The organism is Fusibacter tunisiensis (genome assembly GCF_016908355.1).
Classification (GTDB): domain Bacteria; phylum Bacillota; class Clostridia; order Peptostreptococcales; family Acidaminobacteraceae; genus Fusibacter_D; species Fusibacter_D tunisiensis.
Map to the genome: position 1 here is coordinate 1 of NZ_JAFBDT010000005.1, position 115,343 is coordinate 115,343.

General features: G+C 39.4%; 110 protein-coding genes, 5 pseudogenes and 3 riboswitches (1 of these 118 running past the window's edge). Of the genes and pseudogenes, 29 read left to right on the top strand and 86 right to left on the bottom strand.

What is annotated here, in order from left to right:
- Positions 1-216: 216 nt before the first annotated feature.
- The 3 genes from JOC49_RS04480 to JOC49_RS04490 are packed head-to-tail and all read right to left on the bottom strand — an operon-like array spanning position 217 to position 2,708.
- The gene (locus tag JOC49_RS04480) at positions 217-1,011 is read right to left on the bottom strand and encodes an ABC transporter permease subunit (protein WP_204662835.1); all 795 of its coding nucleotides are present in this window, start codon (positions 1,009-1,011) and stop codon (positions 217-219) included.
- Between the two features lie 12 nt (positions 1,012-1,023).
- Positions 1,024-1,827, bottom strand: coding sequence for an ABC transporter permease (locus JOC49_RS04485; protein WP_204662837.1), 804 nt, complete (start codon positions 1,825-1,827; stop codon positions 1,024-1,026).
- An 8-nt stretch (positions 1,828-1,835) separates the two neighbouring features.
- Positions 1,836-2,708 carry an ABC transporter ATP-binding protein gene (locus tag JOC49_RS04490; RefSeq protein WP_204662839.1) on the bottom strand — a complete coding sequence of 291 codons (873 nt, stop codon included), beginning with the start codon at positions 2,706-2,708 and terminating at the stop codon, positions 1,836-1,838.
- A gap of 144 nt (positions 2,709-2,852) precedes the next feature.
- Between JOC49_RS04490 and JOC49_RS04495 the strand changes: the two genes are divergently transcribed.
- Entirely contained in the window at positions 2,853-3,056 is a 204-nt protein-coding gene (locus JOC49_RS04495) for a dodecin family protein (protein ID WP_204662841.1), read from the top strand.
- 86 nt (positions 3,057-3,142) lie between these two features.
- On the opposite strand, the gene heR is transcribed toward JOC49_RS04495, so the two are convergent.
- Positions 3,143-3,814, bottom strand: coding sequence for a heliorhodopsin HeR (heR, locus tag JOC49_RS04500; RefSeq protein ID WP_204663121.1), 672 nt, complete (start codon positions 3,812-3,814; stop codon positions 3,143-3,145).
- A 281-nt stretch (positions 3,815-4,095) separates the two neighbouring features.
- Between heR and JOC49_RS04505 the strand changes: the two genes are divergently transcribed.
- Complete coding sequence (locus JOC49_RS04505) at positions 4,096-4,299, top strand: hypothetical protein (RefSeq protein ID WP_204662843.1); 204 nt, start codon at positions 4,096-4,098, stop codon at positions 4,297-4,299.
- Positions 4,300-4,435: 136 nt separating this feature from the next.
- On the opposite strand, the gene JOC49_RS04510 is transcribed toward JOC49_RS04505, so the two are convergent.
- The 6 genes from JOC49_RS04510 to JOC49_RS04535 all read right to left on the bottom strand — a co-directional run bounded on the left by JOC49_RS04510 (position 4,436) and on the right by JOC49_RS04535 (position 12,670).
- Positions 4,436-7,351, bottom strand: a complete 2,916-nt coding sequence (locus JOC49_RS04510; protein ID WP_204662845.1) for an Ig-like domain-containing protein — start codon at positions 7,349-7,351, stop codon at positions 4,436-4,438.
- 10 nt (positions 7,352-7,361) lie between these two features.
- The gene (locus JOC49_RS04515; protein ID WP_204662848.1) at positions 7,362-8,798 is read right to left on the bottom strand and encodes a prepilin-type N-terminal cleavage/methylation domain-containing protein; all 1,437 of its coding nucleotides are present in this window, start codon (positions 8,796-8,798) and stop codon (positions 7,362-7,364) included.
- A gap of 16 nt (positions 8,799-8,814) precedes the next feature.
- Positions 8,815-9,285 (bottom strand): hypothetical protein, encoded by a 471-nt coding sequence (locus JOC49_RS04520; RefSeq protein ID WP_204662851.1) that lies wholly within the window; start codon positions 9,283-9,285, stop codon positions 8,815-8,817.
- Positions 9,286-9,366: 81 nt separating this feature from the next.
- A riboswitch (cyclic di-GMP riboswitch) is annotated at positions 9,367-9,451 on the bottom strand.
- A gap of 73 nt (positions 9,452-9,524) precedes the next feature.
- Positions 9,525-10,649 (bottom strand): prepilin-type N-terminal cleavage/methylation domain-containing protein, encoded by a 1,125-nt coding sequence (locus JOC49_RS04525; protein ID WP_204662854.1) that lies wholly within the window; start codon positions 10,647-10,649, stop codon positions 9,525-9,527.
- Positions 10,650-10,660: 11 nt separating this feature from the next.
- A complete protein-coding gene (locus JOC49_RS04530) occupies positions 10,661-12,187 on the bottom strand; it encodes a prepilin-type N-terminal cleavage/methylation domain-containing protein (protein WP_204663123.1) in 1,527 nt (508 codons plus the stop codon).
- 27 nt (positions 12,188-12,214) lie between these two features.
- Complete coding sequence (locus JOC49_RS04535) at positions 12,215-12,670, bottom strand: type II secretion system protein (protein WP_204662857.1); 456 nt, start codon at positions 12,668-12,670, stop codon at positions 12,215-12,217.
- A gap of 49 nt (positions 12,671-12,719) precedes the next feature.
- Positions 12,720-12,824, bottom strand: a riboswitch (cyclic di-GMP riboswitch).
- Between the two features lie 194 nt (positions 12,825-13,018).
- Here JOC49_RS04535 and JOC49_RS04540 point away from each other — a divergent pair.
- From JOC49_RS04540 to hisIE, 9 genes and pseudogenes are all read left to right on the top strand, one after another.
- Positions 13,019-14,032, top strand: a complete 1,014-nt coding sequence (locus JOC49_RS04540; RefSeq protein ID WP_204662858.1) for an S-layer homology domain-containing protein — start codon at positions 13,019-13,021, stop codon at positions 14,030-14,032.
- 351 nt (positions 14,033-14,383) lie between these two features.
- A pseudogene (locus JOC49_RS04545) lies at positions 14,384-14,578 on the top strand (ATP phosphoribosyltransferase); the annotation flags it as partial.
- On the top strand, positions 14,562-15,473 hold the full coding sequence (gene hisD / locus JOC49_RS04550) for a histidinol dehydrogenase (RefSeq protein ID WP_204662863.1): 912 nt from the start codon (positions 14,562-14,564) through the stop codon (positions 15,471-15,473). The pseudogene JOC49_RS04545 and the gene hisD, both read left to right, overlap by 17 nt.
- Positions 15,442-15,903 (top strand): aminotransferase class I/II-fold pyridoxal phosphate-dependent enzyme, encoded by a 462-nt coding sequence (locus tag JOC49_RS04555; RefSeq protein WP_204662865.1) that lies wholly within the window; start codon positions 15,442-15,444, stop codon positions 15,901-15,903. The genes hisD and JOC49_RS04555 overlap by 32 nt, the downstream gene beginning before the upstream one ends.
- Positions 15,893-16,270, top strand: coding sequence for a hypothetical protein (locus JOC49_RS04560; protein ID WP_204662867.1), 378 nt, complete (start codon positions 15,893-15,895; stop codon positions 16,268-16,270). The genes JOC49_RS04555 and JOC49_RS04560 overlap by 11 nt, the downstream gene beginning before the upstream one ends.
- Positions 16,267-16,851, top strand: a complete 585-nt coding sequence (hisH, locus tag JOC49_RS04565) for an imidazole glycerol phosphate synthase subunit HisH (RefSeq protein WP_204662869.1) — start codon at positions 16,267-16,269, stop codon at positions 16,849-16,851. Before JOC49_RS04560 ends, hisH begins: the two co-directional genes overlap by 4 nt.
- Positions 16,848-17,534: a 1-(5-phosphoribosyl)-5-[(5-phosphoribosylamino)methylideneamino]imidazole-4-carboxamide isomerase gene (locus tag JOC49_RS04570; protein ID WP_204662870.1), complete on the top strand. Its 687-nt coding sequence runs from the start codon at positions 16,848-16,850 to the stop codon at positions 17,532-17,534. Before hisH ends, JOC49_RS04570 begins: the two co-directional genes overlap by 4 nt.
- Complete coding sequence (hisF, locus tag JOC49_RS04575; RefSeq protein WP_204662872.1) at positions 17,528-18,289, top strand: imidazole glycerol phosphate synthase subunit HisF; 762 nt, start codon at positions 17,528-17,530, stop codon at positions 18,287-18,289. Before JOC49_RS04570 ends, hisF begins: the two co-directional genes overlap by 7 nt.
- Before the next feature lie 15 nt (positions 18,290-18,304).
- On the top strand, positions 18,305-18,907 hold the full coding sequence (gene hisIE, locus JOC49_RS04580; protein WP_243423602.1) for a bifunctional phosphoribosyl-AMP cyclohydrolase/phosphoribosyl-ATP diphosphatase HisIE: 603 nt from the start codon (positions 18,305-18,307) through the stop codon (positions 18,905-18,907).
- A gap of 58 nt (positions 18,908-18,965) precedes the next feature.
- Here hisIE and JOC49_RS04585 read toward each other — a convergent pair whose 3' ends face one another.
- Together JOC49_RS04585 and JOC49_RS04590 are read right to left on the bottom strand one after the other, a co-directional pair.
- Positions 18,966-20,330: a sensor domain-containing diguanylate cyclase gene (locus JOC49_RS04585; RefSeq protein ID WP_204662878.1), complete on the bottom strand. Its 1,365-nt coding sequence runs from the start codon at positions 20,328-20,330 to the stop codon at positions 18,966-18,968.
- A 167-nt stretch (positions 20,331-20,497) separates the two neighbouring features.
- A pseudogene (locus JOC49_RS04590) lies at positions 20,498-20,797 on the bottom strand (catalase/peroxidase HPI); the annotation flags it as partial.
- A gap of 156 nt (positions 20,798-20,953) precedes the next feature.
- Here JOC49_RS04590 and JOC49_RS04595 point away from each other — a divergent pair.
- The 11 genes from JOC49_RS04595 (at position 20,954) to JOC49_RS04645 (ending at position 30,913) form a co-directional block, all read left to right on the top strand.
- Positions 20,954-22,783 (top strand): recombinase family protein, encoded by a 1,830-nt coding sequence (locus JOC49_RS04595; protein ID WP_204662883.1) that lies wholly within the window; start codon positions 20,954-20,956, stop codon positions 22,781-22,783.
- Between the two features lie 5 nt (positions 22,784-22,788).
- The gene (locus tag JOC49_RS04600) at positions 22,789-23,178 is read left to right on the top strand and encodes a TnpV protein (RefSeq protein ID WP_204662884.1); all 390 of its coding nucleotides are present in this window, start codon (positions 22,789-22,791) and stop codon (positions 23,176-23,178) included.
- Positions 23,179-23,267: 89 nt separating this feature from the next.
- The gene (locus JOC49_RS04605) at positions 23,268-23,576 is read left to right on the top strand and encodes a DUF3847 domain-containing protein (RefSeq protein ID WP_204662886.1); all 309 of its coding nucleotides are present in this window, start codon (positions 23,268-23,270) and stop codon (positions 23,574-23,576) included.
- Positions 23,577-23,744: 168 nt separating this feature from the next.
- Positions 23,745-25,199 carry a MobQ family relaxase gene (gene mobQ / locus JOC49_RS04610; protein ID WP_204662888.1) on the top strand — a complete coding sequence of 485 codons (1,455 nt, stop codon included), beginning with the start codon at positions 23,745-23,747 and terminating at the stop codon, positions 25,197-25,199.
- 245 nt (positions 25,200-25,444) lie between these two features.
- Complete coding sequence (locus JOC49_RS04615; RefSeq protein WP_204662890.1) at positions 25,445-26,053, top strand: TetR/AcrR family transcriptional regulator; 609 nt, start codon at positions 25,445-25,447, stop codon at positions 26,051-26,053.
- A 12-nt stretch (positions 26,054-26,065) separates the two neighbouring features.
- Positions 26,066-26,677, top strand: a complete 612-nt coding sequence (locus JOC49_RS04620) for a cytidylate kinase-like family protein (protein WP_204662892.1) — start codon at positions 26,066-26,068, stop codon at positions 26,675-26,677.
- 1 nt (position 26,678) lies between these two features.
- Positions 26,679-27,911 carry a cation:proton antiporter gene (locus JOC49_RS04625; protein ID WP_207754681.1) on the top strand — a complete coding sequence of 411 codons (1,233 nt, stop codon included), beginning with the start codon at positions 26,679-26,681 and terminating at the stop codon, positions 27,909-27,911.
- Positions 27,912-28,076: 165 nt separating this feature from the next.
- A complete protein-coding gene (locus tag JOC49_RS04630; protein WP_204662894.1) occupies positions 28,077-29,030 on the top strand; it encodes a tyrosine recombinase XerC in 954 nt (317 codons plus the stop codon).
- Between the two features lie 4 nt (positions 29,031-29,034).
- Positions 29,035-29,802 carry a phage replisome organizer N-terminal domain-containing protein gene (locus tag JOC49_RS04635; RefSeq protein ID WP_204662896.1) on the top strand — a complete coding sequence of 256 codons (768 nt, stop codon included), beginning with the start codon at positions 29,035-29,037 and terminating at the stop codon, positions 29,800-29,802.
- A gap of 18 nt (positions 29,803-29,820) precedes the next feature.
- A complete protein-coding gene (locus JOC49_RS04640) occupies positions 29,821-30,660 on the top strand; it encodes an ATP-binding protein (RefSeq protein ID WP_213790393.1) in 840 nt (279 codons plus the stop codon).
- Between the two features lie 70 nt (positions 30,661-30,730).
- Positions 30,731-30,913: a transposon-encoded TnpW family protein gene (locus tag JOC49_RS04645; RefSeq protein ID WP_204662898.1), complete on the top strand. Its 183-nt coding sequence runs from the start codon at positions 30,731-30,733 to the stop codon at positions 30,911-30,913.
- Here the strand turns inward: JOC49_RS04645 and katG are convergent.
- The 4 genes from katG to JOC49_RS04665 all read right to left on the bottom strand — a co-directional run bounded on the left by katG (position 30,829) and on the right by JOC49_RS04665 (position 38,585).
- Entirely contained in the window at positions 30,829-32,862 is a 2,034-nt protein-coding gene (gene katG, locus JOC49_RS04650; protein ID WP_204662900.1) for a catalase/peroxidase HPI, read from the bottom strand. The two genes, JOC49_RS04645 and katG, sit on opposite strands and share 85 nt — an antisense overlap.
- A gap of 76 nt (positions 32,863-32,938) precedes the next feature.
- A complete protein-coding gene (locus JOC49_RS13445; protein ID WP_341534652.1) occupies positions 32,939-34,060 on the bottom strand; it encodes a sensor domain-containing diguanylate cyclase in 1,122 nt (373 codons plus the stop codon).
- Between the two features lie 63 nt (positions 34,061-34,123).
- Positions 34,124-35,674, bottom strand: a complete 1,551-nt coding sequence (locus JOC49_RS04660; RefSeq protein WP_204662902.1) for an S-layer homology domain-containing protein — start codon at positions 35,672-35,674, stop codon at positions 34,124-34,126.
- Entirely contained in the window at positions 35,667-38,585 is a 2,919-nt protein-coding gene (locus JOC49_RS04665; RefSeq protein ID WP_204662904.1) for a hypothetical protein, read from the bottom strand. The genes JOC49_RS04660 and JOC49_RS04665 overlap by 8 nt, the downstream gene beginning before the upstream one ends.
- Positions 38,586-38,779: 194 nt before the next feature.
- Between JOC49_RS04665 and JOC49_RS13345 the strand changes: the two genes are divergently transcribed.
- From JOC49_RS13345 to JOC49_RS04685, 4 genes are all read left to right on the top strand, one after another.
- A complete protein-coding gene (locus JOC49_RS13345; RefSeq protein WP_279381195.1) occupies positions 38,780-40,093 on the top strand; it encodes a helix-turn-helix domain-containing protein in 1,314 nt (437 codons plus the stop codon).
- 233 nt (positions 40,094-40,326) lie between these two features.
- Positions 40,327-40,429, top strand: a riboswitch (SAM riboswitch).
- A gap of 73 nt (positions 40,430-40,502) precedes the next feature.
- Positions 40,503-41,501: a methionine ABC transporter ATP-binding protein gene (locus JOC49_RS04675; protein WP_204662905.1), complete on the top strand. Its 999-nt coding sequence runs from the start codon at positions 40,503-40,505 to the stop codon at positions 41,499-41,501.
- Entirely contained in the window at positions 41,501-42,148 is a 648-nt protein-coding gene (locus JOC49_RS04680) for a methionine ABC transporter permease (protein ID WP_204662907.1), read from the top strand. Before JOC49_RS04675 ends, JOC49_RS04680 begins: the two co-directional genes overlap by 1 nt.
- A 2-nt stretch (positions 42,149-42,150) precedes the next feature.
- Positions 42,151-42,963 (top strand): MetQ/NlpA family ABC transporter substrate-binding protein, encoded by an 813-nt coding sequence (locus JOC49_RS04685; RefSeq protein ID WP_204662909.1) that lies wholly within the window; start codon positions 42,151-42,153, stop codon positions 42,961-42,963.
- Between the two features lie 182 nt (positions 42,964-43,145).
- Here the strand turns inward: JOC49_RS04685 and JOC49_RS04690 are convergent, their stop codons facing one another.
- The 9 genes from JOC49_RS04690 to JOC49_RS04730 all read right to left on the bottom strand — a co-directional run bounded on the left by JOC49_RS04690 (position 43,146) and on the right by JOC49_RS04730 (position 53,346).
- Entirely contained in the window at positions 43,146-43,295 is a 150-nt protein-coding gene (locus JOC49_RS04690; protein ID WP_204662911.1) for a hypothetical protein, read from the bottom strand.
- Positions 43,296-43,307: 12 nt separating this feature from the next.
- On the bottom strand, positions 43,308-44,660 hold the full coding sequence (locus tag JOC49_RS04695) for an alpha/beta hydrolase family protein (RefSeq protein WP_204662913.1): 1,353 nt from the start codon (positions 44,658-44,660) through the stop codon (positions 43,308-43,310).
- 66 nt (positions 44,661-44,726) lie between these two features.
- Positions 44,727-46,019 (bottom strand): TldD/PmbA family protein, encoded by a 1,293-nt coding sequence (locus JOC49_RS04700; protein ID WP_204662915.1) that lies wholly within the window; start codon positions 46,017-46,019, stop codon positions 44,727-44,729.
- A 1-nt stretch (position 46,020) separates the two neighbouring features.
- Positions 46,021-47,400 carry a TldD/PmbA family protein gene (locus tag JOC49_RS04705; protein ID WP_204662917.1) on the bottom strand — a complete coding sequence of 460 codons (1,380 nt, stop codon included), beginning with the start codon at positions 47,398-47,400 and terminating at the stop codon, positions 46,021-46,023.
- Between the two features lie 150 nt (positions 47,401-47,550).
- Positions 47,551-48,960, bottom strand: a complete 1,410-nt coding sequence (locus tag JOC49_RS04710) for a GAF domain-containing sensor histidine kinase (RefSeq protein ID WP_204662919.1) — start codon at positions 48,958-48,960, stop codon at positions 47,551-47,553.
- A 9-nt stretch (positions 48,961-48,969) separates the two neighbouring features.
- Positions 48,970-50,172, bottom strand: coding sequence for an HDOD domain-containing protein (locus tag JOC49_RS04715; RefSeq protein WP_204662921.1), 1,203 nt, complete (start codon positions 50,170-50,172; stop codon positions 48,970-48,972).
- An 8-nt stretch (positions 50,173-50,180) separates the two neighbouring features.
- Positions 50,181-51,368: a response regulator gene (locus tag JOC49_RS04720; RefSeq protein WP_204662923.1), complete on the bottom strand. Its 1,188-nt coding sequence runs from the start codon at positions 51,366-51,368 to the stop codon at positions 50,181-50,183.
- Between the two features lie 25 nt (positions 51,369-51,393).
- A complete protein-coding gene (locus tag JOC49_RS04725) occupies positions 51,394-52,449 on the bottom strand; it encodes a response regulator (protein ID WP_204662924.1) in 1,056 nt (351 codons plus the stop codon).
- A 33-nt stretch (positions 52,450-52,482) separates the two neighbouring features.
- On the bottom strand, positions 52,483-53,346 hold the full coding sequence (locus JOC49_RS04730; RefSeq protein WP_204662926.1) for an alpha/beta hydrolase: 864 nt from the start codon (positions 53,344-53,346) through the stop codon (positions 52,483-52,485).
- A gap of 217 nt (positions 53,347-53,563) precedes the next feature.
- On the opposite strand from JOC49_RS04730, the gene JOC49_RS04735 reads away from it, so the two are divergent.
- Positions 53,564-54,175, top strand: coding sequence for an SDR family NAD(P)-dependent oxidoreductase (locus JOC49_RS04735; RefSeq protein ID WP_204662928.1), 612 nt, complete (start codon positions 53,564-53,566; stop codon positions 54,173-54,175).
- A 56-nt stretch (positions 54,176-54,231) separates the two neighbouring features.
- On the opposite strand, the gene JOC49_RS04740 is transcribed toward JOC49_RS04735, so the two are convergent.
- From JOC49_RS04740 to JOC49_RS04760, 5 genes are all read right to left on the bottom strand, one after another.
- On the bottom strand, positions 54,232-56,466 hold the full coding sequence (locus JOC49_RS04740) for a bifunctional diguanylate cyclase/phosphodiesterase (protein ID WP_204662930.1): 2,235 nt from the start codon (positions 56,464-56,466) through the stop codon (positions 54,232-54,234).
- Positions 56,467-56,620: 154 nt separating this feature from the next.
- Positions 56,621-61,108, bottom strand: coding sequence for a vWA domain-containing protein (locus JOC49_RS04745; RefSeq protein ID WP_204662932.1), 4,488 nt, complete (start codon positions 61,106-61,108; stop codon positions 56,621-56,623).
- A gap of 163 nt (positions 61,109-61,271) precedes the next feature.
- The gene (locus tag JOC49_RS04750; protein ID WP_204662934.1) at positions 61,272-63,272 is read right to left on the bottom strand and encodes a methyl-accepting chemotaxis protein; all 2,001 of its coding nucleotides are present in this window, start codon (positions 63,270-63,272) and stop codon (positions 61,272-61,274) included.
- A 457-nt stretch (positions 63,273-63,729) separates the two neighbouring features.
- Complete coding sequence (locus JOC49_RS04755) at positions 63,730-63,993, bottom strand: CD3324 family protein (RefSeq protein ID WP_204662936.1); 264 nt, start codon at positions 63,991-63,993, stop codon at positions 63,730-63,732.
- Between the two features lie 148 nt (positions 63,994-64,141).
- Entirely contained in the window at positions 64,142-64,717 is a 576-nt protein-coding gene (locus tag JOC49_RS04760; RefSeq protein WP_204662937.1) for a TetR/AcrR family transcriptional regulator, read from the bottom strand.
- A 107-nt stretch (positions 64,718-64,824) separates the two neighbouring features.
- Here JOC49_RS04760 and JOC49_RS04765 point away from each other — a divergent pair, with 107 nt between their 5' ends.
- Positions 64,825-66,543 (top strand): methyl-accepting chemotaxis protein, encoded by a 1,719-nt coding sequence (locus JOC49_RS04765; protein WP_204662939.1) that lies wholly within the window; start codon positions 64,825-64,827, stop codon positions 66,541-66,543.
- Between the two features lie 131 nt (positions 66,544-66,674).
- On the opposite strand, the gene JOC49_RS04770 is transcribed toward JOC49_RS04765, so the two are convergent.
- The 50 genes and pseudogenes from JOC49_RS04770 to JOC49_RS05010 form a co-directional block, all read right to left on the bottom strand.
- Entirely contained in the window at positions 66,675-66,959 is a 285-nt protein-coding gene (locus tag JOC49_RS04770; protein ID WP_204662941.1) for a hypothetical protein, read from the bottom strand.
- A 247-nt stretch (positions 66,960-67,206) separates the two neighbouring features.
- The gene (locus JOC49_RS04775) at positions 67,207-67,722 is read right to left on the bottom strand and encodes a PDC sensor domain-containing protein (protein ID WP_204662943.1); all 516 of its coding nucleotides are present in this window, start codon (positions 67,720-67,722) and stop codon (positions 67,207-67,209) included.
- A gap of 27 nt (positions 67,723-67,749) precedes the next feature.
- Complete coding sequence (locus JOC49_RS04780; protein WP_204662945.1) at positions 67,750-67,935, bottom strand: hypothetical protein; 186 nt, start codon at positions 67,933-67,935, stop codon at positions 67,750-67,752.
- A 142-nt stretch (positions 67,936-68,077) separates the two neighbouring features.
- Positions 68,078-68,674 (bottom strand): coiled-coil domain-containing protein, encoded by a 597-nt coding sequence (locus tag JOC49_RS04785; RefSeq protein WP_204662947.1) that lies wholly within the window; start codon positions 68,672-68,674, stop codon positions 68,078-68,080.
- Between the two features lie 213 nt (positions 68,675-68,887).
- A pseudogene (locus tag JOC49_RS13510) lies at positions 68,888-69,041 on the bottom strand (IS1595 family transposase); the annotation flags it as partial.
- A gap of 47 nt (positions 69,042-69,088) precedes the next feature.
- Positions 69,089-70,324 carry an IS256 family transposase gene (locus tag JOC49_RS04795; RefSeq protein WP_204662951.1) on the bottom strand — a complete coding sequence of 412 codons (1,236 nt, stop codon included), beginning with the start codon at positions 70,322-70,324 and terminating at the stop codon, positions 69,089-69,091.
- A gap of 60 nt (positions 70,325-70,384) precedes the next feature.
- Positions 70,385-71,158, bottom strand: coding sequence for an IS1595 family transposase (locus JOC49_RS04800; RefSeq protein ID WP_204662953.1), 774 nt, complete (start codon positions 71,156-71,158; stop codon positions 70,385-70,387).
- Positions 71,159-71,420: 262 nt separating this feature from the next.
- Positions 71,421-72,584 (bottom strand): aldo/keto reductase, encoded by a 1,164-nt coding sequence (locus JOC49_RS04805; protein ID WP_204662955.1) that lies wholly within the window; start codon positions 72,582-72,584, stop codon positions 71,421-71,423.
- A 49-nt stretch (positions 72,585-72,633) separates the two neighbouring features.
- Positions 72,634-73,128 carry a hypothetical protein gene (locus JOC49_RS04810; RefSeq protein ID WP_204662957.1) on the bottom strand — a complete coding sequence of 165 codons (495 nt, stop codon included), beginning with the start codon at positions 73,126-73,128 and terminating at the stop codon, positions 72,634-72,636.
- 204 nt (positions 73,129-73,332) lie between these two features.
- Entirely contained in the window at positions 73,333-73,944 is a 612-nt protein-coding gene (locus JOC49_RS04815) for a Uma2 family endonuclease (protein WP_204662959.1), read from the bottom strand.
- A 218-nt stretch (positions 73,945-74,162) separates the two neighbouring features.
- On the bottom strand, positions 74,163-75,221 hold the full coding sequence (gene corA, locus JOC49_RS04820; RefSeq protein ID WP_243423607.1) for a magnesium/cobalt transporter CorA: 1,059 nt from the start codon (positions 75,219-75,221) through the stop codon (positions 74,163-74,165).
- 126 nt (positions 75,222-75,347) lie between these two features.
- Positions 75,348-76,703: a copper amine oxidase N-terminal domain-containing protein gene (locus JOC49_RS04825; RefSeq protein ID WP_204662963.1), complete on the bottom strand. Its 1,356-nt coding sequence runs from the start codon at positions 76,701-76,703 to the stop codon at positions 75,348-75,350.
- Positions 76,704-76,800: 97 nt separating this feature from the next.
- Positions 76,801-77,229: a DUF1801 domain-containing protein gene (locus JOC49_RS04830; protein ID WP_204662965.1), complete on the bottom strand. Its 429-nt coding sequence runs from the start codon at positions 77,227-77,229 to the stop codon at positions 76,801-76,803.
- Positions 77,230-77,318: 89 nt separating this feature from the next.
- Positions 77,319-78,593 (bottom strand): ATP-binding protein, encoded by a 1,275-nt coding sequence (locus tag JOC49_RS04835; RefSeq protein ID WP_204662967.1) that lies wholly within the window; start codon positions 78,591-78,593, stop codon positions 77,319-77,321.
- Between the two features lie 352 nt (positions 78,594-78,945).
- Entirely contained in the window at positions 78,946-79,167 is a 222-nt protein-coding gene (locus JOC49_RS04840) for a YdbC family protein (protein WP_204662969.1), read from the bottom strand.
- Positions 79,168-79,184: 17 nt separating this feature from the next.
- Complete coding sequence (locus JOC49_RS04845; RefSeq protein ID WP_204662971.1) at positions 79,185-82,439, bottom strand: type I restriction endonuclease subunit R; 3,255 nt, start codon at positions 82,437-82,439, stop codon at positions 79,185-79,187.
- A gap of 332 nt (positions 82,440-82,771) precedes the next feature.
- A complete protein-coding gene (locus JOC49_RS04850; protein ID WP_204662973.1) occupies positions 82,772-84,058 on the bottom strand; it encodes a restriction endonuclease subunit S in 1,287 nt (428 codons plus the stop codon).
- Complete coding sequence (locus JOC49_RS04855) at positions 84,048-85,571, bottom strand: class I SAM-dependent DNA methyltransferase (protein WP_204662975.1); 1,524 nt, start codon at positions 85,569-85,571, stop codon at positions 84,048-84,050. The genes JOC49_RS04850 and JOC49_RS04855 overlap by 11 nt, the downstream gene beginning before the upstream one ends.
- Before the next feature lie 19 nt (positions 85,572-85,590).
- Positions 85,591-86,184, bottom strand: coding sequence for a helix-turn-helix domain-containing protein (locus JOC49_RS04860; protein WP_204662977.1), 594 nt, complete (start codon positions 86,182-86,184; stop codon positions 85,591-85,593).
- Between the two features lie 837 nt (positions 86,185-87,021).
- A pseudogene (locus tag JOC49_RS13350) lies at positions 87,022-87,366 on the bottom strand (type II secretion system protein); the annotation flags it as partial.
- Positions 87,367-87,546: 180 nt separating this feature from the next.
- Positions 87,547-88,299: a hypothetical protein gene (locus tag JOC49_RS04870; RefSeq protein ID WP_204662979.1), complete on the bottom strand. Its 753-nt coding sequence runs from the start codon at positions 88,297-88,299 to the stop codon at positions 87,547-87,549.
- A gap of 13 nt (positions 88,300-88,312) precedes the next feature.
- Positions 88,313-89,185, bottom strand: a complete 873-nt coding sequence (locus JOC49_RS04875; RefSeq protein ID WP_204662981.1) for a tyrosine-type recombinase/integrase — start codon at positions 89,183-89,185, stop codon at positions 88,313-88,315.
- Between the two features lie 201 nt (positions 89,186-89,386).
- On the bottom strand, positions 89,387-91,327 hold the full coding sequence (locus JOC49_RS04880) for a DNA polymerase (RefSeq protein WP_204662983.1): 1,941 nt from the start codon (positions 91,325-91,327) through the stop codon (positions 89,387-89,389).
- Positions 91,314-91,832: an NUMOD4 domain-containing protein gene (locus JOC49_RS04885; protein ID WP_204662985.1), complete on the bottom strand. Its 519-nt coding sequence runs from the start codon at positions 91,830-91,832 to the stop codon at positions 91,314-91,316. Before JOC49_RS04885 ends, JOC49_RS04880 begins: the two co-directional genes overlap by 14 nt.
- Positions 91,833-91,903: 71 nt before the next feature.
- Entirely contained in the window at positions 91,904-92,455 is a 552-nt protein-coding gene (locus JOC49_RS04890) for a DUF2815 family protein (protein ID WP_204662988.1), read from the bottom strand.
- A gap of 5 nt (positions 92,456-92,460) precedes the next feature.
- On the bottom strand, positions 92,461-93,597 hold the full coding sequence (locus JOC49_RS04895) for a DUF2800 domain-containing protein (protein WP_204662990.1): 1,137 nt from the start codon (positions 93,595-93,597) through the stop codon (positions 92,461-92,463).
- A complete protein-coding gene (locus JOC49_RS04900) occupies positions 93,590-93,907 on the bottom strand; it encodes an rRNA biogenesis protein rrp5 (RefSeq protein WP_204662992.1) in 318 nt (105 codons plus the stop codon). Before JOC49_RS04900 ends, JOC49_RS04895 begins: the two co-directional genes overlap by 8 nt.
- Entirely contained in the window at positions 93,882-94,127 is a 246-nt protein-coding gene (locus JOC49_RS04905) for a hypothetical protein (RefSeq protein ID WP_459251388.1), read from the bottom strand. Before JOC49_RS04905 ends, JOC49_RS04900 begins: the two co-directional genes overlap by 26 nt.
- 115 nt (positions 94,128-94,242) lie before the next feature.
- Positions 94,243-94,932 (bottom strand): N-acetylmuramoyl-L-alanine amidase, encoded by a 690-nt coding sequence (locus JOC49_RS04910; RefSeq protein WP_204662994.1) that lies wholly within the window; start codon positions 94,930-94,932, stop codon positions 94,243-94,245.
- 27 nt (positions 94,933-94,959) lie between these two features.
- Positions 94,960-95,376, bottom strand: coding sequence for a phage holin family protein (locus JOC49_RS04915; RefSeq protein ID WP_204662995.1), 417 nt, complete (start codon positions 95,374-95,376; stop codon positions 94,960-94,962).
- 61 nt (positions 95,377-95,437) lie between these two features.
- Positions 95,438-96,793, bottom strand: a complete 1,356-nt coding sequence (locus JOC49_RS04920; protein WP_204662997.1) for a hypothetical protein — start codon at positions 96,791-96,793, stop codon at positions 95,438-95,440.
- Positions 96,794-96,937, bottom strand: a complete 144-nt coding sequence (locus JOC49_RS04925) for a hypothetical protein (RefSeq protein ID WP_204662999.1) — start codon at positions 96,935-96,937, stop codon at positions 96,794-96,796. It abuts the gene before it with no gap.
- Positions 96,938-98,407: a hypothetical protein gene (locus JOC49_RS04930; protein ID WP_204663001.1), complete on the bottom strand. Its 1,470-nt coding sequence runs from the start codon at positions 98,405-98,407 to the stop codon at positions 96,938-96,940.
- Positions 98,408-98,418: 11 nt separating this feature from the next.
- On the bottom strand, positions 98,419-99,336 hold the full coding sequence (locus tag JOC49_RS04935; protein ID WP_204663003.1) for a discoidin domain-containing protein: 918 nt from the start codon (positions 99,334-99,336) through the stop codon (positions 98,419-98,421).
- Positions 99,329-100,627, bottom strand: coding sequence for a hypothetical protein (locus tag JOC49_RS04940; protein ID WP_204663005.1), 1,299 nt, complete (start codon positions 100,625-100,627; stop codon positions 99,329-99,331). The genes JOC49_RS04935 and JOC49_RS04940 overlap by 8 nt, the downstream gene beginning before the upstream one ends.
- A complete protein-coding gene (locus tag JOC49_RS04945) occupies positions 100,624-100,992 on the bottom strand; it encodes a hypothetical protein (RefSeq protein ID WP_204663007.1) in 369 nt (122 codons plus the stop codon). The genes JOC49_RS04940 and JOC49_RS04945 overlap by 4 nt, the downstream gene beginning before the upstream one ends.
- On the bottom strand, positions 100,989-103,172 hold the full coding sequence (locus JOC49_RS04950) for a phage tail protein (RefSeq protein ID WP_204663009.1): 2,184 nt from the start codon (positions 103,170-103,172) through the stop codon (positions 100,989-100,991). Before JOC49_RS04950 ends, JOC49_RS04945 begins: the two co-directional genes overlap by 4 nt.
- 75 nt (positions 103,173-103,247) lie before the next feature.
- A complete protein-coding gene (locus tag JOC49_RS04955) occupies positions 103,248-104,120 on the bottom strand; it encodes an AraC family transcriptional regulator (RefSeq protein ID WP_204663011.1) in 873 nt (290 codons plus the stop codon).
- Positions 104,121-104,400: 280 nt separating this feature from the next.
- On the bottom strand, positions 104,401-104,811 hold the full coding sequence (locus tag JOC49_RS04960) for a hypothetical protein (RefSeq protein ID WP_204663013.1): 411 nt from the start codon (positions 104,809-104,811) through the stop codon (positions 104,401-104,403).
- Positions 104,812-105,131: 320 nt separating this feature from the next.
- Positions 105,132-105,707 (bottom strand): annotated as a pseudogene (locus tag JOC49_RS04965) (major tail protein); the annotation flags it as partial.
- Complete coding sequence (locus JOC49_RS04970) at positions 105,708-106,052, bottom strand: hypothetical protein (RefSeq protein WP_204663017.1); 345 nt, start codon at positions 106,050-106,052, stop codon at positions 105,708-105,710.
- Positions 106,049-106,480: an HK97-gp10 family putative phage morphogenesis protein gene (locus JOC49_RS04975; RefSeq protein WP_204663018.1), complete on the bottom strand. Its 432-nt coding sequence runs from the start codon at positions 106,478-106,480 to the stop codon at positions 106,049-106,051. Before JOC49_RS04975 ends, JOC49_RS04970 begins: the two co-directional genes overlap by 4 nt.
- Positions 106,473-106,805: a head-tail adaptor protein gene (locus JOC49_RS04980; protein WP_204663020.1), complete on the bottom strand. Its 333-nt coding sequence runs from the start codon at positions 106,803-106,805 to the stop codon at positions 106,473-106,475. Before JOC49_RS04980 ends, JOC49_RS04975 begins: the two co-directional genes overlap by 8 nt.
- A gap of 2 nt (positions 106,806-106,807) precedes the next feature.
- Positions 106,808-107,116, bottom strand: coding sequence for a head-tail connector protein (locus JOC49_RS04985; protein ID WP_204663022.1), 309 nt, complete (start codon positions 107,114-107,116; stop codon positions 106,808-106,810).
- Positions 107,117-107,134: 18 nt separating this feature from the next.
- Positions 107,135-107,347, bottom strand: a complete 213-nt coding sequence (locus JOC49_RS04990; RefSeq protein WP_204663024.1) for a Head fiber protein — start codon at positions 107,345-107,347, stop codon at positions 107,135-107,137.
- Between the two features lie 12 nt (positions 107,348-107,359).
- Positions 107,360-108,568 carry a phage major capsid protein gene (locus tag JOC49_RS04995; RefSeq protein WP_204663026.1) on the bottom strand — a complete coding sequence of 403 codons (1,209 nt, stop codon included), beginning with the start codon at positions 108,566-108,568 and terminating at the stop codon, positions 107,360-107,362.
- A gap of 19 nt (positions 108,569-108,587) precedes the next feature.
- A complete protein-coding gene (locus JOC49_RS05000; protein WP_204663028.1) occupies positions 108,588-109,286 on the bottom strand; it encodes a head maturation protease, ClpP-related in 699 nt (232 codons plus the stop codon).
- Entirely contained in the window at positions 109,283-110,539 is a 1,257-nt protein-coding gene (locus JOC49_RS05005; RefSeq protein ID WP_204663030.1) for a phage portal protein, read from the bottom strand. Before JOC49_RS05005 ends, JOC49_RS05000 begins: the two co-directional genes overlap by 4 nt.
- Before the next feature lie 169 nt (positions 110,540-110,708).
- On the bottom strand, positions 110,709-110,840 hold the full coding sequence (locus tag JOC49_RS13355; protein ID WP_279381196.1) for a hypothetical protein: 132 nt from the start codon (positions 110,838-110,840) through the stop codon (positions 110,709-110,711).
- Between the two features lie 100 nt (positions 110,841-110,940).
- Entirely contained in the window at positions 110,941-112,542 is a 1,602-nt protein-coding gene (locus JOC49_RS05010) for a terminase large subunit (protein WP_204663032.1), read from the bottom strand.
- 146 nt (positions 112,543-112,688) lie between these two features.
- Here JOC49_RS05010 and JOC49_RS05015 point away from each other — a divergent pair, with 146 nt between their 5' ends.
- Positions 112,689-112,937 (top strand): AbrB/MazE/SpoVT family DNA-binding domain-containing protein, encoded by a 249-nt coding sequence (locus tag JOC49_RS05015; RefSeq protein WP_207754682.1) that lies wholly within the window; start codon positions 112,689-112,691, stop codon positions 112,935-112,937.
- Positions 112,938-112,977: 40 nt separating this feature from the next.
- Here JOC49_RS05015 and JOC49_RS05020 read toward each other — a convergent pair whose 3' ends face one another.
- The 6 genes from JOC49_RS05020 to JOC49_RS05045 all read right to left on the bottom strand — a co-directional run.
- Positions 112,978-113,202, bottom strand: a complete 225-nt coding sequence (locus tag JOC49_RS05020) for a DUF7678 domain-containing protein (protein WP_204663034.1) — start codon at positions 113,200-113,202, stop codon at positions 112,978-112,980.
- A gap of 14 nt (positions 113,203-113,216) precedes the next feature.
- Positions 113,217-113,573, bottom strand: coding sequence for a DUF7698 family protein (locus tag JOC49_RS05025; protein WP_204663036.1), 357 nt, complete (start codon positions 113,571-113,573; stop codon positions 113,217-113,219).
- Positions 113,574-113,684: 111 nt separating this feature from the next.
- On the bottom strand, positions 113,685-113,996 hold the full coding sequence (locus JOC49_RS05030) for a hypothetical protein (protein ID WP_204663038.1): 312 nt from the start codon (positions 113,994-113,996) through the stop codon (positions 113,685-113,687).
- Positions 113,993-114,241 carry a DUF4314 domain-containing protein gene (locus tag JOC49_RS05035; RefSeq protein WP_204663040.1) on the bottom strand — a complete coding sequence of 83 codons (249 nt, stop codon included), beginning with the start codon at positions 114,239-114,241 and terminating at the stop codon, positions 113,993-113,995. The genes JOC49_RS05030 and JOC49_RS05035 overlap by 4 nt, the downstream gene beginning before the upstream one ends.
- Positions 114,225-114,908 (bottom strand): virulence protein, encoded by a 684-nt coding sequence (locus JOC49_RS05040; protein WP_204663042.1) that lies wholly within the window; start codon positions 114,906-114,908, stop codon positions 114,225-114,227. The genes JOC49_RS05035 and JOC49_RS05040 overlap by 17 nt, the downstream gene beginning before the upstream one ends.
- Positions 114,909-114,990: 82 nt before the next feature.
- Positions 114,991-115,343, bottom strand: partial view of a site-specific DNA-methyltransferase gene (locus JOC49_RS05045; RefSeq protein WP_204663044.1) — the 3' portion only. 883 nt of this gene lie beyond the right edge of the window; the window shows 353 of its 1,236 coding nt (coding positions 884-1,236); its start codon lies beyond the right edge, outside the window; it ends in the stop codon at positions 114,991-114,993.

Sequence of the window (115,343 nt, forward strand, 5' to 3'; positions counted from 1 at the left end):
TTATTGTCTAATTTCATTCTTTTTACCTCATTTATATGTTTTACTACTGAATATAGTATATCATCTTTTAGGGTCAAAAACAAGCCGATTCATCCACCACCTGCACTCTCACTCCGTGAGCAAGGTGGCTTAGAGGCGGGGGACTTCTCGGCTATTTTAGTTAAAAAACCCCATATCAGTGACTTTTTAAGCATCCGTTTAAACCCCTCATTTTTATTAAATCAACAAATCTCGTTTTTCATAAAGTTTGAATGATGCAACGAGTAGCACTAAAGCAATTACAACTGTTCCAATGGCGTACCCAGTACCAATGCCCATTTCATGCAAAATCTGTGACGCTTCAAAATATTTAAAAGGCGTCAAATGTCTCAAAAATGCAATTTTGTCAGAAAGCCCCACAATCACCGACATAATATATAAGGCAAACACAGTGGCAAGTCCCACACTGCTGGAAACTTTATACCGTCTAAATACGGTGGCAAAGAACATGCCTAAACTGAAAAAAACAAACGTCATTATACCTGAAGACACCATTAACCAAGATAAAAACCGATAGAAATCTGCATCTGGTTCATATCTAACAGTCCCCACCACAAGCGTCCCATAAACCACACCCATTACAATTACGCATAAAATAAGGCCTGCAGCTACCTTTGACCAAATAATTTCACGCCGTTGTCTTGGAAGACTCATTAAAAATCCTGCCGTTTTGCTACGCTCTTCTTTAGCAATTAGCGTATGCCCAAGCTGAATGGCGTAAATGGCCAACATTAAATTAATATAAACGCCAGCGATGCTCATATAGCCACTTATAGTGGTCAAATTGGCATTGTTCATACCAAATGCCTCAAGAAGGGCAGGCGGCATAGCGTCTAAAATATCTGCCATTTCCGGATTGTTATAATAAGCTGAAAACTCCGAAAGCATCATGAGAAAAGCAAAAGAAAGGCTGATACTCCAAATAATTAGAGACTTCAGATTCGCTTTTAATTCCCTTAAAACAATATTCATATGGCCTCCCTTCTACAATGCGTGAATGTTGCGTTTCACATAGCGTTTATACCCAATACCAGTAGCCAACCCTATTATTAATATCGCCAGTAAAGTCCACATAAAGTTTAAACTGCCTTCACTTAGAATATATCCAGGTTCAAAATAATAGTAAGGGGATAAAATGCCCAAAAATTTTCCGCCCACTATACTGCGAATGGCATTTAGCATATAGAGCCCAAACGCAACACCCATGGCATAGCTGATCACACTGCCTATTTTTCGGGTAAATACTGTAACGATTAAGCCAATGCTGAAAAAAACAAGTTGAAACAGGGGCATACTGGCCAATAGAATTAAGATATGTGTTGCTTCAAACGTATTTGCCCCTCTAAAAAGTTCGATAGAAATATAGGTTCCCACCCATAGGGCAATGTTGGTAAGTAACAAAGCCATTAAGGCCGCCCCGTATTTTTCAACAAAAATACGCCTTCTGGACACCGGTTTGCTAAACAAAAAATCAGCAGTGCGTTCACGTTCTTCTACAGATAAAAAATTAAACCCATAATAAGCACTTTGAACAGCCATGCATAGCTGAACAAATGCGAATAAAAACGCATAATAACCCGGAATTGTAGACATTGGAACGTATTCACTCATGCCAAATGCCTTGAGCAGTTCTTCAGGGTAATTTTCCAAGATTTTGTCCATCATTTGTGAGTCCTCCGCCATCACAGGAAAAAAAGCCATAAAAAGAATCAAAAGTGCAATGATGGAAATTGCCCATATCCAAAGTGTTCTCATATAATTTTTGAGTTCAAAACGAAAAATTATCATTAAATCACCTACTTGTAATAGTGCATAAAAATCTCTTCAAGTGAAGGATTTTCCACCAATATGTCCTTAAGTTCTAAAGACTGAATTTTATTGACCAGTAGGTTCACATCTCCCTTATAAAAAAAATCAAGTTGATGGTCACTTTTATTCAGTTCTGTTACACCTTCTATTTCAAAAGTCTTTAAATCAATGCTTTCCCCGATCAATGTGATTTTCTTGTATGTATCTTCCCTAAGGGTTTTAACATCTTCTACTTGTATAACATGTCCACCTTTGATAATAGCCACGCGATTACACAAGTGCTGAACCTCAGAAAGAATATGGGAGGAAAAAAAGACACTTGCCCCTTTTTTGTTTTCAGATTTGATCAGCTCAAAAAAACGCTGTTGCATCAAGGGATCTAGCCCACTCGTAGGTTCGTCCAAGACAATTAACTTTGGTTCATGTAAAAGACCTTGTACAATGCCAACTTTTTTCTTATTGCCATAAGACAAATCTTCAATCCTTCGGTTAAGATTGAGCTCCATAATCTCAGAGAGCTCATAAATCCTTTTGGAACAGTCCTTTTTATAAAAACTGCCGGCATATTTGAGAAGGTCAATGACTTTCATCTTTTCATAATAAAAAACTTCAGATGGCAGATAGCCGATATCTTTTCGAATTTCATGTCCCTGCGTGATACAATCCTTGCCAAAAATAGTTGCAGAGCCACTTGTTGGAAAAATTAACCCTAGAAGCGTCCTAATGGTAGTGGACTTCCCTGCACCATTTGGCCCAATAAAGCCAAATATTTCGCCTTCTCTCACTTGAAAAGACACATCTTCAATGCCTTTGACCTTGCTATAATATTTTGTGAGTTGATTAATTTCAATACAGTTCATGCGTCCACCTCCTATATGTCTATAATTATACCATAATATCATTCCTCAATTATTCTGTTTTATTGACTTTAACTGTTTTTTTAATCTATATTTGGGCATACGTATGTATAGGTGAATTATACTCTATATTTAAGGAGGCATATTATGGCAGTTGTTAAAGTTATTGAAATTCTAGCAGAATCTGAAGTGAGTTGGGAAGAGGCAGCGAACCAAGCACTGAAGGCTGCAACAAAGTCTGTTAAAAACATTAAGACTATTTATATCAATGATTTCCAAGCCGTCGTAGAAGGCGATCAAATTTCCCGTTACCGCGTCAATGCAAAAATTTCATTCCTCGTTGAAGACTAATACTCACACATCAAAATAAAACCCTGATTTCAATCTATATACACTATGGTATATTGGAATTCAGGGTTTTATAGTGCCATAAACACTTAAGGCTGCATGGCCCCAAACAACACAAGCCACGCAAGAAAGGTTTTTGCAACCAAGCTTAATACAATATAAACGCGTTCACCATACATGTAATCACGCCATTTTCCGATTTTTTTATACTGTAAGATCATATTAATCGGGAAAGAATTAAAAGCAACAAAATAGGTTCCCACAATTGCCCAAACAAACCAAGGCACCTGATCAAAATTACCAGTCCCAAACATATAAAGTAAAATTGCAATCCACGGACCAATACCCGCTACAGACCCCCATATAAATGGTTTCCAATTCACCTTGTCTTTGCTTTCACCTGCGTTCATTTCTTCCATAACCAGCCCAAATATATTCATGCTTGCATTTGCAACAAAAATCAGCAAAAGCGTTGCAATGTCATAAATACCAAATAAGGTTGCAATTAGAACAATCATCACAGAAGAACTTAGTGCATACTCATACCATCTAAATCTATTGATGCCTTTTTTAAGCCCTTCAAAATAGGACTCGCTTTTCATGATGATTATAAAATGTGCCCCTGCAGACATAAATAAAAAACTTGCAACCAACACCCCAAAAGGGAGGTCAAAAAGAGCCTTGCTCGTTGTTTCAAGAGACCAAGTGGTCACGTTAAATGTTTGGTAATTCTGGACAATTGTCAGCTGAAATTCAGCTATTTTTTTGAATTACACTGGACGATAAAAATAACATTATAATGGCTTGTACCAAGTGAAATAGTCCCATAATTAAATTAAACCGTTTCAGTTTATCAAGTTTTTTTGCATCGACGCCATAAATATTCCTCCATTTTTTTGTGATTACTTTGGGATGATACCCCCAAACCTGAGAAGTCATTCAAAAACCTATTGTAATGTTGACTTTTACCGAATAAATGTTAAACTAAATATATCTTATTGATAATCTTTTAACAATAAATTTGCTTATAAAGGAGCCTAATATGAAACAACACACACATATAGACACTTGGATTCCAGAATTCACCCCTGAACACGTTGTAGAAAACCAGCTATTAGATTTTGAAGACCTCTATTTTTTTGAATATAATTGTGAATCTATTAACAAATATTTTGCTTGTTTTGATGACTTTTGCCACCCCATAACCCATACTCCATTAGATCTTAGTGACGTGGTTTTTTATTAGGGAAAGGGAACTATCTTCAAGATAGCTTCTTCATGGCAAGATTTTGTTCATTAAAAAACTTGAGATTACAACGCATGAATTGTCCGTGTAAAATCAAGTTTTTTAAGTAAAAAAGCAATTTGTTTTATAAAAATGACTAGTCTAATATTCGAATAAAATCAATTTCAAAACTTCCATTTGAATTGACTGCAGGGTCTATCCTTAATTGCTTAAGTGTCCCCTCCCACTTTGAGTTAGAACCCATATAAATAATATAATCTGTAAAATCAGAGTTTGGCACTATTTCAAAGTCAATGTGTTTTGTTTCATCAAACTCAGAATCCAGGGTTGTTGTAAAATAAATTTGTCCAGTATCACTACTGGTGATGTTTTTTAATCTCAATAAAATTGAATTAGAGTTGTTTATGGTGATATTTAAATCATCAATTGAAACAATATGCGGATCTGAATTCGTAATATTTCCTCTAACAATCCCTGTGGATACATGTTCAAAGGAAGATATATCTGTAATTGCCTGCCAGCCATCTAATCCAGAATCAGAAAAATCCCATGCTATTAATGGCATGCTAAACCATTTCAATCTTAAATAATTCTCAACATACTGTCGTTCTCTTAAGGTTAGATTTCTATTAAAAACAATAATTTCTGCAATATCACCCTTTAAATATTGGCCCGTTCCGCCTTTTGATGCTCCTATGGCAACGTTATTATTTTGATTGGATGCACTCCCTGAACTTTCAACACTTTCTTCACTTCCGTTAATATAATATATATGATTTGTCCCATTCCAAATTGATGTATGATAATTAAAGTTAATATCCCCAGATGTACTAATCGTTTTTCCTCTTAATTTTTGTGCAAAATTCCCGTTAGTTGTTCCAATAGCATATGTTGCACTGCCACCCCAACCACCTGCTTTACTAAAAAATGTTTCAGAGTTATTTTCTGCAAGGGACTGGCCAACTACAAAGACTGAAAAGGAGTTAGTATTACTTGAATAAAAGTCTTCATTCCCATCTCCACCCAATTCTGAATCCATATACACCATACTATCGTTAAAACCATCAAAACTCACTGTATAAAAATTATTTAAGCCATCTTTATTCCAAGTTGGTCTTTTTGTATTTGTATTTTGTATGAAATGGTTACCGGCACTGGAACGATCAATCCAACTCGGTAGACTAGAATCATTCTCCGATTCGTTCGCTAAAGAAGCATCTAATTGCAATATCATTCCTTCAGGCCAAGTGTAATCACTTGTATAAGGTAACACATTAACTGAAATTGAACTAACCGCATTCCCATCATTTGAAGCAGCCGATATAATCGCAGTTCCAGCCCCAACACCCGTTACAACTCCGTTTGATACAGTAGCAATAGACTCATCTGAACTCGACCATACAACTGATTTATCATAAGCATTCTCAGGCAAAACATCTACAACTACAGTTTCACTGTCGCCCACCACAAACTCTAAATTATCAGGTGTCAATGTGATAGTGTCTACCAATTCTTTTTCAACAACATTAACGGTCAAGGTCATTGATTTTGTTGTATCCGATTTAGCTGTGCCAGTAAGTAAAAATGTTCCTGCAGCAGATGTGTCAACAGTTCCATTCCACTCTACAGAAACAAACCGATCTGATCCAAATGACATATCTGCTAAGACTGTATTTGGTAATGCATAACTATCTCCAACATATGCTGTTTCAGAAAGATTATATAAAGATACAATTTCAGCATCTGAATCTAAAGGGACATACTTAGATTTAATATAATTAGAGATTTCATATGCATCAATACTATCTGTGTATGCCAAAAATTCGATTATATCAAAATCACTATTTCCGAACAAAAAATCATTGCCATCTGATACATAAGAGCCTGATACAAGATACCACTCATCTGAACTGAGTTTATTATTTGAGTCCTCAATTAATTTTGCCGTATAACTACCATTGGTAAAAATAGTTTCTTCTGCTGCGGCATCGCGTCCTCGAACAACTGCAAAATAATTAACAGTCTCTCCTAAAGTATTTTGGTTTACTATCGCTAGGCTGCTGGTATTCGTAAATCTTATATATCTAGAAACAAATGAGTTCAATGGGTCTGTATCGTGTAAAGCGGGTCTACTTGATGCATTGCTATTAGACATATACTCAGTTGGAGCAGCTTCTCCTATATTGGATGCCAAATCATACCAACGTATAACACGTCGATCAGCACTTGATAAAACTTCATTTGGATTATATGGATCAATATAAGATGCATCCAAATGCAATGCCAAATTTGATGTATCTTCCAATCCATGAATATGTACAGGAATGGAAATGCCAGTCTCACCTATGCGTCCTGATTTTGCAGCAGGCGTTACTGTTAAAACAATATGTCTTCCAGAATAAGCAGATAAATCCAACATACCATTCGACGTTTCCGTAGCAATGAGTTCATAATCTCTTGGAAATACTGGATATCTATCAAAAATATCCGCTTCTGGTACATCCTCTAAATAGTTAAAGCTACTGTCCGGACCTTTTGGAACAGGCATATTGTAGCCTGGTTTAGACACATACCATGCATATAAATTAACCATTAAATCGCTTAGAGTCAGCGAATCGTTTGTGAAGACAGCTTCTAGGTTTGTAGGCGCATAATTATAAGCATATACGGTTTCAAACACATTATAGTTTAAACGTATAGCCACATCTGATATTTTTAATTTTTCGATTTGTGGAAGTCTTGTGTCTGAAACATAAGTAAAAAATTTTCTGCCATCATAATCTTCAGATAATTCTGCATAACTCACAGGTATATTTTCAAATAAATTAACCGTAGTAAGTGTAACGCCTCCTGTATCAATATCTTCTTTTAAATCTTCAATACTGAGTTCCATTTGCTTTTGAGTTAAAAAAGCATCTTCTGTAATCTGCTTTGTCTCAAATAAAAACCCATAATTATCACTAATTACACCTAGAAAACCAGCAGATAAAAGTCCAATTAGTCCAATAGCCACTATTATTTCAACTAGTGTAAATCCTTTTTTTCTTCTCATAAAACAACTCCTAATTTATGATTTGTGGACCTGTTACCAGCCAAAGCTCAGCCATAATATCTTGAGCTATATTATCAAACACTTCATCTAAATTAAAATCTTCATTGTAATTATAAATTTGCTTTGCCCCTATCGATGTCCCTATATGTGATATTTGACTTGTTATCCCAGATTCAAATCCAATTACATAAGAACTTATGGAGGAATTTTTTATAAGGTCTCCAATCAAAGTAATATAGGCGTCATTGTCTCTACTATAAGGATACACTCTTGTCTCCCCATCATAAGATATATATGGGTATATACCGCCTCTATCAGTGTGCTGATTATAAGCATCAAAGGAAGTGAAAATCCACCAACCATCTCCATTTCCTAACCAAGATGACCGATTTGTATTTCCATCAACCAAAACAATCATATAATTATATTTTTCAGTATGCTCATTATAACCAGCAGTTTCAGGGTCAAAATCTATATGTCTATATAAAGCACGTCTAAGACCGTCACCTGTGTTTGTCATATTATAAGTCCTCAAATTATTTACCGTGTCAACTAAAGATGAGTAATCATCTTCTGCATTATAAAACGGGTGTTCATCATTTGAGTACGAATTGATGTCAGGATAATTTGCAGTATCTGAAAAAGGCACTATAACAACCTCTATATTATTTTCTCTTGCAAATGTATTAATTACCCCCTCGACCACTGTCCCATCAGCCTTTGTATATCCCAACAAAGCATTTTTCAAATGCCCCAATCTTGTGTTTCCGTTCAAACTATTATCCATACTTCCAGAAACATCTAAAACAAGAGAGATGGTAGCAACTTGAGTCCGTCCAGTTCCTTGAGCTGAGCTGTCATTTCTAAAGGCTAAAGCTACCGAAGGAGATAATTCAGTACCTTTGTCTACAACCTGTAGAGAATTTTGAGCTTCTATTTCAGTCTCATATACAATTTTTTCATCAGTTCTTACTGGGTTTCCATCCCCATCTTCACCCATCACGTATCCAATTATCTTATACTTAAGCATTTTATCATTTGATGAAGTCGTATCTTTCTCATAAATTACTTCATAAGTAACGCCTGGGCTTTCCTCAACAAGTACAGTTTCTATATGTTTTCCATCTATCTCTGAATACTCATAGACAACAATGCGCTTTTGATCTTTAGAAACCGTGAAATAACGCCAACCGGGATCCATTTTTTCAGGATCTTGAACATATGAAACAGGTACTGCAAAAACAGCCTTGGAATATCTTACAATTTCATTTATTTCTTGAGACGCTATACGAATCATAGTATTAATTTCATATTCATTAACAGTACGTGTGTGCGCTGTAGTAACCAAACCAATCATGCTTGTACTTACCATGATTACAATGGAAATTAGAGCTATTGTAATCATAAGTTCAATTAATGTAAACCCTTTATATTTTTTTATATTCATCAAGGACCACTTCCTTTCAAGGGGTGAATGCTTCTCGAATTGTGTGTTGGGTATTATCTGGATTAATTCTTAATATCGAGGTAACACTTTGCCCCCCCTCTTCCATTGTCCCAATCGATTTGATTCTTACCCAAGTTTTAGAATCCACAACAACACTTTCAATCGTCACAACAGCTTCTCCTCTTTTTTCAGAATCAGTTATAATATCGATTGTATCTGAAACGACTTTGGTATCATCATCAATAAACTGTTGAATATATAGGTCTGATCCAACAGTTTCCATAAGCGCTGCATATCCTAAATCCAATCCTGCAAGTGCGACATAATATGTTTTTAATCGCTCTGCATGAATTCTAGTTTCTATAATATCTTGACGTGCAATATAAATCATCGACGAAGTAAATATAATGAGTAACGTCATCAATATCAAGACCCAAGCTATCGCAGCGCCTTTCTCATTTTTTAGATACTTCTCAAATTTCATCATATCTTCCTCCACAGCATCTATATACGTTTTTTTCTAAGAAAATCTATTCCTTCAATACTAAAAAAGCTGCAGTCTAATTAAAACTGCAGCTGAACCATCCTAGCATCTCTGCCTTAGACTTCTTGCTTTGCGTCCTGTCCTTTCGGATAGGTTGCCCTCGTTATCCCTTTAATTATAATATATCAAGTGTTCAAAGTAAACAAAAAAAGACACCCGTGAGGATGTCTTGATTGCTTTTTTCAGTTTTCTAAGGCTTCGATGACAAAAGGGCCTTCCAATATATCATTGTGCCAAATGGAAATAGACCCATAAAGTGGTGACTGAATTGCGCCTTTTACGAGGATGTTGTCAGAAATATCTGCTGTTTTATCAATCGCTTCACCATAGCTGAGTTTCAGGATACTTGTGTCCACTGAGTCTCGCTCTGCTGCCACAGGATCACCCAAACTTTCGGAAATGAAAATTTTACTCATGTCAACTGAAGGGCCAATTTCACCATCAAAATAAATGAGTACCGCATCTTCATCAGGATGAAATTCAGCACGATCAATGGTGATTCTTGGGGCATCGATATAAATCAGTTCACTCAGTTCTTCCTTGCCAACCCGCCCTGCTAAGGAATACGGCGTGATGCTGTAGCGGATGTAGCGGTTTCCATAACGGTTAATGAGGTCCGTATCGGTTAAAGCCAGTTCAGTTTGAAGGGTTGAAAATTTCAGAATATTGTAATCGACTTTTACATTGGGAATGAAGTTCATGGTTTCAGCATCAGCAAGGGTTATGAGAGATCGGGCTTCATTCCACTCTTTAATAATGTAATAGGCCCCTGTGTGGTCTGGCATTACCATCCCATAAGGCACTTCGTCTGATACATACCACCTGTAGACATTCATAAGAAAATGGGGTTTTGTAGCGTCTGTAACAGGTACTTCCCGAACCAGCATCCGTTTTGTGGCATCTAAAAGTTCGTAACGGTCTGGCTGACTTGCCAGCGTCACATCATTTTCCTGAACTTCAATATCGGGTGCATGTTCTAAAATTGGAATAATATGCATGAGTGTTTTCTTGGCAACATAAACGTAAACATCCCCACTGGCATCTGAATTTTCATGAATCAAATGGCCAGTTACAGTTTTTCCAAATATGGTTTTTGTAACGGTTGGGGACACCGGGTCCTGGAGTTCTTTCTCTTTAATTTGATTTTCTATGGTCTGCTGATAGGCATAAAGAACGTCCATGAACTTGTCAGTATCCAGCAAATATTTATACCCTGACGTCATTGCCGGTAAAAATGCTGTTACAATCAAACTGAGCAAAACGAGGGCTATAACAATTTCAATTAGGGTAAATCCTTTGATTTTCACAGCACCACCTCCTAGTTTGGTCCGCCAATGTGCCATAGGGCATCGCTAATTTCTTTTTGAATGGACCTAAAAATTTCTTCAAGTGCCTCCGAACTGCCTGCTGTGTAATAAGTGGTATCCCCTCTTGTTGCAAATGCAATATCTTCAAGGCTCCCATAGTCGGCCGTCACTGCACTAAAGCCAATAACATATGCCTGAACTGCCTCGTTTGTGCCCTCTTTGTACTGACGCACCATACTGCCAATAAGGTCCACATATTCTGTCCCATACGGGTCAAGACTAGCCCCGTCTCCAAAATAACGGCCTGTAGCATAGTAGGTGTTGTTACCACCTTCACTGTTCTGAATATTTCCATCTTGAATCACATAGTCCGTATAAATAGGGCCATCATATCTATAATAATAGGTCCGCCAAAACCAAAATCCTGTTACCCGGTCAAAGACATAGGTCTTTCCATCCCTTTCAATGGTTGTTCCTTGATCGGAACTAAAGGAGATTTCATGAGCTGTTACATTTTCATGAATGCTGGCAAAGGTGGTCACACCATCCACAAGGATAATTAAGAAATTTTTATTGGTCTTATTTAAGTTCTCATCCAGTTCATTAAAGGTCTTAAGTCGATAATAAGCTCGCCGAATCCCATCGCCAGTATTGGTCCCGCCGCCAGCACTTAACCCATCGATAATGGCGGTTAAGCCTGTGTTGGTAGAATTGTTTACCTGAGCTTTCATCATCTCATTGGACGCATTCCCGGTACTGTCAAATGGGTTAATGCTCACATAGATATTTGGATTTTTAGCCAGTTCATCAATTAGACGCTGAGCTTCTGATTTTAGTTTTTTAAGTCTGGAGTGGTCATCGGGGTCTGAACTGGAGTCATTGGCATAATTGTTTTCAAGTGTACGTCCCATACTGCCTGATTTATCCAGAACCATTGCAACCACAGCCTGCGCATTTGAAATTTCATCTAGGCGTTGGTCATTTCTGTAAGCCAGTACGTTGGCAGTCTCACCATAAGACCTGTCAATGACTTGAAGGGCATTGATCGATTCCAATTCTGTGTCAATGGTTCGTGTTTTCCCATTTTCATTAACTGTTAATATATATTCCAAAAGTTTGTCTTCGTTTAGGACGTCATTTTTAATAAATTCCAAGTCTAATGTGACACCCGGAATGCCTGAAAATATAGGCGTCGGTACATGGGCCCCTGTGGCTTCATTCCATTTATACTCTATAAGTTGACTTTTATTGCCGCTTAGCATGATGTAATTCCAGCCTTCTGTAAGCATCGTGTCATGGTCTCTGTGTAGAATAAATGCACCTGCTGAATTTCGGACTGAGGTGTTGATGTTTAGGGACATTATCCGCATGGCAGACTGAATGTCAAATTCTTCTGTTGTCATATTGTGGACTTTAAAGCCAAATGTGAAAAGGCCTGAACCCGCCGCAAAAATCAACCCCATTAATGCAATTACAACGATTAATTCTATAAGGGTTACACCCTTTTTATGAACTTTTTCCAAATTCTTCTTGTTCATAAGATCACCATCCTTACCCTTGCCTGTCTACTCTAGCAATATAGCGTCTACAGGATTATCTGGATCAAAATACAGTGTTTGTTTTGCTGTCTGTCCATTTCGATTTAGAGTTGCAGTTGCTGTGAGTTTAATCCATCCGAGAAAGTTTGTATCGGTTGATTCTACTGCAACAAGTGTAATTTTACCATTCCCAAAATCTATGTCAGTTTCAGTTAAGCTTGGCTCTGGGTTGACTTCCCGAATGAGCTTGTCTATGTTTTCTCCATCATCTGCCAAGAGTGCTGACAGCCCCATTTCTATGCCTGAATAGGCTAGGTAATAGGCTTCTTGTTGGTCTTGAATGTGCTTGGTTTGTTTCAGATTGTTGTTGAAGACAAAGAGGACAGATGTGGCAAGTACAGAGACAACGATTAAAACAATTAAGATATAAATTAGTGTACTGCCACTTTCAGTTTTTATGATTTTGTATAATTTACGAAGCACTTCCATCACCTCTCTTCTTGAAAATTAAAAAAGGCCGCAGTTTCTTATAAACTGCAGCCGAACTGTCATGACGCGTAAAAATTATAAACGATATATGCGTTTTAGACTTCAAGCTTTGCGACCTACCCTTTCAGGCAGTATGCCAAAAATCTTATTATTGATAAATATACCCATATATTATACTTTTACACATGCGATTGGGGACGGAGGCAAAACGGTCCTGGGGACAGGGCAAGGGTCCGTTTTGCCTCCGTCCCCAATCGCATGTGATTTTAATTTAATTTGGGGTATAAATTTTAAGTAAAACAGATCTCAAACTAAAATCAATGGAACCTTATGGAGGCAATTATGATTCGAAAAATTGGTATTGGGTTAATGATTTTAACGCTACTTTTTATCCCTGTTGGTTTTGCGGACAACGACACGAATGAGCGGGAACCCTTTAAAGGTTTTAAGGATGTCGAGGCCAGTCACTATGCGTATGAAGCCATTATGACCATGAAAGAACTGGGCATAATCAACGGCTATGATGATGGCCGATTTAAACCAGATGGCGATGTCTCAAGGGCTGAATTTGCCAAAATGATGGTGATGGCCCTCCGCATAGATTTGCCAAGAGTCACCAAATCGAGTTTTGAAGATCTAAACGGAAATTCTTGGGCAACACGTTATGTTGAGGCAGCAAAACCCTATTTAACAGGTTATGTCACAAATTCAAAATATTATTTTAAACCAGATGCACCTGCTGTACGTGAAGACATGGCTGTTGCTCTGGTAAAAGCGCTAGACAAACCAATTGTATCGAGCACAATACTGGATAAATATGCGGACCGATCTACTATCTCTGAGGCTCTCAAACCTTATGTGGCTACAGCGATTGGCAATGGGCTGATGCAAGGGAGCACCAATGACTCAAAATGGTATTTCAAACCAATGGGCAAACTCACAAGAGCAGAGGCTGCTCAGCTCCTTATGAATGTGATTCAAGAAGAAAAAATCGTATTTGATGACCCCGTTGAAGAGAAAGTTGTTTTTGAAGATGAATTTGATGCCAGCAATCTAACCATTGTTGAAAAAGATGGAGGTCTTTATTTAGAGTGGGCACCTATAAGCCACTCTAAGTTCAAAGGGTACAAGGTTGTCGCTTCGACTTCTGACACAACGCCTAAATACCCCGAAAATGGATACTATAAGTATATTACCAATGCCAGTACAAATTCAGTTCTAATTAAAGCTGGCAACTCTTATAACGGTGGAGATGTTGGTACGTTTAAGTCTGATGAAACCTATTATTTTAGTATCACCGTTCTTTATGACGGCGAAACTGTAACTGGGAACGTGGTAACTGTTGTGATGCCATAATTGCCAAGATGGCAAGGGGGACGGAGGAAAAACGGTCCTGGGGACAGGGCAAGGGTCCGTTTTTCCTCCGTCCCCCAAAAAAACCAATTGGAGAAGTCCACCATTTGTTGCAAGCTCTGTTCGTCGTGAACATGGACCTTGCAGGAATGGTGGTTTTTTTATAGCCGCAATCCTGTGATTGCAGCTATTTTTTTATACAAAATTTAAATTGGAGGTTCTTATGAAAATCACATTGATCAACAACGTACTCCCTGAAAACCTGTTCAACACAAAAAAGAACTATTAACCCGCCGGCTCGGTGCCCACATACAAATCCAATGTCATAACACGAGCGACACGGCCAGAGAATGGGTTGAAGTCGCCCCCTTACTTGGTATGGCAGATTGCATCCTAGATATCATTGAGACAGGGACCACCCTAAAAGCCAACGGCCTAGAAGAATGGTATCCCCTGTATGCCGTTTCATCCCAGCTGATATGCAAAGAAAATAAGGCAGTTCTATTGCCCAAAGAACTGGAAAGGATTTTATATGACATTGCCTATTGAAGCAAAGGTGCGTGAAATCATAGACGCGGTTAAGCAAAATGGTGACCAAGCCCTCCTTACCTTTACTCAAAAATTTGATGGCCTAGATGTAAAGGACATCAAAGTTGGTCCAGAAACCCTTAAGAAAGCCTATGAGAACGCACCTCGAAATTTGATTGATGCTTTATTTCATGCAAAAGCAAACATCGAAGCCTTTCACAAATTGCAACTTGGCCAAGAGTCACTCACATGGAAGACAGACGAAAAAACAATTCGATTGGAAACCGTCCCTTTAGACCGGGTGGCCATTTATGCACCAGGCGGAAGAGCCGCCTATCCTTCTAGCGTCTTAATGAATGCAATCCCTGCCCAAATTGCTGGGGTAAAGGAAATCGTTTTATTGACGCCACCAACACAGTCACCCGAAACAAATCCAGTTTATATGGCGGCTTGGTTGCTTGGCATTACAGAAGTCTATAGTGTTGGCGGTGCACAAGCCGTTGCAGCGGCTGCCTATGGCACTGAAACCATTCGCCCCGTTGACTTAATTTCAGGCCCTGGAAACGCTTATGTCACAGAGGCAAAGCGGCAAGTTTTCGGAGATGTTGCCATTGATATGCTGGCTGGCCCAACTGAACTCACAATTATTGCAGATGATTCGGCCAATCCCAGCTTCATCGCAGCCGATTTACTGGCTCAAGCTGAGCACGATCCCGAAGCCAAACTTACACTTGTGGATTTGGGCATGGATTTGGATACACTGAAGGACACTCTCCAGCTCTATCTTAAAGAAAATCCAACCACACCAGCGAATCGTAGCATTCAATGCCTTGAAATCAAAAATGCAAGGACCGTTCAAGACGCTACAGAACTGGTTAATAAAATTGCACCAGAGCAAAACTGTAATTCAAGTTAGGACACTTTCTAAGGCTTTTGGGTTTGCAGGCCTACGCATTGGCTACGGCGTCTTTCCCAAGCATACGGTTAAGTCGATTCTGCCCTATCTTCCCCCTTACAGGATTGGGCACATAAACGTACAGCTCACAGACCAGCTTTTTTCAGTTGATCAAATGCGGTGTCAGGTCACTCAGCTTTTATCTGAAAAGGCAAAGCTCAAAAGCGCACTCAAGCAAGTACCAACCCTAAAAGTCTTCGAGGGACAGGGCAATTTCTTATGGGTAAAAATGTTAACCCCGTCTCGGACGAAGGCATTGCTCGCCAAACAGAAAATCGCGATTCGTGATTTTCCTTCACCCAATGAAGCCTTTTGTCGAATTAGCATAGGCACACATGCGGAAAACGTCCGCCTAATCGATTGTCTTATGGAGGTGGTCCATGGAAATTAAACGCAAAACAAATGAAACGGAAATACAGGTGTCAGAAGCCGCTATTAGGCAGATTAATACTGGCTTACCCATGTTTGATCACTTAATGGATCAGTTTGTTAAGGGGCTTGGTAGGCCGCTGGATATAAGGGTTAAGGGCGATTTGGAGATTGATGCCCATCATACGCTGGAGGATTTAGGATATGTGGTGGGACGGTATGTCCGGCTTCACTATGAGGACAGACAGGTTACCCGTTACGGGGATTTGATTCAGCTTATGGATGAGGCTGTGTTCAAGGGTCTGGGCCGTTTGGTCAGGATTGCGCTTGCTTCTACAGGCGACCCTATGTCCACAAAAGGCCAAGTTGAATGGGAGGTGCTTAAGTGATTGCAATTGTGAACTATGGTGTTGGTAACATTATGAGTTTGAAAAACTTTTTAGAGCGTTTTGATAATTTTGTTTCCGTTACAGATGCACCTGAAACGATTTTAATGGCAGATTTAGTTGTTCTGCCTGGCGTTGGTCATTTTGGCCCTGCTATGCGTCAGCTTAATCGGTCTGGCTTGGCGGAAGCCCTTGGAAAGCGACACGATGCGGGTGGACCTATTTTGGGCATTTGCCTCGGCATGCAGCTTATGTTCGAATCCAGTTTAGAAGATCCTGATGCCTTAGGATTTGGTTGGTTTTCGGGGCATGTGGACTTATTCTCATCTGAATTAATTACCCCCCATATGGGGTGGAATTCTGTTCTGTGGGATGGGGTTCTGGCGGATTATTATTTTGTTCACAGTTACAAGGTGTCTATGGACTTAGACGAGAATGCTGAAATTGGCTACGCGTCTTATGGGGAAAAATTTCCTGCCATTATACGCCATAAAAATATCTGCGGGGTTCAATTTCACCCTGAGATTAGCTCAAATGTAGGGATTACATTTATGAAAAATCTAATGGAGGCATGGCAATTATGATTGAAAAAATAGCAGCAATTGATTTGTTTGATGGCAGAGTTGTGAGACTCATGCAAGGTGATTATGAGATGGTAACAGAATATGGCGATCCCTATGAGATTGCAGCTGATTTGGACCAATCCAATTTTGACCGTATTCATATTATTAATTTAAATGGGGCACGTGGCGAGGTGTTTCGGAATCTTGAAATTATTGCTCGGATTGCAAGGACCAGTTCAAAGCCAGTTCAGGTGGGCGGTGGAATCCGCTCTTTTGAAGATGCTAAAAGACTTCTCGAGATGGGTGTAGACGTTATTGTGAGCACTCTGTTTTTCGAAAACCCTGATCACTTTAATCAGTTGATTACGGCTTATCCAAACCGTGTCATCCTTTCTTTAGATTTAAAAGATGGCAATCCCATGACACGTGGCTGGTTCGAAACCGCTAATAATCCTGTTTCTGATTTGGCTTCAAGCGTTAATGCGATGCCTCTAAAGGGCGTTATTATTACCAATATAGTTGGAGACGGTACACTTAAAGGGGTTGATCAAATTGTCTTTAAGGCTGCTGCTGATTTCTTAACGGTGCCACTTATGGCTGCTGGTGGTATTGCCAGCATGGCGGATTTGGATTTGCTTGAAAAACTTGGTTACACAGGTGCTATCATTGGTCGGGCTTTTTATGAGGGGATGGTAACATGTTAAAGAAGAGAATTATACCATGCCTTGATGTGAAAAACGGTCAAGTTGTGAAAGGTGTAAAATTTGAAGGGTTAAAGATTCTAGGCGATCCAGTGGCTTTTGCAAGGCAATACGAACGTTCTGGTGCAGATGAGCTGGTTCTTTATGATATTGGTGTATCCTTGGAAGCGCGTCAAATTGCAGCATCCTTAGTGGCTGAGATTAAGAAAGTTTTTTCCCTTCCTTTAACGGTTGGGGGTGGTGTTACGGTGTTAAGTGATGTAGACCGGTTGTTTGAATCCGGTGCAGACAAGGTGAGCATCAACAGTGGTGCCCATAAAACGCCAGGCTTAATCCAGCAAGCCTCTCTAAAATACGGCCGTCAGAGTATTGTGGGGAGTGTTGATACTGCCTACAATTTTAATCTGAACTTCTATGAAGTTGTAACCGGAGGCGGTCGACATAAGACAGGTATTGATGTGTTTAAGTGGATTGACCATTTGGTTGAATCAGGCATTGGTGAACTGGTTGTAAATGTCATCGATACGGATGGCATGCAGTCAGGTTTTGACCTGTCTCTTTTATCTGAAATTTCAAATAGGTGGCACTTACCAATTATAGCATCCGGTGGTGCTGGTTCTTCACAGGATTTTATCAGTCTGTTTAAGAAGACCCATTGCACCGGTGGTCTGGCTGCCAGTATTTTTCACAGTGGTCATTTGGAAATTGGACAGTTAAAGTCTAATCTTGAAACGGCTGGAATTCCTATAAGATTATAAAACAAGGAGATGCTTATGCAATTAATTCCCACCATAATACAAAATGCCAATACAGGACAAGTCCTGATGTTGGGTTACACCAATGATGAAGCTATTGAAAAAACACGCGAGACAGGACTTGTTCACTTTTACAGCCGGTCGCGTAACTGTCTATGGTTAAAAGGTGAAACTTCAGGCAATACGCTGGAATTTGTAAGTTCCCGTATAGACTGCGATTCAGATACTCTACTCTATTTAGCCATTCCAGCAGGCCCAACCTGTCATACAGGAAATATAAGTTGTTTTGATGCAACTGAAGTGTCATTTGATTTTTTTACAAATTTTGCACGTTATATTAATCAAAAATCAACGCATGCGCGTCCCGGGTCTTATACGGTTAAATTGCTTGAAGGCTCAAAAAGTTACCTCATGCGAAAGTTGGTTGAAGAATCGGCTGAAGTGAGCGAAGCCTTTATCGAATCTCAAGCCAACCTGGTCGATGAAGTTGCAGACCTCATGTACCACCTAACCGTTTTGATGCAACGCGCAGATATTTCCTACACCGATGTCTACGCCACGTTACAAACACGCACAACTGGGGACGGAGGAAAAACGGACCCCCGACCTGTCCCCAGATGACAACTAATAAAAACACCCCTTTTGGCCAAAGGGGCATTTTTTTAACGTATATATACTTTTAAATAGAATTTATGTCCGTTTTTCCTCCGTCCCCAGTCGCGAAAGAAAAAAATTTAATCCCACCTTTTCCTTTACGCGTTCTTTTAATCTCGTACATTGAGGCATCAGCATTTTTCATTAAATCAATTGAGTTTCCTCCATCAATCGGATACACTGCAACGCCAATAGAGGAGTTCACTCGACAAACAACCTCTCCAAATTCCATTTCAACTTTCAACGCATCATATATTTTTTGAACAATTGTTCCTGTGGATTTTATATCCTTTACATCTCTCAATATAACTGTGAACTCATCACCACCCATTCTTGCTACAGTATCAGATTTTCTCACAGCAGCTTTGAGCCTATTGCCTGTTTCAATGAGCACTTGGTCCCCTACCTTATGACCATATGTGTCATTAATGAGTTTAAACCCATCCAAATCCAAAAATAAGAGCGCAAAGACTTCTTCATCCCGTATACTCTCTTGAAAAATGCGTTCTAATCGATCGAAAAACAGTCTTCTATTGGGAAGTGCCGTCAACTCATCATAATTCGCATGTCTTTCTAGGGTTTTTTCTATCTCTTTTTGCTGGGTAATTTCACGTGATAATCCAACAATATATTTAATTTTTTTATTTTCAAATATGGGGTTAAGTGTCGTGTGCCATATGCGTGTCCCACCTGGTAAATCCAATGTTTCTTCATAATCAACAAGTTTATTTTGCTTAAGACAGCATCTGTAATTATCAGCTATTTTGTCCCCCATCTCTTGACCTAACAATTCTTGAGGGGTTTTCCCTAAAATATCTTCTAGTTTAAGTCCAGTCATTTTTTGATGTGCAAGATTGTTCTGTAAAAATCTAAAAACTTCATTTGGCTCTACTTTTACTAAAAAAATAGCATCCTGTGTCCCGTTGAACAAAATCTCATATTCCTCTGACAGTAATTTTAATTTTTGTCTTGCTTCGACCATCTCTGTAACTTCCGTGTGTGCGCCAATCATCCTCACGGGTTTGCCATTCTCATCACGAATGGCCATTCCACGGCAACGAATCCAAATCGTAGACCCGTTTTGGTGTGTGTAACGAACAATTTGATCGTATAAATTTGATGGATCTTCTAAATGAGCTTTCAATTGTTCAGTGGCTATTTTTAAATCCTCTGCATTTATAAGGTCTTGCCACTCTTCTGATTTGTGAAGCTTTGACTTTGGATCATACCCAAGTGTCGTCCAAAATTTTTCGCTCATCCATTCATTTTCTGGGTTTTCAAGGTCCCAATACCAAATTCCATCTAGGGCGCCTTCCTGAATAAAATTAAAAATATCTTCCTCATTACGCATTCTATCGTAGAGTTCCTTTTTTAAATAATTGTCCGCCATTTGCCCTCCTTATAGTCCCTGCTTCTATATTACCAAACTTATCCATTTATTTCAATTGGGGACGGAGGAAAAACGGACCCCCGACCTGTCCCCAGATGACAACTAATAAAAACACCCCTTTTGGCCAAAGGGGCATTTTTTAACGTATATATACTTTTAAATAGAATTTATGTCCGTTTTTCCTCCGTCCCCAGTCGCATGACCTTGGCCCAGGCTTTAACGAAATCTTTAACGAATTTTTCTTGACCATCATCGCTGGCATAAACTTCAGAGATTGCTCTGAGCTGAGCGTTTGATCCAAAAATTAGGTCAACGCGATTGGCCATCCACTTCTTATCGCCAGATTTTCTATCGAATCCCTCGTAAACATCTTCATGGCCAGCCATAGGCTTCCAAACCGTTCCCATATCCAAGAGATTTACAAAGAAATCATTGGTAAGTTTACCAGGCGTTTCTGTGAACACACCAAAAGGGTTGTACTATAAAAGAACGGAGGAACAATATATCACAAAAGCAACTATCATTTTCTTGTTTACACTAAGCGAGTTAAAAAGAAAAAGAGTTCCTCAAAAGTCGCTAAAACAGTGTTAAATCAAGAGAATATTGCTGAAAGGAGGTAAACAATGAATACTAAGCTGACTATCCTCTATGAGAGGTTAAGCCGAGAAGACGAACGAGAAACAGAAAGCATCTCCATTGAAAATCAAAAGGCATTTTTAGAAGATTATGCAACCCAAAACGGATTTACAAACTTACTCCACTTAACAGATGATGGATGGAGTGGAACGAGGTGGGATAGACCAAGTTATCTAAGACTTATTGAAGAAGTTGAGCGTGGAAATGTAGCAAACTGCATAGTCAAAGATATGTCAAGGATTGGACGTGACCACTTGCGTGTAGGACTTCTGTTAGAGCAGTTTAGAGAGAGTGGGGTTCGCTTTATTGCTGTTAATGATAATGTCGATACTGACAAGGGAATGGACGATTTTACACCCTTTAGAAATATCATAAATGAATGGGTAGCAAGAGATACAAGTCGAAAAATACGTACCATCTTTAACGCAAGAACAGCACAAGGAAAGCACGTTACAGGTGCATTGCCCTATGGCTATCTACACGACCCTAACGACCGTCAAAATTGGCTTTTGGATGAAGTGGCTGCACCAATAGTCAAACGCATTTATAAGAGCATTATCGAGGGTAAAACAATAGCTAAAATTGCAGAGGAATTGACCAAAGAAAAAGTTCTTTGTCCTAATGCTCACTGGCAAAATATAAATGAAGCTACAAGTAAGGGTAGACCGAGTGCAGACCCATATAAATGGTCGTCTGCTACTATTGTTACAATAACAGCCAAGCAAGAATATATGGGTTGGAAAGTGCTAAACAAGACCACAAAAGAAAATTATAAGGCAAAACGAAAGCCTACTCCGAAAGAAGATCTAATCATCTTCAAAGATATGCACCCAGTCATCATTGATGAAGAAATGTGGAATGTTGTACAAAGGCTTAGAGAAACCAAACGAAGTACAAGTAAACTTGATGGAAAACCAAATCCGTTAACTGGAGTATTGTATTGTGCTGATTGTGGGCAAAAAATGTATCACAAAAAAGGTAGTACAGGTAGAGAAAATCAACCACATCATGAATATGTGTGTTCAAGTTATAGGCACTACTCACGCACTTGCACTTGCCACTATATCCGAGTGCCAGTTGTAGAAGATTTAATACTTAGAACGATACAGCAAGTTAGCAAATATGTAAATGAAAATGAAGAAGAATTTATCGCAAAAGTCCATGAAAATGCAGTCATCATAGGAGAAGAAACCATAAAGGCAAATCGTAAAAAGATAACAACTTCAAAACGTAGACGAGAGGAAATAAGTGGCTTAGTAAAAAAACTTTATGAAACCTATGCAACAGGAAAAATCTCCGAAGAACACTTTACGGAACTGATTAATGCTTATTCAAATGAACAACAAAATATTGATGCTGAAACAGAACTATTAAATGCTGAAATCAAAAAATTCAATACAGAAAGCGTGAAAGCTGATAAGTTTATAGACCTTGTAAAAAGGCATACAGAACTTGCAGAGTTTACTCCACTTCTACTCAATGAATTTATTGAAAAAGTTGTTGTCTATGAGCCAGTAAAAGAAAATGGAAAACGAAATCAAAGGGTTGATATTTATCTTAATTTCATAGGGCAGTTTACACATCCAATAACAGAAGAACTACCACAAGAACAACCTAAAAAAGGTTCAAGAGGTAGAAAATTACGTCACGAAATGACAGAGGAAGAAATACAAAAAGAACGTGAACGTGACAGAGAGCGTTATGCAAGAAAGGTGGCTGATAAAAAGGCAAAAGAACAAGCTGAGAGATTAGCAATTTTGCAAGGCACAAAATATGAGATTAAAATAAGTGAAGAACAAATCAATAAAGGAGCGTGAGCTAAATGGCACAAAGCATATTTGAAAAAAATGGTGGCAAGTACATCAAGGTTGGTGATTACTATGTCCCAGACTTAGGGCAGTTTGATGAAGATACCGAGCCAGTAGATGAAAGAGTTATCGGCAAATACGGAAGCCTTCGCCGAACATTTTTAGAAGAACATAGACCTGCAATTTATACAAAACTACTTTACAGTTTTGAACTTGATACACACTTAAAAGATGTCAACGAAGAAGCACAAAACCTAATTGATAAACTTCTACCCCAGTATAAAAAACAGCAAGGTGTTACCGAAGAATTAAAGGCACAAAATCAGCTACTTTGGGTAGGAAAAGTAAATAACATTATCGCACAAATTGAAGAAATCATATACAGAGAAATTGTATATGTATAACTTAGGATTTAAGACGGAGCAAGTAATATTGTTTCCGTCTTTTTTCATATAAAAAATCAAATCAAAAACTTAAAAAGGAGCATTTAATTATGGCAAAGAAAACACTGGTAGAGCAAATTAAAGATACGCAAATCGAACTTGAGAAAGTGAGAGCAGAAAAGAAACAAAAGGAAAATCAATTAGCTAAAATCCAAAAGCAAGAACGAGAAAAAGAACACAGAGTACGCACACGCAGACTAATTCAAAAAGGTGCAGTTTTGGAAAGTGTTGATCCGAACCTTGCACAGCTTAATGAAGAACAATTAAAGGCTTGTTTAAGAGAAATCTTTTCAAACCACACAGTGCAAGAGGTGGCAAAAAATCATCTACTATCACAGCAAGAGGTAGACACGCCATAACTCCCTTGTTAGCAAGGGCGCACTTATACACCATTAAAATGGTGCGTGCGTTCTGCGAAGCAATGGGGAGCTACTCTCCCCAAACCCCTTGTGTACTTCACGAAACTGGCTACACCTTGCGAGGTGTAGTCATTTTCATAAAGTTTAATAAAATCGAAAGGAGCAGTTATGGCAATATTTCATTGTGATATTAAAGTAATAAGTCGAGGGAAAAGCAAGTCTGCTGTTGCTTCATCTGCATATCGAAGTGGCACGAAAATGACAAACGAATATGATGGAGAAATTCACGACTACACACGCAAAGGTGGTATTCATTCCAGTGCAATTCTTTTGCCCTCTCACGCACCTAAAGAGTATGCAGACCGTAGCACTTTATGGAACGCTGTCGAGATGATAGAAAAGCAACATAACTCACAGCTTGCAAGAGAAATTGAAGTATCAATACCGAAAGAAATACCCTCACATCTATGGCAAAGAATGATGATAGATTTTTGCAATACTAACTTTGTAAAGCAAGGTATGATTGCTGATTTATCCGTTCATAACAAAGACCCTAATAACCCACATTGTCACATAATGTTGACTATGCGACCTATTAAAGAAAATGGTAAATGGGGAGCAAAATCACGCAAGGAATATGTACTTGATGATAATGGTAATCGCATTAAACTTGCAAGTGGAAATTGGAAGTCAACAAAGGTTGATACAATGGATTGGAACAGCCAAGACAACGCAGAACTATGGCGAACAAACTGGAGTGAGCATTGCAATCTCTATCTTGAAAATTTAGGGCATACAGAACGCATAGATCACCGAAGTTATGAAAGGCAAGGCATTGATAAAATTCCTCAAATTCATTTAGGTGTTTCAGCTTCACAAATGGAGCAGAAAGGCATTAAGACGGATAGAGGAAATCGCAATCGAGAAATCTTAAACGACAATAAGCAAATGAAGATTTTAAGGGCGAGAATAACAAGGCTGATGAAGTGGCAACGAGAGCTTGAAGCACAGCCACTTGATATAGCGAAAGCAGAGATAAAGACTTCTGTTTTAGGTAAACTATATGCAAATAAAGATGTAGTAAAAAATCAAAATAAGACTGTTCGTAACCTCAAAGCAGATAACAAAGTTCACAACTTTATGCAGACACATAACATTGAAACAATGGCTGATTTTAGTGCAAAGGTTGTTGACCTTAATACAAGTTTTTACGAACTCAAAAAGCTATCTAAGGCAAACAATACTGCCATTGCTGATATGGATAATAGGCTTAAACTTTGGAGCGAATACGAGCCATTAAAGAAATATATTTTCAAGTATAATGAGTTAAATTCTAAAGATAAAAAAGCTTTTATCACAAAGTATCGTGACAAGTTTAATCGTTATGATGAACTGCAAAAAGTATGGAAAGAAATTGAAGCCACCGAGGGTAAAGTTACACCTAAACAGTGGCAAAAAACACACTCTACACTCATTGATGATAACAAACTTTGCGAATGGAAAATGAAAGCCTTGAAAGAAGAAATCGGCACAGCAGAGCGAATACAAAAGTTGCTTGATGAAGAAGTTAAAGAGCAAAACCAAGCAAAAGATAAAAAGCGTGTAACGGAAAATGAGTTATAAAAACATACAAATATTGGGTAATTTAGCAATAGACTTTTTGTATAAATGCATGATATAATAGTTAAATCAAAACCACATCATTAAGATGTGAGATTATTTATATACACTTTAGCAGGCTTGAAATATAGCCTGCTATTTTTATATTGCAATGAATTTAAAAAAATGTCGAAAACTATTGACCGATTGGTCAATGTGTGTTATTATATTATTGACCAATCGGTCAAAAATATAATAAGGAGGTTTTTATGAAAGTAAAAGATCCGACATCAGAAACAGCTATAAAGCTAATCCAAAGTGCAACAGAGTTATTTAATGATTTTGGATATACTGGAACATCTATAAATGATATAGCAAAAAAATCTAAACTTTCAAAAGGTATACTGTACCATTATTTTCAAAGCAAAGATGATGTGTATTTGTTTTGTTTAAGCGAATGTATAAATAATTTTGTTGATTTTATGGAGAGAAATATATCAAAGATATCACTTAGTAAAGAAACAATGATTAGGGTTGTAGAGCTAAGATTTGTTTTTTTCGATGAAAATCCACAATATAAGAATTTGTTTCACAACATCATATCCGGTAAACCAACACACCTTTCAAAAGAAATATCAGAAATACGACAGGTTTTAACAGAAAATAATATTAGCTGGATTAAGTTAATTCTAACAGAAATTAATTTAGGTAAAGATGTATTAGAGAGTGATGTTAGTTTGTTTATTTCTATACTGCAAAATAGTTCAACATTTTTGCTGGACGCTGAAAGTGATAAGAAATACCGGCAAGATATGATAAATTCGATAGTTAGACTAACAATCATTTTTTTAAATGGATTAAGAGAGGATTTAATTTAAAGGAGATTTTTAATGAAATATATAATTACAATAGGTAGAGAACATGGAAGTGGTGGTAGAGAGATTGGTTATAAATTAGCCGAAGAATTTGGTATACCATTTTATGATAGCGAGCTTGTAAACAGAATTTGTAAAGAAAAAGGAATATCTGATGAGTTTTTTTCTGAATATGATGAGAAAAAAGGCAGTTTGATTTATTCGCTGATTATGGATTTATATGCAAAAGAAGCTAACGTAATCGAAAATACTTCTTTAGAGCAAAAGTTATTCAATATTCAAAGAGATGTAATAAATGACATTGCAGATGAGGGTGCTTGCGTAATTGTTGGTAGATGTGCTGATCACATTTTGAAGGATAGAGAAAACACAATAAGTATTTTTATTTCAGCCGACACAGATAGTAAAATTCAGCGTGTTAGTACTAGGAATAAACTTAATGCACAAGATGCTAAAAAGAAAATGAAATTCACTGATAATAAGCGTAAAAATTACTACAACTATTATACAAGCAAAAAATGGGGTTCTTCATATTGTTATGATTTTTGTATTAAGAGTAACAAACTTGGGATAGAACAAACAGTTTCTACGTTAAAAAATATGATTGATTTTTTGGAAAGAGGATAAAATGGAAATTTTGATTGGAATATTAAAAATTATATTAGCTATTGTGCTTGCAACAATAGTTGGAAAAGGTGTTGCAAAATTAAAACTACCTGCAATTTTAGGATGGTTAATTACAGGTATGATTATCGGACCTTATGCTTTTGGGCTGTTAGATAATGAATTGTTAAATGCGCAATGGTATAAAAATATTAGCCACTTTTTTGAATGTGCAGTAGGGTTGATGTTTGCAAAAGAACTGATATTTAAAAAGCTAAAAGCATACGGAAAGCAAATTGTCACAATAACAATATTTGAGTCTGTGGGAACGTTTGTTGTAGTTTCAGCAGTGTTCGCTGTCGTGTGTCATATTTTAAATATGCCACTATACTTATCAATAATATTTGGTGGAATTGCACTTGCCACTGCACCAGCACCAGCACTTTCAATCGTCAGTGGATTTAAAACAAAAGGTCCTATCACCAATTCTCTTATTCCTATTGCAATGATTGATGATGTAGTTGCAATTATAGTATTTTTTACGGTAAATTCTTACATAGCTTCATTAGGATCTACTGAATCTGGATCTATAATAGGAGTTATATTGGTTTCTGTCGCACTACCAATCGTTTTAGGAGCTACTATAGGATTTGTTATCTCACTTGTTTTAAAAAGAGATTTAAAGAAAAATCAGATTATGTTTGCAACAATAACATCCCTAGTCGCAACTTTTGCAATTTCATATTTTATTGATAATTTTATTTTACCCGAACCATCTTTAAATTATATGTTTGTGGGTATGGCTGCATTTACAACTGTTGCAAATTTAATTTCTGAGCATAAGATGGAGCAAGTTGTAAACAGCTGTACACCGATTGTTGGAATAGGTTTTATTATAATGATAATGAATCTAGGAGCACCTCTTGATTATCGTCTTATATTAAGTGCAGGTTCGCTTACAGCTATTTATATTTTAAGCAGAGCTTTCGGAAAATATTTTAGCACTTATTTAGGTGCCAAGGTTTCAAAAGCAGATGATAATGTGAAAAAATATTTAGGGTTTGTACTTTTACCTCATTCTGGAGTATCTCTTGTGTTTACTGGTATGGCTGTTACAACTCTTAATACTTTTGATAGCGAATCTGCTGTAATTATTCAAGGTACAATCGCAGCCGCTGCTGTTATCAATGAAGTCTTTGCCGTAATTTTAGCGAAAAAAGGGTTTGACTGGGGTGGAGAAATCGGAACTAAAAAGTAATTAACGCAGTATTAGTTTTAGAAATTTATAAAATAATTTATATCGTTCATTATGAGCATTTGACGAAACGCAAAATACAAAAAATTGAATAGCAACCCTAATATGACGGATCAAAAATGATTCGTCATATTTTTTTACCCAAAAATAAAAATGGAGGAAATAAAGATGTTAAAAAATTACAAGAGTTTTGAACTATTGGAGCAGTATTTAAGCTACCTCACAGTTATTAAAGGTCGCTCTATCAACACCGTTATCGAGTATCGCACAGATGTGCTGATGTTCTTTGAATTTCTTTGTAATAAGCGAAATATGGAGCGTGAAAAGTATGATTTAAGTATGATAGATAATGAGTTTGTGAACAGCATTACCCTTAATGATATGTATGCTTTTATCTCCCATTGCCAAACTGAAAGCAAGGCAAGCGCTGGCACAAGGGCAAGAAAAATCGTATCTATCCGTCAATTTTGGAAGTATCTAAAAAATAAGGCTCGTGTCATTGATAACAATGTCGCAGAGGATTTAGAAACACCCAAAATCCCTAAACGCATACCCAAGTATCTAACTCTTGAAGAAAGCGTTAGGCTACTCATTGCAAGTGAGTTTTCAGCGAGAAACCATTGTATCATCACGATATTTCTTAATTGTGCGTTAAGGCTGTCAGAACTCACAAGCCTTGATGTAGGGCAAGTATCGTCAGATACATTGCAAGTTATCGGCAAAGGTAATAAGGAACGTAAGATATTTCTAACCAGTGCCACGAAAAAGGCACTTGAAAATTGGTTAAAGGAGCGTGAGCATATAGACAATGCCACCACTGCCCTTTTCATCACAAAGCAAGGGCAACGAATGACAGGGCGAAGCGTTCAAGATGTGGTTAAAAGGTGCATTAAACTAGCCAATTTAGACCACAAAAACATATCGGTACACAAATTAAGACACACAGCAGCCACCTTGATGTACCAGTATGGCAAGGTAGATATTCGCTCATTACAACAGATTTTAGGACACGAAAGCATTGCTACAATCGAGATTTACACGCATATTGACGAAAGTCAATTAAGAACTGCTGTAAACTCTAACCCTTTATCGGGAATGTATGGCAATGTTATGAAAGGATAAGACAATGGCAACCAATAAAAAATATTACTTCCTCAAATTTAAAGAGGATTTTTTCAGAGATGAAACAATTATTTTACTTGAAGATATTAAAGACGGATTTTTGTTTTCAAATATCTTGCTTAAAATGTATCTTCTATCCCTCAAACACGAGGGGCAATTACTGTTATCACAAGGAGTAGCCTATACTCCACAAATGATAGCAACACTCACTAACCACCAAGTAGGCACAGTGGAACGAGCCTTGCAGATATTTATGCAATTAAGGCTTGTTGAGGAGCTGACAGACGGAACTTTGTTTATGACTAACATTCAATCTCTTATTGGCAAGTCATCAACAGAAGCCGAGCGAAAACAGAATGAACGAGCAAAACTCAAGGAAAATAGCCTACTTCCAAGTGCTAAGGGTGGACAAATGTCCGAACTTTGTCCGAAAGTGTCCCCAAATCGTCCACCAGAGTATAGAGATAAGAGTATAGAGATTAGAGATAAGAGTATAGAGAGTGAGAGTAAAGAGGACACACCCACCCACTTTTTAGGCAAATATCAAAATATTTCTCTATCTGAAACTGAACTTGAACAGCTTAAAACAGAGCTTCCCTCACTCTATCAATCCTATATCGAGAAATTAAGTGAATATATGGCAAGCACTGGCAAGACCTACAACAGCCACATTGCCACCATACGCAAATGGGCAAAGGAAGATAGCGAAAAGAACACTAAGACCAACAACGCACCACGCAATTATGATTATGACGGAACTAAGAGCCTATAAACGAAAGGAAGAACAAAGATGATGAATACCATTAAGAACATAGCCAAAACAGCAGAGAGAGCCATTAACGAGCCGACAGACTACTTAAACGAGGTTGACAACCTAATGTATTGTGGTAAATGCCACACACCCAAGCAGAAACGCTTTGATAAGCCTTTTCTTGATGAAATAGATACAGTGCCTATCCCTTGCCATTGCAGAGCCTTAGAACTGGAGCAAGAGCGTGAGGAACGAGAGCAAATGGAACACTTCCAAAAAGTTAAGGAGCTTCGAGAACGAGGATTAAAAGACAAGAAGATGTTAGAGTGGAATTTTAAAAACGATACCACAAACAGCAAGCAGATTGATGTTGCAAAGCGATATGTCGATAACTTCGACAAGGCTAAGGCTGAAAACACTGGTTTGTTATTGTGGGGAGATGTTGGAACTGGCAAATCCTTTGTTGCTGGCTGTATTGCAAATGCACTCATTGAAAAAGAAATCCCAGTTGTAATGACAAACTTTGCAATTATCCTTGCTGATATGATGAACTTGAAAATTGACAAGAACGAGTATATCAAGGGCTTAAACAGAAACAGCCTACTCATCATTGATGATTTTGGTATGGAACGTGACACTCCTTTTGCCTTAGAACAGATTTACAACATCATAGACAGCCGATACACAGCTTCTAAGCCTTTAATCGTGACAACTAACCTAAACCACGCAGAAATGCTTAAAACGGATATACAGACCGATTATAGACGCATATATGACCGAGTGTTAGAGATGTGTGTGCCTATCTACTTCGAGGGCGAGAGCAAACGCACCCAAAACGCAAAACAGAAACTTGAAAAATTAAAAGAAATCTTAGGCTAATGGCTTTTACCCCCTTAAAAAATCAGTAGAAGCCATTTTTTTATGCCATTATTTAGAAAAGGAGCAGACTATGGAAAACAATTTAAACGAAAATAATGCAGTAGAAACCACTACCCCACAAGGAACATTTACTCACAAGATAGGCAATACAACCTATGTTGTAGGTGTTCACTTTAGCAAGACAAGTAAAGAAACTATTGATGATAAGATGAAAAGGCTTATTTTAAGCGATTTAGAGCATATCAAACCTTGAAATATTTCCTGTAATAAAAAAGTTCTTCTTGACAAAAACCCGAACGGACTATTTTTATAAGTTGCGCCTAAAACACGCATACCGCCTAGAAGAACGGTCATTTCTGGCGCAGTTAATTTCAAAAGTTGTGCTTTATCCACAAGGAGCTCTTCCGGGCGAACCGAAAACTTTTTCTTTTGGTAATTTCTGAAACCATCTGCATGCGGTTCAAGATAAGACATGCCTAAAGTATCTGTTTGTTCTTGGCTCGCATCCGTACGGCCAGGGGTAAAAGGTACAGTAATCTGAATACCTGCCTCTAACGCTGCTTTTTCAATAGCAGCCGCCCCACCAAGCACAATTATGTCGGCTAATGTAATGCGCTTATTATCAGATTGACTCTTGTTAAACTCAGTCAAAATCACTTCCAACTTGGACAGCACGTTCGAAAGATTTTCAGGATGATTCACTTCCCAATTCTTTTGAGGTTCCAGTCTTATTCTAGCACCATCACTGCCACCACGATAATCTGATCCTCTAAAAGTAGAGGCGGATGACCATGCTGTATACACCAACTCAGAAATTGTAAGACCAGATGCCAAAATAGATTGCTTTAACTGGGCGATGTCCGAATCATTGACAAGTTCAAAATCTACAGGCGGCACAGGGTCTTGCCAAACCAGTTCCTCACTCGGCACCTCAGGACCCAAATACCTAGAAATCGGCCCCATATCGCGATGGGTTAATTTAAACCAAGCTCTCGCAAAAGCATCTGCAAATAAATCAGGATTTTCATGATACCGTTTAGAAATTTTCTTGTACACCGGATCCATACGAAGGGCTAGATCTGCAGTCGTCATAATTGGCGGCTGTACACCTGTTCCTTGAGCTGTTGAAATATTATGCGCTTCGGGATCGGCAGGTACCCATTGCCATGCACCTGCAGGGCTCTTAACAAGGTTCCAATCATGTCCGAACAATGTGTCAAAATATGCCATGTCCCATTTGGTTGGTGTTGCGTTCCAGGGCCCTTCAATACCACTTGTAATCGTTGAATCTCCCGTTCCAGTTCCAAATGAATTTTTCCACCCAAGACCCATTTCTTCAACCGGTGCCGCTTCTGGCTCAGCGCCTAAATGATCTGGAACAGCTGCGCCATGAGTCTTTCCAAAAGTATGTCCCCCTGCAATAAGGGCCACCGTTTCCTCATCATCCATTGCCATCCTGGCAAAAGTCTCTCGAATATCTTTAGCAGAAGCCACCGCATCCGGCACACCATTTGGGCCTTCAGGATTCACATAAATAAGTCCCATTTGAACAGCTGCAAGGGGATTGTCAAGGTCACGTTCACCTGAATACCGCTCATCGCCTAGCCATTCTGTCTCATCTCCCCAATTCACGTCTTCTTCTGGCTCCCAAATGTCTTCACGACCGCCGCCAAAACCAAAAGTCTTAAAGCCCATGGATTCAAGCGCGCAATTTCCTGCCAGTATCATGAGATCTGCCCAAGAAATATTTTTACCATATTTTTTCTTAATCGGCCACAATAAGCGTCTGGCCTTATCAAGATTTACATTATCAGGCCAACTGTTAAGGGGGGCAAACCTCTGATTTCCTGTCCCACCGCCACCGCGGCCATCCATAACACGATACGTTCCGGCACTGTGCCATGCCATTCGAATAAATAACCCACCGTAGTGCCCATAATCTGCCGGCCACCACTCTTGTGAATCCGTCATTAAGTCATATAAATCCTTTTTTAGCGCTTCATAATCTAACTTCATAAACGCATCCCGATACTTAAAATCAGGCTCCATTGGCGTCACTTTTTCTGAATGTTGCTGAAGAATTTTCAAATTCAGTTGATTGGGCCACCAGTCTTGATTTGTTGTGCCCTTCACCTTATGGTCATTCTTGTTTGGCCTATCGCCTGCCGTCGCTCCAGTAACTGGACATTTTCCGCCACTCATACAAACTCCTTTCATATCTCTAAAAATAAACATCAATATACATCTTATCCCCTTTTATGTTTTGTTAATTCAAATCCTACTGAACTTGATTTCGCCCAAAATTTTTGGCCCTATACAGGGCTTCATCACTGGCCTTAATCAACTCTTCAGCAGGTTGATCTCTCTCAGGAACCACAGTTGCAACCCCTAAAGAAACAGTTAAAATTTGATTAAGAGGTGATCCTTGATTGGGAATTCTCAAAAATTCAATACTTGATCTAAATTTTTCTGCGACCTCTCTCGCCCCCTCATATATTGTGTTAAAAAGAATACAAGCAAATTCTTCACCGCCATATCTTGCAACAACATCGGTATGCCGCATGGTACGTGAATTCAGGACCTGAGCCACCTGTTTTAAACATCGATCGCCTTCCTGATGCCCATATGTGTCGTTAAAAATTTTAAAATAATCTATATCAATCATAATTAGAGATACTGGCGAACGATTGCTTTTAGCTAAACTCCACATTAATGCCAGTTTTTCATCAAAACTTCGTCTATTGGGAATCTGAGTTAAAGCATCTGTATAAGACAATTCATTAAGAATTTCCTGACGCTCCAACAATTGTCGCCTTGCCTCATTACGTTCAGTTACATCTTCAAGCGTTTCAATAACAGCATACACCCGATTGGCTTCATTCAATAAAGGTGTCATTTTACAATTGAATTCGCGTACACCCAGCGCAGTCTTAAACTGATTTACAGACTCTAATGTCTTTCCAGTTTTAAATACATCTTGAAGCGAACAATTTTCACATGATTTTTCATCCGTTAAGGAAACAAGCTGATTGTAACACTTACCCTCTGAAAGCGCATTGGGAAACCACGCATCAATTACACTATTCTTTTGAATGATTTCATGTTCTTCTGATAACATTAAAACACCAAGTGGCACATTGTTAATCAAAACTTCAAATTTACTGTTGGTCTCAATTAAATTTTTTTCAATTTCGAGTTTTCTCAACTCATAGAAAATTAAAAAAATACTTTGAAACAAAAATACTGTAAAATAAACAATCATAAACGGCAAATTGAAATGCATTGGGATAACCCCTATTAACTGCAATACAATCAGGGCAATCACAACAATCACCGTAAATCCAACAATTTGAACGCCACATTTATACCCAATAAAGTGAATGGCGAAAAACGGAAACACAAAGGCTAAAAAAGAAAAAGGGCAATGGAAAAGACACATCATTTCCCAATTGCCCAAACATTCTTAGCGTTTCAAAATTCTCTGAATTAAAGCAACCATTTCCGCCCTAGAAGCCTCACCAAATGGCTGAAGTTGCCCTTTCTCATTCCCTTCTACCAATCCCATTTCAGTCAAATCAGAAATTGCCTTCTGAGCCCAATCCGAGACATTTTTATAATCTTCAAACACCTCAAGTGCCTGATCGGATCCACTTACCTCAAGCAAACCAAATCTCGATATAGCTTTGTAAATCAGCGTAAACATTTCTTCCCTCGTAATAAGCCGCTCTGGTTCGAACCTATTTTCGCCAACCCCATTCGTTAAACCAAGTTCCTTGGCAGCCGCCAAATAGCCTGTATAGAAGGTATCTCCAGCATCAGTAAAATTATCTGTAGACGCACTTGGCTGTACACCGTATGTCCGCATGAGCATCGTAATAAATTGACCGCGTGTAAGTCTACCGTGTGGGTCAAATTGGTTTAACCCAATTCCCTTCACAATCTCGCGAGCAGATGTAAAATCAACCGCTTCAGCATACCATGCAAACACAGGGACATCTTCAAAAACAATAGGATTATACCCTAAAGCAAAACTTGAAAAGTGGTTTGTTTCAAATTGAACAGTTTTTGTTTCCGAATCAAAATAACCATTTGGAACAATCTTCAATTCGCCCCCATCCGTTATATAATAGACCACAACTTGGTTTTGATTTTCAAAGTTCGCAAGTGTATATGGCACTTTAACTTGGACTGGAATGCTAAAATCTGTTATGTTTTCTTCACCTCTAAAGATTGCAAAATCAATAACCGGTCTATTGCCAACCACTTGTCTCTGTGCATCTGTTAATTCATTTGATAAAACTTGAGTCATCCTAATTTGAAGGTCCCCTGACTGCTCATCCATATTTCGGAACAAATCCAAATCCACTTCCATAGACCCAAAATCTGTTTCAATTGTCAAATGCTCTATTTCAGCATCAAGCATTTGCTCTAACGCATCTCCAGAAAAATCCACCATCAATTCACCAGATGAGCCGGTTAAAGTTTTAATCTTCACAACGATATCTTTCGGATTGCTCTTTAACATTTCTTCAATCAAGTCATCAGCTACAGACACCTTTTCAACGCCGTTTTCATCTTCAGAAGCAATAAGATTTATAGTGGCTTCATCTTCAGTTTTCGAAACTGTAGGGCCCACAAACTCTTGATCCACAACACCATCATCTACTTCTACAACTGGTCTAGATACTGTAAAGGTCTGGCTTGTATAAGTTCCACCTGTATAATCTGCACATCTTACAGTATATACACCTGACCTTAAATCGCCAACTTCTACACTCAATTGAAAAGCGTTCAGTATATCTACAGATGTGGTCCCAAAATAAAGCAAACTTCCAGATGGATCTAAAATTTCGATAACCAAAACCCCTTTTTCAAGGGTTGAAGCCGTCCCTTGGACGGTTACTTCACCGGCAGTAGCGTTATAAGCAACTTCAAGCGTCTCCACTTCACCAGCAAATACAGGCACAGCGGACACAAATACCAAGATTATTACAGCAATTAATATTTTATTCATAGTCCATCCCATCCTTTCCTACACCGTACTCAGGATGATTTGGCAGCAAATGCCCGTACCCTGCACCAATTCCATACGTCGCGCCACCAAAAGACGCAGCACCATTGGAAATACCATCACTTGAGATCAAGAATAAGGTAATTCTGTTGGCATCCTTGAACACTTCTTCCTCAGAGCCACCCAACCTTTGAACAATTACCATCATGCGGTCATCCTCACCAGATACAACTTCAAACTGCTTACTGCCAATAATGCGATCATTTATATAATACATAACCAGAAGCGTATGATTGATTTCAAACCGCGGACCTTCATACTCAGGCTCACTTGGGTTAAAAGAAAATAAATTTACAAAAGTTATACTGTCTTCACCATAGTAGTCATAATCCACATGTTCACGCCCTGACAAAATTGCGTCCTTGTGCGCTTGATCATATTCCATGGTTGACGCTGAAAAAAGAACTCTTCTTACAACCAAAGGAATCTCTGCTTCGACACCTGTGTCTAAAAATCTAATCTGAATTATAATACTGGTAACAGGATTAACTTCGACATCAGGTAGAGGAATCATCCAATCAGGCGGTGAAGGCGAAAAATCTTCATACGGATAGGCCGGTGGTAACCCAACCCCGTATTCACCTATAACAGATGCACCCAGTATTTCATAAGGTCTCCCAACAGATGACGGTTTTATACCCACTTCATTATTTAAGAAATATGCAAAAGCTGTGGGCATGTATACTTCTGGATTACTGGCATTGGTAATTCCAGAACCATACTCACCACTGGAATATTCAGTCGTAATATCAATCCCTACAAAATCTGGTTCAAATAGGGTTACCATTGAATCTTCATATGAATTTCCAATTTGATAACGCATATGCATGGTTACCTTTCCAAAATACCGCTTTAAATTTAGTGTTGTTACTGGCCCTTCACTTCTAGAAGTCACAATTTCAGATCGGTCAGCTAAATATTCCCAAACACCGCCTCCAAAATCTTGAATCACAATCCCTGTATCTTCAAATTCGCCCCAAATTTGATAAGTACCTTCCATCATTTCATCCGGAACAGGAATGTCTACTTCACGAGAATCATTCTGTCCACTTGCTTGCAAAGACTCTGGTTCAGGATTTTCATCAAGTTGAAATTTTATGGTGATATACGCATAGCCTGGTTGATAAAGAATCACTTGAATTGGACGGTCATCTCCCGGCAGATAGGCATCAAAAGATGCCCGTTTTAATTCATCTGTAAAACTTAATTTTGTTGACCCATTTTCCATAATTTCCAGACTGCCACCAAAATTATTGATATTGATTTGTGCTGGTATAATCCAGTATGGATCGTCCCAAGCCACTTCAGTTCCAATCGGATCCATATGTCCAATAAAATCAACCTGTTCAAACTCAACAGGGAACTCAATCCAACCACTGTCCCCAGCAGGTACAGGCACATAAATTTTACCATCAGAATTCGGTTCAATTAGACTGTCTACTGGTTCCTTACTGCCAACAGCAACTCTGAATTGGTATTCCGACGTATCACCTGGACCTGGATCTGGACCTGGACCCGGTGAAGAATCTTCAATCGTGATTGGCATTTCTGTATAACCAAGTAACAAGCGTTCCTCTGGGCTAACTCTATTAAAGAAAAATACAATAAGACTAAACGTACCCGGATTTTCGCGCACGTCACAAACACCAACAGGTTCATCTTGAACATATTCTATTTGATATGGTAATCCATCTGTTGCAACAACATAATCTGGTCTCAACAATAAATATCCGAAATGGGTTGTATTCTCAGGTAAATCCGTATCTTGAGAATTTAAATTCAGTACAAAGCCTGTCCCATCAGTTTCAATAGGTTGATAACCTAAAATTTCTGAATTTACAACTTCCAGCGACGTTGGTGTGTAAAGTACTGCACGGAAGCTCTGCTGGGGTTCATGGATACGAATTTCAAATGTTCGGTTAAGATACCCATCTTTAAAAACACCTACCAAATATTGATAACCAATTTCCAACTGAATAACTGTCTCTCCTTCTGCATTGGTTATACCTTCGGGGCTTCCTTCAAAAGATTGATATTCACTGGGTTCCTCTGCGTCACTTCTTCTTGATAGGGCTTCAACTCTTGCACCTTCAATTGACACACCGTTCGAATCTTTCACTTCCACTCTTAAGCCATCCTCAGGTTGAGCTTCCGCCAATTCAACTCTTTTTTCAGAGTATCCAACTAAGTGGTCTTCTGAATCCAAAAAACCCACAAACAAATAGTATTCTCCTGCATTGTCTGCAGTAAGTGCTAGACCATTTGCGATGCCTTCTCTCAACTCAGGTACATCTTTTAAATAAGGAAAATTCATCGGTAAACCAAAGTTGTCTACTGTCCAATTTGGATCATTCACAAGAATTGCCACATAATCCGACGGTGAAAATGCCTCTGGAAATTGAGCGCCATCAATTTGAACAACAACTTCATTGTCATTGACAGTTGTCTGAACTGCATCAACAGTTACTTCAACGATACTGGAGGTGGTATAAAGCACAGATTCCCATATAGTCTGTTCAGTATTTGCTGAGACTTCCAGATTGACTGAGATATAATCCTCTTTTGATAATTTTATTCTGTAATCATAGTCATAAGCAATATTTTCAGAAATCTCGGTAGCATCTCCTGACTGCCATTCCACTGGAGCGCCATCTAAATTCAGTTGTGTCCACTCCTGAGAGTCTGGCAAACGTCTTTCAAAAATCTCTACTCTAAATTGATTCATTTGACTTAAATCTTTACTCAACGCACGAACCGTAACAGGTTCTTCCACATCAACAGAAAAACCTATGGCCAAAAGCCCAATTAGCAGAACTCCCATCCAAAAAATCGATATCATTTTTTTCTTGTCCATAATCACCACACTCCTACTCATAAGTTAACGCTAAAGTGAAACCTTAAATTTATACTAAAATTATAACCGGTTTCTTCTGAACATAAGCGCAAAACTATATAATTTCATATAATTTGAAGGGGTAGTTTTAGGATAGGGTGATTAAATTGCCTTGTTTTGGTAATAAATAAGTTAGAAAATCGGTGGAGGTTCATATGAGCAAACGATTATTGACAGTTTTAATTGCACTCACTTTTTTCTGGGCAGGATCAGTTTATATCAATCAAATGTATTATTTATCAGACAAAATTTCCGCCAATGCGATTGACCTAATCTCAATTCAATTAAACTACAGCGGCCAAATGATCGGCGCAATTATTGGTCTTTTTATGCTACGGAAGGATAAGACGCACCTATTCATAAAAAGAAATCTGTTCCTCGGACTCATTATTTCTGTTGTAACAACTCTCGGAATATTCGCATCGACAAAGGTAATCTATAGTGTTTTATTAGGATTTATAATGAACAGTGCCTACGGATTTATAACGGCTTACTTACTAAGTCTTGTTGGCCAAATCGGGACTGTGAACACAGTTGGAAAAATTGTTGGATTGGGTTATGGCCTAGGAACTCTTGCTTCATATCTCTTTAACGCAATATTGGGGGAATGGATGAGTCAATATCAGTTAATATCTTTTGTCTTTGCCGGAATAATCCTCATCGAAATTTTTATCGTTCATAAAATGAATCTTGACTTTACACAAACTGAACGCCCAGAAAAAAGGGCTATTACAAGAAATGAATTTTTTTTGATGGCCTTTGTCCTCACGTTTATGGCCATTATAAGTGCCATTGGTGGGAACTATAAATCAGAAGCCATTTTTCAAACAGGTATACGATTAGAATACACGCGGATTTATTATGCAATTGGATTAATTATTGCGGGCCTTATCTCAGATTACAGCCGTCACTTGGGCGGATGGGCTTGTATCTTCGCACTTTTTTATCCATTTGTTGGGATTTTAATTAATTCAAACCTTTCATTGGCTTCCATTGCATGGCCTATGAGTTACTTTTTTCTTGGTTTTTATACCATTTATCGAACGATTAAATCCATTGATTTGTCAATGGTGAGCCAAAAGTTTATTTACTTTGCAAGTTTGGGGTTTATTGTGGCGAGATTTGGTGAAATTATGAGTGAACTCTTTTTTTGGATTCCATCAGACCAGACGCTTTTAAATAGCATTCTCTTAATCCTCTTAATGGTCCCCATGCTCATTGGTTTTACAAAGTTAGAAAGTTACACAATAAAAAACACAAACTTAATTTCATATGATGATAAGGTTAAGTCATTTGCTTTAACAAACCGTGAAAAGGAAATTTTAGAGTGTGTTTTAAACGGAAAATCAAATTCTGAAATTGCGTCATCACTTTTTATTTCAGAAAATACGGTTAAATTTCATGTTAGAAATATACTCAAAAAAACAAATTGTAAAGGCCGAAATGATGTCCGAGATTTGTTTCATTAAATGCGTTTGGGGACGGAGGCAAAATGGACCCATGCCCTGTCCCCAGATAAAACTAAGTCCCCCAATTATCTAACTAAAAGGGGGATTTTACTTAATTTTTCACGTTCAGGGACAGGGAGGGGGTCCGTTTTGCCTCCGTCCCCAAACGTAAATTTTAAATTTATCCTTGACAAACTTCAATTCCATCTCGTATAATCAATTTCATACTCGAGTATAAAACTTAATAGCGTTAACTCATATCCAGAGAGGTGGAGGGACCGGCCCGATGAAACCCAGCAACCAATCACGCAAGTGAGTATGGTGCTAATTCCGTCAGTATAAACTGGAAGATGTGAGAGGAAACCCAATTATACGTCTCCTTTTGCATTTTGCGAAGGAGATTTTTTAGTGCAAAAAAGTGAGGTTTTCCATGATCAAAATTCAAAATTTAAGCAAAATCTATGACAATTCAAAACGCCCTTTAGTGGCTATTGACTCTATTAACCTCGATATCGACAAGGGTGACATCTTTGGAATTGTGGGACTCAGCGGTGCAGGCAAATCTACTTTGGTGAGGTGTATCAACAGAATCGAAAAGCCCTCATCTGGGTCCATAATCATCAACGGTGTAGACATGGCAGAACTGGAAGGCAAAGCTCTAAGACAAGCGCGATATGCTATTGGAATGGTTTTTCAGAACTTCAACCTTTTTAACAGTAAAACTGTCTACGAGAATGTGGCCTTTCCTCTAAAAGTCAAAGGCATGGACAAAAATACCATTCATCAGCACGTCATGGACCTCCTTGAAAAAGTCGAACTGATGGATAAAAAAGATGTTCATCCAATGCGTTTAAGTGGTGGCCAGAAACAACGTGTCGGTATTGCACGGGCACTTGCGGGAAATCCCAGTGTTCTCTTGTGTGATGAAGCCACTTCAGCGCTTGACCCTAAAACAACTGACCAAATCTTAACCTTGCTAAAGCGCATCAACAAAGAGTTAGGGGTCACACTTATTGTAATTACACATGAAATGGATGTGGTGAAGTCAATTTGTAATAAAGTGGCAATTCTTGAAAATGGCTGTATTATTGAATCTGGTGAAACTGTGGATGTCTTCACCCATCAGTCAAGTGAAAAGACCCGGCACTTTATCAACAATCGACCTATAGAGGGACCCCATTCAAAATTAGCCAAAAATAGCAGTCGACTCTTATTGACTTTTAAAGGTGACACAGCAGATCGTCCTGTTTTAGCTGGTCTAATTCAAGAATTTTCACTTAATGTCAATATTCGGTCTGGATCAATTGATTCAATTCAAGAGACGTCTGTTGGAAAACTGATTGTAGATATTCCAAGCACATCAAATAACTTGGATGAGATTATTCAATACCTTATGCAGCATGGCGCAGGAGTGGAGGTGATTTCATAATGGAAATTTTAATAAAAGCCAGTCTTGAAACGCTTTACATGGTAGGCCTTTCATTAATTTTTACCATCATGATTGGTCTACCACTGGGCATCGTACTGGTGATTACCCAACCTGGTCATATTGCTGAGCAAAAAAGGGTCTACAAACTTTTGTCCTATAGTGTCAACATGACACGCTCTTTGCCCTTTGTAATCCTTATGATTTTCATTATGCCACTAACGCGGTGGCTCGTAGGTACATCCATTGGAACTCAAGCTGCAATGGTCCCGCTTGTTTTTGCAACGATTCCTTTTTTTGCCAGAATTGTTGAAAGCGCGCTTCAAGAGGTGGATCAAGGTATTATAGAAGCTGCAGTCTCCATGGGTGCAAGTCCCCTACAGATCATTGTGGGCGTTTTAGTTCCAGAGTCAATCCCATCCCTCATACTTGGCGCTACCATAACAGCCGTAAATCTACTTGGATATTCTGCAATGGCTGGTGCAATTGGTGGTGGTGGTCTTGGCGACTTGGCAATCCGCTATGGCTATCACCGCTTCCAAACGGATGTAATGGTTATGACCATTGTGGTCCTAATTGTTTTAGTTCAACTCATACAATCAACTGGCAATGTGCTTGCTAATAAAATTATACACATACGGAGGAAATAAAAATGTCAAAACATGTATTGAAATACTTGCTATTTATTATACTTGTAGGTCTTTTGAGTTTATCCCTAATTGCATGCAAGACCAATAATGACACACAAAATACGTTGAAAGTCGGCGCAACACCTGTGCCACATGCTGAACTTTTAAATCTCATTATTCCGGATTTAGAGGCTCAGGGAATCACCCTTGAAATCGTTGAATTTACGGATTATGTAACCCCAAATTTGGCGCTAAATGATGGCGAAATAGATGCCAACTTTTTCCAACACGTTCCCTACATGGATTCATTTTCCGAAACGCATGACTTAACTCTAGTCAGTGCTGGTGCCATACACGTAGAACCTCTTGGACTTTATTCTGAAACGCTAACAAGCTTATCTGACCTAACAGAAGGCGCAGTAATAGCCATACCAAATGACCCGACCAATGAAGGCAGGGCCCTCTTATTGCTTGAAGCAAATGGCTTAATTGTTTTAGATCCTGATGCTGGCCTAGAGGCAACTGAAAACGACATTATCGAAAACCCAAATGGGCTTATTTTCAAGCCCCTCGATGCTGCCCAACTTCCACGGTCTTTAAAAGATGTGGCTGCCGCTGTTATCAATACCAACTACGCTCTTGAAGCCAATTTAAATCCCTCACAAGATGCCATTATAATTGAAGGCAGTGAATCTCCATATGCCAACATCATCACAGTAAAGCCAGAGCTTTTGGACGATGATCGCATCAAAGCGCTACTTGAAGCCCTTCAGTCTGATGCTGTAAAAACATACATCCAAGAAACATACAAAGGCGCCATCGTCCCGGTATTTTAAGTGCGTTTGGGGACGGAGGCAAAATGGACCCTTGCCCTGTCCCCATACAAAACCAAATCCCCCAATTATCTAACTAAAAGGGGGATTTTACTTAATTTTTCGCATTCAGGGACAGGGAGGGGGTCCGTTTTGCCTCCGTCCCCAAACGTGCGGTACTTTAAACGTACGGTTTTCCATCCAAATCAGCTCTGTGCTTCCCCCATGCCTTCACTAAGTCTCACCATTTCACTCGCCTGTTCATAAAGACCAAATCCGCCCTGAGAATTTACAACGTATATATTCATGCGAATAGAATTAGATCCCAAATCTATAATTGCAATAGAGTCTTTCATATTTCCCCCTTTTTACATGCCCGGTCTTAAAGTTTCATTGAAAAAATTTAAAATATAGGTGTGCTGAATCTCTTCAGACATCTCGCGATCTAAATCTCCAGTAAAACCAATAATTCCAGTTAGACTGGAAAACAAATATGACATGGTGAAATCAATATGTGTCGTCCCGTCAATTTGATGTACCCGTGCTTCTGGACTTCCCTCAATCAGGCCATTTAGGAAGGTGTCATTTACACCACCCGCCCACTGCTCACTACGCAGAAATAAAGCAGGTACTTCAAGCCCCATTTTTACAGCATCCATACCAAGAGGTTCAACCCACGCATCTAGCCCAATTACTGACTTAACTCGAGAATCCTCCATTGCAACAGCCACATCTGCGCCCCCACCTGTACTATGGCCTAATAGACCAACACGAGAAAGGTCCCACTGGCCAGGATTCAGTGATGGCAAAGTATCGAGCAACAATTTTACATCCCCCGCATAAGTCATAACCAATTGGTTTGCATACGTCAAAAAATCTGGCGTTTCATTTCGATCAGGCAGGGCATTTTGATCCAATTCTATCCCTGTTCCATCCTCAAAAACAGTCATTTGAGCACCATAAGTATGGTCAATTCCAAATACAATATAACCTGAACTTGCCAACAATTCGGCAAAATCTGTGTGAAGACTTCTAAACCCTTTCCAGCCATGGGACAAAATTACAATTGGGTATACCGATTCCTGCCTGCTCAGTGGCGCTTCCAAATGTGAATTAGACAAGATATTTTCCGTATGATCCAACATGAAAAACGGCAAATTCATCTCTCTTGCCAAGGATCTTGAAACCTGTAAACCGTCTTGAAGCCAAGGCATTTGTTTATAGCCAGCAACTGAGTCCGCTGGATACCACATTTGAATCCGAATACGCCTGTAGTCAGATTTATCTGATTCGTCGATAACCCTACCATAAGATTCCAAACGGTTAGGATCCGTTATTTCAAATGTATGTGTCCCCACATGGTAAGCCCCTATAGGTTCTGGAATTGAATACTTGGGAAACACAACCAAACACAGACCTGTTAGACCAATTGCGATTCCCCCTATAACAAGATTTTTCATCCGACTTTCTCTAATAGGCTTTCTCTGGGCATCTGTTAAAAGCCCAATCATAGAAACGCCGGCTTTCATAGATAAATAAAAATAGACAGGATACATTTGCCAACTTTTTTGATCAAAGAGTAAGTGCCCCAGTAAAATACCAAACCCAGCAAATGCAACATACCGCTTAAATACACGCCATTTATCAACAGGTTTTACAAACAAATCCATTGCAAATATTAGAACAACAAATCCCAATACCAACCACTCAAGCCAGTCCATTTTACCGCCTTTCCCCAACCACAAATCCGTCAGAATAAATCAAGGGACCCTTGGGCCCCTTGATGATTATTGTCCAGAGATGGTGCCACCTTTTGTGTGGATCCACGGAAGGACACAATTGCCATAATTAATGCGTCTGTTACTGATGGCTTCAATTGCATTGATAAACTCAAAGAGGTTACCAGAAACCATTGTTTTTGTAATTGGATACTTAATTTCACCATCTTCAATATAAAAACTGTTTTTTGCGACGCCTGCAAAATCACCATCAGGCCCTGGACGTCCACCCGAAAAACGGTTTAGCAATATACCACGCTTTACATTTTTCACCATGTCCGCCAAACTTTTTTCACCAGGCTCAACAATAAAAGCATTGCCATAGTTGCCAGACCGGTTAAGTCCCACTTTGTTTGCCCCATATTGTGAAATCAAAAAGGATTTCAAGACACCATTTTCAATAATCGTCAAATCCTCTGCGACAAAGCCATCGCCTGTTATGGTATAGCCTGGCGCCAGCTCTGCTGAAGTGGGATTAGAGTGCCAAGTGAGCATTGGTGATGCCACCTGCTCGCCCATCTTATTCTTAAATTTACTGGAACCTGCAATTAATGACCCATCCGCAAGTGCCGCACCTGAGAGATATTCTAAGAATTCTTCCAAGCAACTTGGGGCAATAATCACATCGCCAACGAATTTGCCTTCAAATGCTTTTGCATCCAGTTCTTTTATAGATTGGTCCAAAAGTTCTTCAAGGGCACCAAGTTCCAGAAGTTTCTTCTTGAGTTCGCAAGTGCTTGCGCCTGTGTAGTTAAAAGATGTAATGCGGTCGCCCTCTTTAGCGGAAAACATCATTGTAAAGCTGTAGTATCCACCGACTTCTTCTAATCTTACGCCATTTGAATTTGCAACATACTTGTGACGGCGGTCATAAGATAAAATAGCATCTCCATAAATGCTTTTATAGTTTGTTTTCATTTCAGCGTTTAAAGTTTCTAATGCTTCATACACCTGATCAAAATTTGGATTAAGAACACCAATTTCAAAAACTTTAGGCTCTGTGAATTCAGAAATATCACTGGCTTCATCAACCGGCGCTGCTTTAGATAAGTCCACCAATTTTTCAATTGCTGCATCAATTGCTTCAGTTGACTGCTTATTGATACTGGTGCTCGCTGCGCGTTGGTCTTTAATAAATTTGAAATTTAAGTCGAATTCTTCAGTGCTTCTAAGCAGTTTAACTGTATTATTTTCTGTATTGAGTTCGTGTTTTTCGCTAACAGAAAGTACCACCTGTGCCTTGTCAGCTCCCGCTTCTGCCATTTTGTCCAAGCAGTAGTCCAATAAGTGTTTGTAGTCCATCTTATTTACCTCCTACATTGATTTTACATTTAATGGCAGGGCCACCCATACCAACAGGAATTGGTTGCTTTTTGCCACACATTCCCGCAGCGGTCCATTTCATTTCGTTGGAAACCATTGTCACTGACGACAACACATCAAATGCTCTCCCAGATATGGTTGTGTTTTTAATTGCTTTACCCAATTTACCATTTTTAATCTCATACCCTTCAGATACCCCAAACATGAATTCGCCTGTTGTATCGGCTTGTCCGTTGCTTGTTTTTTTGAAATAATAGCCATCTTCTATGGAAGCGATCATTTCCTCTAGTGTGGATTCACCAGGAAGAATTGCCGTATTGCGCATCCGAATTAAGGGTTCGTCAGAATATTGCCATGCCCTTGCATTTCCATAGTTTTCATGCCCAAATTCTCTTGCAGAATCCCGGTTGTGCATAAAGCACTTAAGTATTCCATTTTGAATAATAGGTGCATCCTGGCACTTTACGCCTTCGTCATCCACAAAAATTGGAACTGGAAGCAAGTCTCCATTGTAACTATGGGCAAAATCAATCAATGAGACCAAAGGACTTGCCACCTGCTTTTCAAGATAATCGCCAGCAATAGACCCATTTCGAACCAGGTCTGCCTCAACTGTATGCCCAAAGGCTTCGTGTGCAAGGATTCCTGCCAGATTGGCATCTAAAATCACTTCATGATAGCCTGCTACTGCATGAACACCCTCATTTTTGAGCATTAAGCTCTGGTAAAGTGCATCAATATCCGCTTTAATGTCTTCTACAGTTGTCAAGTGGTCTTCGAGTTGACCGATACCACCATAAACTTCACCAAGCTCACAAGGTTCACCGTCTTTTTCTGCAGTAAGTCCAATATGAAATACAGTTCTAGGCCATAAGAGATAGGATTCTGTTCCATCAGAAGTTACCAAGTGTTTTTCCATTTCAAGACAAGACAAAACGATGAGTCTTGATACTAAATTTGGATAAGTGTCTTGAATGTAAGCGTCGACACTTTTCATGTAGTCTGTAATTTGTTCTTGCGTCCATCTTTCTTTTTGAGTTGAAAAGTCTTTTGTTTCATGAACGGCTTCAGATTTAAATGGTTCTTGTGGGTGATCCTTCTTTGATGCTAAAAATTTGGCGTTTTCCCAAGCTTGGTCTACAACTTTTCGAATGGTTTCATCTGAAATTTCAGCTTGAGACGAAAACCCAAAACAACCATCCTTATACGCTCTTGCGCTAACACCACCTGTTGAACTCTTGTCATTGCGCACAAGATTGCCATTCATCATGACCATTGAAAAACTTCGATTTTCCTGAACACGCAGTTCACAGTAAGGCTTCATCTGAGCCACATACTGACTTAAATCCTGTTTTGCCATATTACCCCCTTGTAATAATTCATCTTAAACTATGACACGTTGTTAATAAAGTTGCTAAATTCAGTATAAAATAATTTATATGACTCCGCAAGGTCCAATTGGGGACGGAGGAAAAACGGACCCCTGACCTGTCCCCCGTTGACTCAAATTTTAACTGTTTACTGGTAATTGCACCGTAATTGAAGTTCCCACACCTTCGGTACTCTCTACAATTATTTCACCTGCATGACTATTCTTCACAATGTCATAGACTATAGACATGCCCAACCCTGTTCCTTTTCCAATTTTCTTTGTCGTATAAAATGGCATAAAAAGTTTGTTTTTCACTTCGTCCGTCATGCCAATGCCATTGTCAACAATTTGAATTTCCACAATTTTGCGCTCGTTTTTATCGCGTTTCGTTCTTGTGCTAATTTCTAGACATCCCTCTCCAGGGGAATTCGGATGGGCCTCTTTGATTGCATCCAGCGCATTGACAATTAAATTAAGCAAAACTTGGTTTATTTTACCACCATAGGCCTGAATCATTGGAATGGGTGTATCTATATTAAGTTTCAATGCACCCAATCCCGACAATCGACTTTTTATAATTACCAGCGTATTTTCAATGCCTTCTTTTACATCATAGGGTTCATAATCCGTCATGCGATCAATTCTAGAAAAAATCCGCATACTTTTTATGATTTTCTTTACGCGCACAAGACCTTCATTGATATCCGAAAAAACATCATCTAAATCTTCAACAATGTAGGTCAATTCTTTTCGATCCGAATCTGATAAAGCCGGTTTTTCATTGCGTTCCAAACAATATTCTGCATACCCCTTCAAGATGTTGGCATAATTTTGGAGCGTTTTTTGGTTGCTCATGACAAACCCCAAGGGATTATTGATCTCGTGTGCAACCCCTGCTGCCAATTGGCCAATTGCCACCAATTGCTCCTGCTGAATCAGTTGCGCCTGAAGATGTTTAAGAGATTCCAGTGAGACTTCAAGTTCTTTTTTTGCATTATGGATTTCTTTTTCAGCGGACAATCGATTAAACACACTTGAAAAAAACTCTGCTGCAATGCTGAGGACCGTCATATCTTCATCATGCCAATTCCCAGTAGCGTCCACATTATCAAAGCCAACAAATCCATTTAAAATCCCTCTTTGCATGAGGGGCATAATCAGGGCAGATTTCACACTTTGAAGCTCCAAAATTTCTCTCTCTGCTTGCGCTTCATCGCCAAGTTTTGAAACATCCTTTATATTTAAAATGTCACCCTCTTTTATTTGAGCCATCCACCAAGGAAAACTGTTGATTTTTTGATTTTGTAAGCGTTCCATTTCTGATGCAACACCCTCTCGACACCACTCATAGGTATTGTTCATGAAAATACCATCTTCCTGAAATTCGAAAATATATGCCCGGCTTGCACGGCTGTATTTCCCAATTTCTTCAAGCGCATGATTGATACTATCTGTTGGATTTTCAAGCATCACAAAATTTCGCGCTATTCCAGAAACAATTCTTTCAAGTGCTAACCTGTGTTGAAAACGTTCTTCCAAACAATCCATACTGGCCTCCTAGTTCGTAAGCAAAGATGCTAAATAGTCTTCAATCGCTAGTTGATGACGGGTTAAGTTTCCATTTGCATCACAAAATTCTTTGTCCAACGCATATTGAAATTGAGTAAGGCCCAGCAAACCAAAAGCCACATGGCTCACCAAATGCACCATTGCAACCAATTCTTTGTTGACGATAAGCTCCGGTTTAGGTTCTCTATAGTGATATGCCACTTCAATAATGTCAAAGGGGAGTTCCCACCAATTCAACAAAAATGATCCAATTTCAGGATGCCTTACTGGTAAAAATTCAGTTTCTAAAGCATCAAAAATAGATTGATTATTATCCGTTTGGGAATGCTGGAGTTCTTTCTCAACAGCCTCTATTAATTCCAAGTACAAGTCTGTCTTAACAGTTGCCAAAAAAAGGAGGCCAAGTGTGTGCATTAATCCAGCCGTTCCTTGATGATTTGGTAGACTTTTGCCATAACACAAACTATATAAGTATGCAACACCTTGGTTTACCAAAGATGCATGTTGCCAAAGGTCTTTTGCATAAGGCATGTATGCTGCCCGCTCAAAAACTGAATTCGTAAGTATGATCTGGCGAACATTACTCATCCCCAACATAACAATTGCCTGTTGAACCGAGCCTGTATGAAGCCCATAATAGGCAGTATTGGCAATGCGAAGTAATTTCCCTGCAATTGCAGGATCCGAATCCACCAACCTTGCAACTTCCTGGGCAGAAGCCTCTTTTTCAATTAAATCCGTAATTTTTGCATATAAATCCGGTATGGTTGGCAACGAACCCAATCCATTGATTTCTTGTAGCAAGCTAGGATCAGCAAGTTGATCATTCATACGAATCAAGCCTTCAATTTTAGATAAAAGTTGGTCATTGTCCCACGGTTTATAGATGTATAGCCTTGCTAGACCCGAGTCCAAGGCCGCTAAAATCTGGCGGCTATCTGTATAACCACTCAGTGCTATACGAATTACTTTCGGCTGCATACGCTTAACAGCGTGCATTAGTGCAATGCCGTCCATTTCAGGCATGCGAATATCCGTAACCAAAATGTCAATTTTATTTGATTCTAAATACTGAATCAGATCCCCGCCTTTATCGAAAAACAAACATGTATAATCCGTTTGAAAAAAAAGACGTTTCAGCGCCCTCAATATTTGCTGTTCATCATCTACAAATGCAATTACTTTCGACATGGCGCCTCCTAAGCTTTTCCAACTGGCAACAGTACTGTAAATTCAGTGCCATTTCCCAATTCTGATTTTGCCATAATTTTTCCTTTATGTTCATGCACAACAATGTCATAGGATAGGCTCATACCAAGACCGGTTCCCGATCCTACTGGCTTTGTTGTAAAAAAAGGGTTATAAAGCCTCTGTAGGGTCTCTTCATCCATTCCAGTACCATTATCAACGAACTTAATTTCAACCGTTTCATCCTGGGAAATGTACTTGGTCTCAATTCTTATTTGTCCAGTACGCCCATCCTCCTCTTGTGCACTTTTTATGGCGTCTGCCGCATTGATAAGAATATTCAAAAAGACCTGATTTATTTTCCCGCCATTTGCGTAAATCAAGGGGACATTACCAAACTCAATTTGAACATCGGCTATGTATTTATACCGATGTCGCGCCACATTCAATGTGTCACGAATGCCTTGTTCTACGTCAAACTGGTTAATTTCAGAAATATTGTCAATTCTGGAAAAACTTCTGAGCGAATCCACAATTTCTTTAATGCGATCAACGCCAAAAGCTAAATCTTCAAAAATTTCTTGGATGTCAGTGTCCAAATCAAAAATATGTTGATTTTTCCCAGATTTCCAATTCTGGTAATATTTTTTCAGTGTGTGAATGTTACTTGAAATGTATCCAACTGGATTGTTAATTTCGTGTGCAATCCCAGCTGCCAATTGTCCAACTGCAGCCATCTTTTCCGCTTGTACCATTTGATTTTTAGCCAATGTGAGTTCTTGGTTAAGTCTATTTAAGCTTTGAATAAGGTGATGTTGTCTAATGGCACCTTTCAGCCTAGATGTCAAAGCGACGTCTTGAATGGGTTTACTGATAAAATCACTTGCGCCCAAATCAAAACATTTTGATAAGGTTTGGTCATCTCCCATCCCTGTAATCATAATAGTTTGCACTTCACCTTTTAAAATTCTTTCTTGCAGATGCATGAGAACTTCAATTCCGTCCACCTTCGGCATCATAATATCAAGAAGAATTATGTTGGGTTCATAAGTTCCAAAAAGTGCCAAGGCTTGATCGCCATCTTCTGCCATTTCAATCTGCATTTCTTGAGGCGTAAAATGCGTGTTAAGCAAATCCCTTATTGTCATTCGAATTAATTTGCTATCATCTACGATTAAAACTTTAATTGTTTCCTTCATTTGCTTACTCCTGTTCTTGCCTCTATTAACCCCATTCCAAAGGCATTTTAAGGTTTATTACCTGTCTTCCATTTTTGGAAACCTGCCGCAATTCCATATAAGGCTTTAGCCAATCCGACAGGGTGTTGAAATTTGCCTCAAAGTTCCCTGGTGTTTCATTTTCTTCTAATTGTATGTCTATTAAAATGCTTATATAGATCGGCGCTCTTTCTTTTACTGTTAATTCCGCATCAAGGTTTCCAGATACTTCTATATGCAAGGCGGAAATCAAATGTTCTGCTGTGGCTATTTTAATCAAAATCATCAATACTTTGGGGATCAAATCAACGGATCCATGTCCTTTAACTTTTACGGTGTCATGCTTTGATAGTGTCGGTTCAATTGGCAAATTAATTCTTTTAAGGAGGCTGGCGATTTTTTCTGCTACCAGCGTATAATCCATTGGCACGGTCTCAACTGGAAACATTAAATTAACCATCCGGGCCATCTTATGTGCCTGCCTAATCTTTTTTGCATGAAGGTCATTTCGGTCACAATTCAATTCAATTAACAAGTCCTCTATTTCATCAAATGCTGTTTGATTCACATGCTTTAAGGTTTCAAGATTTTGAAGCAATACTTTTTTCTTATGATCAAATTTATTGAGCAGATTTTGATACAGTTGATTTCGCATTTCCAGTCGCTCTGAATCTGTCTGTTTGTTGGCTAGAAATGTTGCATATTCAATGGCTTCTTGTATAGCCGGTCTTAGTTCTTCATCCACATCCCATGGTTTTAAGATAAATCTAAAAATATCCCCTTGATTGATTGTAACAACCATTTGACTGATTTGTGTATACCCAGACAACACGATTCGAACGGTATTTGGGTAATGCTGTTTTACTATTTTTAAAAGTTCAAGTCCGTTCATACCGGGCATTCGCATATCTGTCAAAATAACATCAATTACATGCTTTTCCATAATTTCAAGCGCTTCGGCACCACTTCCCGCATAATACTGGTCATACGGCTCTCCATTCAGGCTCCTTTTCAAACTTTTCAAAATCATCGGTTCATCATCTACAAACAAAATCGCCGGCATACGCACCTCCCTGGGGACGGAGGAAAAACGGTCCTATGACCTGTCCCCCGTTACACTGTTTAAAAAGTCAACTATCGCTTCAAAAATTCCTCTAACCCGTTTTTCTTCTATTGAATGATCAAATCCATGCCCTGCATTTTCAACAGTTATAAGCCTTGACACAACGCCTAACGCACAAAGCTTTTTATGTATTTTACAGGATTCTTCATACGGAACATCCCTGTCCCCATCACCATGAACCAGTACTGTTGCTGGATAGCCACCATCAAAGCGTTCTAGCGGACTGTATTCCTTCCACTCCTCTGAGTGCAAACTGACATCAAATCCAGCAACATGATCAAGCCACTTACCCTGCTGTCTTAAATACAAATAGTATAAAAACCGCTCCATTTTGCCATCCGATACCGCTTCATTGCCGATAACAGATTCAGCCATTTCTAAACTAATCCGTTTTCGCGTTAAATAATAAGGGCTTGGCTTTTTATACCACTCACTGGTGATGCTCCCATAACCATAAATCGAGACCACAGCAGCCGGCGCATACCCCTCATACGTCGCCAACAACAAGGCCAAATACCCGCCTGCTGATCTCCCCATATAAATCAGTTTAGACATATCGAGTTTCACCATAAACCCATCAAATGTTTTAATAAAGTCTATTGCATCTTTTAAATCATTTACAATTTCAACCAACTTTGTTTCAGGCGCTAAACGATAATCAACCGAAATGACATTATAGCCCGATTCGATAAAAAACCGTACCTGTTCATCGGTCATTTCACGACGATTTCCAAAAATTAAACCACCACCATGAAAATATATAATAACAGGTTTTCCATCATTTTCTGCATATACATCCATTTCAAGAGTGCAAAAATCAACTTTCTTATAAACCAAATTCTCCCACCTCCGGTTGGGGACGGAGGAAAAACGGACCCCTGACCTGTCCCCAATCAAAATATATCTATTATAATATTACCACATTTCCTCTCATTCATTCTATAATCCAAAAAGTATTCAAAAGATTTCCACATAATGAGATGATTATTAGGCTTAAAAAGGGTAATAAACTTACAACTCGAAGATTTAAACTTATATTAACCGGGAGGTTGACATGAAACTAAACGATAAAACCACAATTGTAACAGGGGCAAGTGGCGGGGTCGGAATTGAATTGGTTAAAGAGCTTCTTAATAAAGGCGCTACAGTGATTGCTGTAAACAGAAACACAGAAAGTCTTTTCAAATTTAGAGAATCTCTTAGCTCAGCTGATAGGTTACACATTTATTCAGTGGATGTAACGCAACGAGATCAAGTGAATAATGCTGTAACGGAAATGCTAAAACAAGTAGGACATCTTGACGGTCTGATAAATAATGCAGGGATTATACAGCCATTCATTCCCGTGGCATCTTTAGATTGGTCTAAAATTAAACAAGTGATGAACGTCAACTTTTATGGACAACTAAACTTCATAAAAGCGCTGCTTCCCGAATTTTTGAGTCGTCCCGAAGCTCATATTATAAACATTGGTAGTATGGGCGGATTCCTGCCCGTACCTGGGCAAGTTGTTTACGGGGTTTCAAAAGCTGCAACTTTAATCCTAAATGCAATGGAAAAAAACAAGCTTTCAATACGAATTGGAAAAGACAGTAAAATTTTCTTTTTCTTATATAAATTTTTCCCTAAATTTGCGATTCATACAATCAGTAAGTTTCTCAAATAAATGCATAAAAAATCCCACTCATTACCAGAAGTGGGATTTCTTCATTTAGGGACAGGTCAAGGGTCCATTTTTCCTCCGTCCCCAATCGGACCCGGCTTATCGAAATAATACCCTTGAATCAAATCTGACCCGAAAGATTTCAAACGCTGATACTCTGCTTCAGTCTCTACACCTTCAGTAACAACTTTTAAGTTCAAGTCATGGCATATAGAAATGAGATTTTTCATAACAGCAGAATTTTCTAAGAAGAGAAACTTATCCTTAAGACCCTTATCAATCTTAACCTTGTCCACTGGCATATACGTCAAATAACTGAGAGACGAATAACCAGTTCCAAAATCATCCAAAGAAATTGAAATTCCCTCTGCACGAAGCGCCTCTAACCTCTGAATTGCATAGCCTGAGTTCTCAATTAAAACACTTTCCGTCACTTCAATTTCCAACAAATACGCTGGTAAGTCATAACGCTTCAAACACGTTTTAATAAACAAAACCAAACTGTTATCATACAATTGCTTAGCCGATATATTGATTGCAATAGGTTTCAAAAGGACCCCATTCTCCCGCCACTTATTCAATTTCCGACAAACCTCTTCCACAATTAAAAAACCAATCGGTACAATTAATCCCGACGACTCAGCAATCGGTATAAATTCCACAGGGGACAAGGACGAGGCCTCAATTCTCAAAAGTGCTTCATAAGACACCACATCCCCATCTTCAGCACTCACAATAGCTTGATAAAAAAGCACAAATCGCTGTTCTTCTAGGGCACTACGCAGTTCTTTTTCTACATTAACAGCATAGTCAAAATTCGACGTTAAAGCTTCCGTAAAATAGCAAAATCTATTTTTCCCTTCTTTTTTCGCTTCATACATAGCAATATCGGCTTTCATCAGCAAATCATCGGCAGTAGAAGCATGCACAGGGTACTGGCTAATTCCAACACTCGCCGTAATATGATTTTCAATATTTTCAACACTGTTTTCAGCATGTAAGGCCTCAAAAAACGATTGAATACAAGACTCAACATCTGAATTCGAAGTCATATCAGGTAAATGAATGGCAAACTCATCACCACCAATTCGGTAAATACTTGCGTCCTGACAAACTGATTTCTCCAATACACTTGCAATATGAATTAAGACTTTATCGCCATATTTATGGCCTTGTGTATCATTAATATTCTTGAAATTATCAATGTCAAAAAGCAAAAGTGTTCCTGATTTTTGAATGCCAATAGATTTCCCCAAATCCATTGCATACCGCCTACGATTGTACAAGTTTGTCAAATAATCCCGGTCTGCCAATGCTTGAATCTGATCCTTTTGCCGACTAATTTCATCATATTGATCGTATAACTCCTCTTCATTTGCTTTTAGCTGATTGACAAGCGCCTCAAGTTCTTCATTATTTTCCATAAGTTCAGATTCAGAAATTGCCAAAGCATCTGTTGTCGTAAGAAGTCTATAAATAACAAAACTGGAAATTATAGAAATCAACAAACCTATTCCAAGAATTAAATAGAATAAAGTAGATTTTCCTTCAAAACCCCCTTTTGGCAATGCAAATAAAAACATGGAAGACTCATATAAAGCAACTTCTGCTGACTGAATTTGACTTTCATCTCTGTCAGTCGACTCAAAATTAGACCAAATCACTTGGTCCTTATCTTTCAAGACATCGCGATAACGCCACTCAATCAAATGTGTTTCTGAAAGATCCATTATGCCAGAAAGGGCAAGCGTTTTTTCATAATCGAAAATGATTGTAATTTGGCCAAAATAAGTATCTTCATTAACCACTGGAATTCGAGTAATAATTCCAAGGCCACCTTCCACAAGGTTCACAGGCGCAATTAGCAATGTTTTTAGATTGTCTTTTACATATTGAATAGAAACATTCTGCTCATCATTTACTCCTAAATCAATTCCAATAACTGACTTATAAGGTTCATAAGGATAAATATGCGTAATTGTTGTATCTGTAATAAAAGTCATACTTTGAACAGCATCGCTGGCCGAATCATAAATGCCTTTAGCAAAATAAGTATAGTCTTCTTGTGTAAAAAATGGATCAATCTCCGCATGCGCCTTGAGACCATTTAACGCAATCATCCTTGAAGTGATTAAATTCTCCAAGTTCAATTTAATCATTGTCAGTTGATCTTGGACCTCTTTAACATGATTATCATATGTTTTACTGTACTCAATACTGGCAGTAAATAGAAACAAACCCATCACCAATATAAAAACAAATATCGAAGCTGAAAGTCTTTTCCTCACACCCATTCAAGTCATCCTCCAAAGGTTTATTAACACTTATATTATAATAAAATACCCAACGAAATAACTTGAAAACATAAAAAAGCCCAAGTATCGGGCTTTTAATAAATTTCATCCGGGGACAGGTCAGGGGTCCATTTTTCCTCCGTCCCCAGATAAATCAACCTTGCGTCAGTATCGCTTCTGGCGAATGGGCATAGGTATACAAGGCTTGATTTTCCGCATAGTCTTGTGGATCGTAAACAACAGATACGGTGTTTAACAGTGCCCTTAACTCATCCAATGTTGATACATCCTTAAACTTAAGCGCTCCTGCAAGGCTCATCATTGGCGCATCCACGTCCAGTATAGCCTCTGAATCGGGATCTAAGGTTTCGGCCTTTAACTGGGCCTGGGACAAGTCTGTTTTTTGGGCTTCATACCGTAAAATACTGGCCTCAATTGCCGCGCTCAATGCTTGAGTGTACCCATCTTCATACACATATGGTGCCTTTCGGGTCAATAAACTTAAATCAAACTCGCCCTTCGATACGGGAACAGCCAAATCTTCAAACAAGGTAGATTGCAATGTATAAGGCGTATCTGGATGCACTCTGAAAATCACAAATCCACGCCTTGCTGTGCCATCGTAAATGATGGTGTCATCATCTAAACCAAGAACAAGTTCGCTTGTATAGGCACTTGGCCCAACAACAAGTTCATTTTCCTGAAGCCTAGGAGACGCAAATCCACTCAGCCCACTGCTGCTTAACGCAAGTTCCAACCGCTTCTCGATAACTTGATCCAAATCAGGGTCTTCCATTAAATCCTGTATTTGGTGGCCCTCATGGACCAGCCTAAACGAGTCAATTACCCCACGGCTTGCAAACCCATCTTTATGATCAAAAAAGCTAATATCCAGTACAATAAAATCACTTCCAAATTCAGCGATATCCCCATTGGAATACCCCAATTGATTGATTTTGACATCAAAATAGTCATGACTAGATGTGGCCAGTGCCGGGCCTGTTGAAAAAATCGATCCACTTTTAGCAGGCACTCTTACATCTTCATTCACAAGGTCCACCAAAATTTCAGCACCAGTGTTTTCAAGCGCTTCTGGCATAAGAAATGCAAATAAAACTGGATTTTGAGCCCCTGGAGATACCATTTGCTCAGCCAGCATTCCATAAGGCAAAAGTTCAGTGGCACTATGAATTGGATAATAAAAATCCCCTTGATCGGTCTTGCTAATTAAATGAATTCTCTCTTGAGGATTCAAGCTTAAATTGGCTTGCAACATTGCCTGAAATCGCCCGCGTACCACATTGAAGATGTTGTTGTCATTTGCATTAACATGCTTGCCAATACTGGCTTCACCGGTGGTTTGATCCACCATAAGTTTAAACCCCTTATGGAAATCAGTGCCCACGTCAAGCGGAAGGTCCTCTAAAGTTTCAGGCACAAGTGCCATTTCACCCACAAGCGGCATATGAATGTGGCCATAGTCCGTATCATAATAATGCAAGGACAATTCACTCATCCCAGTTTTGGGAACCAAGAAAACCAAGACGCCTTCTAGGTCTGATTGTGGTTCAAGATTTACCGATGTCTCGCCTGGAGTCACCAGAGGTGTCTCGGCAATCCATGTTGCTGGAGATACTGGGTGGGTCGAGTTGTTATTATAGGTTAAAGAAAAATGATTAAAGACATTGGGAATCACGTAGGGCACTTCTGCATCCACTTTTTTCCCATTTGCTGCCGATGACCCCACCCAATTGGCTGGATGGCCACTGCCATCTGGATATACAATAACTTCCTGTTTTGGCAGCACGTGATCCAGTTTAAGAAAAACTGCAGCAAATCGCATCTCATCTGGCGCTTGAACCCCATTAAATGCACCCAGAAATACCAATTCATCTGCATGGATTGCCATAGCTTCATTTTGTCGTGTTTCATTAAGGTCTATCCGTTTCTGAATTTTTACAGCTTCTTTTGGCAACTGATCCCCTGAGAGAAATTTGGATGTTTTGGCGTCATATTGATCTAATTTTGCCCCTATTTCATACCGGACGGCATCCACAAGTTCTGCTTTTCCCACCTGTTTTACTGGTGTCAGTTTTGCTAGGGCACTTGCACTAAAATACGCTGCCAGCCCGTCTTCTTCCTCTTTTCGAACTTGTATAGACACGGTGCTCATGCTGTTTTGGGTTTCAGTTTGCATACTGGCCAGTAAAGCGTCCGTACTCTGTTTAATAATGGTCGCATCTTCTGAAATCACATAGGCGCCTCCAGAACGTTCAGCAGTGCTTAAATAATCTGCTTCATTAAGGCCTTCCCCTAGACCCAGCCAAAGAACATTTACCCCTTCTTCAGCAATTTCATCCAATATTGTGTCGAATTTCGCGCGGTCTTCATCAGAAACAGAGAGGGCCGCATCCGTTAGATACACCATCACTTTTTGTGTGCTCGGAATGGCTGCCAATGTTTTGTAGCCGACTTTTACAGAATCCAGTATATTCGTCCCACCGCCTGCCTGCAAAAGGCTTAGAGCCCTAAGTGCCTTGAGTTTATCAGAGGTCAACAGTTGATTGACATACACTTCATTGTTAAAACTCATTATTTGAATTTGAGTATGGTCTGGCAATTGTGCAATAAACCCATGAAAGAGATTTTTCATTTTTTCCATTCGATGGCCCGTGGTTTCATCCCATTCCATATCCATAGAGCTACTGATATCAACAACGATGTTTACAATAGGCACATCGCTTGGTGCCACTTGAGTGGGTCTCTTATAAGTTGCTGTATACGTTGCATTAATCTTGTCATTAATGGCTGTAAATACCGCTGACAAAGCATTTTGATCTTCAGCGCTAAAGTATTGTCCGCCCCCTATTTTTGACACCGTTTTTAGGACAGCCCCATCATGGCCTTCTCCAAATCCAATCCCAAAAAGTTGAACAGATGAAGCTTCTAGTCCCGCAATTACAGCATCAAGGCTTGTCATATCCGGTGTGATTTTATGATCTGGTAGTTCATTCGTACCATCTGTGAAAACCACTAGGGTTGCGCGTTCTAGGTTTTCAATTAGGGCAATGCTTTCAAGAATGCCATCATAAAGCGCCGTATACCCGCCTACGGAAATATCCTTAAGCGCCTGAATGCCTTCTGCTTTTGTTTTTCCCTCAAAAACCCGAACTTCAGTGTCAAAGTCTATAACTCTAAGGTGGGTCCCCTCTGGCAAACCTTCTATAAAGATTTGTGCCGCTTTAAGCGTCGCCTCCATTTGACCTTTCATGGATCCAGATGAATCGATGAGCAAGGCAACACTTGGTGGCGTCAAGACACTTGTTATTGAAACAAGTTCCACTGGGTCGCTACCTTCTCTTACAATGGTGTTTTCCATATTTGGATCAATGCCTTCAGTGCGTTTGTCCACTAAACTAAAATCAAATTGGACTGTATCCCCCAGTTCTTTAATGTTTTCAATTTTAAGTCCTTCTGTTGATAAATCAGCCCCATCTTTTATGCTAAAAGCTTTTTCCAGCAAATAAGGCAATTCAACTCTTGTTTGATACCCTGCCTGAACTGGAATAAGTTGCGTGCCATATTGATTTACCAAACTCTTTCCTTTCGGTGTGATTTCTGCACGCCAAAGTCCGCTCGGCAGATACACGAGAAAATCCCCTTCTTCTGTTCTATCGACAATTGGAGCACCGGCGTATTCTGGATGGACAATACTGGTGTTTTTCCCATCTGGAAAAAAGGCAACGCCATCAGCTTCCTTGGCACTAATAATTACCGCACCAAGGTCTTCGCTGCCACGTATTTTTGTGACATCACCAAGGGCGTGTAACTTAAATTGTAATTTTTCAGGCGAATCGTTCCACGACACCTTACAAACTGCCACCTCCTCATCCAGTGGCAAATCATTAAGTCGATAGTAGGTTTCAATTTCTGAGTCTAATGTTGCACTATATACTTGATCTCTCTTGTAAGCATCAAATGCAAATTCTTGATAAATATCCAGACTGATTGTACCGCCTTCTAGAAAAATTTCTGCACTTATGAAGTCAGTATCGGGATTATAAATCATAAAAGTTGCTTCATTATAAGGGTAATCCTCTGGATTAATGTCTACTGTCCCACCTGGTCTCAAGCTTGCTTCACTAATGATGTCCAATCTAAAAGAATCCGAGTTATCTGTTAGCTGTCCCCAATGTTGTGCGCCATTTTGGTCTTCAATGGAAAAAACGACACCATAACTGTGAGTCCCTTCTATCGTCCCACCTATTTCTACAATGTAGCGTTTAAAGTCTCTTATGTAAAAATCATAATCAGGGTCTTCAGAATTTTCCTGTTTTGGTATACTCAAGTACCATAAGTTACCATACGCATTCCTTGTCTTAGCATACAATTGATTTGTATAATAATTGAATTGAAAATAACTGTTCGCTTCATACTGTATTTCACTATACGAGTCCGCTTCACCCAGCGGGTTTACTTTTGGCACAGGATTCGGCCAATTGGAAACAACTTCTGTGTTAAATGACCAAACGCTTGGCGTATTTTCATCGTCTTCTGAAACTTCCACATTACTTCTCAACGCAATGGTCATGCGTTTGGGGACGGAGGAAAAACGGACCCCTGCCCTGTCCCCAACTGACATAACATAGTCAATTCAACATGGGGACCGCTTTCTCAAAACGAAAAAAAATGTGGGCCAAAACGCATATTGTTTTGATCCACATTTAATCTTAAATCTTCAGCCCACAACACCTTTTCCATCTGGGGACAGGGTGGGGGTCCGTTTTCCCTCCGTCCCCAAACGCTTACATCTTAAACTTAGAAATACTCCTTAACATTGCTTCCGATAACTTAGCCAACTCTTCACTGGCATCAGCAATTTGTGCCATAGCAGCTGTTTGCTCCTCCACGGATGCAGACGCTTCTTCAGTACCCGCTGCATTTTGTTGCGATATTAAAGATAAATCATCCATAATTTGAATCATTTGATCTTTCTTCTTCAGCATAATATCACTTGCATCATTTAAGTCAGAAACAACATTTTTAACAGACTCTATAGATTGGGCAATTCCATTAAACTTATCTTCCGTTTCTTTTAGACTCACAATCTGTTCATCCGCAATAACCCGCGTAACCCCCATCGTTTCAACTGCATTTTGTGTTTTCATCCCCAATTCCACAATAACTTCAGAAATTTCATTTGCAAATGTATTGGACTGCTCAGCCAATTTTCTAATTTCATCTGCAACAACGGCAAAACCTTTACCAGCTTCACCAGCTCGAGCCGCTTCAATAGCAGCATTTAAAGCTAAAAGATTTGTCTGATCTGCTATATTTTTAATCATATCACTGGCGCGCTCAATTTTTTCAGCACTTTGATTTGCTTCAATTACAATGCTCTCAACTTCTTTTGATGACGCATTGCTTTTGTTTGTTTTATTTTCCAATTCTTTAAGCACCACAAAGCCTTCATTTTTCAGCTTATCAACAGTCTCAGCTGACTGGTTCAAGACTTTAATTAGATTCAGTTCATCCGTAATTATTTCCCCTAAAGAATCAATCTCATCAGCTCCTGTACTGGATTTTTGAGACTGATCTGAGGCACCATTTGCAATCTCTTCAATTGTTTTCGCCACTTCATCAGCCGCAAGTGCTGACTGCTGGCTCGTTGCCGTAAGCTCTTCAGAAGACGCTGCCACGCTACCTGCATCTTGTGAAATATCAGAAATCAAAAGAATTAAATTCTGACGCATTGCATTTAAGGCTCGTGTGATGACACCAATTTCATCTTCAGAATTCATGTACTTTTCATTGACTGAATTGTCATTGTTCAAATCATACTCTGATATTTTTATTATATCTCCAGACAAAGCGGTAATCGGCCTTGCAATTGATTTTCCAATAATGACGGCAATGACGATCCCAATTAACAAAAACACAGCAGCAATTATTATCAGTAAAGTGCGCATATTTCTAACTGGTTCTAAAACTTCTTCATCAAACGCTGCATTTAGGACCAGCCATTCCGTTTCCGCAATTGGGGCATACCCTACCACCATTTGAATTCTATCAAGTGTATAATTATCAACGCCTTCACTGGTATTTAGTGCATTTTCAACCATCCTAGCCACTGATGCGTATGTTTCATCTTCTTTTGCATTATCTAAATAATTCACCTGCTCCATAACATTCTGACGGTCCGGATGGGCTACAATAATTCCTTTTTTATTTACCATGTAAACAAACCCTTTTTCGCCATATCCCATAGTGTTGGTAATGTCCGCAAGCATGTTTCCATCACCTCTGGCAATTAGAACGCCTACAATTTGTTCATTTGAAAATATAGGAACAGCATACATTAAAACGGCCTGATTGGTGACTCTGCTAATAATTACATCAGACACATTAGGCGTTCCCTCTAAAGCTTTTTGAATATAGCCACGGTCACCAAGTTCTGCTGTATCCCCTGTTAATACATAAGTTGCCAATCCATCTGGGCTAACTACTGCCATATCCAAATAACCGAGTTTTTCAATATCAGGTGCTAGAGCATTTTGTTGCATCGTCCATTCCATAGTCTGGACACGTTGTCTATTTGCAAGCTCCTGCAAAACTCTTAAATTGCCATCAACTGTAATTTTTATTTCTTTCGCCGCTAAATGACTTGTTTCAAGTAAAGAAGCTTCCGCTTGTTCTGTGACAGTATTGGATGAAAAAAAAGTTGCTGTGACCCCCATACCAACAGTAACCACTATAACCAAAATTCCAATGTACAGTATAATCTTCGTCGCCAATCCTTTACGCATAAAATCCCCCCTAATATAATTTCGTTAAGTTATTATCATATGTATACCCGAATGCACCCGAACCTAACCATCTGGGGACGGAGGAAAAACGGACCCCTGCCCTGTCCCCAACTGACATAACATAGTCAATTCAACATGGGGACATATTTTCTCAAAATGAAAAAAATGTGGACCAAAACACATATTGTTTTGATCCACATTCAATCCTAAATCTTCAGCCCATCACACCTTTTTCATCTAGGGACAGGGTGGGGGTCCATTTTCCCTCCGTCCCCAAACGAACAAAAGCGTAGATCAGAATAAAATCTGACCTACGCTTTAACTTGATTTAAACGCGCTAGCGTTTAAGCCACCTCTCAATTTTCAATCTAATCAACCTCCTTTCATAGAAGTATTAACCGGTTAAGTACATTTTCCCATACAGGCCTTCATTTATCCAGCTAAAACATTTTTTAACTTATTTTTTAGCATAGACAATTTTTTTGATTGCGGCCTCGCTTAAACGATAAAGCTCAGCCAATTCAGAAATACTAGATGACTCACCAAAAGATTTTCGAATCCTTGCATTTCTTGCATCAAGTTCTTTTCGAAGTCCTGTGTGATTTCCCCAACCCGCTCTACCGGAGGATTTAGGCACATAAATCACCATGCCTTCAGAATACTTTTGTACTTCCTCGAGTAGGTGAGTTGGCAAAATTTCTGCTGCATTTTTGTAATTCAAAATAATTTGCCTCCTTCATAATTGTAAATGTATACAATTTCTCACCTCCTTAAAGTATTTTCATGACGCAACTGAAAAACGTCTTGAATTAATGGTAATATAACCTAATTGGCTTATATTTGTCAACTTTTATCCATCCAGGGACAGGTCAGGGGTCCGTTTTTCCTCCGTCCCCAAACGAGGAAATTAATAAATTCGTTAAATCACACGGCGATTTACTGCGTCCATTTTTTATCCAATAATTCAAAGTTTCTACTAAAATAACTGCACCTATTCTCTTTACATACATTGAATCTATCTTTTCAAGCCTATTGAGCCTGCTGTCATCGAAATTCTCAGAAACATCCATTTCTAACAATTTAGAATATAACCATTGAACGCGATCAATTCGAATTAAACAATCCACCAATTCATAATGTTTTGTCCAAAACTCTATAGAGACCTCCATCAAATTTAAAGGAAATGGCAAATTAAAATTACCTGCTGAAGAAAAGTCCATAAGGCATCTACTGTAAGAGACAATTTCCTGATCAATAGCTTCCAAGAGTATTTCGTCAATACGCTGATAATGCCTATAAAAAGTAGATCTGGAGACCCCTGCTTTTTTCGCAAGTTTTTCTACAGCAATTTTGTCATATGATTTGACTTGGACCATTTCCAACAATGCACAATACAATTTTTCTTTAGACTTATTTTTAAAATTTGGTTTGCCTGTATGGTACAATTTTCCCTCCAATGTCCCAATTCAATATATTTGTATTGACCACGCCTAATCCTTATTATACCATTATCATTAAATTCTAACAATTAAAGAAAGGGATAACTATGAAAATGAAAAAACGTAAAAAACTGGGGCGACAAATTTCAAAACGCGTTTTTCTAGCACTGCTTATTGTCTTTATTATTGGGGGCGTATTGATTACATCCCTTATTTTTGACAAAGTCTCTTCTTTTGCAGACTCAACCTTTGATACCGTTGGTACCAGCCTTCAAAAGAGCATTGAAGGATTTGAAGTTTCTACATTCCTAGACGGTGAGAAAGAAATGAACCACTATAACCGACTTGTTTCAGATATGGATCAGCTACAAAAAAATATTCAATTTTTTTCAGACCGTCTTTTATTTATAACCCAGTCCAATGAGAACCTTGTCTATATCCATGGTCTTGAGGGAGATAAAATATATACTGCTGGAACCATTGTTGAAAATCCTGAGGCCGATTTACTCAATGTTTTTGCAACCGGTGAAGCCTATAAATCAGAAATTAACCTTAAGACTATTTTGTCACGTGAACCCATGGACTTTTATTTGCCTATAAGAGATGCCTCTGGAAAAATCGTAGCAATCCACATGACAATTAAATCAGAGTTGATTCTTCTATTGCTTGGGCTCATTTTAGGCGTTCTCATACTTACACTTGGCGTCATTTTATTCACCGTAAACATTACCGTCGGCCTGGTAATTGCCTCTGAAATGAGACAAATGTCAGAACTGGTTGATCGTGTAAAAGAAATTTCCAACCTCGAAGGAGACCTTACTAAAAGAATCAAGTTGAAAAGTAATAACGAAATCGGTGAAATGGCTGATCATATCAATGCATTGCTTGAAACCATCCAAAACTTAATGATTACAATTCGAGATTCTTCAATTTTTTTAAATACAAGTACATCTGATTTCACCCGCTCGATGGGTCTAGCAGAAGAATTGACCTCAATTATTGAAACTTCTGTTACCGAAAATCAAGTCGGAATTGTCAAACGTTCAGAATCCATTGAACATATGAACTCTAATATCCAGACGATTAATCAAACTGTATCAAGTGTCGCCTTAAAAACGCAAAATTTGAGTAAAATAGCTGAAAATACAAATGATGAAGTCAATAATGGAAAAGAGTTAATGTCTAGCATGCGAAGTTTTGTGATGTCATCAATCCAACAAGTTACTGATACAGGGGAAAAAGTATCAACTTTAGAAAATAAATCAGAAGAGATTGGCAAAATAGTAGAAAGCATAAGAGGGGTCGCAAATCAGACAAACCTACTTGCTTTAAATGCCTCTATCGAAGCAGCACGAGCGGGTGAACATGGTAAAGGTTTTTCAGTTGTTGCAGAAGAGGTACGTAAGCTCGCGGAAGAAACGGCTCTTCAAGCAAATTCAATAGAAGCCATCATCAAGAGTATCCAGTCTCAAGTTAGCGAAACACAAAATTCAATGTCCTCAACACTCTCAATAATTAATCAAGAGGGCGATATGGTTCAAACACTCGAAAAACAGTATAGTAATATTATTGAGGCCATTATCAACGTCGCAAAAATGATTAAATCCGTAGAAAATGCCACTGAAGAAATTCAGCAGCAAAGTATAGAAGTGACTGATGAAATGGATAATCTTAAAGGTTATTTTTCAGAAAGTGATCAATCCATAGCCTCTATGATGCGTGAAGTCCTTAATCAAAACAAAAACATACAAAGCATGTCCAGTCAAACACATGAATTGTCCAAAATATCCAAGCAATTAAATCAGTTAATTATTAAACTTAAGTTATCATAATTATCGTTTGGGGACGGAGGCAAAACGGACCCTTGCCCTGTCCCCAAACGATTAAATTTTAAACTTACGGATACTGTTTTGCATTTCTTCAGCCAACTCAGCTAACATTTCACTGGCTCTTGAAATCTCCGTCATTGACCGGGTTTGTTCCTTACTGACGCATTTAAAGAAGCCAATACTTCTATCGTCGTCTTAATCTCTTTGGCAATGCCACTGGTTTTTTTAATAACGTCCATTATTTCAACAATTGCATCTTTGGTCACCTCGATTTTTTTAACCAGTTCTTTCAGTGTATCTATGGATTCAGTCGACGCATTTAAATCCAGTCTATGGGTCTTGTCTTGAACGACTAAGTTTCCCATCGCATTTACACTTTTAGCTCCTTTTTCAGTGCCTTCAGATTGATTGATTGCCATTTTGAAATGCCATTTATTGCCCTAGACACCTCCTCAGTTGATTGTACCGAAACTTGTGTCGTCGCAGTCAATTTTTGAGATGAAGAAGCAAGATGCTTGAATTTTCTAAAATATCATGCATCAGTTGAATCAATCTTCAAATCATAATCTGCAATTTTTTCTAGTAAGCCAGTCGTTTAAGTTACTTGATTTAAAATACTGGTCAAAATAATACCTATTAATATCACAGCACATACAAGCCCAACGGCTATAATTTTAAAATCACGGATGTAAAATCCAACATTTCTGATTCTGGTATATCCACATATACACGCCAATCAGCAGGGTTCCCAATTTCATATGCTAGGTCTATGGTTTCATGCTGCACAAATTGATTTGATGTGTATTGTCCGTCGTAGATAAGGCTAAATTTACCAGACTCATAAATTGACAAAGCACCGATGTATTCATTGATATAATCAATTGTCATGTCAATCGCTAAAGCTCCTTCTACTTTCCCGTCAACAATAATTGGATATGCAATCGTTACCATTTCAACATCTGCACCGTCAATTTCCCACACAACAGGTTCATAAACAAAGATATTACCACTGTTATAAGAATCGTAATAAAAAGCGCCATCAACTTCATTTTCAAGCCAACCAACTTCTTTTAACCCTACATACGCAACAGAATAACCTTCTCGATAAAAATATGGATTATAGGCCCCTGATGATGTGTAAAGGTTCCCTAACTCAACATATTTTGGACTCTCAAGCCGCATCCATATCCCATAAATAAACTGGTGATTTTATAGTGTTTCATTTAAAAAATCGTTTACTGTACTGGTTGCCACTTTAAGTTCACTGGTCACATACTTTTCGTTATTTTGAATTTCATTGCTTCTTGCATCTATTATTGATACATGTGTAACCACACTAATTATTAAGGCTACCATAATCCCCACTACAAGCATTGCTTTTTGATTTATTTTCATAAGCCCTCCCCAGTAACCCAGATTTTAAGAACAAACTATTATTTTTTGGCTCTGTTAGACTTCAGTGTTGTTAATTAGTCCAATAAAAGAGGAATGGGATGTCCATTCCTTTTTCGATTATGCTATGGATTTATTTATAGTACTATTGTAGAATTTCATATTCGAAATCACCATCATTCAAAATCAATCTAATCGAGTAACCTTTAATCGCTGGATATGGAATCGAACTTCCGCTTTCAATCGTGTTAGTTAGTTCTTCTTGTTCTTCGGGTGTGAAAGCAATACCATTAACAAGATATTTACTATCATCATTATCATCCATTTTAGATAGTCTTAAAGTAACTATTTTCCTATTCGAAAATAGCGAATCTTCTTCTAATCGTTCTAATAGTTTTTCTATTATTAATAATTCCTTCTCATCAGTTGCAATATAAACAGGACAATTAAGTTCTTCATATAGTGTATTCATATCAAACATATACTGTACTGCAAATCCTCGCCCCACAGCAACATTATATTGCAGACTTTCAATTTCTGCATCCTGCTCCTCAAGTGTTTGATTTATTTCATTCTTATTACTTTCCAAAGATTCAATTTTTACATTTAATCCAATGATTTCATTGTTTAGTGTTTCAATTTTGGAATTTAATTCTGAAGTTTCCGCATCTTTTTTTTCAGTTGCCTCACACCCAAACAGCGAAAGCGATACAACTAAAAGTATCAGTATAATTCTTTTCATATCTGCATTCCCCTTTTTATTAGTTTAACATATTTATATTCTATTTAGTCATTCCTATGTGATTATAATTAAGTATATTCAAATAAATCAAGTTTTATTCCAATTAAACATAGATTGGTTCTCTACTTTTGTATTGTTCTATTCTTGTATCAATTGGCTTAGTTGAACCATTAACAAGTAGTTGCCTTGCTTTGACAATTTCTTTTTCATCAAGGAAAGTTTCTAACCACTTGAACCAATGTAAATAGTTAGGCAGATATTTTGTAGCCACACCATTGAAACGGGCTACCCATTTCTTAAACTTACTATGGATACTGTTTACATGTGAAATATGATAAACACCATTCTTGTGTTTGCCTGATGCTATTTTTATATGTTCGGAGGACCTGTCAAGAATTTTGTGTAAAGTTTGATTTAAAATTTTAAGTGAGCAGCGATTCTGTCAGAAAAAAGGGTCTCTAATTGATTCATGACTTGACCCCAATTTTGGACTGGACGAGTCCATGATTGCTTTATATCCATAGTTCTTAAGTAAACCAACTTGTATAGAGCCATCTCATTTGGAAAAGCACCTTTACGATCCGTAACTTTTCTTAGCTGATTATGATAACTTTCAATGGTATTGGTGGTGTATATAATTTTTCTTATCTCACTAGGACACTCAAATAAACGCTCTACAGCGTCCCAATTGTTGCGCCAAACAGCCACTGCTGCAGCAGACTCTGACCATTTAAGCTCAAATGCTTCGAACAGGATTACGGCTTCATCCAAACTCACGGCTTTATAAACAGCCTTTATATCTTTGGCGAATTCAGACCATCTTTTTCGTGCAATATAACGCGTAGAATTGCGCATAAGATGTACGATGCATCTTTGTGTTATGGTATTGGGGAAAACACCTTTGATAGCTTTTTCAAGCCCTGTTAGACCATCTAGAGAGATAAATAAGATATCTTCAACGCCACGTTGTTTGATTTCCTCGAGGATTTGAAGCCAATAGCGGCTGCTTTCTTCTTCTGAAAGCCAAAATCCTAGTACGTCTTTCTTGCCCTCTATATCAATCCCGATGATGTTGTACAGCGCCTTTTGCCCTGTACCAGAAGCTGTTTTAACTGGGGTATACATAGCGTCTACGAATACAAATGGGTAGAATTTCTTTAAAGGCCTATTTCTAAACTCTTGTACCAATGGAACGATTTTATCAGTTACTTTTGAAACGGTTTCGTGGCTAACTTCAAAACCATAAATGTCCTCAATTGTTGCTGAAATATCACGCTGTGATTGACCTTTTGCATACATTGAAAGGATTTTATCTTCTATCCCTGAAATATCCTTTTGATGTTTTTGAACCACCTGAGGCTCAAAAGAAGCTTCACGATCTCTTGGGATATTTAGATCAAATTGTCCTAATTGGCTTTTTACCGTTTTAGCACTTTTTCCATTACGTCTATTTGATGTGTGCTCTATATTATTTTCACTTTTTGAGTAGCCTAGGTGTTCGTCAAGTTCTGCATTTAGCATTGTTTCAAGCGTTTCAGAGAACATATCTTTTAGTGCTTCTTGAACATCCAATGCATTCTTTAGCTCATAGTTCTGAAACAAATATTCCATTAATTCTTTGGGCGCTGGATTTCTTTTTCTTTTTGCCATTTGGGACCTCCATTTTGTCTAAGTGAATTATAACTGATTTTTCACTTTACACAAAATATCTTACACCATCTGTTCGGAGGCATACTCTTTCAAAAATCTATTGTAACTTGGGTGCGAATCAGTACAGACTAATGATTCCGAATCTAACCTACCTTTGAAAAGACGCTCTAAATCAGTAGTTTTTATGCGTCCTTTATTAACCATCTCGAAGATAATATTATTTTTTCTATCAATTGCTGTTGCAATGCATATTTGCTCTCTACTGATACCTCTTTTCTTCACTTGCTTACCTCTTTTTCGAGATTCACGAGGCATTTTAAAGCCACTCTTTTTGTGATTGCCTTTAAAGGATTCAGGCAAGAAAGTTTCATCCATTTCAACGATACCTGATACTTCGCCAATGCCTTGAAAATTGCGAACAGCGTCAAGAAGTCTATGTCTCATGTAAAATGAGGTCTTAACACTTACATCACAAGTACGAGCCGATTTACGGATTGAGTAACCCATTATCATACACTTGGCATAGTTAACCCACTTTTCAAGTTTTACATGTGAGTTAGCCATAGGTGTTAAAGTTAAGTCATTAAATGTTTTACCACAGTCTTTACATCTAAATCTTTGAACATCATTCTTTTTACCATGTTTGATGACTGAAGTACTACCACAATGCAAACAAGCAACACCATTTGAATAGCGTTGCTCTCTACTGTCGCTATGAATTGATTTTGTTATTGATTTAAATGAAATTAGTTCACTTATATTATTAAATAATTCTTCAATTTCATAATCACTCAATAACTTAATGTCATAAAATATGCTTTTTGTTGATGGCATGGTAGACTCCTAACGAATGTATGTTCTTTTTAATTATAGAACAAGTGTTCTGAGTTGTCAAATAACAACACTAAAGTCTAACAGAGCCTATTTTTTTAATTTCACTCATTTTATAAAATCCAAAATATTATCTTATATTAAATATTATGTAAAAATTAGAAGGTTAGATTTAACATTAACCTTCTATGCCTAGAAAAACTTCAATTCTTCACCCAGGGGACAGGTCAGGGGTCCGTTTTTCCTCCGTCCCCAAACGGAATCCTTACAATTTCATAAATCTCTTTGCGACTGCACGTATGGGTTTATAGAGGACCCCTTCTAATTTTTTAGTAACATTTTCAAGTTCTTCAATAATTTTAATTTCTTGTGGACAATGTTTCTCGCATTTTCCACACTTCACACAAAGAGATGCATTATGTGGTTCACTTTTTAAACTTGTTTGCATCAAGTATTTAGAAAATGCCCCAATTCTTCCTTCAATTTCAATATCATTATAGCAAGATAAGCACGTTGGTATATCAACCCCAACCGGACACGGCATGCAGTAATTACATCCAGTACAAGGCACCTTGATCTTCTCATGTAGCGTTTTTTTAACTTGATCAAACATTGTTTTTTCAACTTCTGTAAACGCATTAACATCGGTTTCGCTTGCAACTCTCATATTTTCATTTAGCATTTCCATGGAATTCATCCCAGATAAAACTAGGGTAACCTCGGGCTGATCCCATATCCACTTCAATGCCCACTCAGCAGGAGATCGTTTTACTTTCGCTGCTTCAAAAGTCTTATAAACTTCCTTTGGCAAATTATTTACAAGTTTTCCTCCTCTTAATGGTTCCATAATCATCACCGGTAACCCTTTAGAAGCTGCATACTTAAGACCACTCTTACCCGCTTGATTGTTCTCATCCAAGTAATTATACTGAATCATACAAAATTCCCATTCATATGCATCCAATATTTTAATGAACTCTGATTTGCCCCCATGATAAGAAAATCCAATGTTTCGGATTTCTCCACTTTTTTTCTTTTCATCAATCCACTGAACAACCCCTAGTTCTTTCAGTCGGTCCCAGGTGACTAAATCAGTCAACATATGCATCAAATAATAATCAATATAATCTGTTTGAAGTCGTTGAAGTTCTTTGTAAAAGAGCTTATCAAAATCTTCATATTTTTTAACCAAGTAAGGTGGCAACTTTGTGGCAACATTCACCTTTTTTCGATATCCTTTGGCTAAAATTCTACCTAAAATTACTTCACTATTTGGATAAATATAGGCTGTGTCAAAATAGTTAACACCATTTTCAATTGCGTGAATAATTTGCTCTTCGACTTCACTCTCACTTTTGGAAAATCTCATACACCCAAAACCAAGTATAGATAAGTGCTCTTTGTTCTTTGGATTAACTCTATTTTTCATCTAAACCTCTCTCTTTTTACAAAAGTTTCTTTATTCAATCGGATGACTTTCATCGGACCATAATTTCACCCGTAGTGAAGTTGATATACACATTCTTTTCATAAGGATCTTCAAAAACCAACCAATACATATGGTTTGCTATATTATCACCAGCATTACTTTTTTCTTTAGTATAGGATTGCCAAACAAGAAGCTTGTCCGTATTCACTTCGTACCCATTATCCAGTCCAATTTGTTTTGCTTTCACATAGCTGATTCCCTCATGTGCATATATGACATGTGCTTTCTTGTCCATAAAAAGCACGTACACAAATTTATCTTGATTCGTTTCTGAATCGACTCCAATATACAAATAATTTTTGTCATGTTTTTCTTTCTCAAGGACATCCATTTGATACACTGTCGAAATTCTATTTGCATTGCTGGCTTCAGCATGATACTTCCATTCTTCAAACACAGCCAACATAAGCCCCCTAAACTGAAATAAAGCGCTTAAAACTAATACTATTATACAAATTATAAAGATCTTCTTTTTAGGGCTCATGAAAATCCCCCTTCGTTTCTCTTTTTGATGGTTCCATATTCACATCCCTCTATACCAACATAAATTCTGATGAAACTCAAACCCAAGTTTTCCCAAAATTTTTACAGATGCCCTGTTCTGTGGATCAACAGATGCACCCAGTCGCTTAATACTTGTAACTTATGAGGCGTGCTTTCGGCATGTGGTTATCATCTCGGTATTCAGCTAAACTTTATTTGATCGAATCAGCAAATCTGTCTCCACATTCAACCCCTTAAACGACCAAGATGGAATACATTCACTAAATGCATATTGCTGAACGCGTAGTACATCACCATCAGTTAAGCTGTATACAATCGCATAGCCGTGATCGATATCGATGATCCAATACTCCTGAACCCCGCTATTCGCATAGAGACTGAGCTTCTTTATCATGTATTTACCACGCGTCCTTGGCGACAGGACCTCTACCACCAGCGTGGGCACACCGTGATATTTGCCCTTTCCATCGATGTTTTCGGAATCGCATATCACCAGGATGTCTGGCTGCACGATATTAGGGTCATCTTCGAAATTCGGCGAATTATTTTTAAGCCGCACATCAAAAAGGCCCATTATAGGGCTGCACGCTTTTCCTTTAAAAAAATTATAGAACTGACCGAAAATCTCTCGGATTGCAACTTGATGGGCATGACATGGCGAAGCCATAAAGTAGATTTCACCATCGATTAGCTCGTACTGGGTCTCTGTATTTTCTGTAATCTCCAAAAACTCAGAAAGTGTCACTCGTCTTCGCAGATAATATTCTGCAGTGCTCTCCTTCATCACATAGACCATGGGATCTTGATAGGGAATAAGCTTTGCTACCCCCCTCTCGTTTTTAGTAACGATGACCTCATTATCTTTTTAACTGTTCCAATTTAGCACCCTTTAGCCACCATGTCTCGATATGATCCGATCGACACTTCCTTACATCTTAACTGTTCACAACTCGGCAAATCCGGGTATCAGCCAGGGACAGGTCAGGGGTCCGTTTTTCCTCCGTCCCCAAACGATTAATCTCTCCCAAACTTAAAATAACCCCACATTCCAGCGCCAATTACAACGCATGCACCAGCAAAAATATGAAATGCATATGGAAAAGAAAGTCCCGGAAAATGGACGAAATTCATTCCAAAAACACCCGCCAAAAATGAAAGCGGTATAAAAATAACTGAGAAAATGGTTAATGTCATCATCGTTTTATTGAGTGCATTGCTCTTTTCCGCCATCTGCATCTCATAAAGACTGGTAATCATCTCACGATAACTCTTTAAAGATTCCGTTAATTGATTTAAATGATCCATCACATCCGAATAATAAGGTGCATCTTGAGGATTAAAATAATCACTTACTTCACGTGTAAACCCCGTAATCGCATCCTTTATTGGGGAAATGGCATTTACCATATACAAAAGTTCTTTTCTCAATTGATAAATGTCCGTCATATCCGTACTCCCAGTTTCCAGAACAGCCATCTCAACTTCGGAAAACTGCTCATATGATTTGCTCACAACGGGAAAGTAATGGTCCACAACCGCATCCAACAAAGAATAAAACAAATAATCCGTACCACGCGCTCGCGTTCGCCCACCATTCTTTTCGAGCCTACTGCGCACACCGTCAAAAACGTCACCCTCTGTCTCTTGAAATGTCATCAAAACATTGTCTTTGACGAAAATTGACACATGCTCGTGACGGATTTCATCATTTCTCAAATACATCATTTTAATAATTGAAAACAGGTAGGACTCCTTTAATTCAATCTTACTACGCTGAGACACATGGACAACATCTTCCAAATCCATTAAATGCAAATCAAACTTTTCCCCAATTTCGCGAATTAAAGTCACATCATTCAAACCCGTAATATTAATCCAATAATTTTTACCCACCAGATCAACTTCTGAAAAATCCTTAACAATAAAATGCTCACACGCCGCCTCATCATAGGCGTAGACCTCAATTGTCACTTCTATATTTTCATGGATACCGGTATAGCTTAAAGTCCCAGGCGCTTCTCCAACCGTCTGTTTCTTTTGCTGAAATACACTTAAAGGATCTTTAAAATTCATAAAATTCACTTCCACCTCCATATAACACTGTCAGCCAGGGACAGGTCAGGGGTCCATTTTTCCTCCGTCCCCAAAAAAAAGCGTAGATACTCTACGCTAAATTTTTCCTATCTTTAGACTAGAAAATCAATCTTCATAGACAATAACAACCTCTTGTGTTGAATTAATCCAGTCTACTTTACAGTTCAAATTCTCTGCAGCAAATCTTACAGGAACAAAAGTTCTTCCATTTTGGACCACGGGCACAACATCCATGGTTTGACTGGTTCCGTTTATCGTAAGATCCGTCTTACCAACCCACATTTCAACCACATTTCCACGTGCATTAATGGTGATTTTTTGTGTTGCATCTTCCCATTCAATTGTTCCCCCCATTGCTTCAACAATTGCTCGGATTGGAACCATAGTTCTACTGGAAAGAACAACCGGTGTCGTGCCACGACCAGGATCAACCTCTTGATTTTTCCCATTAACAGTCATATCTGGACTGTCAACTTTTAACATAATAAAGTTACGCATTTTTGAAGACGCAACCATATCTGCCGTCGTCTTTGAAGTAAATGTTTGAAGAGGTGCACTTAATTTCTCTTCTATATTTTCAAGTGGGTTTGCTTCAGCAAGAACCGCCTTAACTGTATAATAATAACTTGTATTAGGCAGAACATTTACATCCGCATATGAAGTTCCAGAAATATAAAAATCCGACACAGAAATACCCAATTCATCAGGACTAGTAGACCTGTAAATTCTGTATCCCAAACCATTTGCAGGTTGCCACATAATTCTAATTCCAGACTCAAAAGCCTCTGCACCAATAAGTGGTTTTTCTTTCCATTCATACGTATATCGAATGCCTATTGATCCTGGGCCTCCCCCATAAATACCAAAATACAAAGCGTGTTTTTGGCCTGGATTTCCAGTTGAAACAAATTTCATCGTCATATCGATTTCTGCACTAACTTGCATTTGAGGGTCGCCACCATAACCTAACTTAAAATTGCTCGGTGAGGATCCATCAGGATAGACTATCGTTGCCATCTTTTTGCTTGCTGTCGCTGAACCTATGTTTAAATCTGCTAAATCCATATTAAAATAAGGCTTAAACCCAATTGAAAAATTCCCGTCCTTATTGCTGAGTACTTCTTGATTCAGTTTAATTGTCACCATCTCTTCTGGCATAATGACACTCGGCGGATTGTTCCAAGTGTAAATTGCATGAATATTCACCGGATTGTTTTCATCCCTCGATGCATATGGTCCCAAACCATATGGTTGGGTCATTTGCATTTCAATTCGATTGCCAGTCCGATCCGCATAATAACTCATGGTATCACTAGGCTTATAGCCCTCTGGTATTGGATACTCATACCGATCAACTAAAACCCATGCATACTGAGTATCAGCACTTGCTATCCCACCCCCAACCATAAAAACGCTTAGCACAAGACTCAACATCAAAACCATACTCAATGCCTTACGCATTCTGTTCATCCCCTTTCAAAGAAACTAATGAACTCGCCAAATTTCTAGACTATAAAATTTTTACCCCTAAAAATAGACTTAACGCATAAAAATCAAATCAATTCACCCCATAAGTTCTCTTCATAAAATCCACTGTAAATCGCATCAATTTTTCCAAAACAGTTACATCAATATCTGATAATTTCTTTACATAAATACAGGCTTTCCCCTTTTTAAACTTCCCCAAATCAGTTAACATAGACTCATGCTCTTCTAAGCCCGTAAAAACATAAAGGGATAACGCTGTTTTTCTTGGTGAAAATCCAATAATCGGCCAATCGCCTTCTTGTGAGCTCCTTTCCGACTTATAATGATACTTGCCAAATCCTATAATAGATGTTCCCCACATTCTCGGTGGCTCACCTGTTACCAGTGTCATTAACTTAATCAACTCATAACTGTCGCTCTTCTTTTGCTCTGTATTTGCATAAGCATCAATAAACGCATATACATCTGCATCATTTTCCTTGGTTTTCAGCTCACTCATAGAATCCCTCCTACATCTAATTTAACACGCTCTCAGCTTTCACCCGGGGACAGGTCATGGGTCCGTTTTTCCTCCGTCCCCAAACGAAATTAATCTCTCAACGCTGTTATTGGAACCACATAAACCCCATCAGGCCTTAGATATGCAGCCTTACATATGCCACAGACAACGCACATAACCTTTGGTGGTTTTCCCTTATCATTTATTATTTTGTTCCTAATTCTTATCAATGTATCTGCGGCTTCATCAATCTGATTGCTCCCAAGTTTTATCTCTATGGCAACCCAATCACCATTCTCCAGCTCAACAACAGAGTCGATCTCATCCCCATCATAATCTTGATAATGATATAGCTTGGCATTAAAGGATTCTGCATAGATCCTTAAATCTCTTTCACATAGGGCTTCAAATAGAAAGCCTAGTGTGTTCAAATCATTAATGAGCATCTTTGGTGTTGCATTTAATAAAGCACAGGCTAAGGAAGGGTCGACAAAGTGCCTCTTATCTAACTTTTTCAGTCTTGTTGAGGATCTAATATTTGAAGAGAAGGCTTTCTGATTCTCAATAAGGAACATTCTCTCGAAAAGAGTCAGATAGGTTGAGATGGTATCGACATCCAAATCGTCCTCTTCGTGTTCTCTTATATCTCGTCTTAAAGTACTCATTGAAACTGTGGTACTTTCATTCCTGGCCAAAGACCTAAGGAGTAGATTCATTTTCCGAGTGTTCCTATTGATTCCTTCCAGCCTATAAATGTCATGGTTGATAGTGGCATTTAAGTACTCTCTGGCAAGAACAGTATAATCTGAGAACTCAACATCTAAGCTGCCTGGCCATCCTCCTCTTATAATTAGGTTTATGATCCTGTCTAATCTTGCCTCATCAACCACTATGTTCATGTAGTTCCCATTGCAAATATCTTCAAAGGAAATCTGTCCAGATGAATCCTTGGACTCATATAAAGACATAGGACGCATTCTTAAGGTGGATATCCTCCCTGCACCACTGTGAAGTATTCCCTTCTGGGCAGGAGTAGTAGAGCCTGTCAATATAAACTGCCCCTTAGTGCCTCGTTGGTCAACTTCAAATCTTACTGCATCCCATAGTTCAGGGACCTCTTGCCATTCATCTATTAGCCTTGGATTATCCCCTTCTAAAACCAGCTTTGGGTCAATTTGGGCTAAAGATTTGTTCTGGAAGTTTCCTGCAGGATCTCCCAGATAAATGCTGCTATTGCTGTGGATATTGGCAGTCCAAGTTTTCCCACACCATTTAGCACCTTCAATGCAAACCGCTCCAAATGTCCTTAAATGACTTTCTACAGCCTTATCAATGATTCTTGGTAAATACTCTTGAGTCTTCATTTTAATTTCACCTCAACTCCATTATAAATCCAATCGGTCATTTTTGCAATTTATAATCGGTCGTTTTCCCCGTTCTCATTCGGTCATTTTTCTATCCGGGAACAGGTCATGGGTCCGTTTTTCCTCCGTCCCCAGAAAGAAACTTAAAATAAGCCATGCGTCAACATTCGACACATGGCCTATAACCCTCAAACAAATTATTTTATTAATATCGCATACAGTTTTCGTCCCAACACGTCCCAACTTTTCATCGATTTTCGGCGTTGACTAGTTGGGATTTTTACACTATATACTCACCAGATCGATTAGGTTTCTCACCCGGTTTTTGTAATTTGCTCATCTCTCAACCTCCCTAAAGTTTCATCTCATTCAGTAAATCCCTCAGCTTTTTAAGTTCTTCTACGCTTAAGGTTACACCTTTGCCCATTTTCTCATGTTCAGGAGCCCAATCTCTAATATCATATTTAGGCTCCCTGTCATTCCAGCTGATTAAATTCAGTTCCTTTGACCAGCCTTTATTGTTTTCTGAAAGAGTACCCACGGTTTCTTTAATTTCATATTTTATTTCTGCCATCTATACCTATCCTTTCATCAATCCGTTGTAAATTTGCCAGGTTCTTCTGCAACTCTGTCTGACCAGATAACTTCTTCATAAACATTTCCGGCCATTTTCTCCGCTTGCCGCATGACGATATTCATTGCCTTTAGTGCTTGATCTGGCGGATAATCATACTTGCTAAGAAGCCTTTTAATCACACGTCTCATGCTCGCTCGTGCACTTTTACGAACACTCCAATCAATGGTGATATTGTTTCTTATGGCTAAAGTCAATTCATGAGCGATTTTCTTAAGCGTTTCATCTTCCATGAGTTCTTTTACAATATCATCTGCAGTCAGTGCATCATAAAAAGCAATTTCATCGTCACTTAGACCCAGCTCCGCTTCTTCTTCACGCATCTTTTTAATGTCATGGGCCATTCGAATAAGTTCTTCAATCACTTCTGCATTTGTAAGTGCTTGGTTTCTATACTTATTTAGAGCCTTTGTCAGCCTTTCCGAGAACTTCTCTGACTTCACAAGGTTTCGTTTCTCCATGGTTTTGATGTTGCCTTCTAGTAACTTTTTAAGCATCTCTACAGCTAAGTTCTTCTGCTTCATTTCCTGAACTTCTTTTAAAAACTCTTCGGATAGGATTGAGATCTCCGGCCTCTTAATTCCCATAGCATCAAATACATCGATAACATCTTCTGAGATGATAGAGCGCTCCAGCATTTGATGAAGTCTTGCTTCAATTTCTCTTTTTGATAATGGTGTTTTATCTTTTTCCTTCAGCTTAACAAGACTGGCTTTAACTGCTTTAAAATAGCTGACTTCAAGAGCCTTCTCTTTCCCCTTATCAGTAGCAGCACACAGGGCATGAGCCTTACCTAGCTCAAGAGCTGTCTTTTTAAATTCCTTTTGTTCCTCTTCTTTCTTTCCGAGAATGAAGTCCATGCCACCTACAATGGTTCGCATTCTTTCCACTTGGGAGTTACCCATATACTTTGAGTAGTCATAGCCATGCATCATATCTCTTAAGATTTCCAGCTTTTCAAGCATAACAGCAACAGCAACATCCGTATCAATACCGGTATTTTGACGATCCGTATTGGTGTATTGTTTTAAAGCGCTCTTTAAACTTTCTAAAATCCCGATATAGTCAACCACCACACCGCCAGATTTTTCTTTAAAGACACGATTAACCCTTGCAATGGCTTGCATCAGGTTATGTCCTTTCATAGGTTTATCAATATACATGGTGTGCATGGATGGCACATCAAATCCAGTGAGCCACATGTCACGAACTATCACTATTTTAAGTTCGTCACTATTGTCCTTCATGCGTTTTGCCAGTAAATCCCTACGCTGTTTACCACCTAGATGCTTCTGCAGCTTTTCATTATCTGCCGCGTTGCCGGTCATAACAACTTTGATTTTTCCTTTATCAATATCATCATTATGCCAATCGGGTCTTAGAGCTGTTATGGCATCATAGAGTTCAACACAGATTCTGCGACTCATGCAGACCACCATAGCTTTGCCATCGATGCTCTTAGCCTTTTCTTCGTAGTGATTTACTATATCTTCAGCGAGCTTTTTGACTCTGTTTGGAGAACCCACAATGGATTCCATTCTGGACCATTTGGCTCTGTTTTTATCCTTTTCAAATTCTTCCTGACCTTCTGTGATCTCTTCAAATTCATCATCAATTTTTGTCAGCTCTTCTTCATCTGTTTCCAGTTTAATAATGCGGTTTTCATAATAAATCCGAACCGTTGCTTCATCTTCTACCGCTTGGGTCATATCATATGTATCAATGGTATGACCAAATATGGCTACTGTTGATCGATCTTCAAGATCAATCGGTGTTCCTGTAAAGCCGATAAAAGAGGCATTAGGTAGTGCGTCTCTTAGATATTTCGCGTAGCCGTAATTCACTTCACCGGTTTTAGAATCCACTTTGGCCTCTAGTCCATATTGGCTTCTGTGGGCTTCATCGGCGATGATAATGACATTCTTACGGTCAGTGAGTACTGGCATCTCGCCTTCTTCTGGTTTGAACTTTTGAATGGTGGTAAAGATAATCCCACCGGACTCTCTATCGTTTAAAAGATCATAAAGCCCATTAACCTCGGTACTATTACCGTTAGCATAATTCATTCTTTGGTTATCTGAAAGTTTTCTTACCGTTGCTTGTTTTGGTGTCTGACGCAGAATATCTTTTGATTTAGAGAAGGTTGTGAAAAGCTGATCGTCCAGGTCATTTCTATCAGTTATAACCACGATGGTTGGATTATTCAGTTCTCTCACAAGTCCACCGGTATAGAACACCATGGAGAAACTCTTACCAGAACCTTGGGTATGCCAAATAACACCAATCTTACGATCGCCGTCTTCCTTCGTTGCTTCTTTTGTTTTTTCAATGGCTTTCTTAACAGCAAAGTACTGATGATAGGCTGCCAAAATTTTAATGATGGATTTTTTATCCCCTATTTTCTTTCCATCAATGTCCTTCTCCGGTTCTTTAGACTCCTGGAAAAGAATAAAGTTTTGAATGATATCCAGTAATCTGTCCTTATGGAACATACCATTTAGCAATACTTCATACTGAGGCTCAGATAAAGGTGCGATATTCTCTCCGTCAGCGGTTCTCCAATTCATAAACCACTCTTCATTGGAAGTAATGGTTCCTGCTTTGGCATTGATCCCATCAGAGATGATACAAAAAGCGTTATAGTTAAATAGTGATGGAATGTCTCTTTTATAAGTTTGTATCTGATTGAAGGCACCATCAATCCCCACATTTTCATCACTGGCTGACTTTAATTCTATAACCACAAGTGGCAGTCCATTCACAAAGACGATAAGGTCCGGTCTTCTTTCTTCATTTTCTATAATAGTAAATTGATTGACAACCACAAATTCATTATTACTTATATTTTCAAAGTCTATAATATAGGCTCTTTTGGTACGGATGTTGCCACCTTCCTGAAAGGATACTTCTATCCCTTCTGTCATTAACTGATGAAAATATCGATTGTTTTCTTCCAGCATTGGGCTGTTGAATGTGATCAGTTGACGATAAGCATCATCAAGTGCTTCCCTTGGAATATCACGATTGATCTTAAAGAGTGCATCTTTAACTCTATGTGAAAGGATCACCTCACGATAATCTTTACGCTCTTCATAATCTCCACCTAAAGAAATGTCTGGGCCGAAGGCATAATCGTAGCCAAGACTTTGCAATATTTCTATAGCTGCTTCTTCAAGCATTGCTTCTGTAAAAATACCATTTACACTACTCATAGCTACCACCTCCCAGACAATCTTTAATTTCGATTAGCACATCCAAAGTCGTCATTTGATTTATTTCAATTATTTTATTGATCACCCCGCACCTCCACTTCTTCATTCATCTAACTGACCTTGAATGAGTGATTATTTGAACAGCTTTTTAAGTGTCTTGAATATATCAAAGGATGTCCGATTATATACTTTGTTGTAAACTGCTTTCTTGGGATTCCTAAGAAATCCATATCCCCGCGGCATCTTTATTCCTGCTCTGTGCACTACCTGTCTTTTGATGCTAGTTCTTGCAGAGATCCTTCTCTTTAAGCTTGGTTTTCTAAAGCCAAACTTCATGATGCATCACCTTCCTCATCCAAGGAAACTCTGATTTCACCAGACATTAGTTTTGGTAATAACACGTCTCTAATTCTTTTTAGTAACTCATTTTCTTTATCAAAATTATTCATCTTATCAATAAAGCTTTGTATTAATTCATTAAATCTTTTGAGTATATCAACATTTGGTAAATATAAATCAATTCCTACGACACCCTTTTGTGGTAATGCTAGTACTGTAGTTCCCGTTGCATAACCTTCTGCACGCTCTCGAAAGTCTTTTGACTTAAAATAATAGTATAAAAAATTTCGAGGAATCTTCAAATTTCTAATTGCAAAAATATGATGTGTAAAAATAATTTTTTCACATTCAAAATCTGGCACTAAACACGGGCTGCCTAAAATAACACGATCTTGTGTCATATCAGTATTAGCAATTACTAGATCTCCTGGTTTAACCATATGTCTATCTTTAAAATCTCCATTATAAAACTTAATTTTTTCCTGTCTATATCCACCACCTGGATTTATTGTTCCTAAGTTAATCATCGGAACGCCTTCTTCCACTAAGTGTTTTCCTTTGTATGATAATCCCTTTTGAACATCTAACAGGTTACCAAGTGAATCTACTCTCCAGCCCTTAGGAATCATCCCAAGCTCGCTTTCTACCATCTCTCCGCCACTAGACTTATAAGGTTCTCCATCTTCATTGGGAAATTCGAAATCAACAAACCATTGCTTGAAAATTGCTTGTGCCATATTCTCAAGGGTCCTGTTTATTTGGTTGTTGACTTCAATTTTATCGTCCACGGTTGAGAGGATGTGGGCTATGGATTTTTGTTCTTCTATTGATGGCACTATTATAGAAAAATTTGAAAATGTGGTCTTATTTATTATCGGTACAGCTGTAGATGTTTTACTTAAATAATTTAAGTGTTTTCCCAAAATCGTCATTCCATAATATATGAAATCAGGATCAAATTTCTCATCTGGAACAATTGAATTAATCTGTTGGTTTGTTACTGTAGGCTCACTAGTTAAAACCACCTTGCCTAAATCTGATCCAATGCAACTAACACAAATAGATTTAGCTGGTAACAAACAGTTTTTAACTGAATTAAGTCCCATTTCAGAAAGAGTTCTTGCTGTACTTTTTACTTTTTTTATATTCATGTCATCGGAGGGTGTCAAAAACGGAATATTTCCCCCGTAATTCTCGCTAATAGCTGTTTTTGGGGTTTTACCAGTTACAATTTTACCGATTTCAGAAACTTTAACTTCTCTCCACTCACTAGAACTCATAACCAATACCCCCTAGATTCTTTCTGATCTCATCTTCCAGATGTCGGGATTTTGCAAAGAGTTCTGCCAACTCGGCTGTCATATTTTCCATTTTCTCATCAAATGGGATGCCATCATCTTCTATATCTTCAATTCCAACATACCTTCCAGGTGTTAGAACATATTCATGCTCTCTGATTTCTTCAATCTTAGCTGACTTGCAGAAGCCCTTGATGTCTTCATATTCCCCATCGACATTTCGCCATTCATGATAAGTTTCAGAGATCTTACTAATATCCTCCTCCGTAAGCTCTCTGTGTCGTCTATCAATCATCTCACCTAATTGTCTTGCATCGATAAAAAGCACTTCATGTTCTCTGGATCTAAACTTCGGATTATCCTTCTTATTTCTGTTCAGGATCCATAGTGATACAGGGATACCTGTGGAATAGAACAATTTATCTGGAAGAGCTACTATGGCATCAACCATATCCCCTTCTAATAAATTCTTTCTAATTTCACCTTCATTAGAGGTGTTGGTACTTAGTGAGCCATTGGCAAGAACGATCCCCGCGCTACCATTAGGTGCCAGGTGATAAATCATATGCTGAAGCCATGCGTAGTTTGCATTACCTGCAGGTGGAATACCAAATTTCCATCTTACATCATCTGTCAGTTGATTGCCACCCCAGTCACTAATATTAAAAGGTGGATTAGCAAGGATATAATCTGCTTTTAATGTCTTGTGAAGATCGTGATGGAATGTATCATCGTGGTGTGGTCCTAGATTGGCATCAAGTCCTCTAATAGCCAAGTTCATCTTGCAAAGCTTCCACGTTGTTGAGTTCATCTCTTGACCATAGATAGAGAGATTTTCAACTTTCCCTTGATGATCTTCCACAAACTTTTCACTCTGTACAAACATACCGCCGGATCCACAACAAGGGTCATAGACTCTACCTTGGTATGGCTCGATCATGTCAACCAAAGTCTTAACTACGCTGGTAGGGGTGTAGAATTCTCCACCACCTTTTCCTTCTACGCTTGCAAACTGCCCAAGAAAATATTCGTATACTCTACCCAATAAATCCTTTTCCCCATTTTGATATAGCTTGATGGTTGAAATAAGATCAATCAGTTCTCCAAGCCTTCTTTTGTCAATTTCCGGCCTTGCATAGCGCTTATCCAGAACACCCTTAAGAGATGTATTCTCTTTTTCAATGAGAATCATGGCATCATCAATGTACTGACCAATTTTTGAGTCTTTTGCATTGTCTTTGATAAATGACCATCTAGCTTCTTTAGGAACCCAAAAGATATTCTCTGCTTCATACTCATCTCGGTCCTCTTCAAAGCCTGCACCTTCTTCTACAAGCGCATTAAACTTTGTTTCAAATTTATCGGATATGTACTTAAGGAAGATCAGCCCCAGTACCACGTGTTTATATTCACTGGCATCCATGCTGCCTCTCAGCTTATCTGCCGCTTTCCAAAGTGTCTCTTCAAATCCAATGTTTCCTGTGTTTTCAGCCATTTATATTCCCTCCAAATGTTTAATAGTTATGATCATCAAAGACTTCAAAAATTTCACTTTCAAAGCCTTCTTGTTCCGGTTCGCTACTCACCCAGTCAGGCAAGACTTCATAATAATGAGACAGCGCTTCAATTGTTTTGTGTAGAACTGATTCATGCTGCACTTTTTCAAGTAGTTCTACAATGAGCTTATAGGTCTCCAAGTATGGATTGTTGTCTACTACATCCATGGCGGCCTTAAACTTAGATACCAGCTTGGCCTTTTCTATATCGCGCTCTATTGCATTCATTTCTTCTTTATCATAGATGGGAACTTCAACAAGATCATTAATCTCTCCCAAAGAAAACTGCTGTTCATGCTTTTTAATTACAGGCTTCAGATCTCTTTTCAGCTTTTCCTTCTGGATTTCTAATTGGTCAATTTCACTAAGCTCACGTCCAAAGTAGGACTGATCAATACCAAAGAGTGCTTCTAAAACCGGTAGATATTTCTTTGGAATATTCTGTCGCCCTTTCACCCACATGTTTATATTTTGTTTTTTAATGCCGAGTTTTTCTGCAAGTTCTATATGTTGAAGGTTATAGAGGTTTAAAATATATTCTAATCCTATCAAGTTCTCACCTCCTGGTGCAGGGCTATAATCCCACCTAATATTTATTGTACTTCATTTTATTGACTCGGTCAATATAAAGTGTAAATATTTTCTAATTTTTTGACAATAATACTATCCACTCACCACATTTTTGTCAGCAATCTTATCAACTCACGAGCCCTAAAGTAAATCTAACCTATAAACCTTGCATTCCGCATTCTTAGATAAGTTCCCACAAAATAAAAAACCGTGATTATCCTTCTGGCATGAAACCAGATCTCAAATCACGGAAAGTGCTTATTTACTCACCTTTTTACACTCTTACTTCTCTACCCTTGATAGCAATACAACCGTCTCAACATGTTTTGAGATGATGTGATAGCTGTCACTTCTATTGTTTAGAAACTCGTATTTTTTAAAGGTCGTTTTAGGGAACATATCCAAGATTGATTGTCGTCTGTGGGAACATATCAGAACTCAATTAGTACTTTTAGATGGCGGTAATCCTTTTATCCGTGAACACTTGTTACTCAACTAATTTTATACTTGCATTTCCCTCGTAACAGGAAGCATCTCTGCTTGAAACACCTCTTACACTAATCTCAGTATACCACAATCCCAAATTACAAAAGCCCCACAATAAAACCAAAGGCTCAGAATCGTATGATTCCAAGCCTCCTTGTTGGTTTTAATTTAATTTCAGTCCATATTTACCGGACAAATTACTATGAATTTGAAAGAATGAAACTACAATTCAAAATCATGTGCATGGTTATTATCCAGCTTGTTCCTGTACTTTGCTTAAAGTTTTCTTGTGACCGGTCAAATAGTTCTAGAACCAGTGATACTAGGTACAAATTATGGAGTATATGTTACCGCTGTAACTTTTCCGGTATCAATTGTAAACACTAACTTTGTTAGGTCATTAAATACAATATTAGAGTTAGCTGGTAAAAGATCAGCTGTTTGTAAAACACCTTCAAGAGCTGTAACTTCAGCAGCAGTTGGATTTGCTCCGGCCATTGTACCCGCTGGATATGTTCCATCATCAGCATAATGCATTTGAATAGCTGAGTCTAAAAGTTTAGCATTAGCTATATCTGCCTTTTCTTCAGCTTTATCCGTAAACCCACCCAACCTAGGAATTGCTATCGCAGCCAAAATACCCAAAATAGCAATAACAACAATCAGTTCAATAAGGGTGAACCCTCCTAATTATAGGAAAATATAGTAATTTTTACAATTAAAAATCCGCTGTTTCCAAAGGGTTCAGCGGTTTTCATTATTCGGTGTAATGGTTGTAATAGCTTACATCATCATAGCATATGTTTTTATAACAATGATAATTCTATATGCCTTGATGGCGGTATACTTTTCCAGTTTTTAGTCAAGGAATTCTTCAAGAAAATCCCCTTCCCCGTAGCGTCTGAAGAAGTCCACAAGGGCCACTTCTATGATGTCTTTCTGGCTGACATTGTGTTCCTGGCTGTAAAGCCTCACCATCTCATCCAAGACTGTGGCCATCCTAATCGCCTTTGTGCCATAGCCCCCTTTGATCTGATATCTTGGTAGGACTTTCGAAACTGAGGCCATCTCCATTGGTCCTGATCTTTTAGTGCTTTCTTTGATTTCTCCCAGCGTTTTTAAGATGCCTGTGAGAACGTCTTCCAGCGCACCTGCTTCAAGCGATAAAGGTTTAGCCGGTTTTTCCGGTTCATCACTTTTAGTTTTACCCTTTACATAATTGCCCTTAATGGTATCCCACTCATAGCCTTTACGCTTCATGTAGGTCCCCATTTCACTGTGGCTGGTAAACCCCACCTGCTCTGCGATGTCTTTTGGATTGGCCCCTTCTTCAGCAAAGAGTGAGATCACAAGGGCTGCTTTCGAGACGCCTCTTAACTGAAGCAAATTGTCCCTGCCTTTACCAGAGTATTTCTCTGCTGCGGGTACAAAGTTCTGCTGCCTTGAGTCCCAGGAGAAGTTGCGCCTTCTCATGTAGTTGTCAAGAGAGTTTGGGTTGGTGTAGCCTAGTGCTTTTGCAATATCTTCTTTTTCTTTTCCTTCTTCGAGCATTTTCAAAATGCGGTCTACCTGTCTGTCAAACACAGGGTCTTTACAATCAATAAGAGCCATCTCGTCCTCCTTCCTAACTGTTTAAGGTATTAACGGCCTCAGTTAATGCCTCAAGGTTGGTGTGCGTATAAATGGATGTCACTGCAAGGTTTGAATGGCCCAGTAGCTTTTGAATTTCTACAAGACCTACTTTCTTTTTCACTAGGGTTGATGCGAATGAATGCCTCAGCACATGGCAGGAAACCTGCTTCTTGATGCCTGATTTTTCAGCAGCAGTGCTAAGGGATAAGCAGATGTGTGGGTATGAGATGCTCTTCTTCCCTGACCTGCTTGTGGCGAAGAAGTAATCTGACTCAGGTGCATCCCTCACATTATCAAGATAGTCCTTTAAAAGGCTGTAGAGCTGATTGTTGATGGGAACGATCCTGTCCTTCTTATTCTTGCCCTCAATGACCCGAATGACTTTTTTCTCAAAGTCCACATCATCGAGTTTTAAGTTTCTGCACTCTGAAATTCTAAGGCCAGTGTTGTAAAGAAAAATCACAATGGTTTTGATGATTGGATTGTGGACCTCAGCCACCACCCTGTCTACCTCTTCTTCTGTAAGGTAATTGCGCTCTTTCTTTGGAAGTTTTATAGTTTCCATGTTGGCAGCAATATCCTTGATGACAATGTCTTTTTTACTGGCAAACTTATAAAAGCTTCTCAGAGTGTAAAAATACCGGCTTCTACTATTGGGCGCAAAGCCTTTTTCCTTTAAGTATCTTAACAAGTCTTCCAGATCATCTTCTGTGATGTCTTCCACAAAGACTGGGCCATTGGCCTTTTCTTCAAAAAACTTTCTCATGAAAGTCATGTCCCTGACGTACCGCTCGGCGGTCAGTGGGCTTCTGTCAATGCTGTAAAGATAATCGTTAAAGCGTTCTATCGCTTCACTGAGTAACATAGGTTTGTCCTCCCTTCATAGTCTATTATTATAGGTAGAAAGTCTCCACCCGTTAGTATCACATGTTAACTCTAAACCGCCCTACTATCAAGTGATTTCAAAGGGTTTCGGGATAAAAATAGACTTTAGTAGCGTGTAAATGATCTAAAAAAACACCTCTTACTTGGTAGCCACGACAAGATGTAAAATCTGATAGTTTTATTAATCTTTCTTATAAAATTCGCATTCATAACCATCGGTATCAAGAAGCAATCCCTTTGCCCAGGGAGGGACTCTACTCATCTGTTGGCATACCCTATCAAGTGACATGCTAGGGTCCGCCTCAATAATAACTTCATCATGCACATGAGCCACAATGCGGTAAGAACTTAGTGTCTTTATGGCATACATCAATAAATCACGAGAGATTGCTTGGACAATATTTTCTACAAACTTAGGCCCATAGCTTTCAAGTCGATCCCATTTCTTTGTAGCTCCGACGCCTTCGTAAGTGACTGATTCACCACCGAAGATGTTTTCACCAATCTGAGGTTTAACATAGGCAAGTTGCCTACCAGAAGGAAGATCGATAAAGAGCATTCCACTCCTGCAATGAAACTTGATGTTTTGAATTTCTTGAGACTGCTTTTCCTTGATACACTTCTTAGCTGCTCTATCCACATCCCACCAGAATTTTACGATGTATGGATTCGCCTGCCTCCAGGCATTAACCAGGGGTTTTAATTCTTCCTTCTCAAGGCCCATCTCCAGTGCGCCCATAGCCTTTAAGGCTCCCACTGATCCACCATAACCTAGGGCCAGTTCTGCGATCTTTCCTTTCTGCCTTAAATGCCCATTCACACCATGCTTTTCTACCGGGACATTAAACATCTGTGATGCGGATGCACAATAAATGTCACCGCCGCTTGCAAATACTTCACTTCTCCAATCTTCACCTGCAAGCCATGACAGCACACGAGCCTCAATGGCAGAAAAGTCAGCAACTATAAACTTACAGCCTTTCTTTGGCACAAAAGCTGTCCGAATAAGCTGTGAAAGAGTATCTGGTATATCTTCATAAAGCATTTCGAGGACTTCAGAATCACCGCTCTTTACTAATGCTCGAGCTTCTTTTAAATCCAGCATATGGTTTTGTGGCAGGTTCTGCAGCTGCACTATTTTTGAGCTGAAGCGTCCTGTCCGATTGGCACCTAGAAAAGTAAACATGCCACGAATCCTGCCATCACTGCAGACTGCATTTTCCATTGCCGTGTATTTCTTCACAGATGATTTTGCAAGCTGCTGACGGAGTTTAAGCACTTCAGCTAAATGCTCTGGTGCTTCCTTCAATAGTTCTGCCACAGCCTTTTTCCCGAGGGTATCTGTTTCTAGACCATTATCAGCCAGCCAGTCTTTCATCTGCTGTACTGAGTTGGGGTTATCAAGTTCTGTTATTTCCTGCATCTGATCCATTAGCTTGGTGTGTGAAATCTCATCCATAGCGATAGCCTGCTTTACGAAGTCCATGTCTACCTTGATGCCTCGATCATTGATTTCCTGGTCAAGATGGTACTCATGCCATATTTCATCCGGGACAGGAAACTTACTAAGCCTCTTTTGTATCTCAATTTCCGTTTCAACATCTCGCTTGTTATAGTCCTTAAAACTCTGCCATTTCTCCTCATCGTCACCTGGCAGATTACGAGTTCTTCCACCGTTTGTTTTCGTAGGCGTACACGGTACACAAAAATATCTAATAAGATCTTTACCTTCTGTCAGCTTCTGCTTTTCAAGACCAAGGACTGCACCCACACCTACTAAGGATAAGGGAAGCCCCATATAGGCAGACCATACCATTGAGCATTTCCATGAGGATGGATTTAGATATTCTCCACATGGATGTCCAAGATATCTGGATAGACAGACACGCTCAAACTGAGCATTAAAAGCCCACTTAGTTACTTTTTCATCGGTCAAGGCATCCAGTATGATCTGTGGTATCTTTTCACCTTTAGCAAGATCAACCACCATCACCTCTCCACCGTCAACAGAATAACCAAAGAGCAGTATTTCAAAATCATGGCTTTCGCAGTATCTGTAAATTCCAGATTTTGGCAGATTCACTGAAGAATAAGTTTCTAAATCTATACTAATAGACTTCATTTTCCATTAACCTCTTCTCTTCTTTATTTCTGACACTAATTGCTGTATCTAAATCTTTAAACCAACCAAGATATCTGCGACACTTATTATATGAAATAGAAACTTGGTAACCTCCAGTATGTTTTGAAACTCCTGGTTTCCCAGTTTTGTTATCACATCGTATTGGCCTACGAAAATCGACTTTGCCATTACTATAAGCATGTTTAAAATTCTTTTCTCTAGTAGACCATTCTAGATTTGACACATGATTATTTTGTTTATCAAGATCTTTGTGATTCACTTCATATTCGTCGGTTTTAGGTTGTGGCAAAAAACAATCCGCAACTAACCTGTGAATGTAAAAACGTTGTTTTATTCCCCTATAACTCAAAGTAATGCCTTGATAACCGCGACCAGAAGTTTTAGGAGTTAATATACGTTCATGAAAATGAGAATAAACTCTTCCATAATTACTTACTAGATAGCGCCCCTCATATCCGGGTATGTCTTTCCATATCTCATCCATTCAATGCACCTCCTTGCAAAAAAGAAGGTGGCAGAGGAAATACCCCCACCACTGTCAATTGGCCTTTTCTATTAGGCAAGGAAGTCATCTTCTGCAAGAGTTGTAAAATCATCTGCTGCAGAACTCTTTCCACCAAGAAGCTCGCCATCTTTAATCTTTTGAATGTTGCCAAGTCCGCAAGCCACACCTTTATTTCCGTTGGAATTGAAGGAGAAAAAATTTAGAGAAACCCTTGCAAAGCAGCCGCTGTACACCTCACCACGATCCATGATTGGCTTTACGCTCTTGTCCACAATCTGTGGTGGGGTTTTGCTGTTGGCATTGATAAAATAATGCCCTTTATATGCCTCGTCATCGCGCTCCACATCCCCATCACGCAGAGGAATTTTTATAGCAGCCTTGTTGGGCTTCTTTCCACCAAACTTAGCGATGCCTTCTTCAATAGCAGCATCAATAGCAGCATTTACTGCGTTAATGGTTTCTGTATCGTCCTTTGGAATGAGTACAGATACGCTGTATTTTTCAGCACCACCGTTGACGGAAACCGGCTCCCAGCCGTGGAAGTAAGAAAGTCTTGTGTTCACACCTGTAATAACCTTAGTTCTATTCGTATTGTTTTTCATAATGATCAATCCTCCATAATTTCTTTAAATTCGTTTTTTGCGTTCGTTACGTTCATAGCCACTCTTTTATCTGTTTTAGGAACAAGCGTTGGCTTTCCTGGTGGTTTTACTATGAGGCTTCCTAAGATTTCCTCAAATTTGGTTTTGCCCATCAGTTTCTGCATCTCTGTCAAAGGAATAAGGCTCTTACGGTAAATATCCTTATATCCGCTTTCTACAGCTCTTTCCGCTACAGCATCTTCATCTTTGTACTTGCGAATTGAGCGACCTTCCACAACTTTAAAACCACTCCACTCTTTTCCGTGGTTAACTGCTGCATCTGTGGCATAAGCAGTTATTTCACCCGCCCACTTCGTAAGATCTGGAATAATCATTAGAATTTCCTCAATCTCACTATCTGTAAGCAGTGGTGGCATCTTAAACTCCTTCTGGGCCAGTTTGAGTTTTTCATCAGCCCTTGCACGGCATCTAGTAGATGCTCTGCAGAAAGTACACCACGGGCCAGGGATATATTCACCTTCCCCTTGATAGGCTTTTGCTGCCTTAGGTTTTAGTTCTTCTTCTGCCCAGGCTTTAAGTTCTTCTACCGGAACAGTCCAGGTGCTGACGTTTTCTCTTCGCGGCTGAAATATTGTCATTGATACTTCTTTGATGTCGTAGAGACTGTCATAGATTTCAAGAGCTCCTAATGCATAGAGTTTCATCTGCGGATTGTTTTCTGCGTCCACAAGGACTCCAATTCCGTATTTGAAATCCACTATGTGAAGCTTGTCATCTGAAATGATTACACAATCTCCTGTCCCAAATCCATCTGGCACATAACAGGAGAAATCAAGACGTTGTTCAATAAGAACGATAGGGTCTGTACAGGACTTTCTTGCAAGTTCTACCTGTTCCATGATGAAGGCAACATAGTCATCTGTGCATTCTTCCATTTCATCTGAATCATACTCTGACACGGGCCTCTTACTTCTGATGTGGAGAGCCTTTTTCAGTTTGTGTTCTGAGAGTTCATGTGCTGCAGTACCCGCTTTTGCCGCCTCTCCACTTGTGTTTTCAAACTCAAGTTCAAGCCTTGCAGATGGCAAACAGTGAAGCCACCTGTGTGAAGAAGATGCAGATAATATTGCGTGATTACCCATTGCCTAGAACCTCCGCATCTTTCAAGATGTCAGCATAGTAAGCCTTGTCAACAGCACTTAACTTATCCGCACCATACTTTCCGATAATCTCTCGCACCTGCGCAGTAAAACCAAGCTGGCTTTTTTCAGCAAGGACCATACGCACTTTTTCAAGTGGGATATCAGGTTCTTTTGCTGGTTCTGTCTTTGTGACAGGCGCTTCTTCAGGCGCAGCATCATTTTCTGTCATTGTCTTACAAACTACTTCTATGCTGTCTGCAAGGCTTCGCATATCATTTACCACATCAAACAGTAACTTTACTTTGCTCAAGTTCATTTCCTCCTTTCCTAGTCTCACAGATGGCAAGTTCCTGGACGCTATCTCCAGGAATCAGAATTGTTACACGCTGTTTATCTCCAAGGAGGAAACGTAGAATGCGCTCCCTTACGGTGACATTACGGCAAGTAACGATTCCGCCTGTCTGTGGCATTTTTGAAACACTGATCTTCAGGTTGTGTTTCATATCCATCACCTCTTTCTGAAAGGTCATTATTTGTGCCCCTCTATCTGGTAGCCGTGGGAAGGATGGAAATCTGACGGTTTTGTGAAATTACAAAAAAATAATGCCCTCAGAAGTTTTAAACCTCCAAGGGCATAGTGCTTACTTATTCGATTTTAATAAAGGCATCCGTAAAGCCTGCAGCTTTTACTCTGGCCAGCATAGCGTCCGCATTAGACTTAACACTGTAGGCACCGACCTGAACTCGGTAAAGCTTTTTAGTTGGTGGAGCAGTAACCGTCAGTAGCTTTTTAACATCAGTCCTGAAAGTATCCATACTCTTGCCGTGCTTAGAAAACCAGTGCTTAGGGTCTCCGTGATTACTGGCGATTTTCTTCTGATAACCTTCGTAGTGGCCAATGATGTCCTTCTCCGTCAAGTCATAGAGTTTACAAAGATGTGCGCAAAGCTCTGTGGCTTCTTTGTAGATCGCGTTGAAGTAGGCTGCATCGGACAGGTTGTCTTCACAGATTTCAAATCCGATATGACTATTGTTGGCATCACCACCTGCATGCCAGCCTCTATGATCCCAGGGTAGTGTCTGATAAGTAGCGACAGCACCACTTTTAAGTTTCCCAATAAATGCATGGGCACAAACTTGTCTGCCGCTGGGTCTATGCTGATTCCAGTGATTGTTGTACTGGTTTTCTCCCAAGATGCCATCATCTGGACCAACGTATCTACGAAGATAGGGATTGTTAGCCCCAGTGCTGTGGACCATGATGCCTTTTGGTTTGATTTTCCTACCTACTTTATAGCATTCATTTTCTGTAAGAATGAGTTTTTTTCGGTTCATTATTCTCCTCCCTCAAGATTCCACACATTACTTTGTTCCATCCTTATCGCCACCGTCTTTTAGCTGTTCAAGAATCTCTCTTAGTTTCTCAGGTACAGGAAGCCCGATTCTTGTTGAGTTTTCTATGATGCTGATTCCTTCATTGGACAGATAAAAGAAGATAACTGCGGTTCTGATGACACCACCATCTCCGATAATGTTCTGATCAATAATGTGGGCAATGCCTACAAGGGAGAAGATCACTACTTTCTTGAAAATGCCCCGAGCACCTACATCACTTGAAAGATGCTTTTCTAAAATGGCGCACATCACTCCAAGAATATAGTCAATCACCACAAAGGCAATCAGGGCATATAAAAATCCATCGTAACCTCCTAGAAACCAGCCAAGCCAACCACCAATGGCTGCAAAAGCCATTTGAATAAAAGTCCAAATATCTCTCATGTAATTTCCTCGCTTTCATTTTTGTGTATAAAAAAATGCCCTATTTATAAGGCATCAGTTCTTATTCATAAACCCTGCTACTGCTAGTTTTATCTTTTGTTATCTTTCCGATGTAGTCACTAAGTCTTCCTTTTCCAATTCTTCCTCCGCTGTCCACTGTAAAATCAGTGTAGAATCCGTCCTTCCCAAACCTGTGAGTTATTTCAGTTATGAGTCCAAGGTTAGAAGAACCTTTATCACTAACAATTACTGCTTCGTCTCCAAGTATAAGTTGTGGTCTGAATGGCCCAGTGAAACTCTCGATCTTACCAACATACTGAAGGCTTAGAGCTATCTGGTTTGCATAGTTTTCTGCATCGGTTAGTGAGGTTCCTTCAGGCACATTCACATACAGAGTTTTATTAGCCTGTAAATTCCAGCCGGTATAGGTTTCAACATCCCTATAGACCTTAAGAGAGAAGTTTTGGTTGTGGACGCATACACGTCTATAGGCTTCCTGGTCATCTCTAACGATGCTTCTTGTGAAAATGTCCTTATCTCTATAAAAGGTATAGGTGGTATTTCTTGTAAAGCCAGCATAGTTTGAAGATCCAATTACTACCGTTCCATCTACAAGTTCTTTTACTTGCCACCCATCCAGAGCCTTTAGAATCTCCATGATCCCTTCAAGACAGCTCATGTTCGCATCAAATTGATAGCCTGCATAAGTGCTGGTGTTTTCTACAAGCATCTCATCTGAGCTTATGTTTGCCCGAAACAGTATATCCTTCAAAATCTCATGGAGAACCATGTAGGGATATGAGTTCTCCTCATCAAAGCTTTGATCCCCTAGGGCTTTTCCGATTATGTTTCTACCATCCACACTGATAGCTTCAGATAGAAGAGAAAAATTGCTTCGATCCACATAGAATACTCCCATTGGGTAAGGTTCACTATCTCCCATAACAAGTTCAAACTCCACTTTGCTTCCTGGAGATAGAAGGCTTGATTCTTCAGATATGGCCACATTACCTTCATACTCAGGATTTTCATTCATAGGATTATCAAGGCCTAAGGTAAAGGAGGCGATAGGGGTATCCATAGAATGCTTAATTGAACCACTTTTAAGGTATCGCTCCATCTCAAAAGCAAACTCATAGATTAATAGCTTATGGGTATCAGAGGTTCTATAGCTTCCCACAACACCAAATCCCTGAAGAATTTGAAGCTCTAGCTGCTTGATTGTAACATCAGGACTGATCTTTATAGGAGAGAGCCAGGTGGGAGAGCTATACTCCCCGTTTAATTTCTCAGAAGGCTTTCCATAAAGTTCCTCACCTGTGAGATAAAAGAGCTGTCCTTCTGTCTTTGGAAACTGAAGAAAGTCAGGATATTTTCCCTGACCCACTATTCCCGTTGTAGAGAAAACAAGTTCCATCTAATCACCTACTTCATCCTTATCCTCTGAAAGCTCAAGCTTAAGTTCATGTCTTTTACCGCATTTAATGCAGACCACATAGTCTCTAATGGTCTCATAGTAAAACTCCTGACCACATTCACATTTTATGTTTCCTTTCTTCATCTAGATCCCCTCCCCAAGTACTAAAACAGCCTCGGCATTAAGAAGATAATTGGTACCCTTAGGTATCTCGTTGATATGGTGTCTTTTGATGAGCACGATATCTCCTTCTTGTAGAACTGTTGTGTTAAACTTCATCATTGGAAGCAGGTAGCTTTGCCAATCGAAGAACTCCATGCTTCCATAGCCTTCTGTAATGTAGCAGTTAATTCTCAAATACTTCTGAGTGGTGTTGATATGGATATATCTATAGGTAGTTTCATTGGAACCATATCCCAATCCGGTAACGTAATTGACCCATGCATCTTCAGAGTTATCCTTTGTTGCAAAATCATAGTAGCTTCTGGCATACCCTTGCCTTGTCCTAAAGCTGATAACAAAATTAAAGCCTTCCTCTGAATAAAGCTCAACCATCCCGCATTGTCTCGTACTACTGATTGTCCCGGTGTGGAAGTAATGATTATTAATAACTTCAGTCCATTTTGCATAAGATGTTGGAATAACTAGAACATCAAGAAAACTAAATTCTTCGCTTGTATAGTTAAAGTCGCCAAACTCGGTAAAGTAGTGGTCTGTGATCACATTGCCATTTACCTTGACTTCTTCAATATCAGTGGTCTTAAAGTTTAGAAACAGCTTGTTGGCTGCGGCTTCCTCCGCAGAAACCATATACTCATAATACATATCTCCATCAAAGGTCACAGGCAGTGATCCAACACCTGTCCATATCAGCCTATCCACTGGGATGTCCAGTTTCCTGTCCTTAAAAGTCTTTCCAAAATATCTGCTGCCCGTAGCCTCGATTCCAAGAACTGCATAATTGCTGAACTGACAATTTAATTTTCTTGTTCTCGCTACGGCATCTGTGGTAGCTGTGGCACTCATGCCAACATTGGGCTGGCATAGATATTTGCTGGTTGATATGGCCAAGGTGTTAGAGGGTACACTTCCTGCACCAGCCAGGTAGTCTCTAAGTGTCGTATACCATTCACCACCATCTGAAAATTCATCAAACTCAACAAACACTGTGGCATAGATATCTATGATCCTTACCGGTGTCTTTTCTATGGTAAGTTGATTTCCTTCGGCATCAGTTATCATGGCGTGGGTGTTAATGCTCGTTGTAGTCTCGCTGATACCAACTTCTGTGAGAATATTTCCGTTAAACTCTGTCGCTTCAAGTCTTATGGACTTGGTCCATTTAGATACAGGAAATGCCCTGATCAGCTCTACGGTGGAGCATGGCTTATTGCCCACTCGGTTAAAAAGTGTGGTTCTGGTTGGATCCATGGTTCCACTACCAGTACCAAATACGATCTGGTCAAAGTAACTGCTAAAAGCCACAAGCCTGGTATAAATCCTATTGAGGACCATGTTTTCAGCCTGGCCTCTTAATTCCACTTCACCCGTCTCCACATTGGTTACTACAATGTCAAATCTATTATGAAACTTGGGTTTTATCTCTGCTCTCATGCTTATTCCTCCTATGGATTTTCAATACTTGAATAGATCAGCTGGGTTGTTATAGTAAATCCCACCACTCGAATTCTTTCGGAGAGATCGTATATGTTATGATAGGTTATTGGTATCAAAACTGTTGTGGTATTTGTTCCAACCCTTAACCTTTCCTCGATCCCAGGGTTCGGCGAGGAGATGAGCTCAGTTGGATAAAAGCCTACTGTAAAGTCCTCTATAGCGCCACCATACCCGATGAGATTTCCCAGCTGACCTTTGTAGTGGATGGTGATTGCACCTTCTACTTCATCAAAGGCTTCCTGGTAGTTATCATGCAAGGTAATTAGAAGGGTATTTTCCTCAGTAGGATGATGCTCGACCTTTTTAACGGCGTAATCTACTTCCTTAAGCTCTCCACCAACAAAGTCTCTTTGCAGTCCAGTTACCTTGATCGCTTTTTCATCATGAACAAATGCCTCTATCTCATAGAGGTAAAGGTAGCTTGAATATCTGGTGGTTACAGTCCATCTGTGGTAAAGATAAGCATCAGAGTACTGCCAGTAATATTCCTTCCAACCTTGCGTATCCTCACTTGCTCCAGTAAAAAGATCCGTCCAGTTGACCCCATCATCACTTCCTTGAACCTTGAAATCCTTTGGTCTATGCCTGCTTCCCAAATACCACCTGAAGCCTCCCAGTCTTATGGGCCTTACGGTACTTACCTGAATCCATTGCTCTCCAGAAGTCCTTGTGTACCACATGGAGGAAGTAGATCCATCAAAGGCATTGGAAGGATAATAGCTGGAATAATTGCTACTTGCCCCGTAGAAACCAAACAGGTTTATGAACTTTCCAACGATAAAGGGTAGTTTAGGGAGTATTTCAAGGTTTCCCATCACTCTGTCACTAAATCTAATGGCGATCTTCTTTCCTTCACTCTTACTCATTCCACACCTCCTCCACCACAGGTAGCGGTATCTCAATTGGCACCAGATTAATTGGTGTGAACTCTATAAAGAAATCATCCATCATAAGACCAAGCTGTGTTTTAAGGTTCTTAATGGTAAGTTTTACACGCTCTTTCGCATTGTTAATACCAACCAGAGTCTCCTCGGATACCGAAGCCTGATACTTGTTTCCTCCAAGGTGAGTCACATTACCCACAGGGATCACCATTCCAAAGTACACATCCTCTAGAAATAGGTTCGCTACTTGAAGCTCATGCATGGGGTAAAGAGTTTCAAACTGTATGGTTCTTCCCCAGTCACCGTTTCCATCATCTAGGTTCGCAATCCATAAAAACTTATTATAAACATCATGAAAAATGTGATCTAAACCCACTGAATAGGGAGAGTAGACCCTAATGGTTTCTGCAGGCTCAAACACATCATGGTAGGTAATCTTTATAAGTTCTGTCTTTGACTTTTCCAAATATGGCTTTATAGTTTCTGTTGCTATGGCCATACCTGCCCAGTTTCTCTCTGTGACCATCCAGTGTATGTTTCCTACGGAATCCTCAATGGTAAACCCCATTCTAAAGTCATTTGTGATGAACATATTAAGGGATATGGCAGTTGCAGCGAACTCCGATAGTTGTCTTTCAGGCTCCCACACATTTGTAAAGTCTACTGTCTGACAATAGCTTGAATAATATACCTTCCCATCAGTTTTAATGTAGGAGATGATGATCCCTTGGTCCTTGTCCGGGAAATTCACATTCTTCCAGCCTCTTATGGCTTTGACTTTCGTAACTGAAGAGGATATCTGCCTTTTTGTCTCACTTAAATCCCACAGCTGACTCCACAATATCCCTTGAGTATCCACCCAAAATATAAAGGGCTTCTCATCCGTTGCAAGTCTCCATTTTCTTCTATGAAGCTGCCAGTTTCCGTTAAAGGCTATGGCAACAGCGTTACCTTCTCCAAGTTCAAACTGCTGAACCCATCCAAGTTTAAAGTAGTCAGGATACTTCCTAATAGAAGTTTTAATAATTCCACCTTCTATGTGGATTTCATAGATGCTGTCTGGTGACCCATAAGGAACTCTTCTTCTTGCTGCTAGGGATATGTCTCCTAAATTGTCTGCAGTCCTTATGGTTTCAACGGTCCAGTAGTCTGAATCCATTACAGTGGTCCTAGCCCTGCTTACCCTTATGCTCATCTTTGGGTCGGCCTTATTCGCTGGAGTCTGCTGTGTGCTTTTCAGCTTTTCATTCAAATGGGGGGTGACACTTCTCAAGGTGACACCTCCTCTTTGAGAACCATTTTAATGGTTCCTTCGAAAAGACTCTTATCTAAATTACCATGCGCAAAATTAATCCGTTTCCAGGAAATATTCTCCTCGATGTACACTACATATTTTTTATCAAGAAAGATCAGTACCAGTGGGGTACCAAGATCTCTTAGAAGGTTGATTTTCTCTGCCTGCCTAAAACTGGATACGATTGTTCCTGTTGTGCTTTTAAGTGGGCTACCGATCACCTGAACATGATAACTGCCATCTAAGAGCCGGTTTACTACACGATTGGAAACATGTTCAAAGGGAGAGAGGTCTTTTAGAATTTTCGACAAGACTTCTCCGTTAGAAGTTTCAAGTCTAATCATAAGATTCTGGCCTCCCTTCTAAACTGGTCCATTATGATTTCAACCACACCAGTTAGCTCATTCTTTGTATTTATCCCTCTAACTTCGATAACTCCTGTATGTTGAACTATTGAAGGAGTCTCTCTATTAGGATGAAAGCCTTGAAGCGCATCATCCATATTGAGTCTAGTATCAAGATTAAAATCAGTAGGTATTGCGCCTAACATATCTTTTTCCACACCACTCATGGCCTCTGTGAAACCTTCTCCCATACCTTCACCCATATTAGATCCAATGCCAGCAAAGACTTTAGAAGGTGAACGAATCCCCAAGACTTTTTTTACACCACCTACAATACCGTTGACCATGCTTTTTACTTTCTCACCAAGCCAACCAATCATCGATGCAATCCCATCCCATAAGCCTCTTGCGATATTTTTTCCAACCTCTAATATGGATGGAATTCCTCTGGAAAGTCCGGAAACGATAGACGAGATGATTTGTGGCAATTGAGCAACAATCTGCGGAATGGCCCTGATCAAGCCCATACCAAGTTGGATGGTTAGCTGAACACCCATTTCAATGAATCTAGGTAGATTGCTGGTAATAAAGCCAATAATACTGTTTATGATTTGAGGTAAGGCTTCTATTAATGTAGGCAGTGCATTTAAGAGCCCTTGAGCCAATCCACTAATTAACTGAAAGGCAGCATCTAGAATTAAGCTCATATTATCAATTAAAGTGCTAGCAATCAGAATGACAGCTTCAACCATAGAAGGTATAAGCTCAGGTAAAGCCAACCCTAAACCTTCTACAAGAGCAGCAATAAGTTGTATGGCCGCATCGATTAAAAGCGGCAAATTCTCAATGAGTGCTCCAACAATTGTCATAACCGCATCTACAGCTGCTGGAATCAGTTCTGGAAGTAGGCTCAGTAAGGTTTCCAGAACCTGACTGAATAAATCCGTTACTGTACTAAGAAGAACTGGCAGAAGGTCTCCAATGGCCATAAGGATCGCATCCATAGCTGTTGGTAGTGCTGTTACCACATTCTCTAGGATCGGAACAATATTGATGACGACTGCCTGAAAAGCATCTACGAGATTTTGGGTTAGGTTTGTCATATCCGCATCTGCATTTCCTAGACCTGCCGTAAATGAACCTAGAGCAGCTTGTAAAAGACCTATGGAACCTGTGACGGTTTGGGTGGACTCTCTGGCAAAGTTCCCAGCATATTGCTCCGTATTTTCAAAGAACATCTGCATGGCCACTTCAGCTTTTTCTGCATTTGTTGCCGATGCCCAGGTGAAATCTAATCCTTTGGCAAGAGCGTAGGCTTCGATATTTGTAGCGTTCATGGCAACACCCAGGTTATCCATCATGGTGAAGTTACCTTTGGCCGCACCGGCAACAGAATCAAGGGCTACCTGCATATCGATGCCCATAACTGATGCCATGTCTGCAGCTCGCTGCATGGCCTTTTCTGTCAGTTCTAGACTCTTTTGCTGTTCAACACCAGAACCTTGAAAAAGCGCTCCCATCTTATTGGCTGTGGCCAAATATTGACTCTGGGATACACCTAGATTTTTGTAGGCTTCTTCACCAGTTTTTTGAATAGATGAAGCATATTTTCCAAAGACCGCTTCAGATCCACCAAGATTTTGCTCCAGTTCCCCAAACTGTTGGACAATTTCCTTCCCCAGCTTTATGGTTGCAGCACCTGCAGCAAGTGCCACAGAACCCATAGCGACACCAATCCCTTTAAGAACCCCTCCAAACTTCTCAAACTTCCCACCAGCGCCTTCTGCGGACTTACCGGATTCTTCTAATTGTTCTCCCAGGTTTTCTGCTTCTTCTGCTGAATCTTCCAGTTCCTTTTCCATTTTATTGAGATCTGCATTAGCATTATTTAACTGAATCTGCCAGGCTTTTGTTCGCTTATCATTTTCCCCGAAGGACTCTGCTGCATTCTTTAAGGCGGATTCAAGTGTCTTAACCTTGTCCTTTTGAGCATCGATTTCTTTGTTTAAGATTTCATTTCTTGCTGTTACTGCCTGGAGAGATTTGTCTTGTTTGTCAAATTGGGAAGTCACAAGGTTCATTTCTGAGCCTAACACTTTAAAGTTTTGGTTTATTTCTCGAAGTGTATTTTTGAATTCCTTTTCGCCCTCGACGCCAATCTTCAGTCCAAAATCCGACATACTTTCACCTCCTTCAGGCATGAAAAAAGACACCCACCATGGAGTGCCTTAAATCTTGTAGTCAATTAACATTTATTACTTTTTCTTTACTGGAATCCAGATTTCACTTCGATATTTCGGATTTGAAGTATCCTTACTCTCATTCCACAATATTTCAGGTCCGTCTACTGACTCGTATCCTGATGATGGGAACCATTCTGAGTAAATTCTTCCCCATATGTTTTGCAATGTTTCAGGGAACGGTCCAATTGATTCGAACACAGCCCACGTATGAGTTGTAACTTCTAATGTATCAAATCCATCAATATCATTACTTGAAGTTGCTACTCCAATATAATGATCCAGTTCTCCTTTCTCCTCCATTCTTCCCTCAGAGAAATTTGTAGAAGCACTAATAATCCCTGATGGTTCGATATTGGATAAGGCTTTTAACCTCGCTATAACTTCTGGTGTTAGCAATTCATACATTTTAGCAATCTCTGGATTTACTCCATTAAAAATTATGGGGACTCTTTTCTTAAAGCCTACCAGTTTAAACGGTTCCTTTTCAACAATTCGATAATTCATTTCGCATCCTCCTTGAATAGATAGTTGGAAGGTCATTCTCGGATACGCTTTTATTCTTGCACACTCACTTCTTGCTTCAGAAGGTAAAATACCATGCATAACATGAAAAGCACGTGAAAAAGAATCAGCAGATCCATATCCATATTTCACAGCGACATCGATTATTTTCAAATCGGTATTTTTTAATTCCAGTGCAGCCAATGTTAGCCTTCTTCTTCGAATATACTCAGATAAACTTATGCCAGCTAGAAAAGAAAACATGCGTTTAAAATGATACTCCGAAGATAATGCTATTTTTGCTAGCTGGTTAAAATCAATATCTTCTGTTAGGTGCTCTTCAAGATATGAGAGTGCATTATTCAAACTACTTAATGAATCCATACGACGACCTCCTTTCAACAACAATAATATCAGAGGATGCAATTACTCATCCGACAATCTGTGCACAGTTTAGTCGATTTAACTTATAAACATTATATCCATTCAGGGATAACCTCATCAATAGAATATTCATTTCTTGGTTTCGATATTCCGGTAAATTGCTTATGACACTCCCAAAGGTCCATTAAATAGCCAATGGGCATAAGCCACACTTCATCTTCTAATCGCCTTAAATGGACTGTTCCAAAGTAGATAAGTCGGGTAAAGACTTGTTCATCACTTACCCGACCACCTCGTTTTTTGAGTCGTCACTCTCCACATTCCTTTTTGTGCCTTTCATCATACTGGCCATAATGGCATTCTTGTAGTTAGCCAGGTCAAAGGGAGTGGTAAGAAGCTCCACTTCATCTTCTGTGAGCAGTTCTTTTTTATCGTCCTTGTTCCTAATATTGTGGATCAGGATGGATTGGTTTACCAGAAGGGTGATGAGCCACACCACCTCTTCTAGAGCCATTTCAAAGTTCTCAGTTTTCATAAGCTTATCGCCCAAATTCTCAAGACCACCATAGCGCCCTGCAATTTCCTTTGTAGCTTTGGTGGTGAGAATCATCTTAAACTCTGTGCCGCCAATATCAATGGTGGTGCTTCTTTCTTCACCGGCTTCGTCAATCTTTAATTTTTCATCTGCCATGATCATGCCCTCCATTAGGAAACAACAACAGTAGCCACTGTGGTCGTCACGTTTTGTGCACCACTAGAGCTTAAGACGCAGTAGTAGTAATAGGTATCAGCTAAGAGATCAGTTGGAATATCGAAACTTGCCGATGTCTCACCGTTAATGGCTGTACCACCTGTAGAACTGTCGATGGTATTTTCATACCACTGATAAGTCACCGGATCGCTGGTATTGGATTCCGCCACCACAGAAAGGCTTCCAGTAATGCTGCCCGCGGTTACTTCAGTCAATGTAGCTGGCTGAGTTGTAATTGTAATGGTTGGTGTCACTGCTGTGAAATCTGGTTCATAAACGGATGTGAACCAGCTTGTAATGGTTGATGCAGACACACCATTATCTCCTTCAGTAACTTCCGCTTTCCAAGGATGCTTGCTTTCTCCGTCTAGTTTATTTCTTCTAAAGACGGTTCCTTCTATGGTGGGACTGCTAAATGTGATGGAGTCGCCCTTAGTTGCAAGGCTTGTGGCGGGAACAGAGAAGATAACCCTGTAGAGCCAAAAGTAGCGATATTTTCCATTGGCCTTCTTGGCTCGAAACCCAATAGCCACCGGTGACCCACCATCTTCACTTCTTGAAACAACGACGTTATTGCTGTCGATTTTACATCCTGTTAAATCTTGTGCTACCAATGATCCGATATCATCAATACCCAGTGTCAGGGCACCACTCTTAAATTCTTTTACCACCTCGCTGGCACCGTCATCTGCGTAGAGAATGGCTTCAATGAGCTCAATGCTCAGCTCTGCAGTCATGGCTTTGGCCAGTACTTTAGGGGTTCCATAGGTTTCGATGCCGTTTTGATCTTCTGTGATCTTGGCATAATATAGAGAATCCAATCCTATTGTTGCCATTTAATCTTCCTCCGTTTCATATTCTTTCATTACGTCAATGGCGTAATGATGAAATTTAGTGTCGTGTTCATAACCAACATACTGCCTATCTGTTATGGTGATCCCTCCGGATTGGAGGGCTTTTGTTAGTTCTTTCTTGCGCTTCATATAATTCTTCTTCGTGAAAAGAGAAAGCCGAGCTTCTGAGAGAATCATATAGGCTTCATTATCTGCAAAGAGATCAAGCCTATCAGACATGGGGGTAATAACCAGATATTCATCAGGCGGCGTATCGGAAAATACTCCGGTCTCCACAGGAATGTTAATGGGTTCTAGTATGTTGTTTAAATCCGCAAGTAAGCTCATAGCTTTTCAATCTCCTTATCAAACTCACTTTTCATGGTTTCAATGCATGCCTTCCGTGATGCGGACTTTGCTGGCTTCAAGAAGGGTTTAGGTGGCTGACCTGATTTGCCGTATTCAAGGATATTTGCAATCTTGGCATTGGCATCTCCATCACCACGAGGTTCATTAAAGCCAACCTTGACATTGAAGTTTCCATTTCGATCTAGCTTAGTGGGAGAGAGACCCAGGGAAGATACCAGCTCACCGGTTGAACGGCTTTTTTCTTTGGTTTCATTACCGATAACACCTTTAAGATTGGCTTTTACTTTATCCAGAACAACTTCACCGCCAGCTTCTAAAACTTTCGAGACAATCTCATCGGTCTTATCACCAAGCTTTGTAAGCTTCATTAGAAACTCATCGGGCATTTTCATGGTTGCTTTAGCCACTTGGAATCACCTCCTTAGCCAGCACTTCAATGTACATACCGCGACCTTTGACATCTTCAACAGATGTGATTTCAAATCTCTTATTACTATGGATGATTACCATAGATGTTGTTATGGTTATACCAGGGATGTTGCGAAAGCGAAAAAGGTCTGTGGCTTCTGAAAAGGAAGCTCTATTTGCCCATTTCTCATTGCCATGGCGACCTTCACGGTAAGCTCTTACAGAAGCTACGATGTTATCAACCTCTGTTTTAAAGCCTTCGGGATCTTTTATGGTGACGCTCTCAATGATGTCAATGAAGGTATTCATTTTCCCAAAGCTCATGACTACACCTTCCAATCCCGATCAAGCCGCAGCAGGAGATTGACTGTATTCCAAACCTGCTGTCCAGCCTGCACATTATCAGAAAAGAAACCACCTGTGCTGCCGTCCCTGGATTCATAAAAGTGGGACGACAGCATAATAATGGCTTGCTGTGTGGTGTCTGGCATAACTGCTTCCACGTAGTGGTTCTCAGGAAGATGCTGATAACTTTCTGCATACCTCGTGGCGGCGGTGATGTACATCTCAAGTAGTTCATCATCAGCCGAGTGATCAAGAATAAGATTTGCTTTTACTTTTTCCAGCAGTGTCATACCGCCACCATCCTTTCATTAGTCTGAAATCATAAGCCCTGCAGCCTTAAGTTTGGTGAGGAGTGCATTAAAATCCGTCACCAAATCTTCTACTGTGGCAGCAGTGCTTGCAGCTTGATTGTCAAGAACAGGGAGGCCAGTAACGACCGCCCCTTCCTTGATTTCAAGAGTTCCACCAATGACGGTTTTCTCACCGCCCTGTTCGGTATAGTTCTTTGTGTTATAACCCATAGGACACCTCCATTACGCTTTCTGCTGAAGCACTTTGATGGCTTCAGGCAGAATCAGTTTTCCATCCACACGCTGAGTGGCAACAAAGCCTACCTGGCCAGTGGCTGCATAGAGCTCATTAAGTCTCTTGAATACTCTACCTTGACGATCCGCTACCCAGTAGTAGCCAAAGTCACCGAAGATGATGGACTTTGCAGATGCAGCGATGGTAGGAACGTAGGATGAAGTGTAAACAGGTCTGTTCAGAATGGTATCTGGAGTTCCGGCCTGAAGTGAAGGCTGCCAGATATACTGACCCTGACCATCTTTCAGCTTCCTAATTGCCTTAATGGTGGCATCGTTCATAACGAACACGGACTTGTTTCTGTAAGGAGACTTAAGAGAGTAGAAGAGGTCCAAAATCTCATCAACGGTAATAGCTGTAGCACTTGCAGCGGTTACACCGATCTGTGCTCCACCAGTAGCAGCAAGAATACCTGTAGGCTTACCAGAGCCATCTCCAGTGAAGAAAGCATCTTCTTCCTTGTTACCAATACGTCTTGCAAACTCTCTAGCGATATAGTTTTCAAGATTAAAGACGCTGTCGTTTAGAAGTTCTTCTGATACCTTAATCATGGTACCTAGCTTGTAAGCACCAATAGAAACCTGTCCAAAGCTATCATCGCTTTCAGGAATGGCACCTTCTTCATCAATCCAAGAAGCGGTTCCTTTGGAAGCTACCACTGGAATCTTACGATCGCCAGAAGAAGTGGAGATGACGTTGGCCAGCTTTCTGAAAATATTCTCTTCATCCAGGGCTTCAATAAGAGTACGCTCGAACTCATCTGGTACAAGGTAACCACCTTCCGTGTCAGTGCCAATCTGCAGTGCGTTCTTAATCACCGGATCGAGTCCTTCACCAGAACGGGTTCTCATGGCATTCCAGAATGCTTTCTGGTATTCTGCGGAGGCTCTGCCGCCTTTGGATTCCATACCCTGGAAGATAGGTTTTCCGGTAAGTGGTGTGTTAAGTGGCTTTGAAAGCTCACGATCCAGAGCTTCCTGCTTTTCAAGACGGTCAATTTCCTTACCAAGGGCAACAACATCAGCTTCCATCTTTTCATAGGTTGCAGTGTCTTCAGCGGACACAATTCCATCTGTACCTCTTTTGGTATCCAGTAATGCTTTAGCAGCTTCCCAGGATTTTGCTCTTTTTTCACGCAGTTCAAGAATCTTATTCATAGTGTTTTCCTCCTAAAATTTAGTGTTGAATCAAAGAAAGCCGCTTTTCTAGCGACTCAATTGGGGTGCCTGTATTCTCTTTTGGTAGTTTGGGTTTTACCTTATCAAGCAGGGAGTTGGTTACAGCTCTGCGGCTGAAGGCATAGGTAAAATCCTCAGTTTGATTTCTTTTCTTTTCATCCTCCAAGATGCCATCAGCGAAGCCAAGTTCGATGGCCTTTTTGGCATTGAGCCAGGTTTCTGCATCCATAAGATGGGAGAGCTTTGTCCTTGACTGGCCCGTCTTGATTTCATAGGCATTGATGATGCTCTCTTTCACTTCAGATAGCATGGAGATGGCTTTTTTCATTTCCTCGCTGTCCCCAATGGCCACTGTAAGGGGGTTATGGACCATCATAAGGGCAGTTGGTGCCATAAGCACCGTTGTCCCCGCCATGGCGATGACTGAGGCAGCAGAAGCGGCAATACCGTCAATCTTTACGGTAACAGTGCCTTTGTAATCCATCAGCATGGCGTAAATCTGACTAGCAGCAATGCAATCGCCTCCTGGGGAATTAAGCCAAATAACAATGTCACCCTCGCCGGCAGTCAAATCTGCTTTAAATGCCTTAGGGGTGACATCATCATCAAACCAGGAGTCTTCAGCAATAACGCCGTCTAGGTAGAGTGTTCGGACACCAGTATTTTCATCTCGTGCCCAGTTCCAAAACTTCTTCATTTAGGTTCCTCCGTTTCTTTGATATTTGCGAACGCGCCTGCATCCTGTAATTTTGTCATCGCGCCATTGATGAGGTAGAGGTTACCGCCTAATTCTTCTGGAATTCTATCCAGATTTTCAAGCTCTCTAATATCATTGGCACTCATCCAACCATTCTGCCTGGCAGTGGCATAACCACTCATACGGCTGACATAATCACCACGCAGTAGGCCATCCACGTTAAACTTGATAAAGACACTAGGTTTCTCGCTTTCCATGAGCAGCGCTCTGCACATGGACTGTTCCCAGCGGACCACCCAAGGGTCGAGGGTGTATTTTACAAACTCCAGTGATTGCTGTTCGATGTTACTAAAGGATGACTTCTCTAGATCAGCCAGCATATGAGGTGGCACTCTAAAGATACGAGCGATCTCATTAATCTGGAACTTTCTGGTTTCTAGGAACTGAGCCTGTTCAGGAGAAATACCAATAGGCTGATACTTCATACCTTCTTCAAGAACAGCCACCCTGTGGGCATTGCCACTTCCTTGGTAGGCTGCGTTCCAGGATTCTTTAATCTTCTGAGGATCCTTGATAGTACCGGGGTGTTCCAGTACGCCACCCGGTGAAGCGCCATTAGCGAAAAACTTAGCTCCATATTCTTCAGTTGCAATGGCAAGACCCACAGCATTTTTAGCCATGGCAATGGGTGAATAGCCTACCAGCCCGTCAAAGCCAAGACCGGGGATATGAAGGACGTCTGATGGTGAAAGATACACTTGATATTCTCTACCAAGAGTAGGAACATCTTCATTGCCACGCTGATACATATAGAATAGCCGACCACTTGAATCGCGATCGACCGTCATTTTGTTGGGCATTAATGGGTAGAGAGAAATCACTTCACCTCTTGCATTTCGAATAATCTGAGCATAGGCATTTCCCCATAATAAAAGATGACTCATTAGCGTCTCTCTAAACGCAAAAGAAGTCATCTCAGGATTTGGTTCATCATGAAGCAGCTTATATAGTGGGTGTTTTAGGTTTTTCTCCTTTCCGCCTGAATCATTGTACTTGTAAACATGAAGGGGTAGACCAGCTAGCGTCTCAGATAAGATTCTTACGCAGCTGTAAACTGCGGTCATTTGCATGGCGGATTGCTCATTAACTGGCTTACCAGCACTAGTACTTCCAAAAAAGAAACTGTAGCGCCTGCCACCAAGAGCGTCTTTAGGTTTGTCTCTTGCCTTGAATATTCCTTGCAATATTCCCATGGATATCACCCTCCTTAAAAATAGACATGAAAAAAGCACCTCAGCTGAGATGCTTAATATTGATAGCATAAGTTAATAATAACTTTAGGTCGTGCAGTATAAATGATGTGTCGTAGCGGTATTAAAAGATGTAGATTAGTATATTCTCCATCCATGTTTTGTTACTATTTTACAATTTCAAGAACATAACATCGTGTAATTGACCAAAACCAATACTTAAAGCATTAGTAATCAAAAATCCTGAAATAATGATAGCTACTGCAATAACGACCTTACCTATTAAATCTTGATATTCTTTCACAATAAATCCTCCTTTAATTATAATTTATAGTTGCATTATTATCTACTTATATGCAATCAGCTTTAGTCTATTTCATTTATTATACCATAGGGAAGATAAATTAGAAGATTAAAAGGCCTCGATCGTCATAAACGGAATTACCAGTTTCTCCACCACAGCGGATCGCTCGGTCAAGAGCCATAATTGTGGCAACAGCACCGTCAATCTTCTCGGTGGATTTTTCTTTGTCTGCTTTAATGTTACCAGCAGGATCGGTTCTAATGAAAATGTTGTCCATCATCCAGCGGAGAACAGGGTGCCCACCGTGAGCGATTTTTTCTTCCAAAGTCAGCTTCATTAATTCTTTTGTTGGCGGAGACATGTCTTTAAATCCCTGACCAAAAGGGACAACTGTGAACCCTAAGTTTTCTAGGTTCTGAGTCATCTGAACTGCTCCCCAGCGGTCAAAGGCAATCTCACGGATGTTATATTTCATTCCAAGTTTCTCAATGAAAGTCTCAATGAATCCGTAGTGAACAACATTGCCTTCGGTAGTTAGAAGGAATCCTTGTTTTTCCCAAACATCATAATTGACATGATCCCGTCTAACCCTGAGGTCAATGCTGTCTTCCGGTATCCAGAAGTATGGAAGAACCATATATTTGTCGTCTTCATCTAGTGGAGGAAATACAAGTACAAAAGCTGTTATATCTGTAGATGAAGAAAGGTCCAGCCCGCCATAGCAGACGCGACCTTTGAGGGCTTCTGGATTAACGGGGAATGCACAGGCATCCCATTTATCCATAGGCATCCAGCGAATAGCCTGCTTAACCCATTGATTGAGCCGAAGCTGTCTGAAGCTATTTTCTTCAGCGGGGTTTTGTCTGGCAGACTCATAAGCTGCTTTTACTTTATCCATACTAACAGTGATGCCAAGGGATGGGTTTGCTTTCTTCCAGACCTTTGGATCGGACCAGTCATCTTCTAGATCTGCACCATAAATCACTGGGTAGAAGGTAGGGTCGTTTTTCCTTCCAGCCATGATGTCTATAGCTTTCTGATGCACTTCCCAGCAAATACTGTTTTGATTATCACCTGCGGTAGTGATTAGAAAGTACAAAGGCTGCATCCTGGCATCACCACTACCTTTTGTCATAACATCATAAAGTTTTCGGTTAGGCTGCGTATGAAGTTCATCAAATACAACGCCATGGGTATTAAAGCCGTGTTTGTTTCCGACATCCGCCGAAAGCACTTGATAGATGCTTCCAGTGGGTTGATAGATCAGTCTTTTCTGTGAGTCCAGAATCTTAACCCGCTTGGATAAGGCAGGGCACATTCGCACCATATCAGCAGCCACGTTAAAAACGATGGAGGCTTGGTTACGATCTGCAGCACAGCCATAAACCTCAGCACGTTCTTCGTTATCTCCACAGGTTAAGAGCAGGGCAACAGCCGCCGCAAGCTCACTTTTTCCCATCTTCTTTGGTATTTCTACATAGGCGGTATTAAATTGACGATAGCCATTTGGTTTTATGGTTCCAAATAAATCCCGGATGATTTGTTCTTGCCAATCTATCAGTTCAAAAGGCTTTCCCGCCCAGGTTCCTTTGGTATGGGTGAGGCATTCAATAAAACCAACTGCATAGTCCGCCATCTCCTTGCTGTAATGGGAATCTTTCGCCATGTAAGATGTTGGTTTATACTTCTTTAGTTTTCGCATTTATTATCAACTCCTAAATACAGGAAAATCATTCACTCTGTCCTTTCAAAATTGTTTTATTGTCTAACAATACATTTTCTTCCATTTCCATTGACTTTTTGTTTTCCATATAATACCATTAAGATACAAATTATATGGAGGTGTTAATGAAATCAACTGGCATTGTTAGAAAACTCGATGAATTAGGTCGTATTGTTATTCCCATTGAAGTTAGACGTGTGTTGAATATTGATGTAAAAGATAGCTTAGAAATTTATACAGAGAGTGATACAATTATCTTTAAAAAGCACACACCGCATTGTTTTATTTGTGGGAGCAGCAAAAATACCATTATTTTTAAAGGTAAGTTAATATGCAGAGATTGCATTAATGTAATAAAGGAAGCAGGCCAATAATAGAAGCCTGCTTTTTTTTATGTTGTTTCATGCAACTTATTTAATTAAATTTCTTCACCAAAACTTCAAGTGCAGCTTGCGCATTGGCATCAATGGGTTCGATGTCCCAGCCTCTATCAAAGCTTGCAATGATCTGGCCATCTCGCTTTAGCATCAGTTTTGATATTCTACCTTCATCAATGCCGTAAGGGGAGCCTAAGTCAAAGCTTTTGATCCAGTAATAAATGGTTTTGTTTTCGACTTCGATTTTACCTTCTCTCCACATGGTCTAAGTCCTCCTTAAATCCTAACCAAGATTGCTGGTAGCATTTGCTTTTCGCCGGTCTGCAAGTCGCTATAGCTTGTCTTAACCTTGGTAAGTCCATCCATCCTACAGCCATGCTTTTCAAATTCAGCAAGGGTTGCAATCAGTCCTGAGAAGGTGCTTGAAATGGTAATGTGGTCAATTCCGTAGGCTCTGCAGGCTTTAACAATGGGTTCAATGTCGTAATCCCAAATGACCTCAGAAAAGTCGATGGTGTCGTTTCCTGCTTCCTTGCTTCTTTCGTAGGCCCAGTACATGGTGCTGTTGATTCCAGACTCCTTAAAGTTTGCGCCGGCCAATTTGGCCTCTTCAAATGCTTTGATTTCTTTCATGTTCTCATCCTCCATTTAGTGTGGTTTTGTTTTGGTATTACATATATCACTCTAAACGAGAATAATAGCAAGTCATTTCTGTAGTAATAGAGCAACTTTCTGGCCTGAAGACTAGTCTTCAATCCCACAGTAACGGCAGTAGGAGTAGCCCTCAGGATTGGTGAGTATCTTTTCACCGGTGTCTTTGTTAATGACCCTAATGCACCTAAGCTCACCTTTTTCATTGGTGCCGCCATCTGACTTCTTGATCCAGGGCTGGTCCTCTAGAAAATCACTGGTGAACTTCTTGAACTCTGAATCACTGAGTTCAACTTCTCGAATCACAGTGTAATCAGAACCAATGACGCTATCTTCTTTTGCCTCTTCAGTTGCTTCTTTTAGTTCCTCAAGGTTGTAGAACTTTCGACCAAATAATGCCTTCATTGCTGTGACTCCTTCCTGGAATTTTCCTCGATGACCTTGCAGGAATCAATGCCGTAAACCACATTCAAGCTGCTGCCGTTGTCCCACTGAACCATGATGGAACCTGTGTCATCCACGCCCCACACGGTGCCTTTAGTGCCCGCTGGTGGTGCTTGCACATCATCCATCGAAAAGAGCTGGACCCTGGCGCCAGCGGGGTACTGCTTGCGTAAGTGGGCCAGTCTTTCTTTACTGATCGGTTTCACTTGGAGCACCTCCTTTGAAGGCACTGCTGCCGGATAGGTTTTGAAGGAGAATCTTTCTATGGGTTTTGAATTCTTCACCAATAAATCCAAGGCGGAGAAGGAAGCAGCGGAATGCGTATTTCTCGTTATCGACGTCTTTTTCTTTCACGGTGATTCTCTTTTGGGTTTTCGCCATCTCACAAAGCTTTGTAATGAACTGGGAGTAGGCTTTTATCTCATCTGGATTTGGCAGTTTTGAAAACCAAGGGAAGCTTATGCGTTCCTCATAGGCTTCAATGGGAAGCGCATCCACATTGAGAGCTTTTTTAATGAGATTGCCTTTTGCTTCTAGCAGTTTGGCTAGCTTCTCCAGGTCTCCACCAGATAGGGAGTCTTTTGGAATCTGGATGATGAGTCCAGTTTCCTCGGTCTCTGCTTCAGCCTGAGCTGGTTCATCCACCTCAGCTTCAAACCCTGCATCTAAAAGCTTTCTCATTAGTGACTTGATTTCATCCTGATCCACTTCGCTGTCAAAGGTTAGCTCACCGTCTTTTCCGATGTGGTAAGGTCCAACCTGGTAAGCACAGGATGGGACCCCCAGGTATTTTGAAGGAACCTCTGTGATTTCACTGATGAGCTTCACCAGCTTTTTACGTTCATTACCAGTTACGTTGTAATTGATTTTCATGGTATTGACCTCCTTGTTTTTTGCTTACTACATATATCACTCTAAGTGATGTTAATAGCAAGTCTATCTTTCGATAGTTGTGTTATTTGTTTTCAGGGAGGTCGCTGTAGCGGTATTCTTTGCCATCACGCAGGAGATAAACATCATCTGAAGTCTGTGCTCCGGAAATGTAGCGTTCAACTATAACATCACAAAACTTCTCATCAAGTTCAATGGTGTGACAAATTCGCTGAGTCTGGTCACAGGCAATAAGGGTGCTACCAGAACCACCAAATGGATCTAGGACAACACAGTTACTGAGACTTGAATTGAGAATCGGATGGGTCACAAGAGCCACCGGCTTCATTGTTGGATGGGAACCATTCTTCTTAGGTTTTTCAAATTCCCAGATGGTGGTTTGCTTTCTGTCGGCGTACCAGTTGTGCTTGCCTTTCT

Coding starts and splice junctions, on each gene's coding strand:
- JOC49_RS05025 (WP_204663036.1), bottom strand. CDS start 113,573: ATGAAAGAAATCAAAGCATTTGAAGAGGCCAAATTGGCCGGCGCAAAC.
- JOC49_RS04990 (WP_204663024.1), bottom strand. CDS start 107,347: ATGGGTTATAACACAAAGAACTATACCGAACAGGGCGGTGAGAAAACC.
- JOC49_RS04910 (WP_204662994.1), bottom strand. CDS start 94,932: ATGAACCGAAAAAAACTCATTCTTACAGAAAATGAATGCTATAAAGTA.
- JOC49_RS04885 (WP_204662985.1), bottom strand. CDS start 91,832: ATGGATGAGATATGGAAAGACATACCCGGATATGAGGGGCGCTATCTA.
- JOC49_RS04785 (WP_204662947.1), bottom strand. CDS start 68,674: ATGAAAAGAATTATACTGATACTTTTAGTTGTATCGCTTTCGCTGTTT.
- JOC49_RS04640 (WP_213790393.1), top strand. CDS start 29,821: ATGATGAATACCATTAAGAACATAGCCAAAACAGCAGAGAGAGCCATT.
- JOC49_RS04540 (WP_204662858.1), top strand. CDS start 13,019: ATGATTCGAAAAATTGGTATTGGGTTAATGATTTTAACGCTACTTTTT.
- JOC49_RS04705 (WP_204662917.1), bottom strand. CDS start 47,400: ATGGCAAAACAGGATTTAAGTCAGTATGTGGCTCAGATGAAGCCTTAC.
- JOC49_RS04530 (WP_204663123.1), bottom strand. CDS start 12,187: ATGAACAAGAAGAATTTGGAAAAAGTTCATAAAAAGGGTGTAACCCTT.
- hisD (WP_204662863.1), top strand. CDS start 14,562: ATGACATTGCCTATTGAAGCAAAGGTGCGTGAAATCATAGACGCGGTT.
- JOC49_RS04915 (WP_204662995.1), bottom strand. CDS start 95,376: ATGAGAGATATTTGGACTTTTATTCAAATGGCTTTTGCAGCCATTGGT.
- JOC49_RS04645 (WP_204662898.1), top strand. CDS start 30,731: ATGGAAAACAATTTAAACGAAAATAATGCAGTAGAAACCACTACCCCA.
- JOC49_RS04675 (WP_204662905.1), top strand. CDS start 40,503: ATGATCAAAATTCAAAATTTAAGCAAAATCTATGACAATTCAAAACGC.
- JOC49_RS05010 (WP_204663032.1), bottom strand. CDS start 112,542: ATGCGAAAACTAAAGAAGTATAAACCAACATCTTACATGGCGAAAGAT.
- JOC49_RS04960 (WP_204663013.1), bottom strand. CDS start 104,811: ATGGCAGATGAAAAATTAAAGATTGACGAAGCCGGTGAAGAAAGAAGC.
- JOC49_RS04945 (WP_204663007.1), bottom strand. CDS start 100,992: ATGATTAGACTTGAAACTTCTAACGGAGAAGTCTTGTCGAAAATTCTA.
- JOC49_RS04840 (WP_204662969.1), bottom strand. CDS start 79,167: ATGGCAGAAATAAAATATGAAATTAAAGAAACCGTGGGTACTCTTTCA.
- JOC49_RS04520 (WP_204662851.1), bottom strand. CDS start 9,285: ATGATGAAATTTGAGAAGTATCTAAAAAATGAGAAAGGCGCTGCGATA.
- JOC49_RS13345 (WP_279381195.1), top strand. CDS start 38,780: ATGAGCAAACGATTATTGACAGTTTTAATTGCACTCACTTTTTTCTGG.
- JOC49_RS04800 (WP_204662953.1), bottom strand. CDS start 71,158: ATGCCATCAACAAAAAGCATATTTTATGACATTAAGTTATTGAGTGAT.
- JOC49_RS05030 (WP_204663038.1), bottom strand. CDS start 113,996: ATGAAGGCATTATTTGGTCGAAAGTTCTACAACCTTGAGGAACTAAAA.
- hisIE (WP_243423602.1), top strand. CDS start 18,305: ATGCAATTAATTCCCACCATAATACAAAATGCCAATACAGGACAAGTC.
- JOC49_RS04605 (WP_204662886.1), top strand. CDS start 23,268: ATGGCAAAGAAAACACTGGTAGAGCAAATTAAAGATACGCAAATCGAA.
- JOC49_RS04830 (WP_204662965.1), bottom strand. CDS start 77,229: ATGAGTGAGCTGAAAACCAAGGAAAATGATGCAGATGTATATGCGTTT.
- JOC49_RS04595 (WP_204662883.1), top strand. CDS start 20,954: ATGAATACTAAGCTGACTATCCTCTATGAGAGGTTAAGCCGAGAAGAC.
- JOC49_RS04665 (WP_204662904.1), bottom strand. CDS start 38,585: ATGGACAAGAAAAAAATGATATCGATTTTTTGGATGGGAGTTCTGCTA.
- JOC49_RS04810 (WP_204662957.1), bottom strand. CDS start 73,128: ATGAGCCCTAAAAAGAAGATCTTTATAATTTGTATAATAGTATTAGTT.
- JOC49_RS04570 (WP_204662870.1), top strand. CDS start 16,848: ATGATTGAAAAAATAGCAGCAATTGATTTGTTTGATGGCAGAGTTGTG.
- corA (WP_243423607.1), bottom strand. CDS start 75,221: ATGAATTTTAAAGATCCTTTAAGTGTATTTCAGCAAAAGAAACAGACG.
- hisF (WP_204662872.1), top strand. CDS start 17,528: ATGTTAAAGAAGAGAATTATACCATGCCTTGATGTGAAAAACGGTCAA.
- JOC49_RS04740 (WP_204662930.1), bottom strand. CDS start 56,466: ATGGGTGTGAGGAAAAGACTTTCAGCTTCGATATTTGTTTTTATATTG.
- JOC49_RS04925 (WP_204662999.1), bottom strand. CDS start 96,937: ATGAAGAAAGGAAACATAAAATGTGAATGTGGTCAGGAGTTTTACTAT.
- JOC49_RS04895 (WP_204662990.1), bottom strand. CDS start 93,597: ATGGGTAATCACGCAATATTATCTGCATCTTCTTCACACAGGTGGCTT.
- JOC49_RS04615 (WP_204662890.1), top strand. CDS start 25,445: ATGAAAGTAAAAGATCCGACATCAGAAACAGCTATAAAGCTAATCCAA.
- JOC49_RS04485 (WP_204662837.1), bottom strand. CDS start 1,827: ATGATAATTTTTCGTTTTGAACTCAAAAATTATATGAGAACACTTTGG.
- JOC49_RS04725 (WP_204662924.1), bottom strand. CDS start 52,449: ATGCCGGCGATTTTGTTTGTAGATGATGAACCGATGATTTTGAAAAGT.
- JOC49_RS04980 (WP_204663020.1), bottom strand. CDS start 106,805: ATGAGCTTTGGGAAAATGAATACCTTCATTGACATCATTGAGAGCGTC.
- JOC49_RS04735 (WP_204662928.1), top strand. CDS start 53,564: ATGAAACTAAACGATAAAACCACAATTGTAACAGGGGCAAGTGGCGGG.
- JOC49_RS04795 (WP_204662951.1), bottom strand. CDS start 70,324: ATGGCAAAAAGAAAAAGAAATCCAGCGCCCAAAGAATTAATGGAATAT.
- JOC49_RS05040 (WP_204663042.1), bottom strand. CDS start 114,908: ATGAAAATCAATTACAACGTAACTGGTAATGAACGTAAAAAGCTGGTG.
- JOC49_RS04930 (WP_204663001.1), bottom strand. CDS start 98,407: ATGAGAGCAGAGATAAAACCCAAGTTTCATAATAGATTTGACATTGTA.
- JOC49_RS04505 (WP_204662843.1), top strand. CDS start 4,096: ATGAAACAACACACACATATAGACACTTGGATTCCAGAATTCACCCCT.
- JOC49_RS04585 (WP_204662878.1), bottom strand. CDS start 20,330: ATGGCGGACAATTATTTAAAAAAGGAACTCTACGATAGAATGCGTAAT.
- JOC49_RS04700 (WP_204662915.1), bottom strand. CDS start 46,019: ATGGACTACAAACACTTATTGGACTACTGCTTGGACAAAATGGCAGAA.
- JOC49_RS04745 (WP_204662932.1), bottom strand. CDS start 61,108: ATGTCAGTTGGGGACAGGGCAGGGGTCCGTTTTTCCTCCGTCCCCAAA.
- JOC49_RS04950 (WP_204663009.1), bottom strand. CDS start 103,172: ATGTCGGATTTTGGACTGAAGATTGGCGTCGAGGGCGAAAAGGAATTC.
- JOC49_RS04870 (WP_204662979.1), bottom strand. CDS start 88,299: ATGGCTCTTATTGATTGTAAAGACCCTGTGTTTGACAGACAGGTAGAC.
- JOC49_RS04625 (WP_207754681.1), top strand. CDS start 26,679: ATGGAAATTTTGATTGGAATATTAAAAATTATATTAGCTATTGTGCTT.
- JOC49_RS04995 (WP_204663026.1), bottom strand. CDS start 108,568: ATGAATAAGATTCTTGAACTGCGTGAAAAAAGAGCAAAATCCTGGGAA.
- JOC49_RS05015 (WP_207754682.1), top strand. CDS start 112,689: ATGAAATCAACTGGCATTGTTAGAAAACTCGATGAATTAGGTCGTATT.
- JOC49_RS05000 (WP_204663028.1), bottom strand. CDS start 109,286: ATGAAGAAGTTTTGGAACTGGGCACGAGATGAAAATACTGGTGTCCGA.
- JOC49_RS04935 (WP_204663003.1), bottom strand. CDS start 99,336: ATGAGTAAGAGTGAAGGAAAGAAGATCGCCATTAGATTTAGTGACAGA.
- JOC49_RS04955 (WP_204663011.1), bottom strand. CDS start 104,120: ATGGATTCATTAAGTAGTTTGAATAATGCACTCTCATATCTTGAAGAG.
- JOC49_RS05005 (WP_204663030.1), bottom strand. CDS start 110,539: ATGGGAATATTGCAAGGAATATTCAAGGCAAGAGACAAACCTAAAGAC.
- JOC49_RS04985 (WP_204663022.1), bottom strand. CDS start 107,116: ATGACACTGCTGGAAAAAGTAAAAGCAAATCTTATTCTTGATCACTCG.
- JOC49_RS04710 (WP_204662919.1), bottom strand. CDS start 48,960: ATGGATTGTTTGGAAGAACGTTTTCAACACAGGTTAGCACTTGAAAGA.
- JOC49_RS04805 (WP_204662955.1), bottom strand. CDS start 72,584: ATGAAAAATAGAGTTAATCCAAAGAACAAAGAGCACTTATCTATACTT.
- JOC49_RS04720 (WP_204662923.1), bottom strand. CDS start 51,368: ATGAAGGAAACAATTAAAGTTTTAATCGTAGATGATAGCAAATTAATT.
- JOC49_RS04750 (WP_204662934.1), bottom strand. CDS start 63,272: ATGCGTAAAGGATTGGCGACGAAGATTATACTGTACATTGGAATTTTG.
- JOC49_RS04875 (WP_204662981.1), bottom strand. CDS start 89,185: ATGTTACTCAGTGAAGCGATAGAACGCTTTAACGATTATCTTTACAGC.
- JOC49_RS04480 (WP_204662835.1), bottom strand. CDS start 1,011: ATGAATATTGTTTTAAGGGAATTAAAAGCGAATCTGAAGTCTCTAATT.
- JOC49_RS04515 (WP_204662848.1), bottom strand. CDS start 8,798: ATGAATATAAAAAAATATAAAGGGTTTACATTAATTGAACTTATGATT.
- JOC49_RS04715 (WP_204662921.1), bottom strand. CDS start 50,172: ATGTCGAAAGTAATTGCATTTGTAGATGATGAACAGCAAATATTGAGG.
- JOC49_RS04685 (WP_204662909.1), top strand. CDS start 42,151: ATGTCAAAACATGTATTGAAATACTTGCTATTTATTATACTTGTAGGT.
- JOC49_RS04845 (WP_204662971.1), bottom strand. CDS start 82,439: ATGAGTAGTGTAAATGGTATTTTTACAGAAGCAATGCTTGAAGAAGCA.
- JOC49_RS04850 (WP_204662973.1), bottom strand. CDS start 84,058: ATGAGTTCTAGTGAGTGGAGAGAAGTTAAAGTTTCTGAAATCGGTAAA.
- JOC49_RS04620 (WP_204662892.1), top strand. CDS start 26,066: ATGAAATATATAATTACAATAGGTAGAGAACATGGAAGTGGTGGTAGA.
- JOC49_RS04600 (WP_204662884.1), top strand. CDS start 22,789: ATGGCACAAAGCATATTTGAAAAAAATGGTGGCAAGTACATCAAGGTT.
- mobQ (WP_204662888.1), top strand. CDS start 23,745: ATGGCAATATTTCATTGTGATATTAAAGTAATAAGTCGAGGGAAAAGC.
- JOC49_RS04560 (WP_204662867.1), top strand. CDS start 15,893: ATGGAAATTAAACGCAAAACAAATGAAACGGAAATACAGGTGTCAGAA.
- JOC49_RS04855 (WP_204662975.1), bottom strand. CDS start 85,571: ATGGCTGAAAACACAGGAAACATTGGATTTGAAGAGACACTTTGGAAA.
- JOC49_RS04680 (WP_204662907.1), top strand. CDS start 41,501: ATGGAAATTTTAATAAAAGCCAGTCTTGAAACGCTTTACATGGTAGGC.
- JOC49_RS04635 (WP_204662896.1), top strand. CDS start 29,035: ATGGCAACCAATAAAAAATATTACTTCCTCAAATTTAAAGAGGATTTT.
- JOC49_RS04510 (WP_204662845.1), bottom strand. CDS start 7,351: ATGAGAAGAAAAAAAGGATTTACACTAGTTGAAATAATAGTGGCTATT.
- JOC49_RS04490 (WP_204662839.1), bottom strand. CDS start 2,708: ATGAACTGTATTGAAATTAATCAACTCACAAAATATTATAGCAAGGTC.
- JOC49_RS04630 (WP_204662894.1), top strand. CDS start 28,077: ATGTTAAAAAATTACAAGAGTTTTGAACTATTGGAGCAGTATTTAAGC.
- JOC49_RS04815 (WP_204662959.1), bottom strand. CDS start 73,944: ATGGTCTATGTGATGAAGGAGAGCACTGCAGAATATTATCTGCGAAGA.
- JOC49_RS04690 (WP_204662911.1), bottom strand. CDS start 43,295: ATGAAAGACTCTATTGCAATTATAGATTTGGGATCTAATTCTATTCGC.
- JOC49_RS04695 (WP_204662913.1), bottom strand. CDS start 44,660: ATGGACTGGCTTGAGTGGTTGGTATTGGGATTTGTTGTTCTAATATTT.
- JOC49_RS04970 (WP_204663017.1), bottom strand. CDS start 106,052: ATGAGCTTACTTGCGGATTTAAACAACATACTAGAACCCATTAACATT.
- JOC49_RS04880 (WP_204662983.1), bottom strand. CDS start 91,327: ATGAAGTCTATTAGTATAGATTTAGAAACTTATTCTTCAGTGAATCTG.
- JOC49_RS04825 (WP_204662963.1), bottom strand. CDS start 76,703: ATGCGTAAGGCATTGAGTATGGTTTTGATGTTGAGTCTTGTGCTAAGC.
- JOC49_RS04780 (WP_204662945.1), bottom strand. CDS start 67,935: ATGAAAATAAATCAAAAAGCAATGCTTGTAGTGGGGATTATGGTAGCC.
- JOC49_RS04905 (WP_459251388.1), bottom strand. CDS start 94,127: ATGACCTTTCAGAAAGAGGTGATGGATATGAAACACAACCTGAAGATC.
- JOC49_RS04835 (WP_204662967.1), bottom strand. CDS start 78,593: ATGAAGACTCAAGAGTATTTACCAAGAATCATTGATAAGGCTGTAGAA.
- JOC49_RS04920 (WP_204662997.1), bottom strand. CDS start 96,793: ATGGAACTTGTTTTCTCTACAACGGGAATAGTGGGTCAGGGAAAATAT.
- JOC49_RS04765 (WP_204662939.1), top strand. CDS start 64,825: ATGAAAAAACGTAAAAAACTGGGGCGACAAATTTCAAAACGCGTTTTT.
- JOC49_RS04660 (WP_204662902.1), bottom strand. CDS start 35,674: ATGAATAAAATATTAATTGCTGTAATAATCTTGGTATTTGTGTCCGCT.
- JOC49_RS04495 (WP_204662841.1), top strand. CDS start 2,853: ATGGCAGTTGTTAAAGTTATTGAAATTCTAGCAGAATCTGAAGTGAGT.
- JOC49_RS04890 (WP_204662988.1), bottom strand. CDS start 92,455: ATGAAAAACAATACGAATAGAACTAAGGTTATTACAGGTGTGAACACA.
- JOC49_RS04775 (WP_204662943.1), bottom strand. CDS start 67,722: ATGCGGCTTGAGAGTCCAAAATATGTTGAGTTAGGGAACCTTTACACA.
- JOC49_RS05020 (WP_204663034.1), bottom strand. CDS start 113,202: ATGTGGAGAGAAGGTAAAATCGAAGTCGAAAACAAAACCATTTATTAC.
- JOC49_RS04770 (WP_204662941.1), bottom strand. CDS start 66,959: ATGGCAATCAATCAATCTGAAGGCACTGAAAAAGGAGCTAAAAGTGTA.
- katG (WP_204662900.1), bottom strand. CDS start 32,862: ATGAGTGGCGGAAAATGTCCAGTTACTGGAGCGACGGCAGGCGATAGG.